Annotated in this window: 120 protein-coding genes (2 of these 120 running past the window's edge); 57 read left to right on the forward strand and 63 right to left on the reverse strand. The window is 62.3% G+C overall.

All coding sequences use genetic code 11. From position 1 onward, the window contains the following. A protein-coding gene (locus tag D3870_RS01115; protein WP_119735961.1) for an SGNH/GDSL hydrolase family protein crosses the window boundary here: on the reverse strand, window positions 1–374 show its 5' portion. The gene continues 880 nt to the left of window position 1, outside the view; only the first 374 of its 1,254 coding nucleotides appear in the window; its start codon is at window positions 372–374; its stop codon lies off the left edge, out of view. Between the two features lie 108 nt (window positions 375–482). Here D3870_RS01115 and D3870_RS01120 point away from each other — a divergent pair, with 108 nt between their 5' ends. Beyond that, window positions 483–1,421 (forward strand): LysR family transcriptional regulator, encoded by a 939-nt coding sequence (locus tag D3870_RS01120; protein ID WP_119735963.1) that lies wholly within the window; start codon window positions 483–485, stop codon window positions 1,419–1,421. A gap of 76 nt (window positions 1,422–1,497) precedes the next feature. Here D3870_RS01120 and D3870_RS01125 read toward each other — a convergent pair whose 3' ends face one another. The 16 genes from D3870_RS01125 to D3870_RS01200 form a co-directional block, all read right to left on the reverse strand. Continuing rightward, window positions 1,498–2,940, reverse strand: coding sequence for a sigma-54 dependent transcriptional regulator (locus tag D3870_RS01125; protein WP_119735965.1), 1,443 nt, complete (start codon window positions 2,938–2,940; stop codon window positions 1,498–1,500). Window positions 2,941–3,226: 286 nt separating this feature from the next. Then, on the reverse strand, window positions 3,227–3,916 hold the full coding sequence (gene trmB, locus D3870_RS01130; RefSeq protein ID WP_119741502.1) for a methyltransferase domain-containing protein: 690 nt from the start codon (window positions 3,914–3,916) through the stop codon (window positions 3,227–3,229). Window positions 3,917–4,176: 260 nt separating this feature from the next. Next, window positions 4,177–4,434: a BTH_I0359 family protein gene (locus D3870_RS01135; protein WP_119735967.1), complete on the reverse strand. Its 258-nt coding sequence runs from the start codon at window positions 4,432–4,434 to the stop codon at window positions 4,177–4,179. Window positions 4,435–4,582: 148 nt separating this feature from the next. Further along, the gene (locus tag D3870_RS01140) at window positions 4,583–4,975 is read right to left on the reverse strand and encodes a GTPase (protein ID WP_119735969.1); all 393 of its coding nucleotides are present in this window, start codon (window positions 4,973–4,975) and stop codon (window positions 4,583–4,585) included. Window positions 4,976–5,012: 37 nt separating this feature from the next. Continuing rightward, window positions 5,013–5,714, reverse strand: coding sequence for a response regulator (locus D3870_RS01145; protein ID WP_119735970.1), 702 nt, complete (start codon window positions 5,712–5,714; stop codon window positions 5,013–5,015). 89 nt (window positions 5,715–5,803) lie between these two features. Continuing rightward, window positions 5,804–8,089 carry a sensor histidine kinase gene (locus D3870_RS01150; protein ID WP_119735972.1) on the reverse strand — a complete coding sequence of 762 codons (2,286 nt, stop codon included), beginning with the start codon at window positions 8,087–8,089 and terminating at the stop codon, window positions 5,804–5,806. Window positions 8,090–8,091: 2 nt separating this feature from the next. Next, complete coding sequence (locus D3870_RS01155) at window positions 8,092–8,673, reverse strand: DUF4390 domain-containing protein (protein ID WP_242489811.1); 582 nt, start codon at window positions 8,671–8,673, stop codon at window positions 8,092–8,094. 66 nt (window positions 8,674–8,739) lie between these two features. Beyond that, window positions 8,740–10,056 carry a 16S rRNA (cytosine(967)-C(5))-methyltransferase RsmB gene (rsmB, locus tag D3870_RS01160; RefSeq protein ID WP_119735976.1) on the reverse strand — a complete coding sequence of 439 codons (1,317 nt, stop codon included), beginning with the start codon at window positions 10,054–10,056 and terminating at the stop codon, window positions 8,740–8,742. Between the two features lies 1 nt (window position 10,057). Continuing rightward, on the reverse strand, window positions 10,058–10,696 hold the full coding sequence (locus D3870_RS01165; protein ID WP_119735978.1) for a LysE family translocator: 639 nt from the start codon (window positions 10,694–10,696) through the stop codon (window positions 10,058–10,060). Window positions 10,697–10,763: 67 nt separating this feature from the next. Beyond that, window positions 10,764–11,609 (reverse strand): alpha/beta hydrolase, encoded by an 846-nt coding sequence (locus D3870_RS01170; protein ID WP_119735980.1) that lies wholly within the window; start codon window positions 11,607–11,609, stop codon window positions 10,764–10,766. Beyond that, on the reverse strand, window positions 11,609–11,953 hold the full coding sequence (locus tag D3870_RS01175) for a DUF1840 domain-containing protein (RefSeq protein WP_119735982.1): 345 nt from the start codon (window positions 11,951–11,953) through the stop codon (window positions 11,609–11,611). The genes D3870_RS01170 and D3870_RS01175 overlap by 1 nt, the downstream gene beginning before the upstream one ends. Window positions 11,954–12,033: 80 nt before the next feature. After that, the gene (locus D3870_RS01180) at window positions 12,034–13,290 is read right to left on the reverse strand and encodes an MFS transporter (protein ID WP_119735984.1); all 1,257 of its coding nucleotides are present in this window, start codon (window positions 13,288–13,290) and stop codon (window positions 12,034–12,036) included. Between the two features lies 1 nt (window position 13,291). After that, window positions 13,292–13,819 (reverse strand): hypothetical protein, encoded by a 528-nt coding sequence (locus D3870_RS01185; RefSeq protein WP_119735986.1) that lies wholly within the window; start codon window positions 13,817–13,819, stop codon window positions 13,292–13,294. Window positions 13,820–13,882: 63 nt separating this feature from the next. Next, window positions 13,883–14,830 carry a DMT family transporter gene (locus D3870_RS01190; protein ID WP_119735987.1) on the reverse strand — a complete coding sequence of 316 codons (948 nt, stop codon included), beginning with the start codon at window positions 14,828–14,830 and terminating at the stop codon, window positions 13,883–13,885. A gap of 35 nt (window positions 14,831–14,865) precedes the next feature. Next, a complete protein-coding gene (locus tag D3870_RS01195) occupies window positions 14,866–15,726 on the reverse strand; it encodes an AraC family transcriptional regulator (RefSeq protein WP_119735989.1) in 861 nt (286 codons plus the stop codon). Between the two features lie 69 nt (window positions 15,727–15,795). Next, window positions 15,796–16,137, reverse strand: a complete 342-nt coding sequence (locus D3870_RS01200; protein WP_119735990.1) for a hypothetical protein — start codon at window positions 16,135–16,137, stop codon at window positions 15,796–15,798. A 182-nt stretch (window positions 16,138–16,319) separates the two neighbouring features. Here D3870_RS01200 and D3870_RS01205 point away from each other — a divergent pair, with 182 nt between their 5' ends. Next, window positions 16,320–17,768 (forward strand): aminotransferase-like domain-containing protein, encoded by a 1,449-nt coding sequence (locus tag D3870_RS01205; protein ID WP_119735992.1) that lies wholly within the window; start codon window positions 16,320–16,322, stop codon window positions 17,766–17,768. Between the two features lie 2 nt (window positions 17,769–17,770). On the opposite strand, the gene D3870_RS01210 is transcribed toward D3870_RS01205, so the two are convergent. The 3 genes from D3870_RS01210 to D3870_RS01220 all read right to left on the reverse strand — a co-directional run bounded on the left by D3870_RS01210 (window position 17,771) and on the right by D3870_RS01220 (window position 20,086). Next, window positions 17,771–19,294, reverse strand: coding sequence for a YifB family Mg chelatase-like AAA ATPase (locus D3870_RS01210; protein ID WP_119735994.1), 1,524 nt, complete (start codon window positions 19,292–19,294; stop codon window positions 17,771–17,773). 74 nt (window positions 19,295–19,368) lie between these two features. After that, complete coding sequence (locus D3870_RS01215; protein WP_119735996.1) at window positions 19,369–19,740, reverse strand: aminoacyl-tRNA synthetase; 372 nt, start codon at window positions 19,738–19,740, stop codon at window positions 19,369–19,371. A 106-nt stretch (window positions 19,741–19,846) separates the two neighbouring features. Further along, window positions 19,847–20,086, reverse strand: coding sequence for an accessory factor UbiK family protein (locus D3870_RS01220; protein WP_119735998.1), 240 nt, complete (start codon window positions 20,084–20,086; stop codon window positions 19,847–19,849). A 255-nt stretch (window positions 20,087–20,341) separates the two neighbouring features. Here D3870_RS01220 and D3870_RS01225 point away from each other — a divergent pair, with 255 nt between their 5' ends. From D3870_RS01225 to ptsP, 8 genes are all read left to right on the forward strand, one after another. After that, window positions 20,342–21,136, forward strand: a complete 795-nt coding sequence (locus tag D3870_RS01225; RefSeq protein WP_119736000.1) for a TorF family putative porin — start codon at window positions 20,342–20,344, stop codon at window positions 21,134–21,136. A gap of 17 nt (window positions 21,137–21,153) precedes the next feature. After that, the gene (locus D3870_RS01230; RefSeq protein WP_119736001.1) at window positions 21,154–21,492 is read left to right on the forward strand and encodes a P-II family nitrogen regulator; all 339 of its coding nucleotides are present in this window, start codon (window positions 21,154–21,156) and stop codon (window positions 21,490–21,492) included. 12 nt (window positions 21,493–21,504) lie between these two features. Then, on the forward strand, window positions 21,505–23,037 hold the full coding sequence (locus D3870_RS01235; RefSeq protein ID WP_119736003.1) for an ammonium transporter: 1,533 nt from the start codon (window positions 21,505–21,507) through the stop codon (window positions 23,035–23,037). Window positions 23,038–23,332: 295 nt separating this feature from the next. Then, a complete protein-coding gene (gene gshA, locus D3870_RS01240; RefSeq protein WP_119736005.1) occupies window positions 23,333–24,631 on the forward strand; it encodes a glutamate--cysteine ligase in 1,299 nt (432 codons plus the stop codon). A 16-nt stretch (window positions 24,632–24,647) separates the two neighbouring features. Then, complete coding sequence (gshB, locus tag D3870_RS01245; protein ID WP_119736007.1) at window positions 24,648–25,586, forward strand: glutathione synthase; 939 nt, start codon at window positions 24,648–24,650, stop codon at window positions 25,584–25,586. Between the two features lie 43 nt (window positions 25,587–25,629). Continuing rightward, window positions 25,630–26,037, forward strand: a complete 408-nt coding sequence (locus D3870_RS01250) for a PTS sugar transporter subunit IIA (RefSeq protein ID WP_119741504.1) — start codon at window positions 25,630–25,632, stop codon at window positions 26,035–26,037. Between the two features lie 22 nt (window positions 26,038–26,059). Further along, window positions 26,060–26,329, forward strand: a complete 270-nt coding sequence (locus D3870_RS01255; protein ID WP_119736008.1) for an HPr family phosphocarrier protein — start codon at window positions 26,060–26,062, stop codon at window positions 26,327–26,329. Window positions 26,330–26,388: 59 nt separating this feature from the next. Further along, window positions 26,389–28,137, forward strand: a complete 1,749-nt coding sequence (gene ptsP / locus D3870_RS01260; protein WP_119736010.1) for a phosphoenolpyruvate--protein phosphotransferase — start codon at window positions 26,389–26,391, stop codon at window positions 28,135–28,137. A gap of 160 nt (window positions 28,138–28,297) precedes the next feature. On the opposite strand, the gene D3870_RS01265 is transcribed toward ptsP, so the two are convergent. Beyond that, window positions 28,298–28,960: a hypothetical protein gene (locus D3870_RS01265; protein WP_119736012.1), complete on the reverse strand. Its 663-nt coding sequence runs from the start codon at window positions 28,958–28,960 to the stop codon at window positions 28,298–28,300. A gap of 436 nt (window positions 28,961–29,396) precedes the next feature. On the opposite strand from D3870_RS01265, the gene metX reads away from it, so the two are divergent. The 5 genes from metX (at window position 29,397) to D3870_RS23005 (ending at window position 33,741) form a co-directional block, all read left to right on the forward strand. Continuing rightward, window positions 29,397–30,545, forward strand: coding sequence for a homoserine O-succinyltransferase MetX (metX, locus tag D3870_RS01270; RefSeq protein WP_119736014.1), 1,149 nt, complete (start codon window positions 29,397–29,399; stop codon window positions 30,543–30,545). Beyond that, entirely contained in the window at window positions 30,542–31,153 is a 612-nt protein-coding gene (metW, locus tag D3870_RS01275; RefSeq protein WP_119736015.1) for a methionine biosynthesis protein MetW, read from the forward strand. Before metX ends, metW begins: the two co-directional genes overlap by 4 nt. Further along, window positions 31,150–32,652: an MFS transporter gene (locus D3870_RS01280; protein WP_119736017.1), complete on the forward strand. Its 1,503-nt coding sequence runs from the start codon at window positions 31,150–31,152 to the stop codon at window positions 32,650–32,652. The genes metW and D3870_RS01280 overlap by 4 nt, the downstream gene beginning before the upstream one ends. Then, complete coding sequence (locus tag D3870_RS01285) at window positions 32,649–33,548, forward strand: M48 family metallopeptidase (protein WP_242489812.1); 900 nt, start codon at window positions 32,649–32,651, stop codon at window positions 33,546–33,548. Before D3870_RS01280 ends, D3870_RS01285 begins: the two co-directional genes overlap by 4 nt. A gap of 64 nt (window positions 33,549–33,612) precedes the next feature. Then, entirely contained in the window at window positions 33,613–33,741 is a 129-nt protein-coding gene (locus D3870_RS23005) for a hypothetical protein (RefSeq protein WP_277986323.1), read from the forward strand. A 225-nt stretch (window positions 33,742–33,966) separates the two neighbouring features. On the opposite strand, the gene D3870_RS01290 is transcribed toward D3870_RS23005, so the two are convergent. Beyond that, entirely contained in the window at window positions 33,967–34,755 is a 789-nt protein-coding gene (locus D3870_RS01290) for an exodeoxyribonuclease III (protein ID WP_119736019.1), read from the reverse strand. 152 nt (window positions 34,756–34,907) lie between these two features. Between D3870_RS01290 and pyrE the strand changes: the two genes are divergently transcribed. From pyrE to otsB, 5 genes are all read left to right on the forward strand, one after another. Then, a complete protein-coding gene (pyrE, locus tag D3870_RS01295) occupies window positions 34,908–35,573 on the forward strand; it encodes an orotate phosphoribosyltransferase (RefSeq protein WP_119741508.1) in 666 nt (221 codons plus the stop codon). A 109-nt stretch (window positions 35,574–35,682) separates the two neighbouring features. After that, window positions 35,683–36,342, forward strand: coding sequence for a response regulator (locus D3870_RS01300; RefSeq protein WP_119736020.1), 660 nt, complete (start codon window positions 35,683–35,685; stop codon window positions 36,340–36,342). Further along, window positions 36,339–37,688 carry an ATP-binding protein gene (locus tag D3870_RS01305; RefSeq protein ID WP_119736022.1) on the forward strand — a complete coding sequence of 450 codons (1,350 nt, stop codon included), beginning with the start codon at window positions 36,339–36,341 and terminating at the stop codon, window positions 37,686–37,688. The genes D3870_RS01300 and D3870_RS01305 overlap by 4 nt, the downstream gene beginning before the upstream one ends. Before the next feature lie 758 nt (window positions 37,689–38,446). Then, window positions 38,447–40,702 (forward strand): alpha,alpha-trehalose-phosphate synthase (UDP-forming), encoded by a 2,256-nt coding sequence (locus D3870_RS01310; protein WP_119736024.1) that lies wholly within the window; start codon window positions 38,447–38,449, stop codon window positions 40,700–40,702. Between the two features lie 6 nt (window positions 40,703–40,708). After that, window positions 40,709–41,479 (forward strand): trehalose-phosphatase, encoded by a 771-nt coding sequence (gene otsB, locus D3870_RS01315; protein ID WP_119736025.1) that lies wholly within the window; start codon window positions 40,709–40,711, stop codon window positions 41,477–41,479. A 119-nt stretch (window positions 41,480–41,598) separates the two neighbouring features. Here the strand turns inward: otsB and gatB are convergent, their stop codons facing one another. Genes gatB through gatC form a run of 4 tightly spaced genes read right to left on the reverse strand, consistent with a single transcriptional unit; the run spans window position 41,599 to window position 45,389 of the window. Beyond that, window positions 41,599–43,059, reverse strand: a complete 1,461-nt coding sequence (gatB, locus tag D3870_RS01320; RefSeq protein ID WP_119736027.1) for an Asp-tRNA(Asn)/Glu-tRNA(Gln) amidotransferase subunit GatB — start codon at window positions 43,057–43,059, stop codon at window positions 41,599–41,601. A gap of 14 nt (window positions 43,060–43,073) precedes the next feature. Then, window positions 43,074–43,574 (reverse strand): hypothetical protein, encoded by a 501-nt coding sequence (locus D3870_RS01325; protein WP_119736029.1) that lies wholly within the window; start codon window positions 43,572–43,574, stop codon window positions 43,074–43,076. After that, window positions 43,571–45,031, reverse strand: a complete 1,461-nt coding sequence (gene gatA / locus D3870_RS01330; RefSeq protein WP_119736031.1) for an Asp-tRNA(Asn)/Glu-tRNA(Gln) amidotransferase subunit GatA — start codon at window positions 45,029–45,031, stop codon at window positions 43,571–43,573. Before gatA ends, D3870_RS01325 begins: the two co-directional genes overlap by 4 nt. A gap of 55 nt (window positions 45,032–45,086) precedes the next feature. After that, a complete protein-coding gene (gene gatC, locus D3870_RS01335; protein ID WP_119736032.1) occupies window positions 45,087–45,389 on the reverse strand; it encodes an Asp-tRNA(Asn)/Glu-tRNA(Gln) amidotransferase subunit GatC in 303 nt (100 codons plus the stop codon). Window positions 45,390–45,665: 276 nt separating this feature from the next. On the opposite strand from gatC, the gene D3870_RS01340 reads away from it, so the two are divergent. The 6 genes from D3870_RS01340 (at window position 45,666) to D3870_RS01365 (ending at window position 52,843) form a co-directional block, all read left to right on the forward strand. Beyond that, on the forward strand, window positions 45,666–46,709 hold the full coding sequence (locus D3870_RS01340; RefSeq protein WP_119736034.1) for a rod shape-determining protein: 1,044 nt from the start codon (window positions 45,666–45,668) through the stop codon (window positions 46,707–46,709). Between the two features lie 93 nt (window positions 46,710–46,802). Beyond that, window positions 46,803–47,993 carry a rod shape-determining protein MreC gene (gene mreC / locus D3870_RS01345; RefSeq protein ID WP_119736036.1) on the forward strand — a complete coding sequence of 397 codons (1,191 nt, stop codon included), beginning with the start codon at window positions 46,803–46,805 and terminating at the stop codon, window positions 47,991–47,993. Then, entirely contained in the window at window positions 47,990–48,502 is a 513-nt protein-coding gene (gene mreD / locus D3870_RS01350; protein ID WP_119736038.1) for a rod shape-determining protein MreD, read from the forward strand. Before mreC ends, mreD begins: the two co-directional genes overlap by 4 nt. Window positions 48,503–48,580: 78 nt before the next feature. Then, entirely contained in the window at window positions 48,581–50,473 is a 1,893-nt protein-coding gene (gene mrdA, locus D3870_RS01355) for a penicillin-binding protein 2 (protein WP_119736040.1), read from the forward strand. Then, entirely contained in the window at window positions 50,473–51,597 is a 1,125-nt protein-coding gene (gene rodA, locus D3870_RS01360; protein ID WP_242489813.1) for a rod shape-determining protein RodA, read from the forward strand. The genes mrdA and rodA overlap by 1 nt, the downstream gene beginning before the upstream one ends. 184 nt (window positions 51,598–51,781) lie before the next feature. Continuing rightward, entirely contained in the window at window positions 51,782–52,843 is a 1,062-nt protein-coding gene (locus tag D3870_RS01365) for a septal ring lytic transglycosylase RlpA family protein (RefSeq protein WP_119741510.1), read from the forward strand. Window positions 52,844–52,914: 71 nt separating this feature from the next. Here D3870_RS01365 and rsmI read toward each other — a convergent pair whose 3' ends face one another. Then, window positions 52,915–53,820 (reverse strand): 16S rRNA (cytidine(1402)-2'-O)-methyltransferase, encoded by a 906-nt coding sequence (rsmI, locus tag D3870_RS01370; protein WP_242489814.1) that lies wholly within the window; start codon window positions 53,818–53,820, stop codon window positions 52,915–52,917. A gap of 207 nt (window positions 53,821–54,027) precedes the next feature. Here rsmI and D3870_RS01375 point away from each other — a divergent pair, with 207 nt between their 5' ends. The 8 genes from D3870_RS01375 to D3870_RS01410 all read left to right on the forward strand — a co-directional run bounded on the left by D3870_RS01375 (window position 54,028) and on the right by D3870_RS01410 (window position 61,020). After that, window positions 54,028–55,098: a penicillin-binding protein activator gene (locus tag D3870_RS01375; protein ID WP_242489815.1), complete on the forward strand. Its 1,071-nt coding sequence runs from the start codon at window positions 54,028–54,030 to the stop codon at window positions 55,096–55,098. Further along, entirely contained in the window at window positions 55,098–55,472 is a 375-nt protein-coding gene (locus D3870_RS01380; protein WP_119736046.1) for a YraN family protein, read from the forward strand. The genes D3870_RS01375 and D3870_RS01380 overlap by 1 nt, the downstream gene beginning before the upstream one ends. A gap of 200 nt (window positions 55,473–55,672) precedes the next feature. After that, window positions 55,673–56,269, forward strand: a complete 597-nt coding sequence (locus D3870_RS01385; RefSeq protein WP_119736048.1) for a phosphoheptose isomerase — start codon at window positions 55,673–55,675, stop codon at window positions 56,267–56,269. Next, entirely contained in the window at window positions 56,262–56,897 is a 636-nt protein-coding gene (locus D3870_RS01390) for a BON domain-containing protein (RefSeq protein ID WP_422879632.1), read from the forward strand. Before D3870_RS01385 ends, D3870_RS01390 begins: the two co-directional genes overlap by 8 nt. 83 nt (window positions 56,898–56,980) lie before the next feature. Continuing rightward, entirely contained in the window at window positions 56,981–57,571 is a 591-nt protein-coding gene (locus D3870_RS01395) for a LemA family protein (protein WP_119736052.1), read from the forward strand. A gap of 414 nt (window positions 57,572–57,985) precedes the next feature. Continuing rightward, window positions 57,986–59,905: a M48 family metallopeptidase gene (locus tag D3870_RS01400; protein ID WP_119736053.1), complete on the forward strand. Its 1,920-nt coding sequence runs from the start codon at window positions 57,986–57,988 to the stop codon at window positions 59,903–59,905. A gap of 56 nt (window positions 59,906–59,961) precedes the next feature. Beyond that, window positions 59,962–60,402 (forward strand): DsrE family protein, encoded by a 441-nt coding sequence (locus tag D3870_RS01405; protein ID WP_119736055.1) that lies wholly within the window; start codon window positions 59,962–59,964, stop codon window positions 60,400–60,402. 72 nt (window positions 60,403–60,474) lie between these two features. Beyond that, complete coding sequence (locus D3870_RS01410) at window positions 60,475–61,020, forward strand: peroxiredoxin family protein (protein WP_242489816.1); 546 nt, start codon at window positions 60,475–60,477, stop codon at window positions 61,018–61,020. A 656-nt stretch (window positions 61,021–61,676) separates the two neighbouring features. Here D3870_RS01410 and lipA read toward each other — a convergent pair. Both lipA and lipB read right to left on the reverse strand, forming a co-directional pair. Continuing rightward, window positions 61,677–62,651, reverse strand: a complete 975-nt coding sequence (gene lipA / locus D3870_RS01415; RefSeq protein ID WP_119736056.1) for a lipoyl synthase — start codon at window positions 62,649–62,651, stop codon at window positions 61,677–61,679. A gap of 61 nt (window positions 62,652–62,712) precedes the next feature. Further along, complete coding sequence (gene lipB / locus D3870_RS01420) at window positions 62,713–63,357, reverse strand: lipoyl(octanoyl) transferase LipB (protein WP_119736058.1); 645 nt, start codon at window positions 63,355–63,357, stop codon at window positions 62,713–62,715. 149 nt (window positions 63,358–63,506) lie between these two features. On the opposite strand from lipB, the gene D3870_RS01425 reads away from it, so the two are divergent. The 3 genes from D3870_RS01425 (at window position 63,507) to D3870_RS01430 (ending at window position 66,329) form a co-directional block, all read left to right on the forward strand. Continuing rightward, window positions 63,507–64,520, forward strand: a complete 1,014-nt coding sequence (locus tag D3870_RS01425; protein WP_119736060.1) for a type I asparaginase — start codon at window positions 63,507–63,509, stop codon at window positions 64,518–64,520. A 67-nt stretch (window positions 64,521–64,587) separates the two neighbouring features. Then, on the forward strand, window positions 64,588–65,046 hold the full coding sequence (locus D3870_RS21900) for a hypothetical protein (RefSeq protein WP_147375681.1): 459 nt from the start codon (window positions 64,588–64,590) through the stop codon (window positions 65,044–65,046). A 59-nt stretch (window positions 65,047–65,105) separates the two neighbouring features. Then, on the forward strand, window positions 65,106–66,329 hold the full coding sequence (locus D3870_RS01430) for a benzoate/H(+) symporter BenE family transporter (RefSeq protein ID WP_119741515.1): 1,224 nt from the start codon (window positions 65,106–65,108) through the stop codon (window positions 66,327–66,329). Window positions 66,330–66,390: 61 nt separating this feature from the next. Here D3870_RS01430 and D3870_RS01435 read toward each other — a convergent pair whose 3' ends face one another. Further along, the gene (locus D3870_RS01435) at window positions 66,391–66,897 is read right to left on the reverse strand and encodes a DUF3291 domain-containing protein (protein ID WP_119736062.1); all 507 of its coding nucleotides are present in this window, start codon (window positions 66,895–66,897) and stop codon (window positions 66,391–66,393) included. A 133-nt stretch (window positions 66,898–67,030) separates the two neighbouring features. Further along, entirely contained in the window at window positions 67,031–67,384 is a 354-nt protein-coding gene (locus D3870_RS01440; protein ID WP_119736064.1) for a DUF2917 domain-containing protein, read from the reverse strand. A 144-nt stretch (window positions 67,385–67,528) separates the two neighbouring features. Here D3870_RS01440 and D3870_RS01445 point away from each other — a divergent pair, with 144 nt between their 5' ends. After that, window positions 67,529–68,440, forward strand: coding sequence for a transcriptional regulator GcvA (locus D3870_RS01445; RefSeq protein WP_119736065.1), 912 nt, complete (start codon window positions 67,529–67,531; stop codon window positions 68,438–68,440). Here the strand turns inward: D3870_RS01445 and D3870_RS01450 are convergent. The 17 genes from D3870_RS01450 to D3870_RS01530 all read right to left on the reverse strand — a co-directional run bounded on the left by D3870_RS01450 (window position 68,435) and on the right by D3870_RS01530 (window position 84,220). After that, entirely contained in the window at window positions 68,435–68,728 is a 294-nt protein-coding gene (locus D3870_RS01450) for a DUF493 family protein (protein WP_119736067.1), read from the reverse strand. The two genes, D3870_RS01445 and D3870_RS01450, sit on opposite strands and share 6 nt — an antisense overlap. Before the next feature lie 95 nt (window positions 68,729–68,823). Beyond that, window positions 68,824–69,666, reverse strand: a complete 843-nt coding sequence (locus D3870_RS01455; protein WP_119736069.1) for a D-amino acid aminotransferase — start codon at window positions 69,664–69,666, stop codon at window positions 68,824–68,826. 204 nt (window positions 69,667–69,870) lie between these two features. Beyond that, on the reverse strand, window positions 69,871–71,496 hold the full coding sequence (locus tag D3870_RS01460) for an HAL/PAL/TAL family ammonia-lyase (protein WP_119736071.1): 1,626 nt from the start codon (window positions 71,494–71,496) through the stop codon (window positions 69,871–69,873). A gap of 11 nt (window positions 71,497–71,507) precedes the next feature. Continuing rightward, complete coding sequence (locus D3870_RS01465; protein ID WP_119736073.1) at window positions 71,508–72,785, reverse strand: allantoate amidohydrolase; 1,278 nt, start codon at window positions 72,783–72,785, stop codon at window positions 71,508–71,510. 185 nt (window positions 72,786–72,970) lie between these two features. Further along, entirely contained in the window at window positions 72,971–73,669 is a 699-nt protein-coding gene (locus D3870_RS01470) for a GntR family transcriptional regulator (protein ID WP_119736075.1), read from the reverse strand. Window positions 73,670–73,704: 35 nt separating this feature from the next. Continuing rightward, window positions 73,705–74,433, reverse strand: coding sequence for an amino acid ABC transporter ATP-binding protein (locus D3870_RS01475; RefSeq protein ID WP_119736076.1), 729 nt, complete (start codon window positions 74,431–74,433; stop codon window positions 73,705–73,707). Then, complete coding sequence (locus tag D3870_RS01480; RefSeq protein ID WP_119741517.1) at window positions 74,414–75,070, reverse strand: amino acid ABC transporter permease; 657 nt, start codon at window positions 75,068–75,070, stop codon at window positions 74,414–74,416. Before D3870_RS01480 ends, D3870_RS01475 begins: the two co-directional genes overlap by 20 nt. Continuing rightward, window positions 75,070–75,735 carry an amino acid ABC transporter permease gene (locus tag D3870_RS01485; protein WP_119736078.1) on the reverse strand — a complete coding sequence of 222 codons (666 nt, stop codon included), beginning with the start codon at window positions 75,733–75,735 and terminating at the stop codon, window positions 75,070–75,072. Before D3870_RS01485 ends, D3870_RS01480 begins: the two co-directional genes overlap by 1 nt. 19 nt (window positions 75,736–75,754) lie before the next feature. Beyond that, a complete protein-coding gene (locus D3870_RS01490; protein WP_119736080.1) occupies window positions 75,755–76,540 on the reverse strand; it encodes a transporter substrate-binding domain-containing protein in 786 nt (261 codons plus the stop codon). A gap of 592 nt (window positions 76,541–77,132) precedes the next feature. Then, window positions 77,133–78,275, reverse strand: a complete 1,143-nt coding sequence (locus D3870_RS01495; RefSeq protein WP_119741519.1) for a D-alanyl-D-alanine carboxypeptidase family protein — start codon at window positions 78,273–78,275, stop codon at window positions 77,133–77,135. Between the two features lie 294 nt (window positions 78,276–78,569). After that, a complete protein-coding gene (locus D3870_RS01500) occupies window positions 78,570–79,196 on the reverse strand; it encodes an alpha/beta hydrolase (RefSeq protein WP_119736082.1) in 627 nt (208 codons plus the stop codon). Window positions 79,197–79,208: 12 nt separating this feature from the next. Further along, entirely contained in the window at window positions 79,209–79,529 is a 321-nt protein-coding gene (locus D3870_RS01505; RefSeq protein ID WP_119736083.1) for a (2Fe-2S) ferredoxin domain-containing protein, read from the reverse strand. A 45-nt stretch (window positions 79,530–79,574) separates the two neighbouring features. Beyond that, window positions 79,575–80,708, reverse strand: a complete 1,134-nt coding sequence (locus D3870_RS01510; RefSeq protein ID WP_119736085.1) for a VanZ family protein — start codon at window positions 80,706–80,708, stop codon at window positions 79,575–79,577. 6 nt (window positions 80,709–80,714) lie between these two features. Next, a complete protein-coding gene (locus tag D3870_RS01515) occupies window positions 80,715–81,326 on the reverse strand; it encodes an ABC-type transport auxiliary lipoprotein family protein (protein ID WP_119736087.1) in 612 nt (203 codons plus the stop codon). A 15-nt stretch (window positions 81,327–81,341) separates the two neighbouring features. Then, window positions 81,342–82,277: an MlaD family protein gene (locus tag D3870_RS01520; protein WP_119736089.1), complete on the reverse strand. Its 936-nt coding sequence runs from the start codon at window positions 82,275–82,277 to the stop codon at window positions 81,342–81,344. 15 nt (window positions 82,278–82,292) lie between these two features. Further along, on the reverse strand, window positions 82,293–83,093 hold the full coding sequence (locus D3870_RS01525; RefSeq protein WP_119736090.1) for an ABC transporter ATP-binding protein: 801 nt from the start codon (window positions 83,091–83,093) through the stop codon (window positions 82,293–82,295). After that, a complete protein-coding gene (locus D3870_RS01530) occupies window positions 83,093–84,220 on the reverse strand; it encodes an MlaE family ABC transporter permease (RefSeq protein ID WP_119736092.1) in 1,128 nt (375 codons plus the stop codon). Before D3870_RS01530 ends, D3870_RS01525 begins: the two co-directional genes overlap by 1 nt. A 90-nt stretch (window positions 84,221–84,310) precedes the next feature. Here D3870_RS01530 and D3870_RS01535 point away from each other — a divergent pair, with 90 nt between their 5' ends. The 3 genes from D3870_RS01535 to D3870_RS01545 are packed head-to-tail and all read left to right on the forward strand — an operon-like array spanning window position 84,311 to window position 86,593. Beyond that, window positions 84,311–85,102 (forward strand): biotin--[acetyl-CoA-carboxylase] ligase, encoded by a 792-nt coding sequence (locus D3870_RS01535; RefSeq protein WP_119736094.1) that lies wholly within the window; start codon window positions 84,311–84,313, stop codon window positions 85,100–85,102. Between the two features lie 4 nt (window positions 85,103–85,106). After that, a complete protein-coding gene (locus D3870_RS01540; RefSeq protein ID WP_119736096.1) occupies window positions 85,107–85,880 on the forward strand; it encodes a type III pantothenate kinase in 774 nt (257 codons plus the stop codon). After that, complete coding sequence (locus D3870_RS01545; RefSeq protein WP_119736098.1) at window positions 85,874–86,593, forward strand: SPOR domain-containing protein; 720 nt, start codon at window positions 85,874–85,876, stop codon at window positions 86,591–86,593. Before D3870_RS01540 ends, D3870_RS01545 begins: the two co-directional genes overlap by 7 nt. A 60-nt stretch (window positions 86,594–86,653) precedes the next feature. On the opposite strand, the gene D3870_RS01550 is transcribed toward D3870_RS01545, so the two are convergent. The 3 genes from D3870_RS01550 to D3870_RS01560 are packed head-to-tail and all read right to left on the reverse strand — an operon-like array spanning window position 86,654 to window position 87,694. After that, a complete protein-coding gene (locus D3870_RS01550) occupies window positions 86,654–86,878 on the reverse strand; it encodes a cysteine-rich CWC family protein (RefSeq protein ID WP_119736100.1) in 225 nt (74 codons plus the stop codon). Further along, on the reverse strand, window positions 86,875–87,087 hold the full coding sequence (locus D3870_RS01555; RefSeq protein ID WP_119736102.1) for a zf-HC2 domain-containing protein: 213 nt from the start codon (window positions 87,085–87,087) through the stop codon (window positions 86,875–86,877). The genes D3870_RS01550 and D3870_RS01555 overlap by 4 nt, the downstream gene beginning before the upstream one ends. A 16-nt stretch (window positions 87,088–87,103) precedes the next feature. Then, window positions 87,104–87,694, reverse strand: coding sequence for a sigma-70 family RNA polymerase sigma factor (locus tag D3870_RS01560; protein ID WP_119736103.1), 591 nt, complete (start codon window positions 87,692–87,694; stop codon window positions 87,104–87,106). Window positions 87,695–87,798: 104 nt separating this feature from the next. On the opposite strand from D3870_RS01560, the gene argB reads away from it, so the two are divergent. Then, complete coding sequence (gene argB, locus D3870_RS01565; RefSeq protein WP_119736105.1) at window positions 87,799–88,710, forward strand: acetylglutamate kinase; 912 nt, start codon at window positions 87,799–87,801, stop codon at window positions 88,708–88,710. A 138-nt stretch (window positions 88,711–88,848) separates the two neighbouring features. Here argB and D3870_RS01570 read toward each other — a convergent pair whose 3' ends face one another. After that, window positions 88,849–89,790, reverse strand: a complete 942-nt coding sequence (locus D3870_RS01570) for a TraB/GumN family protein (protein ID WP_119736107.1) — start codon at window positions 89,788–89,790, stop codon at window positions 88,849–88,851. Between the two features lie 37 nt (window positions 89,791–89,827). Between D3870_RS01570 and D3870_RS01575 the strand changes: the two genes are divergently transcribed. From D3870_RS01575 to D3870_RS01585, 3 genes are all read left to right on the forward strand, one after another. Next, entirely contained in the window at window positions 89,828–90,562 is a 735-nt protein-coding gene (locus D3870_RS01575) for a pyrimidine 5'-nucleotidase (protein WP_119736109.1), read from the forward strand. A gap of 36 nt (window positions 90,563–90,598) precedes the next feature. Further along, entirely contained in the window at window positions 90,599–91,174 is a 576-nt protein-coding gene (slmA, locus tag D3870_RS01580) for a nucleoid occlusion factor SlmA (RefSeq protein ID WP_119736111.1), read from the forward strand. Window positions 91,175–91,332: 158 nt separating this feature from the next. Further along, window positions 91,333–92,220 carry a DMT family transporter gene (locus tag D3870_RS01585; RefSeq protein ID WP_119736113.1) on the forward strand — a complete coding sequence of 296 codons (888 nt, stop codon included), beginning with the start codon at window positions 91,333–91,335 and terminating at the stop codon, window positions 92,218–92,220. Window positions 92,221–92,406: 186 nt separating this feature from the next. Here D3870_RS01585 and D3870_RS01590 read toward each other — a convergent pair whose 3' ends face one another. The 5 genes from D3870_RS01590 to D3870_RS01610 all read right to left on the reverse strand — a co-directional run bounded on the left by D3870_RS01590 (window position 92,407) and on the right by D3870_RS01610 (window position 97,469). After that, the gene (locus tag D3870_RS01590; RefSeq protein ID WP_119736115.1) at window positions 92,407–92,940 is read right to left on the reverse strand and encodes a PEP-CTERM sorting domain-containing protein; all 534 of its coding nucleotides are present in this window, start codon (window positions 92,938–92,940) and stop codon (window positions 92,407–92,409) included. 172 nt (window positions 92,941–93,112) lie between these two features. Next, on the reverse strand, window positions 93,113–94,000 hold the full coding sequence (locus tag D3870_RS01595; protein WP_119736117.1) for a DMT family transporter: 888 nt from the start codon (window positions 93,998–94,000) through the stop codon (window positions 93,113–93,115). Window positions 94,001–94,075: 75 nt separating this feature from the next. Further along, the gene (locus D3870_RS01600) at window positions 94,076–95,290 is read right to left on the reverse strand and encodes a YbfB/YjiJ family MFS transporter (RefSeq protein ID WP_119736119.1); all 1,215 of its coding nucleotides are present in this window, start codon (window positions 95,288–95,290) and stop codon (window positions 94,076–94,078) included. A 20-nt stretch (window positions 95,291–95,310) separates the two neighbouring features. Further along, a complete protein-coding gene (locus tag D3870_RS01605; protein ID WP_119736121.1) occupies window positions 95,311–96,210 on the reverse strand; it encodes a DMT family transporter in 900 nt (299 codons plus the stop codon). An 89-nt stretch (window positions 96,211–96,299) separates the two neighbouring features. Beyond that, window positions 96,300–97,469 carry a mandelate racemase/muconate lactonizing enzyme family protein gene (locus tag D3870_RS01610; protein WP_119741521.1) on the reverse strand — a complete coding sequence of 390 codons (1,170 nt, stop codon included), beginning with the start codon at window positions 97,467–97,469 and terminating at the stop codon, window positions 96,300–96,302. Window positions 97,470–97,569: 100 nt separating this feature from the next. Here D3870_RS01610 and D3870_RS01615 point away from each other — a divergent pair, with 100 nt between their 5' ends. Beyond that, window positions 97,570–98,475 (forward strand): LysR family transcriptional regulator, encoded by a 906-nt coding sequence (locus D3870_RS01615; protein WP_119736123.1) that lies wholly within the window; start codon window positions 97,570–97,572, stop codon window positions 98,473–98,475. Between the two features lie 155 nt (window positions 98,476–98,630). Next, complete coding sequence (locus tag D3870_RS01620; protein ID WP_119736125.1) at window positions 98,631–98,987, forward strand: hypothetical protein; 357 nt, start codon at window positions 98,631–98,633, stop codon at window positions 98,985–98,987. A gap of 10 nt (window positions 98,988–98,997) precedes the next feature. Here the strand turns inward: D3870_RS01620 and D3870_RS01625 are convergent, their stop codons facing one another. From D3870_RS01625 to gpmA, 4 genes are all read right to left on the reverse strand, one after another. Continuing rightward, window positions 98,998–99,756 carry a HesA/MoeB/ThiF family protein gene (locus tag D3870_RS01625; RefSeq protein WP_119736127.1) on the reverse strand — a complete coding sequence of 253 codons (759 nt, stop codon included), beginning with the start codon at window positions 99,754–99,756 and terminating at the stop codon, window positions 98,998–99,000. Window positions 99,757–100,095: 339 nt separating this feature from the next. Next, on the reverse strand, window positions 100,096–101,571 hold the full coding sequence (locus tag D3870_RS01630) for a S41 family peptidase (RefSeq protein ID WP_119736129.1): 1,476 nt from the start codon (window positions 101,569–101,571) through the stop codon (window positions 100,096–100,098). A 3-nt stretch (window positions 101,572–101,574) separates the two neighbouring features. Next, a complete protein-coding gene (locus tag D3870_RS01635; RefSeq protein WP_242489818.1) occupies window positions 101,575–102,915 on the reverse strand; it encodes a murein hydrolase activator EnvC family protein in 1,341 nt (446 codons plus the stop codon). 104 nt (window positions 102,916–103,019) lie between these two features. Further along, a complete protein-coding gene (gene gpmA, locus D3870_RS01640; protein WP_119736131.1) occupies window positions 103,020–103,766 on the reverse strand; it encodes a 2,3-diphosphoglycerate-dependent phosphoglycerate mutase in 747 nt (248 codons plus the stop codon). 129 nt (window positions 103,767–103,895) lie between these two features. Here gpmA and D3870_RS01645 point away from each other — a divergent pair, with 129 nt between their 5' ends. The 6 genes from D3870_RS01645 (at window position 103,896) to D3870_RS01670 (ending at window position 108,085) form a co-directional block, all read left to right on the forward strand. Next, entirely contained in the window at window positions 103,896–104,297 is a 402-nt protein-coding gene (locus D3870_RS01645; RefSeq protein WP_119736133.1) for a rhodanese-like domain-containing protein, read from the forward strand. A gap of 13 nt (window positions 104,298–104,310) precedes the next feature. After that, on the forward strand, window positions 104,311–104,571 hold the full coding sequence (gene grxC / locus D3870_RS01650; RefSeq protein WP_119736135.1) for a glutaredoxin 3: 261 nt from the start codon (window positions 104,311–104,313) through the stop codon (window positions 104,569–104,571). Between the two features lie 77 nt (window positions 104,572–104,648). Further along, complete coding sequence (secB, locus tag D3870_RS01655; RefSeq protein WP_119736137.1) at window positions 104,649–105,152, forward strand: protein-export chaperone SecB; 504 nt, start codon at window positions 104,649–104,651, stop codon at window positions 105,150–105,152. Window positions 105,153–105,241: 89 nt separating this feature from the next. Beyond that, window positions 105,242–105,691, forward strand: coding sequence for an SH3 domain-containing protein (locus D3870_RS01660; protein WP_119736139.1), 450 nt, complete (start codon window positions 105,242–105,244; stop codon window positions 105,689–105,691). A 27-nt stretch (window positions 105,692–105,718) separates the two neighbouring features. Beyond that, window positions 105,719–106,720 (forward strand): NAD(P)H-dependent glycerol-3-phosphate dehydrogenase, encoded by a 1,002-nt coding sequence (locus D3870_RS01665; RefSeq protein ID WP_119736141.1) that lies wholly within the window; start codon window positions 105,719–105,721, stop codon window positions 106,718–106,720. Window positions 106,721–106,816: 96 nt separating this feature from the next. Further along, complete coding sequence (locus D3870_RS01670) at window positions 106,817–108,085, forward strand: glycerate kinase type-2 family protein (RefSeq protein WP_119736143.1); 1,269 nt, start codon at window positions 106,817–106,819, stop codon at window positions 108,083–108,085. Between the two features lie 19 nt (window positions 108,086–108,104). On the opposite strand, the gene D3870_RS01675 is transcribed toward D3870_RS01670, so the two are convergent. After that, the gene (locus tag D3870_RS01675; RefSeq protein WP_119736145.1) at window positions 108,105–108,527 is read right to left on the reverse strand and encodes a hypothetical protein; all 423 of its coding nucleotides are present in this window, start codon (window positions 108,525–108,527) and stop codon (window positions 108,105–108,107) included. Between the two features lie 64 nt (window positions 108,528–108,591). After that, window positions 108,592–108,933: a cupin domain-containing protein gene (locus D3870_RS01680; RefSeq protein WP_119736147.1), complete on the reverse strand. Its 342-nt coding sequence runs from the start codon at window positions 108,931–108,933 to the stop codon at window positions 108,592–108,594. A gap of 349 nt (window positions 108,934–109,282) precedes the next feature. Here D3870_RS01680 and gspG point away from each other — a divergent pair, with 349 nt between their 5' ends. The 4 genes in view from gspG to D3870_RS01700 are tightly spaced (at most 6 nt apart) and all read left to right on the forward strand, a layout consistent with a single transcriptional unit that may run on beyond the window. Next, window positions 109,283–109,747 (forward strand): type II secretion system major pseudopilin GspG, encoded by a 465-nt coding sequence (gene gspG, locus D3870_RS01685; RefSeq protein ID WP_119736149.1) that lies wholly within the window; start codon window positions 109,283–109,285, stop codon window positions 109,745–109,747. Next, window positions 109,735–110,241 (forward strand): GspH/FimT family pseudopilin, encoded by a 507-nt coding sequence (locus tag D3870_RS01690; protein WP_242489819.1) that lies wholly within the window; start codon window positions 109,735–109,737, stop codon window positions 110,239–110,241. Before gspG ends, D3870_RS01690 begins: the two co-directional genes overlap by 13 nt. A 1-nt stretch (window position 110,242) precedes the next feature. After that, entirely contained in the window at window positions 110,243–110,641 is a 399-nt protein-coding gene (gene gspI, locus D3870_RS01695; RefSeq protein WP_119736150.1) for a type II secretion system minor pseudopilin GspI, read from the forward strand. Window positions 110,642–110,647: 6 nt separating this feature from the next. After that, window positions 110,648–111,257 carry the 5' portion of a PulJ/GspJ family protein gene (locus D3870_RS01700; protein WP_119736152.1) on the forward strand. The gene runs 59 nt beyond the window's last position, so the window shows 610 of its 669 coding nt (coding positions 1–610); its start codon is at window positions 110,648–110,650; its stop codon lies beyond the right edge, outside the window.

Raw genomic sequence — 111,257 nt, forward strand, 5'->3', positions numbered from 1 at the left:
CCCGGTGGAATGGTGACCGCGTGCTGACCGCCGAATGTCAGCGTCCGGTCCGAACCCGCAGCGATGCGCGATGTCGTGGCGGCAAGCGCGATGTGCGCCGCGCCGATGGTCACGGGATGCGTGCCGTATTCGTTGGACAGCACGATGCGCACCCGATTTCCGCCAAGACTGACGCCTGCGGTCTGTCGAATCGTCTGCTTCGATAGCGAGACCGGTATGTTCGTCGGTAATGCAAAGCCCGCGTCCCAAACCGGCTGCGGACTCGCGGTCCAGGTGCCGACCCAGTTGCCTGCATTCGCCACCTCGGCTCCCGCCACGGATGTCAGGAACAGACTGGCCAATGCCAGCAATGCCGGGAATTTCAAACGCTTCATGTACGTCTCCTTTGTTGATCGAGAATGCGATGACGTGCACGATATCTTCTTCCGACATTGCGAGGTAGAAGGCATAATTGAAGATCACTTATTCCAAAATGGAATCATATGGACGCAATCAGAGGCATGCGAACTTTCGTGCGAGCGGTCGAGTTGGGCAGCCTTTCGGCTGTGGCGCGCGAGCAGCAAACCACGCAGCCGACAGTCAGCAAAGTGATGGCATCGCTGGAAAAAGAGCTGGGCGTACGTCTGCTGGAACGCAGCACGACCAGCCTCACGCCGACCGAACAAGGCAAGCGATTTTATGAACGCGCGAAGCGCGTGCTGGAGGAATTCGGCGAAGCGGTCGCCGATGTGCGCGGCTTGACTGAGAGGCCCGCCGGCTTTTTGCGTGTCAATGCGCCCGTGTCGTTGGGACAGCTCAGGTTGAACAAGCTGGTGCTCGAATTCCTGGTGCGGTATCCGGACATCGAGATCGAGCTCATTCTCAACGACCGTTTCATCGACTTGGTGGAAGAGGGCGTCGATATTGCCGTGCGTCTCGGAACGACATTGCCGCCGAACGTGGTCGCCCGCAAGATCGCCGTGTCGTCACGTTGTCTGGTCGCGTCGCCGGCCTATCTGCAAAGCCGTCCCGCGATCGGGCAGCTGCACGATCTGGCGCAGCATCAGTACATCCGGTTTGCGTGGTTGCCCGATGGCGATGCGATTGAACTACACGGTCCGGAAGGCAAGGTCGATCTCCTTACCAAGGGCCGATATCGGGTCAACAATGCGCTGGCGATTCGGGAAAGCTTTCTCGCGGGAGCGGGCCTTGGCATGGCGCCCGCCTGGCTGGTGCAGGATCTGCTCGACTCGGGGCAACTGGTAAAGGTGTTGCCGAAGTACAGCGCGCCGGCGCAGGAATTGTTCTTGTTGTATCCGTCGCGTCGCTATCAGTCGCTGCGCGCACGGCTATTCATGCAATTCCTGAATGAGAGGGTTGCGCAGCTTCCCGGCTTTGAAGGAGCTGGCGCGACTTTTGACAGCCGCGAGGGCGACGGTTGAAAGACTGCTGCGTGTCCTGATCTTCGATCTTGATGCGCGTCACATCGCTCGCACGCACTCGTAAGTCTTGGAGGCGTTATTTGCAAGCTTCGCGTTCCGGCTTCTCGCCATTGAACAACTCGGGCGGAGCGGGAGGCATGACGTCCGCGCGAATATTGTACTTGTCGATCAGGCGGTACAGCGTCACGCGCGACACGCCGAGCAATGCGGCCGCGCGCGAAATCTGGTTGCGCGACTGCGACAGCGCGCGCCGGATCACCATGCTCTCGGCAGCCGCGCGTGCGTCTTCGAGCGACATCACCTGGGTCTGCGCCATCTGACGGTCGAAGCCGAGATCCTCGGGCTGGATGAAGCGCCCCTCCGCCATCACCGTCGCACGCTGCACGCGGTTCACGAGTTCGCGCACATTGCCGGGCCATTGGTGCGCAAGCAGCGAATGCATGGCCGCCTTGGAGAAGCCGCGCAGGCTGCGATTGTGCAGGCTGGCGAACCTGGAAAAATAATGTCTCGCGATGTCCTCGATATCCTGGCCGCGGTCGGCGAGTTGCGGGATTTCGATGCAAACCACGTTGATGCGGTAATACAGGTCTTCGCGGAAGCGTCCTTGCCTGACTGCCTCGGCCAGATCGATGTGGGTCGCGGCGATGATCCGCACGTCGATCTCGATCGATTCGGTGCCGCCGACGCGTTCGATGGTTTTTTGCTGCAGGAAGCGCAGCAGGTTGACCTGCATGTCGAAGGGCATGTCGCCGATCTCGTCGAGAAACAGCGTGCCACCCTGGGCGGCCTCGATGCGGCCGATCTTGCGCTGATTGGCACCGGTGAACGCGCCTTTCTCGTGGCCGAACAATTCGGACTGGAACAACTGCGGCGCGATTGCGCCGCAATTGACGGCGACGAAAGGCGCATTCCTGCGCGCCGACTGCCGGTGGATCGACAGCGCAGCAATTTCCTTGCCGGTGCCGGACGGACCGGTGACGAGGACCGAGGCGTCGGTCCGCGCCACCTTGTGGATCTGGCTGAACAGGTGGCGCATCTGCGTCGAATTGCCGACCATCGTCGCATCGGCCTCCGCCGCCTGCGGATCGGGCTGCGGCTTGCCCTGCACCTCGCGCATGAAGGACATGCCCCACGCGTGGCGCAGCGTCAGGATGATGTGGTCGAGCTCGGCGGGAATGGTGATGAAGTTGAACAGATGCTCGCCGATGAATTCGCGCATGCGCGGCGTGGCAATCAGTTCCTGCGCCACCAGCCCGACCCATGCGATCTGATTGTTGCTGACAAAGGGTTCGCATTTGTCGAGCTGCGACAGTTCTGCTTCGCGCGTGACGATCAGCAGGCCGACGCGGCAGCCGTCATGCATCGCATTCCAGGCGGCTTCCAGGGTAGGACATTCAATCAGGTTCAGTCCGCGGCTCTTGAGCGTTTCCGAGTACTGGCAGGATGTGACTGCGCGGCTGGATGGGCGCAGCACCATGACGGTCTGGTTCGTCTGCGCCGAATTTGAGACGTTGAGCATTCCCCGTTACCCCTTCGTATTATTGTTACGCGCCGAGATCCCGGGAAAATGGCGTTCGGTGCCTGGCGGCAGCGACGGCCATTCGTCTGCGTCGTTACTTGTTCGTTGCTGGGGCGCTCGTCGTGGACCGGTTGGTCCGGCAGTGTCAAGTCTTGAGCTTACTGGCTTTTATTTGGCGTCACAATGCCATAAATTGGGGAGGGCGGAACAACGGGAATTGTGCTTGTGATATGTCAAATGCGGGTGTTGCGGCCTGTCCGGCGGCGGGGTTTCCGTGCGATGGGCCTTAGAGCAAGTGTGGTGCCCGAGCCGGCAGGCGCGACCGGCAACGCCACAACGTGTGACCGGAGGCAAGGTATTTCTGTTCGAACGGCGTGATCGGCGCGGCCGGCGCATATGGCTCGCATTGCACCGGGCTCGCGGTCAGCTGCGACACGGACATCGCAAATTCTTCAATGTAGATTCGCCAGTTGCTGCGGCATTCCAGTTCGCCGCCGAGCGCCACGATGGTCGGGAATACGGCATGGCCATGCCAGCGCCGCGCCAGTTGGCCGATCTTCGGCCACGGGTTGGGATAGAGCACGAAATGGCGCGCCGGCCGCACTCCATCGGCCTGCATCAGGCGCCAGTAATCGACCAGGTCGGCGCGCACGCAGATGAGGTTCGACGGCAATGGCCGCTCCCACACCTTGTTGCGCGCGAGCCGGTCGGCGGATTGGTCGACGCCGATGACGAAGTGGTCGGGAAACTGCGCTGCCAGATTCAAGCTGGACAAGCCGACGCCGCAACCGGCATCGAGGATCAGCGGCAGCTCGCCGGCGGCGCGCCACGCTGACATGGATCGATCGAACGCGGCTCGGTTGTAGTCGGCAATCGGCTTGCGGAACTCGGTGGCGGCATGGCGCGCGACGAGTGCGGCGAGGTGCTCGTGAATGCCGCTCTGGCCACTGGTAATGGAACGGGAATTGCCGTGCATGATGTGCAAACTGCCTGTTGCCTGGGGAGTGTTGATGCGGCCGTCATCATGCCACAGCGTGGCGGACCGCGTGAGCGACAGTGTGTTGCTCAAGCTCAAGCCGGGATTGCAAACCGCATGCTGCGGTTGCTGATTTGTTCAATGCGCCTGCCGATCTGTTTTCTCAAAGCTGACACATCAGGAAAGTGTCGGATTCTTGCAGGCCATGTAATAAATTCAGAAGGCCCTTGCGTTCGGCGGCAAGGGCGTGGGAATCGACGTTAGTGCAGAGTCATCGGCTGGCCCATCAGCGCATCGTATTTACCCAAATAGGCGTCGATCTCTTCAACCGTCGGTTCTGTTGCGATCAGGCTTTCCACTTCTTCCCGGAAAGACCGTGCCATGTCGCCGCCGATGAAGATTTCGCGCTTGCCGGATTTGTCCATGATCTCGTAACCGCCAAAGCGCAAGGCTTCGCGATCATCATCCGCGCCGAATTCCACCACGCTGTACTGGTCGCTGTTGTAGATCAAGTTCATGTTGCCTCCTTGTGCTCCGATTGAATGCCGAGAATCCATCTTCTCTAATGCAAAAATGGGGCCTGCGCGAAGGGTTTCAAGCCAGTGGAGGTGTGGCGCTTTCCGTCCGGAATGCGAACATCGGCACCATGTATCTATATCAACGGTATTACGCGTGAAGATCTTGAGTCAGCTCAAGCAATCCGTCGTACGGCGGCTGGCAGAGGAAGGTGCGGATGTTGTCGAGATGCCCCGCAGTCGCCAGGCTGATATACAGGCGCGCGGGCGGGCGACGCAGAATGCGGTTGAGCGTGACGCGCATGGTGAGGTTACCCGTGCAGCACAGACAGCCGGGGGCGATGCGCGCAATGTGCGGCGCGGCTTGTGCAATGAGCGGATCGGTGAATGCATCGAGCGGGCTTGCGCCGCCGGGCAGGCCTTCGAGTATCAGGGCCGTGGCGCGGATTGCATCGGTGTCTGCATCGAGTGCGGCGGCGATCGCTGTCTCGCGTGCGGCGGCGGTCGCGCCGGTGACGAGCGTGGTGAGTGTGGCTGGCGGCATTAGCGGCCGGTCGTTCCTTCGGTGCAGGCCGCTTGCATCATGTTTTTCTGCCGAGCTTGCCGGGTTCGACGCCGAGTTGCTTGAGCTTGCGGTACAGATGGGTTCGTTCGAGGCCGGTTTTTTCGGCGACGCGCGTCATGCTGCCGCCCTCGCGCACCAGGTGGTGCTCGAAGTAGGCCCGCTCGAATGCATCGCGCGCTTCACGCAGGGGAAGGTCGAACGACAGGCCGATAACCTGGGTTTCCGTGCGCACGGAGGGAGCCGTTGCGGTCGGAAGGAGCGGGCTTGCGGCGGCGGCTTGAGACACGGCGGCGGGCTCTTCGGCCGCGACCGGTTGCGGCCGTGCCTGGTAGACCGCCGGGCGGATTGCCTCATGGCTGCGCGTCAGTCCTTGCTGCACGGCTTTCAACAGCTTCTGCAGCGCAATCGGTTTCTCGAGGAAATTCAGCGCGCCGATGCGCGTGGCTTCAACTGCCGTATCGATCGTTGCATGACCGGACATCATGATGACAGGCATCGTGAGCAGGCCGTCGCGTTGCCATTCCTTCAGCAGCGTCACGCCGTCCGTGTCCGGCATCCAGATATCGAGCAGGACGAGATCGGGTGTGCCGGCCGCGCGCAGTTCGCGCGCCTGCTGCGCGTTTTCCGCCGCGCTGACGACGTGTCCCTCGTCACCGAGAATTTCGGAGAGCAACTCGCGGATGCCCATCTCGTCATCGACTACCAGGATATTTGCCATATGTGTGCCTTGCCTTCTACGCGTGCATTGGTGCGTAATTCTAGTTTTGAAGACTCCGTGCGACTCGATGGAAATTGTGACGAATTATTTCAAAGCGCGGCTAACTTTAACAGCAAAATTGCCACTTTGGCACCATTTCCATCCGGCCGGTTTTGAATATCGATACGGCCGCCATGTTCGTCGACGATCTTTTTCACCATCGCAAGTCCGAGGCCTGTGCCGCGCGGCTTGGTGGTGATGTAAGGCTCGAATGCGCGGTTCATGATCTTCGCCGTGAATCCGGGTCCATTGTCGGTGATGGTCAGGCGCACCGCAATGCCATCATTGCCATCTCCGTGCTGAAAGCGGATTGTCTCGGTTAATACATCGATGCGCGGCGCGCGGCCCGCACTTTCGGCAACCGCATCCTGCGCATTCTGCAGCAGATTGTGTATGACCTGGCGCAGTTGCGTGGGGTCGCCCATCACCTGCGGCAGGCCGGGTGCCAGCGATGCATGGATGGCATGACGGTCATCGCCGGCGACGTACAGATGCAGGATTTCCTCGACCAGCGCATTCAGGTTCAGCGGCGAGAGCACCGCCGGCGGCGTCTTCGCATAGTCGCGGAAATCGTCGACCATGCGCTTCATCGCCGACACCTGGTTGACGATGGTGGCCGTGCCCTTGTTCAGCATGGCGGCGTCCTGCGGCGCGAGCTTGTCCTCCAGCTTCATCTGCAGACGCTCGGCGGAGAGCTGGATCGGCGTCAGCGGATTCTTGATCTCGTGCGCCAGCCGGCGCGCCACTTCGCCCCATGCGATCGAGCGCTGCGCCGAAATCACGTCCGAAATGTCGTCGAACACAACGATGTAGGCGGTCTTTCCCGCCACCGGCAGATGCGAGCCGCGTGCCAGCAGCGTGAGGTCCTGGTCGGCCGCGCCGCCGTCGATGCGGCGCGGCACCTCGATCTGGCGCTGCCAGTGCGATGCGTTCGTGCCGGAGCCGACTGACGCCGCGCTGGCGCTTTGTTCGGAAAACGCCTTGGTGATCGCATTGGCCAGCGGCTCCAGGCCGTCGATCGCGGTCAACGGCTGGCCGATCCAGGGATCGAATTCGCGCGACAGGATGCGTTCGACCGACTCGTTGCAGGTGACGAGCCGGAACTGGCTGTCGAGCACCATCACGCCTGCCGACATGTTGGCCAGCACCGATTCGAGATAGGCTTTTGCGTTCTCCAGTTCGGCGCGGTTCTTCTCGACCGACGCGCGGGCGTCGGCTAGCTGGCGCGTCATGGTGTTGAACGATTGCGTCAACGTGCCGAGCTCGTCGGAGGTGGCGACGATGGGGCGCGGCGAGAGGTTGCCTTCGGCCACCGCCTTGGTGCCTTCGGCCAGCAGCAGCAGCGGCTTGGCGAGATCGCCGGCGATCAGAAACGCGCCGGCGATCGCGCCGAAGATCGCCAGCAGCAGGGTCAGCGTCAGCGTCACGATGTAGATCTTGCGCAGGCCGGTGCGCGCCAGCGATCGTTCCTGGTATTCGCTGTAGGCGGCGCGCAGCGCTTCCGCGTTCGTCGCCAGATGGGACGGCACCGGCTGCATCAATTGCAGATAGTAGGATTCGTTCTGCAGCGCGAAGCCGCTGCCGCTGGTCGGAATTGCGACCACCACACGCAGGCGCAAGCCGTTCTGCGCATTGGCCGACGCGGCGCTTGCCGTGCCCGGATCGGCGGCGCTTTCGGGAAGGTCGATGTTGCTTTCGATGGCGGAAAAGCCGCGCGTCAGGCGCGCCTGACGCAGCATCGCCGCGCTCGGCAGTTCCGGCACCAGTGTGGCGAGGCGGCCGCCGACGGTGGCGACCACCTGTCCACCGGACGTGACGATCGTCGCTTCCTGCTGCTGGCTGGCGTCGCGCAGGCGCGATAGTTGCGTCACCAGTGTCGATTCGGACAGTTCCGACAGCTCCAGCGCGATGCTGCGCGCCTTGGTGTGGAGATCGGCCAGCGAGGCGTCGAGCGCGGTGCGCCCGAGCGTCAGGCCGGATTCGAGCGCCGCTTCGACCCGCACGTTGAACCAGGACTCGATCGAGCGCGACACGAACTGCACCGACACGATATAGATCACCGCGCCCGGCAGGATGCCGATCAGCGCGAACAGCAGCACCAGTCGCGCCATCAGCTTCGAGCCGAACTCGCCGCGCTTGTGGCGCCGGTACAGGCGCGTCAGCAGCAGCACAACCAGCGCCAGCAGCGCGACCGCCATCAGGGCATTCAGGCCGAGCAGCCAGGGATAATGCTTGTCGAACAATGCCGAGTTTTCCGAGGCCGATGCCAGCAGGAACAGCAGGATGCTGACGACCGCACCGCCGACGACGAGGAAGTAACGCAGATACCGTGGCACGACTATTCCGCCCTGAAGGTGAAGGTTTTCCAGTCGGAGGAAAGGCGCCAGTCGCTGCTGTTGATGGCGTGTACCTGGAAGGGCTTGGGCAGACGGGCCACGTCCAGCCCCATGCGGACCGCGACGTTGTAGACCTCGCCCGGCTTCAGTGCGCCCTTGTCGGCGATCAGCCAGCGGCTCGGCCGCCGGACCAGCGACAAGGCATCCTCCAGCGTGACGAAACTCTGCTGCAGCCGTCCGCTGGCGGAGGCGTGATACTGGCGCGTCAGCACGTCGTAGGAAATGCGGATCGTGCGCGAAGCGGAAATCGCCTTTTCATCGAACCAGTACCAGCGCGGCCGTGTCAGTTCGACTTCCGTCGTGAAGTACAGCGGGATGCCGCGCGTGATTACATCCTCCAGTCCGCGCGTCAGATCGAAGGAAAATTTGGTCGCCAGGCGGTAGCCTTCTTCCGTGCTTTCGATATTCGCCGCCGTGATCTCGACCACTTCCGCGGCGCGAGCGGGCAATGGTGAAAAGGCTGCAGCCAGCAGCAACGCGCTCAGGAGCCAGCCGATTGCAAGAGGGAGAAGTCTGCGCGTCACTCGTTTGTGGCGCGGACCGATGGGCGAGGCGCCACCGGTTCCGCCGAAAAAGTTTGAAGGATGCCGTCAGGCAGCGGTCTTTTGAAACAGTGCGTAATACAGGCCGTCGTGATCCTGTTCGGCCGACGCTGCGGGCAGCAATTGTCCGGGCGCCTCCAGCCGTGTCGCGCGGTGGCGTGTTGCAAAATCGGCAGCCTGCATTTCCGATTCCTGCGGCCAGATGGAGCAGGTCACAAACAGCAATTTACCATCGGGCCGAAGCATCTGCCAAAGGTTGTCGAGAATTCGCGCCGAAACTGTTGCAAGCCTGGCAGCGTCGTCGCTGCGGCGCAGCCAGCGGATGTCGGGATGCCGCCGCACGATGCCGGAGGCGGTGCAGGGCACGTCGGCCAGGATGCGGTCGAAGGGCTTGCCGTCCCACCAGCCGGTGCGGCCCGCATCGCCTGTCTTGAGCGTGGCGGCCAGTTGCAGGCGCTGCAGATTGTCGTCGACACGGGCGAGCCGCTTCGGATCGCTGTCGAGCGCTGTCAGATCGACATCGGCGCATTCGAGAATGTGGCCGCTCTTGCCGCCCGGCGCGGCGCAGGCATCGAGCACGCGCATGCCGTCGTGCAGGTCGAGCAGCGGCGCAGCCAGTTGCGCGGCGGCGTCCTGCACCGATGCCAGTCCTTCGGCGAAGCCGGGGATTTGCGCAACCGGTACAGGCCTGATCAGCCGCACGGCATCGGGGCCGACCTGTGCGGCATTCAGCTGATTCGCCGCCAGGGTGTTCATGTAATCCGTCACCGTGGTCTTGCGCCGGTTCACGCGCAGGGTCAGCGGCGGTGCCCCGTTGCCGATGCGCAGAATCGATTGCCAGTCGGCGGGGTAGGCGGCCTGCGTCGCATCGATCCACCACGCCGGATAGTTCCACTCGACTTCCGGCTGCCTCAATACCTGCGGCAACAGCGTGCCGCGCTCGCGCAGGAAGCGGCGCAGGACGGCGTTGACCATGCCTTTCGCGTGCGCGATCGCGCGCTCGGCGGCTGCCGCGTTCACCGCCTGATCGACCACGGTAAACGATTCGTAGGGCGTGTCGCCCGCATCGTCCTCGGGATCGGAAACGAGCGCCAACGCGCAGCACAGCAAGGCATGCAGCAGGACCGGCGTCGGCGGCTTGCTCGTCAGGCGCGACACGAGCGCTTCCGCGCGCGCGAGCCGGCGCATGGTGCGATAGGCAATGTCCTGCATCGCGCCGCGTGCCTGCGGCGTCGCATGGGTTTGCGCGAATACGGTGGCAAGCGCCTGCGGCAGCGCGGTGCCTTCGCGCACCTGGGCGACCGCGCGCGCTGCGCCGAGCAGGCTGAAGGCGAGCGAATCTGTTTTCAATTGAGGTGTGGACAAATCAGTTCTTGGTGAGTGCGAGTTTCAGGCCGAGCGCGACGAAGGCTGCGCCGACGCTGCGTTCGAGCCACAGCTTTGCCTGCGGATTGTTGCCTGCGCGTCGCGCCAGCGTGCCCGCGAGGAATGCGGTGCCGCTGTTCCAGCACATGCTGATGACGGCAAAGACGATGCCGAGCACGAGGAAGGCGAGCATCTTCTGCGACGAATCGCCGTGCACGAATTGCGGAATGAAGGCGAGGAAAAACAGGATGACTTTCGGGTTGAGCACATTGGTCACGACGGCCTGCCAGAAGATCGTGCGCAGCGGACGTTCCTCGCGCACCGCGATCGATGCCGACAGGTCGGCCGGTTTCGCCAGCAGCATGCGGATGCCGAGATACACCAGATACGCGCCGCCGGCCAGCTTGATCGCCATGAAGGCGGTGGCCGACGCCGCGAGAATCGCACTCAGGCCGAGCGCGGAAGCGATGGCATGCACGCAGCAGCCGACCGAAATGCCGAGTGCCGACATCAGCCCGGCGGCGCGGCCCTGCGCCACGCTTCTGCCGACGATGTAGGCGGTGTCGGGGCCGGGGGTGGCGTTGAGCAACAATACCGCCGCGCAAAACAGGCCGAAATCGGAAATGCCGAGAAAATTCATGATTCATTGCACCGCAGGCGGTGCTGCACAAAGGGGATGCCGGAATTGTAGCCGCTTGCGGCCTTCCTTATGCCACCCGTGATTCGACGCTCTCCATGCGGTTCAGCCATTGACGGACATCGTCGAAGACGTGCTGCGCTTCCAGCTCATTGAAGAGTTCGTGGTAGAAGCCGGGATAGCGGTGCATGGTGCCGACGCCCGGCGCAAGTCGTGCAAAGAATGCATGGCTGCCCGCCGGATCGACGAGTCGGTCGTCATCGGCGACCACCATCAATGTCGGTATGGCAAGTGTCGCCGCATGGGCATGTGCAAACGCGATGGCTGCCAGCATGCTGCCCAGCAGGCGTGCGCTGATCTTCGGATGCACCAGCGGATCCTTTTCGTATGCGGCCACGACCGCTGAATCGTGCGACAGATAGCGCAATTGCAAGCCGTTCGGTATGCCGAATCCCGGCGCGACCGCGCGCATTGCCTTCAGCAGCAGCTTTTGCATTCCTGACATCGGCACGGCCAGCGCGGGCGAGGACAGGATCAGGCCGCGCAAGGGCGACAGTGCAGCGGTGGCGAAGCGCGCCGCGAACAATCCGCCCATGCTGTGACCGAGCAGCAGCGGTGGTTCGTCGAACTGCCGCGCAAAATCGTCCACCACCAGCTGCGCGTCGCGCAGGATTGTTTCCTCGTCCGGCACGTCGCCGCGCGCACCCTCCGACCGGCCATGGCCGCGATGGTCATAGCTGCGCACCGACCAGCCGCATTCGTTGAAGAAGCGCGCGATGTGCGCATAACGTCCGCAATGCTCGCCGAGTCCGTGCATCAGCACGACGCCGCCTTGCGCGTTATCAACGGGCCAGTCGGCGATGAACAGGCGCGTGCCGTCGCTGGCGGACAACTGCCCGTCGCGCGGACCGCTCATCAAACGCCCCACATCACGTCGCGATTGTCGCGTTGCGCGGCGCGCATCATTTCCAGCAACGGATAGGCGCGGGTGGAAAAGCTGACGGTCTTGGCCCGCTCTTGCTCGTTGTCGTCGTCGGCATCGCCGTCGCGCGTATCGCTATCGCGCTGTGTGGCTTCCAATTCCGGATGTTTTTTGCTTTCGGCAATTTCCGCTTCCAGCCGCGCAATGGCATCGGGCAATTCGGCGGCGGTGAGGATGCCCTTGCTGACGTCCTTGTGCAGCAGATCGAGGATGCGCTTGGCATGCTCTTCATACATCAGCACGTCGGCTGCGGCTTTCGACTTGAATGTGACCAACATGAAGCCTCCACAGGTCGGGGAATTCGTTGAACATGAATCAACCTTAGCACGACTTCCCGGATTCGCCATTGGCCAAAGTGTCATGTTTTTTGCGGCTGCGCGCGGTTCGCCAGAAAGGCGATGAAGGCTGCGAGCTGACAGGCGAGGCACAGCGCGAAGGCGGCGCGCATGGCATCGGCGGGCAATGCGCCACGGGCCTTGAATGCATCGATCAGCAGCCCGATGCCCCACTGCACGACGAATGCGCCGACGAAGAGCGTGAGGTTGTAGGCGCTGTTGGCGCGGCCGGCCAATGCCGAGGGGAAAGAAAGGCTGACGCTCGACTGGATGAGTGTCGTGACGGTAATGAAAAACGCAAACGCGATCCACAGCATCCACGCCCACGAGGTGGCAAGAAAGAGGATCGTGGCCTGCACCAGCAGCGATCCCAGCAGCATGAACGTGATGGCGCGCGTGGCCGGCCAGCCATGGCGACCATCGTGCGAAACGAAGCGCGGCATCCACCATGACGCGCCGAGATACGCCAGCATCAGGCAGAAATTGAACGCGAACAGGATTTCCGCCATGCGCTCCTTGCTCATGCCGAGCACCGTCGTCATCCACGGTCCGATCCACAGCGTTTGCAGCGCGATGAAGCTGCCGTGGCTGATGAAGCCGATCACGGCGGCGCGGCGGAAATAGGGATTGCCGAAAATCTGCCGGTAACCGTGTTCCGCGCCTTGCGCATTGCCTGCGACGGCATGTCCGTGCGGCGTGGCGCATGCGGCTTCCACATCCCGCAGCACGACATGGATCGCGGCGGCCGCCAGCACGATCATGCCGCTCATCACCCAGAACACGCCGCGCCAGCCTATCCATGGCAGCGCCGCATTGACCGGCACCGTGGCGGCCAGCGCGCCAGCGGTGCCGGCTACCAGCATCCAGCTCGCCAGCTGGCTTTGCCGTTCCGGCGCGAACCATAGTCGGTACGCCTTGTACGACGCCATCAGGCAGGCCGACACGCCGACTCCGATCAGCGCGCGCCCGAGCAGCAGGCCGGACAGCGTCGAACTCATCGCGAAGATCGCCGCGCCCGCTGCCGCAAACAGCAGCAGCGCCGCTTCGGTCCTGCGCGGCCCGTACTTGTCGAGCCAGATGCCGAGCGGCAGTTGCAAGGCGGAAAAGGTGAGGAAATACGTGGCCGACAACAGGCCGAGTCCGGAGTTCGTCAGACCCACGTCGTCGATCAATGCCGGCGCGATGACGGCATTGATCGAGCGAAACGCATAGGACAGCAGATAGCCGAAGGCGAAGCACAGATACACCCGCACGGCCGCGGCGCCAGTCAGGCGGCGCACCTCAGTTGACCTTGAAGGAGCTGAAGAAGGTGTCGACCGCTTCCGGCGTCACGGACTTTTCCGGGCCGAGGATGATGGCCTGGTAGACCCATTTGCCCTTCGTGGTGAAGCGCGCGAACAGCACGGTCGGCGGGTTGTCGGCGCTTGCCGCTTCGATGTCGATGGCATTGGGCGCGGTTGCCACGCCGCCCACTTTTTCTTTCCTGATCGTGCCCTTGATGTTGTTCACCATCGCGGTCTTCATCGCATTGAGCGCGTGCGGCGCCTGCGACGCATCCGCGAGTTCGGCGCTGCCGACGGCGTAGCTGACGTCATCGACTTCGGCGGCGGTCATGGTCATCGTCACCTGCAAGCCGTCGAGATTGACCGGCCGCGAAAACGAGGCGGGCTTGGCCGGCATCAGCACGCTGTACGGCGCATTGCTGCCTTGCACCTGACGCCAGTTGAGTGTCGGACTGCAGGCCGACAATGCGAGCGCGGCGGCGATGCAGGCCGCGCCCAAGAGAGGGGAAAGGGAAGATTTCTGCATGAGCGGAATGGTAGCAGGCGGCGCGTAATCAGGTTGCGCATCGTTCCTGCCCGCAGCTCCTCGTCAGGCAGTGCGAACGGCGCGGAAGGTGCGTATCCCCAGCATGACGCCCATGCACAGCAGTGCGATGCCGACCAGAATCTGCATGTCCGGCATCTTGCCGCGCAGGATGAAGGCGTACAGCAAGGCGGACAGCGTTTCAAACACGATCAGCTGGCCCGCCAGCGAAGTCGGCAGATGCTGGCTGGCGCGATTCCACAGCAGGGTGCCTAGCCACGAGGCGCACAGGCCCAGCACCAGCATCAGGCCGATGAAGGGCAGCGGGCGCGGGCCGAGCGGAAATGCATAATCGCTGCCGGAAAAATATACATACACGCCGTAGCCGATGAAGCCGATCACGGCCAGCGGCAGCGTCGCCAGGCCTTGCGCGGTGGCCCAGGTCGAGGAACGGATGTGCGGATGCAACTTGAGGTGGCGCGCATTCATGATCGGATACCAGGTCCATGCGGCGACCGCGCCGACGGTGATGATGCAGCCGAGCGCATAGTCGGACAGCGGCCGTCGGCCGTCGAGGTGCCGCAGTTCGCTCGCGTTCACCAGCATCAGGCCCATGAAGATGATGATCAGAGAAGGCGCCAGCCGCTTCCATGCCACCGCTTCGGACGGATGGCCGGGCGACCAGTTGGAGCAGATCGAAATGACCACCGGCAGCGTGCCGATCAGCATCGCCGGCAGGGGCGCGTCGGCGAGCTGGATCGCGGTCGCCAGCGCGGCGTAATAGAGGATGTTGCCGACCAGCGCGAGCTTGAAGGCGGCGCTCCAGTCGGCTCTTGTCAGCCTTGCAATGCGCTCGCGGTCGAAGAAGGCCGGGACCAGCGCGATCAGGCCGAAGCCGACATAGCGTCCGAACGACAGCACGACACCGGGATAGTCGGCGAGCATCAGGGGCGCGACGAACACGAGGCCCCACATCAGGCCCGCGCCAAGTGCGCAGAGAAAACCGATCAGCATGGAATGGCGGAGACGAGGGTGAGCGATGGGACGGATTATGCGCGCCTGCCGGCGACCGGTCTTGTACCGATTTGCTGTTGGTACTGCGCCGGCGTGACGCCGTAGGCGCGCTTGAACCAGCGGTTCAGATGGCTCTGGTCGGTGAGGCCCACGGCCAGCGCCGTTTCCGATGGCGCGGCCTTTTGCGCCAGCAGCGACTTGGCGCGCGCGGCGCGGCGCGCCTGCACATACTGGTGCGGCGTGACGTGGAAGGCGGCGGAAAACGCGCGCACGAAATGGAACATCGACAGCCCGGCCTCCGCTGCCAGCATGTCGATGTTCAGGGTCTGGTCCAGCTGCGCCTCGATGCAATCGAGCACGCGCTGCATCGAGGCCTTGCGCCGCATCTGGTGTGCCGATTCCTGCGTTGGTTTCTGCTGCAGCGCCTTCGCATTGCGGCCGTAGCGCACCACCATCGCATCGATCAGCCGCGTGAAACCGGAGACGAACGCGAGATCGTCCGGCGCGTGCCACAGCTTGCGGAAGGTCGCGTGATAGGCCGCCGCCAGCGCCGGATCGTGCACTGCCGCGTCAGGGAAGAAAGCTTCGCTGCCCGTCATCTCGCGCAGCGTGTCCGGCTCGATGTACAGCATCTGATAGGTCCAGCCGGCATCGACCTCGGCCTGCCCGGTGTGCAGCTCATCAGGGTTGAGCAGCACCAGCGTGCCGGCCGGCGCCAGATGTTCCGCGCCCCGGTAGCGGAAACGCTCGACGCCCGCCTCGATCGCGCCCAGTGAATAGCCGTCGTGCACGTGCGGCGCGAAGGCGTGATCCACCAGCCGCGCCGAATACAGCTCCACGCCCGGCAGATGCGGGCTGGACTTGAAGGTGACGAATTCGGAGGGGTGATGGAACATGCGTCGTGCGTGATAGGGCGTCGGCTCCACGCCATCATAAATCCTTATCGCTGTCCGTGCGGCAGCGTGTCACGTTCGTTCGAGAAAACGTTTGACGACGAGCTGTCTGGTCGCGGCGAGCACCGCGCGCAAGACCTGCGCCAACGAATGACGCCGGTAATGCTCACTGGCAAATGCCACTTCCGCGTCGGCGTGCGCCGCGATCGCGATCCAGCCGCTGTCGGCCATCAGATGCGCGCAACCCTCGTTCAGGAAAAAGCGCTGCTGCAGCAGTTGCTCGCCCAGCCATGATGGCGCGGCGGCAATCGTCAGATCGCCGCGCATGGCGACAATGACAACACCGCGGCTGACATGCAGATGCAGCGACTGTCCGCTGCGTAAGCTTGTGGATGCAGGAATGCTGTGCGGCATGTTTCTTCCCTTTCGTGATGAATCAATCGTCATGACGAAATGGTAGGACTCGGGCGGCACAGGCAACAGGCACAGGACGCGATCGACCGGACCATAACAGATGGCGCACGGCGCATCTGTTATGGTTCAATTTGCCGTCATCTATATCTGTTCCGCACTTCATGAATAAGCGATCATGCGACATGGATTCGCAAACTCTCTACCGGCAGCTGGCAGACCACTATCTGGCCGCGATCAAGGCCGGCACGCTGGCGCAGGGCGAGCGCATGCCGTCCGTGCGTTCCCTTATGCGCAAGCATGCTGTCAGCCTGTCCACCGCACTGCAGTCCCTGCGCCAACTTGAAAGCGAAGGCTGGGTCGAGGCACGCCCGCGCTCCGGCTATTTCGTGCGCAGGCCGTGGAGCAAGACCATTCTGCCGCTCGAGGAACCGAGCGTCTCGCGGCCGCCCGATCCGGCGCAATACGTCGGCATCCATGCCCGCGTGTCGGAATTCATCGCGCAAGGACGCCGCCATCCGGTGAAGGTCAATCTGTCGGGGGCGCGTGCCGCACCCGAGCTGTATCCGGCGGAAGAACTCAAGAATGCCGCGATCCGCGCGTTGCGGCGCGAGCCCGGCATGCTGGTGCGCGGCACTTCGCCCGGCGGCAATGCGCACTTCAGAACGGTACTGGCCAGGCGCGCAATGGAAAGCGGCATGGTGCTGTCGCCGGACGACATCACGGTCACGCATGGCTGCAGCGAAGGACTCAATCTTGCGCTGCGGGCGGTGGCGCAGGCGGGGGATGTCATCGCGGTCGAGTCGCCCGCGTATTTCGGCCTGCTGCAGATCCTCGAAAGCCTCGGCCTGCGCGCGCTGGAAATCCCGACCAGCGCCACCACCGGCCTGTCGCTCGATGCGCTGGAACTGGCCATGCGCACCTACGACAACATCAAGGCGGTGGTGGTGGTGCCGCATCTGCAGAATCCGCTGGGAAGTATCATGCCCGACGAGCACAAGCGGCGCCTGGTGCAACTGTGCGAACGCCGCGCTGTCCCGCTGATCGAAGACGATTGCTATAGCGACCTCGTTGATGTCGCCGCGCCGCTCAATGCAGTGAAGTCCTGGGACCGCAGCGGCAACGTCATCCATTGCGCATCGCTCAGCAAGACCCTCGCGCCCGGCATGCGGCTCGGCTGGATGGTCGCTGGCCGCTGGCAGGCACGGGTGACGATGCTCAAGTATGCGCAGTCGCACGACAACGAGGAATGGTCGCAGCTTGCGGCGGCTGATTACATTGCCTCGCCCGCCTTCGAACGCCATCTGCGCCGTCTGCGCACCGCACTGCGGCAACAGCGCGAGCGCGTGGCCGAGGCGATCGCCACCGCCTTCCCGTCCGGCACGCGGTTGAACATGCCCGATGGCGGCCTTACGCTATGGCTCGAGCTGCCGAACAAATTGTCATCGGACAAGGTGTTCGAGGCAGCGATGCAGGAAGGGATACTCGTCGCGCCCGGCGCCATGTTCTCCAACTCCAGCCGCTTCGATCATTTCCTTCGCATCAGTTGCGGCTTCCCCCACACCCGGGATATTGAAGAAGCGATGCGCCGCCTCGGCGGAATCGTCGCCATGTTGTCGCGCAAGGCGGCCTGAGTCTATTGCTCGCGCAACGCGCGGCGGTACTGGATCGCCTCGGCGACATGTGGCTGGCCTATCGTGGCCTGTCCCGCCAGATCGGCAATCGTGCGGGCGACCTTCAGCACGCGGTGGTAGGCGCGCGCCGACCAGTTCAGGCGCGTCATCGCGGTGCGCAGCAATTGCTCGCCTTGTGCATCCGGTTTGCAGTGCGCATCGATTTCCGTGGTCGACAGCGCGTGATTGCCCTTGCCCTGCCGTGCGATCTGCGCCGCAAACGTGCGTTCCACGCGTGCCGCGATGGCGCTGGAAGGCTCGCCATCGGCCTGCTTCAGCAAATCCTCGTGCGGCAGCGCGCCGACCTGGATCTGCATGTCGATGCGGTCGAGCAGCGGGCCGGAAATCCGATCCTGGTAGCGCGCCACGTTGTCCGGCGTGCAGCGGCATTTGTTGGAACTATGACCGAGAAAACCGCAGGGGCACGGATTCATGGCAGCCACCAGCTGGAAGCGCGCCGGGAAGTCCGCCTGCCGCGCCGCGCGCGAGATCGTGATGTGGCCCGACTCCAGCGGTTCGCGCAGCACTTCCAGCACTTTCCGGTCGAACTCGGGAAGTTCATCGAGAAACAGCACGCCGCGATGCGCCAGTGAAATCTCGCCCGGACGCGGCGTGCCGCCACCGCCGACCAGCGCCACGCCCGATGCCGTGTGATGCGGCGCGCGGTACGGCCGCGCCTTCCAGCGCGCCACCGAAAAGCCGCCGTTGAGCGATTGCACTGCCGCTGATTCCAGCGCCTCCTCATCCGTCATCGGCGGCAGGATGCCGGGGAAACGCGCCGCCAGCATCGACTTGCCGGTGCCGGGCGGACCGACCATCAGCACGCTGTGACCGCCGGCTGCGGCCACTTCCAGCGCACGCTTGGCCTGCGCCTGCCCCTTGACCTCGGAAAAATCGGGATACGCCGCTCGCGCCGCCTCGGCCTGCGCCGTGTGACGCGCCAGCTGCGCATCGCCACCGAGCGCCGCGAAATGCGCGCACACATCCAGCAGCGAATCGGCGGGATGGATCGCCGCGTCCGCGACCAGTGCCGCTTCATCCGCATTCGCGCGCGGCAGGATGAATGCGCGCTGCCTGCCGCTGGCATCTCCCGCGCGATGCATCGCATACGTCATCGCCAGCGCGCCCCGGATCGGCCGCAGTTCGCCCGACAGCGACAGCTCGCCGGCAAATTCATACTTGCCGAGTTCATCGGCAGGCATCTGCCCGGAGGCGGCGAGGATGCCGAGCGCGATCGGCAGATCGAAGCGGCCCGATTCCTTGGGCAGATCGGCCGGCGCCAGATTGACCGTGATGCGGCGCGCGGGAAACTCGAAGCGCGCATTCTGCAGCGCGGCGCGCACCCGGTCCTTCGATTCCTTGACCTCGGTTTCGGGCAGGCCGACGATGGTGAAGGAGGGAAGGCCGTTGGCGAGATGCACTTCGACCGTGACTTCGGGCGCGTCCATTCCGGCCAGCGCGCGGCTTTTCAAGACAGCGAGACTCATTGATGTTGTTGTTGATATTGATGTTGTTCGGATGTCCCGCGATGCGGGGCATGATCGCATGTCGGCGCAGTCAATCAATGCCCATGGCAATGCTTGTGATGATGCGCATGTTCCAGCAGCGACGTGACGGCCTTCACGATCGCAAATCGGATCGCCTGGTCCTTCGTCGGATGATCGGCGAAGCGGACGACGATCGGCCCCACGGTCGCCGAGCTGCTGTGCGCCTCGCCCGTCTCCCTGTGGTAGGCGATCGTGATGTCGTGCTCGATCATCAGGTGCGCGCAGGCATTCCAGTCGCGCGTCCATTGCGGCAGCGCCTTGCTGTCGTCCCACAGGGTGCCGGCGCTTTCGTAGAACTCTTCGATGTTGTGGTGACCGAGCAGTTGCGCCAGATGCCGCTCCTTGGCGACGCAGCTTCGAAAATATTCTTCATCGCTCATGCGCATGGCTTGATCTCCTCGAGTCCGCGAATCGGTGCTGCGATGCAAGCGCGCATGGCGGCGCTGCCGACGCGTGCGACGCATCTGGCACGTCAGGCCAGACGCGCCTCGCTCATTTCTTCAACTGCGCTTCCAGCTCCGCCACGCGCGCTTCCAGTTCCTCCAGTTTCGCGCGTGTCTTGGCGAGCACCTGGCTCTGTACATCGAATTCCTCGCGCGTGACCAGGTCGAGTTTCGAAAACCCCTGGCTCAACATCGCCTTCACGTTTTTCTCGAGATCCTTGGCGGGCGAGCTTTCCAGCGCCTGGTTGAACTTGGCCTGCATGTCGTTGAAGAAATTGTTCTTGTCCATGATGGATATCCTTGAAAAGTGGCATGTTTTGCACCTGCTTGGTGCGCATTCTTGTGGTGCGAACCACGGCGGTGCGTGATGGCCGGTGCGGTAGTGAAAATCGATGCGCGCAGGGCTTGCACAAGCCGGTTGGTGGTAAAAATGATAACGCAATTGCTCCCGAATCGGCTGGCATGAGTTCTGCTAAATGTAGCTTGGAATCAATTTCTATCACTTCCAACAACGACAACTTCCAACGACCAACAGGGATGCGCGATGAAAAAACTGATTTTAGCTTCCGCCGTACTTGCGGCATTTGCCTCGACTGCTTCCGCGCAACAGGCGCAGCCGGCACCCGAGCATACCTTTACTGGCAACGTGGCGGTAGTCACTGACTATCGTTTTCGCGGCATTTCGCAAACCTTCAAGAAGCCGGCCATCCAGGGCGGCTTCGATTACGCCCACAGCAGCGGTTTCTACGTCGGCAACTGGAACTCCAACGTCAGCGGCGTGCAGTATCCGCAAGGCGGCTCCATCGAGATGGACTTCTACGCCGGCTACAAGTTCGAACCGGTCAAGGATGTCACCGGCGACGTCGGCTTCCTGTACTACTACTATCCGGGCGCGAAGGTCGCCGGCACCAGCGAGAAATTCGACAATGGCGAGATCTATTTCGCCGTCGGCTACAAGTGGTTCTCGGCCAAGTACAGCTACGGCGTGACCGACTTCTTCGGCCTGAACAACACGACCGCCGGCCTTTACGCCTTCACCGCGCTGAACCCGAGCGGCAATTCGAAAGGCTCCGGCTATCTCGACCTGAACGCCAACTTCGAAATCGCCGACAAGACCACGCTGAACCTGCATGTCGGCCGCCAGACCGTGAAGAGTTACGGCGCGTTGAGCTATACCGACTACAAGATCGGCGTGGCGCGCGATTTCGGCTTCGCCACGCTCGGCCTGGCCGTGATCGGCACCGATGCCGACAAGGACTACTGGCAGGCCACCAACGGCAGCTCGACCAGGAAACTGGGGGAAACCACGGCCGTGCTGTCCCTCTCCAAAACCTTCTAAAGCGCAAGAGGTTCATCATGAAACTGATTACCGCAATCATCAAGCCGTTCAAGCTGGACGAAGTGCGTGAGGCGCTGTCGGCAATCGGCGTGCAGGGCATCACCGTCACCGAGGTGAAGGGCTTCGGCCGGCAGAAGGGCCACACGGAGCTGTATCGCGGCGCCGAATACGTCGTCGATTTCCTGCCGAAGACGAAAGTCGAAGCGGCGGTGGATGACGCCATCGTGGATCGCGCCATCGAGGCGATCGAGACCGCAGCCCGCACCGGCAAGATCGGCGACGGCAAGATTTTCGTATTCGACTTGCAGCAAGTCGTGCGTATCCGTACCGGCGAAACCGGCAACGACGCACTCTAACGGAGACACAACATGAAAAAACAATTGCTACGCTTCCTCGCCGCGAGCACGCTGCTGTTCGCGGTCGGGTTCTCGCAGTCCGCGCTGGCGGTCGATGCGCCAAGCTCCAAACCCGAGGCGGCGGCCATCAACGGCGCGCCGGCGGCATCCCCTGCGGCGCCCGCTGCCGCCGCGGCGGCTCCGGCCACAACCGCCGCAGCACCGGCTGCTGCCGCACCTGCCGCTGCCGCGCCGGTCGCCAACAAGGGCGACACCGCGTGGATGATGACCGCCACCGTGCTGGTGATCCTGATGACCATCCCGGGCCTGGCCTTGTTCTACGGCGGCCTGGTCCGCTCCAAGAACATGCTGTCGATCCTGATGCAGGTGTTCGTGATCTTCTCGATGATCATCGTGCTGTGGTGCATCTATGGCTACTCGCTCGCGTTCACCGAGGGCGGCAGCTTCATCGGCTCGTTCGATCGCCTGTTCCTGAAAGGCATCACGCCTGAATCGCTGGCGGCTACCTTCAGCAAGGGTGTCGTGATTCCCGAGTTCGTGTTCGTGGTGTTCCAGGCGACGTTCGCGGCAATCACCTGCGGCCTGATCGTCGGCGCATTCGCCGAGCGCATCAAGTTCTCCGCCGTGCTGCTGTTCATCGGTCTGTGGTTCACCTTCAGCTACCTGCCGGTGGCGCACATGGTCTGGTTCTGGCCCGGCCCGGATGCCTACACCGATGCCGCCGCCGCAGAGAAGGCAACCGCAGCCGCCGGCTGGCTGTTCGCCAAGGGCGCGCTCGATTTCGCCGGCGGCACCGTGGTGCATATCAATGCCGCGGTGGCGGGTCTGGTCGGTGCATTCGTGATCGGCAAGCGCGTCGGCTACGGCAAGGAATCGATGGCGCCGCACTCGCTGACGATGACCATGATCGGCGCATCGCTCTTGTGGGTGGGCTGGTTCGGCTTCAACGCCGGCTCGGCGCTCGAAGCCGGCGGCACTGCGGCCCTCGCGTTCGTCAACACGATCCTGGCAACGGCTGCTGCAACCCTGTCCTGGAGCTTCGGCGAATGGATGGGCAAGGGCAAGCCTTCGATGCTGGGTGCGGCCTCCGGCGCAGTCGCCGGCCTCGTGGCGATCACTCCGGCGGCCGGCTTTGTCGGCGTGATGGGCGGTCTCGCCATCGGCTTGCTGGCCGGCATCGTCTGCCTGTGGGGCGTGAACGGCCTGAAGCGCATGCTCGGCGCGGACGATTCGCTCGACGTGTTCGGTGTACACGGCGTCGGTGGCATCCTCGGTGCATTGCTGACGGGTGTGTTTGCCGCGCCTTCGCTCGGCGGCACCGGCATCTACGACTATGTTGCCAACAAGGTTGCCGACGATTATTCGATCGCGGGTCAGGTCTGGATCCAGGCGCAAGGCGTGCTTACCACCATCGTGTGGTCCGGCGTGGTCGCGTTCATCGCCTACAAGCTGGTTGACCTGATCGTCGGCCTGCGCGTGCCGGAAGAGCAGGAGCGCGAAGGCCTCGACATCACCAGCCACGGCGAATCGGCCTACCACTATTGATCGAGCGACAACAACAGTAGTCTCCTCATCCGTTCAAGCGGATTTTGCAAGCGCCTCCGAGAGAGGCGCTTTTTTTCGTCCCTTGCGTTTGAAAAATGCGGCCGCGCCCTGACATGAAACACGTTCCCTTCCCATGAAACTGTCGCCGTCCGAGATTGTCGTTTGTGAAATCGGACGGACTTCATAAACTGTATATTGTTATAACGGTGCTGCCGACGCGAAACAGCGATTCCCGTTAGAATCGGCATCACTTCCAACGTTGCGCCTCATTGCGCACTACATACCGAAGGCTTATATGGTTCCGCATCTCGTCACGGCCCTGAACGGGCCGCTTCTCGACCTCGAAAAGAAAATCCTCGCCGCCACGCCCGCCATCGAGCGCTGGTTCCGGCTGGAGTGGCAGGAACACACGCCGCCGTTCTATTGCTCGGTGGATTTGCGCAATGCCGGCTTCAAGCTGGCGCCCGTCGATACCAATCTGTTTCCCGGCGGCTTCAATAATTTGTCCCCGGAAATGCTGCCGCTGGCGGTGCAGGCGGCGATGGCGGCCATCGAGAAATACTGTCCGGATGCCAAGAACCTGCTGCTGATTCCCGAGCGCCACACGCGCAATACCTTCTATCTGCAAAATGTCGCGCGCCTGACGCAAATCTTCCGCCAGACCGGCCTCAATGTCCGTCTCGGCTCGCTGTCGGACGACGTGAAGGAACCTACCCAGATCGATCTGCCGGACGGCAACACCATCACGCTGGAACCGCTGGAACGCATCAACAACGGTCGTCGCCTGGGACTCAAGAATTTCGATCCGTGCACCGTCCTGTTGAACAACGACTTGTCGTCCGGCATTCCGCCGGTGCTGGAAAACCTGCACGAGCAGAATTTGCTGCCGCCGCTGCATGCGGGCTGGGCCGTGCGCCGCAAGAGCAATCACTTCGCCGCCTATGACGAAGTGGTGAAGAAATTCGCCAAACTGATCGACGTCGATCAATGGATGCTCAATCCCTATTTCGCGAAGTGCAGCGGCATCAACTTCCAGGAACGCGAAGGCGAGGATTGTCTCGCGTCCAACGTCGACGCCGTGCTGGCGAAGATCCGCAAGAAGTACAAGGAATACGGCATCAAGGAAACGCCTTTCGTGATCGTCAAGGCCGATGCCGGCACCTACGGCATGGGCATCATGTCGGTCAAGGATGCAAGCGAAGTCAAGGACCTGAACCGCAAGCAGCGCAACAAGATGTCGGTGGTGAAGGAAGGCCTCGAAGTGTCCGACGTCATCATCCAGGAAGGCGTGCACACCTTCGAGCACATCAACGACGCGGTGGCCGAGCCGGTCGTGTACATGATCGACCGCTACGTGGTCGGCGGCTTCTATCGCGTGCACGCCGAGCGCGGCATCGATGAAAATCTGAATTCGCCCGGCGCGCATTTCGTGCCGCTCGCGTTCGCGCAGCAGCACGCGCTGCCCGACATGCATGCCAAGCCCGGCACCGCCGCGCCGAACCGCTTCTACATGTACGGCGTGGTGGCGCGGCTGGCCCTGCTGGCGGGCTCGCTCGAACTCGAAAAAACCGATCCGAACCCGGAAGTCTACTGACCACTGACGCGTGCCCATGAAACTCGCCTTCCTCGCCGACCCGCTCGACAGCTTCAAGACCTACAAGGATTCGACCTACGCGATGATGGCGGAGGCCGCGAAGCGCGGTCATGCCATTTTCGCGTTCGAGCAGAAGGACATGGCGCTCGATGGCGGCGAGGTGGTCGCGAATGTGAAGCGCATTACGCTCACCGGCGACGCGAAGGACTGGTATCGTGCCGAAGCGCCGCTGGCGATGCATCTGACTGAATTCGACGCGGTGATGGTGCGCAAGGACCCGCCGTTCGACATGGAATACATCTACCTCACGTATCTGCTGGAGCGGGCGGAGGCGAAGGGCGCGCGCATCTTCAACCGGCCGGAGGCGATCCGCAGCCACAACGAGAAACTCGCGATCGCGCAGTTCCCGCAATTCACCGCGCCGACGCTGGTGACCGGCAACGCAGCCAGGGTGCGCGCCTTCCACGACGAGCACAGGGACATCATTCTCAAGCCGCTCGACGGCATGGGCGGCACCGGCATCTTCCGCGTGAAGGAAGACGGGCTCAATCTCGGCTCCATCATCGAAACACTGACCGGCAACGGCAGACACACGATCATGGTGCAGCGCTTCATTCCGGAAATCGCCGAGGGCGACAAGCGCATCCTCTTGATCGGCGGACAGGTCGTGCCGTATTGTCTCGCGCGCATTCCGCAAAACGGCGAAGTGCGCGGCAACCTTGCCGCCGGCGGCCTCGGCGTCGCCCGCGCGCTCTCCGCGCGCGACCGCGAAATCGGCGAGGCGCTTGCGCCGGTGCTTTCAAAGCGCGGCTTGTTGCTGGTAGGATTGGATGTCATCGGTGATTATTTGACGGAGATCAACGTCACCAGCCCGACCTGCTTCCAGGAGATCACGCAGCAAACCGGCTTCAATGTCGCGCAGATGTTCATTGACGCCCTGGAACAAGCAGTGTGACGGCCCGATTGCAGCACGCCGTATTTCGCCCAATGCCCTGAACATGGTTGGTATTCTTCTCCTGACGCACGCGCCGCTCGGCAACGCCTTCATCGAGGCGGCTACTCATGTCTTCCGCAGCCGGCCCGAGCGACTGGAGGCGATCGACGTGCTGGCGGATCAGGATCCGAATGAAGTCAGCCGCAACGCGCGCGAGGCGATTGCCCGCCTCGACGACGGCAGCGGCGTGCTGGTGATCACGGACGTGATGGGCGGCACGCCGTCGAACTGCACGCTGTGCCTGGCCGAGCCGGGCCACGTCGACATCATTGCCGGCATCAGCCTGCCGATGCTGCTGCGCGCGATCACCTACCGCAACGACACGCTCGACGTCGTGATGGAAATGGCGCTCGCCGGCGGACAGAACGGCGCCACGCGTGTCGACAACCGCATTCGCCTTTCGCCGAATTGAATCAACCACAACCAGAACATCAATGATCCAGCAAGAAATCGAAATCATCAACAAACTGGGCCTGCATGCACGGGCCTCCGCAAAATTCACGCAGATGGCAGCGAAGTACAAGAGCGAAGTCTGGATGACCCGCAACAAGCGGCGCGTCAATGCCAAATCGATCATGGGAGTGATGATGCTGGCGGCCGGCAAGGGTGCCACGATCCTGCTCGAGACGGACGGCACCGACGAGAAAGAGTGCTTTGATGCACTGGTCGAGCTGATCCAGAACAAGTTCGGCGAAGGCGAATAAATAGACAAACAAGCAGACAAACAAGCAGACAAATAAGCAGACACATCAGGCAGGCACGCATGGCATCCTTTACGCTACATGGCATCCCGGTTTCGCGCGGCATCGCAATCGGCCGCGCGCATCTGCTTGCGCCGGCGGCGCTCGACGTTCGGCACTACCTGATCGCGGACGAGCAGGTCGAAGCGGAGGTGGAACGGTTGCAGCAGGCGATCGAAACCGTGCATCGCGAGTTGCAGACCATCTGGCGCGAACTGCCGAAGGATGCGCCAGCCGAGCTCGGCGCATTCATCGACGTGCATGCGCTGATCCTGTCGGATCCGATGATCGCGGAGATGCCGCTCGATATCATTCGTACTCGCTATTACAACGCCGAGTGGGCGCTGGTGACGCAGATCGACGAACTGTCGGCGCAGTTCGATGAAGTCGAGGACGCCTACCTGCGCGAGCGCAAGGCGGATATCCAGCAGGTCGGCGAGCGCGTGCTGAAGGTCCTGACCGGCACCGCCGCGCTGCCCGAACCCGATGGCGGTGACGACGCGGCCGCCCGCATGATCGTGGTGGCGCATGACATTTCGCCGGCCGACATGCTGCGCTTCAAGGAACGCGCCTTCGGCGGATTCGTCACCGACCTCGGCGGCCAGAATTCCCATACCGCCATCGTCGCGCGCAGCCTCGACATCCCGGCAGTGGTCGGCATGTACAAAGCCTCGGCGCTGATCGAGCAGGACGACTGGCTCATCATCGACGGCGATGCCGGCGTGCTGATCGTCGATCCGTCGCCGAAGGTGATGGAGCAATACCGCGAGCGGCACGCGCGCTTGATGCGCGAGCGCAAGAAACTCTCCAGGCTGAAGAAGATGCCGGCCGTGACGCGCGACGGCACCGAGATCGCGCTGCTGGCTAACATCGAATTGCCCGATGATTGCCCTGCTGCGATGGAGGCGGGAGCATCCGGCGTCGGCCTGTTCCGCTCTGAATACCTGTTCATGGGCCGCACCGGCTCACTGAGCAAGCTGCCGTCGGAAGACGAGCAGTTCGAGTCCTACCGCAAGGCCGTGCTCGCGATGAAAGGCCGCCCGGTCACGATCCGCACGCTCGACATCGGCGCCGACAAGCCGCTCGACGTGGCGGAACAGACCGCGCTCAATCCGGCGCTCGGCCTGCGCGCGATCCGCTTCTGCCTCGCCGAACCGCAGATGTTCCTCGAGCAATTGCGCGCGATCCTGCGCGCCTCCGCCTACGGCCCGGTCAAGCTGCTGGTGCCGATGCTGGCGCACGGCTTCGAAATCGACCAGACGCTGGCGATGATCGAACAGGCCAAGACACAGTTGCGCGACGCGCATGTGAAGTTCGATCCGCTGGTCCCGGTCGGCGCAATGATCGAGATTCCCGCCGCGGCGCTGACGCTGCCGCTGTTCATCAAGCGCATGGATTTCCTGTCGATCGGCACCAACGACCTGATCCAGTACACCCTCGCCATCGACCGCGCCGACCATGAGGTTGCGCACCTGTACAACCCGCTGCATCCGGCCGTGCTGTACCTCTTGTCCACCACCATCTCCATCGGCGCGAAATACGGCGTGCCGGTTTCTGTCTGCGGCGAAATGGCCGGCGACACCAAGCTGACGCGCTTGTTGCTAGGCATGGGCCTGCGCGAATTTTCGATGCACCCGGCGCAGCTGTTGTCGGTCAAGCAGGAAATCCTCAACAGCGATCTTGATGCGATCGTTCCTCAGACGAAGAAGATACTGCGGACACTGGAGCATCTCGCGATTGCCGAGGCGGTCGAGCGTTTGCGGGCGATGTAGTCGCTCTTGATGCAAAGCTCGCAGAATTCGTAGCGTGGGCACGCAGTGCCCACGCGGCGCAAGGTCGATGTGGTGGCGATGTCGGAGGGTGGATTATGTCCGCGTGGGCACTGCGTGCCCACCCTACCGGGCTCGCCAGATTCCTTTACAGCCACCTTGATTATTTCCTTTTGTGAAGCAAATGATTTTCTTCGAGCTTTTGAATTAGGCTGTCAGCAAAAAATTCAGCTCTGCTTTTGTCAAATCTATAAAAGCTTGGCACGTCCACACTGATCGTGGCACTCCAAACATTTACTCGGAGGGGCTTCCCGTTGTCTTCATTGACCGAGTCCGAAAGAGATACCTGAAAAATCACGAAGCCTTTGCCCTGATTCCGAAATGTCCCAGCGCTTTTCGCGTGTATTCTCAATATTTGCGGCCCGGTCCAATTCAGATTGGGAACCAATATCGACACTATCATTGGTGGGTCTGCTTTGGCGCGTTTCTTATTGGGTGTCGCAGAGGATGAGATGCTTTGATCGGGGGTGGAAATCGTTTCGATCTGTTGTGACAACACATCGATACCACGTTCAGCGAGTTTCGAAGATACGACGGGAATTAGATGTTCACCAAAAGTATCAAACTCTTTCGATGAAAGAAATGACCGGACCGCTTCGTCTTTAAAGTCATTCTTCGTTAGCGACACATATTGTAAAGATACCTTTTGCAGCTGGTTACCTTCATACTCTGAGAGAGCAAATTTACCAGGAGGGGTGTTGACGGTAGTGCATGCATTAATAGTCAGGCATGCTAAAAGAATTGCAAATGTACGCAGCATCTTCATATGAATTTCAACAGTTGTTTAGGTTGAATTATGTAAAAGGTAAAGCATGGTTCACAGTGAACCATCGGAATTAAGACCTGACCGAAAAATTGATTTCGGACCAAAGTGTATATGGAACCGGGAATGATTCAGAACTTTCCGATTCGGCGATGACTGTTGATACTGCTTGTCTGCGTTCGGGTGTTCTGTACTCAGCCATTTTGCACTGCTAATGCACTCCCGGTCTTGCCCCCGTTTGACGCCCTGCCCCCCATTGGTTATTCTTACGAGGTTGCGCCGATTTGATAATCAGCTTGCGGGCGCTCTATAAATACGGCTAAAGCGCTTGCACATGAGCCCAGAATTTAGCCCGACAAGCAGCCAGCTTTCGGGCTTTTTTGTTTTCGGAGAAGAATTTTCGCGGAAGGGCGGCCTTCCTCGATTTGCCAAAAATACCATGTCATCTCTCGGAATCGTTTCACCACAATCGATGCATTTCTCCGAACCGCTGCCGCTGCAAAGCGGCGCGTCGCTGTCGGATTACACCCTCGTCTATGAAACCTACGGCACGCTGAACGCCGACCGCTCCAACGCGGTGCTGGTGTGCCACGCGCTGAATGCCTCGCATCACGTCGCCGGCATGTACGAGGGCGAGGCGGGCAGCAAGAACATCGGCTGGTGGGACAACATGGTGGGGCCGGGCAAGCCGCTCGACACCGATCGCTTCTTCGTCATCGGCGTGAACAATCTCGGTTCCTGTTTCGGCTCGACCGGGCCGATGCATGGCAACCCGGCGACAGGCAGGCCGTACGGCGCGAATTTCCCGGTGGTCACGGTGGAGGACTGGGTGCGGGCGCAGGCGCGGCTGGCGGATGCGCTGGGCATCGATCAGTTCGCGGCGGTCATGGGCGGCTCGCTCGGCGGCATGCAGGCGCTGTCGTGGAGCATCCAGTTTCCCGAGCGACTGCGGCACTGCGTGGTGATCGCCTCGACGCCGAAGCTGTCGGCGCAGAACATCGCCTTCAACGACGTGGCGCGGCAGGCGATCCTGACCGATCCGGATTTTCATGGCGGCGACTACTACGCGCATGGCGTGGTGCCGAAGAACGGTCTGCGCGTGGCGCGCATGGTCGGCCACATCACCTACCTGTCCGACGACAGCATGGCGGAAAAATTCGGCCGCGAACTGCGCAACGGCGGTTATCAATTCAACTATGGCATCGACTTCGAGATCGAATCCTATCTGCGCTATCAGGGCGACAAGTTTTCCGAATACTTCGACGCCAACACGTATCTGCTGATCACCAAGGCGCTCGACTACTTTGATCCGGCCAGGGAATTCGGTGGTGATCTGAACAAGACGCTGGCCAACACGGCGGCGAAATTCCTGCTGGTGTCGTTCACGACCGACTGGCGCTTTTCGCCGGAGCGCAGCCGCGAGATCGTGCAGGCGCTGGTGGCCAACAAGCGCAACGTGGCGTATGCGGAAATCGACGCGCCGCACGGGCATGACGCTTTCCTGCTCGACGACGAACGCTACATGAATACGGTACGCGCCTACTACGACCGCGTATGGAACGACATTGAAAACGGAGTGCGCGCATGAACTTCCATGAATTGAGCGTGCTGCGCGCCGACCTGGCCTTCATCGCGCACTGGGTGCGCGAGCGTTCGAACGTGCTCGACCTCGGCTGCGGCGACGGCGTGATGCTGGAGTATCTGCAATCGGACAAGCGCTGCATCGGTTACGGCATCGAGATCGACGACGCCAAGATCCCGGTGTGCGTTGGACGCGGCGTGTCGGTCATCCAGCAGGACATCAAGGCGGGTTTGTCGATGTTCGCGGACAACGCGTTCGACACGGTGCTGTGCCTGTCTGCCTTGCAAATGCTGCAAGACGTCGAGGGCGTGCTGCGCGACATCGCGCGCGTCGGGCGCGAAGCGATCGTGTCCTTTCCCAACTTCGCCCACTGGCCGCATCGCATCGCGCTGCTGCGCGGCCGCATGCCGGTCTCGAAGTCGCTGCCCTATGAATGGTATGACACGCCCAACCTGCGTTGCGCGACGATCAAGGATTTCGAGGAACTTGCCAACCAGGTCGGACTCGAAGTGCTCGAATGCGTCGCGTTGCGCGATGGCAATCCCGTCTCCTTCCTGCCAAACTGGCGTGGTAGTCTTGCCGTGTTCCGATTACGTAAAAAAACTCCCGCATGAGTGTTTCCGCCAGCCAAGCAATCGTCCAACCGAAAATCCTGCGTTCCAAGCTCTTCTGGATCAGCCTGTTGTACTTCTCCGAGGGCTTCCCCCTCGGATTGTTCTTCGATCTATTTCCCGTCTATTTCCGGCAACAAGGCGTCGAACTCGCCAAGATCGGTCTGCTGAGTCTGCTGGGCCTGTCGTGGACGCTCAAGTTCCTGTGGGCGCCGCTGATCGATTTCACCCGGCGGCATCGCTACTGGATGGCGGCGGCCGACGTCGGCATGGGGCTGGTGATGATCGTCTGCGCGCGCGAGGCGGGCTTCGGTCCGTGGGTCTGGTTTGCGATCGGCGCGTTCACCGCCTTGTCGGCGACCAACGACATTGCCATCGACGGCTACACCATCGAGCAGTTGGACAAGCGGGAACTTGGGCTGGCGAACGGTTTCCGGATCGGCTTTTATCGCGTCGGGATGCTGGCGGCGGGTGTATTGCTGTGGTTCTCGGACGTGTTCGGCTGGACCGCGACGTACGGCTTTGCCGCGATCCTGTTCTTCCTCATCGGCGCCGTGAGTCTGATGGCGCCGAAAGAACCGGCAAGGCCATTGCGTGACGCACCTTCCAGCCTGCGCGGTGAATTGTCCGCGCTGGCGCAGCAACCGTTGCTGATTGTTGCACTCATTCTGTTCATTGCCGGCTTGCTGTGGCCGGTGCTGGGCGCGCTGGATATCGCGTGGTTGAAACCGTTCAAATCGGCATGGTGGTTCAAGGGCGGCGCGCCGGTTGGCTTGATCCTGTTGTCGGCATGGCTGTTCACGCGCGGCATTCGCGGGCAATCCGAAACCGTTTCCAATGCGGCGGCCAGCGGCCCGATGTTCGGCGCGATCGTGTCCTTGTTGAACAAGAAGCATGCGCTCCTGCTCATCGGCTTCATCCTGATTTTCAAGCTGGCGGATTCCTCCATCGGCTTCATGATCAAGCCGTTCTGGGTCGATAGCGGTTTCACCAACACCCAGATCGGCCTGGTGTCGGTCAATCTCGGCCTGGGTCTCTCGATTGCGGGCGGCATCCTCGGCGGCTGGTACACCGACCGCGTCGGCATCTTCCGCGCACTGTGGGTGCTCGGGCTGTGGCAGGCATTGTCGAATCTCGGTTATGTGGTGGCTGCCTTCATCGTGCCGCACGCCGCGCAGGGCACCGACATCGCGCTGGCGCATCAGGCCTTGATGTACAGCGCCAGCGCCATCGAATCGTTCACCGGCGGACTGGGCACGGCGGCCTTCCTCGCCTTCCTGATGGCGATCGTCGACAAATCGCGCGCCACCACCGAGTACGCCATCCTGTCGTCCATCTTCGCGTTTTCCCGTTCGATCGCGGGGTGGGCAGGCGGCATTGGCGCGCAGGAACTGGGCTACGCATACTACTTCCTGCTGACCTTTGTGCTGGCGTTTCCCGCTTACGCGCTGCTGCCGTGGATCAGGTCGATTCTGGCAACCTCCGAGGAGCGCAGGACATGAGACGTTTGCTTTCCTTCACGCTGCTGATGATGACTGCGCTTGCCTGCGCAACGCCTGCCGTAGAGGCAAAGGACGAGGCCAGTCCGGACGGCGTGAAAGTGGACAAGATGTCGCCGCTCCGCAACCTCGTGCCCGAGGCAGAACTCGAAGCAACCGCATTGCAGCAATACACGAGCATCAAGCAGCAGGCAAACAAGCAGGGCGCGCTCCTGCCGGACAGCCACCCGGAAGTTCAGCGCCTGCGCAGGATCGCCGCGAAAGTGATTCCACATGCCACGCGCTGGAACGAACGCGCGGCGCAATGGCAATGGGAAATCAACCTGATCGATGCAAAGGACATCAACGCCTTCTGCATGCCGGGCGGGAAGATCGCGTTTTTCAGCGGGATTTTAAGCACGCTGAAACTGACCGACGATGAAGTCGCCATCGTGATGGGGCATGAAATTGCGCATGCCTTGCGCGAGCATGGCCGCGAGCGCGTGGCGAAATCAGGTTTGACCAGCGCCGGTGCGAAGCTGGCCGGCATCGGCCTGTCCGCATGGCTGGGTATCGATCCGAACCTGACCACCGCCGCCACGGGCGTCGGCGCCAATCTCGCGATGCTGCGCTTCTCGCGCGATGACGAGACGGAGGCCGATCTGGTCGGTCTCGATGTGGTGGCGCGCGCAGGTTACGACCCGCGTGCCGGCATCGCACTGTGGCAAAAGATGGGCATGGTCAACAACAGCGCGCCACCGCAATGGCTCTCGACGCACCCCGCAGGCAAAAGCCGCATCGCTGAAATGAAAAAGCATCTGCCTTCCGTGATGCCGCTCTATGCGAAAGCCAAAGCGACAAGGCTTGCGGCACTGCCGCCGTATCAAAGCAATGTGAAAGCCATTGCGCCCATCAAGTAGCCGCCCACCAAGTGCCATCAAGCAGCAAGCCGGTGCCCCGCGCTCAGCAATGACAGGGGGCTCGATGCCCAGCCGTTCTGCCAGCGCACCCGGCCGCACGCCGTCGCCCATGCGGCCGATCATGACGACCGGCCACGCGCTGGCCTGCGACAGCGCGAAACCGGCCGCCATCTTGTCCGCAACGGATTTGTAGCCGCGTGCCACTCGCGTGAGCGACACCGTCACCGTCATCAGTGTCTGGTCAAAATCGTCCATGTCGGATCAGCCATCAAAATACTTGGCAAGTAAATATTGGCATGAAATGGAAGCCGTTCAAATGAACGAGCGACAAGCTCCTGTTGCAGGAAGTTGCTGAGCGACAAATTGGGGGAGGGAGGATGCGGGCCGCCGATGTCAGCGGCCCGCAGTGCGGCAGGGATTACAGATGCAGCGCGAAGTCGTAGTCGATCGACAGCGGCGCATGGTCGGAAAAGCGCTCGTCCTTGTAGATGCCGGCGCGGCTTGCCGTTTGCGCCAGGGCCCGGGTCGCCACGTGGTAGTCGATGCGCCAGCCGACGTTCTTTGCCCACGCCTGGCCGCGATTGCTCCACCAGGTATAGGCGTCGCCCGTGGTTTCCGGATGCAGGGCGCGGTAGACATCGACCCAGCCGATGTCATTGAACAGGCGCGTCATCCAGGCGCGCTCTTCCGGCAGGAAGCCGCTGTTCTTCTGGTTCGATTTCCAGTTCTTCAGGTCGATTTCCTTGTGCGCGATATTCCAGTCGCCGCAGATGACGATTTCCTGCCCGCACGCATGCAGGTGTTGCAAATGCGGCAGGAATATTTCCATGAAGCGGAACTTTGCCTGCTGCCGTTCATCGCTCGACGAACCGGACGGACAGTACAGAGAGATCACGCTCAACTTGCCGAAGTCGCATTGCACGTAGCGGCCTTCTGCATCGAACTCTTCGCAGCCGAAACCGATGCGCACGGCATCCGGCTCGTACTTCGAATAGATGCCGACGCCGGAATACCCTTTTTTCTCGGCATAGTGAAAGTGGCCGTGATAGCCATGCGGCGAAAGAAACTCGGGCGTCATGTCGGTTGCCTGTGCTTTCAGTTCCTGCACACAGACAAAGTGCGGGGACTGCTTGCCCATCCAATCGAAGAAGCCCTTTTTGGCGGCGGAACGAATGCCATTGAGATTGGCGGAAATGATTTTCAACATGGCATGGGAGGAAAAAATGACGCGGCTAGCATAACCGATCCGTCGCCCGATTTGTGGCGGGGGGTCGCGGCGCGGTTCGCGATATCCAATACAATGCGGCCTTGGAGTTTTCATCGCCACGCATTGGCAATTTTGTAAAGACCGAGGATATTTTGGCTAATTTACGTCAGGAATTCATTGCATTTTCAGTCGGCGCGGGCGTGTTGCGCTTCGGCGAATTCGTCACCAAGGCGGGCCGCACTTCGCCGTATTTTTTCAACGCCGGATTGTTCAACGACGGCGTCAACCTCGGCAAGCTCGCCGAGTTCTATGCGCAGAGCCTGATCGATTCCGGCATCGAGTTCGACATGCTGTTCGGCCCCGCCTACAAGGGCATCACGCTGGCTTCGGCCACGGCGGTCGCGCTGGCGCAGAAGGGTCGGAACGTGCCCTTCGCCTACAACCGCAAGGAAGCCAAGGATCACGGCGAGGGCGGCACCATCGTCGGCGCGAAGCTGCAGGGCAGGGTCGTCATCATCGATGACGTGATCTCCGCCGGCACCTCGGTGCGCGAATCGGTCGACATGATCCGTGCCGCGGGCGCCACCCCCTGCGCCGTGCTGATCGCACTCGACCGCATGGAGCGCTCGGGCAAGGACGATGTGCTGTCCGCGCATTCGGCGGTGCAGGAAGTGACGAACAGCTATGGCATGCCGGTGGTGTCGATCGGCAACCTGAACGACTTGCTGGAATATATTTCGGCGGCGGGAGCCAACCCGGAGCTGGCGCAATACAAGGATGCCGTCGATGCCTACCGGCGGCGCTATGGCGTGGCTTGAGGCCGGCAGTTGACGGAAAAACCCCCTGTGCCGGCCCGCGACTTGTTGCGACGAAACGGTTTGCGTCGGACCGGATGATGCTGTCTCGCATGTCTCTCCCACACCGCAGATGAAAATACTCCTGGTCGAAGACGACACGATGATCGGCGAAAGCATCCAGGTCGCGCTGGAAGGGGAGGGCATCGCCGTGGACTGGATCAAGGATGGCGGCCTCGCGGAAGCCGCGCTGCTCACGCAGGCGCATGACGCCCTGCTGCTCGACCTCGGCTTGCCGCACAAGGATGGGCTGGAAGTGCTGCGCGCATTGCGTGTGCGTGGAAACACGATTCCGGTGCTGGTCATCACCGCCCGCGACACCGTGGCGCAGCGCATTCAGGGGTTGAATCTCGGTGCCGATGATTATCTGATCAAGCCCTTCGATCTGGACGAGCTTGTTGCCCGATTGCACGCGCTGATCCGGCGCGCCCGAGGCGGTGCCGAAGCGGTCTATCGCAACGGCGATGTCGCGGTCAATCCCGCGACCCGGCAAGTCCTCGTCGCGCAACAGCAGGTCATGCTGTCGGCGCGCGAATGGATGATTCTCGATGCGCTGGTCGCCCGTCCCGGAGCCATTCTGTCGCGGGCGCAATTGGAGGAACGACTGTACGGCTGGTCCGGCGATGTCGAGAGCAACGCGGTCGAAGTCCATATCCACGGCCTGCGCAAGAAACTCGGGCCGCAATTCATCATCAATGTGCGCGGCCTCGGCTACATGGTCGAAAAAACATGATGCGCTCGCTACGCATTCGCCTGCTGTTGTTGCTCGGCATTGCCATCGTGGCGGCGGCGCTGCTGCAGTTTGCGGCGACCTTCCGGATCGCGATGCAAAAGGCCGATACGCTGTTCGATTACCACATGCAGCAGATGGCATTGGCGCTGAAGGACAGCGGCATGCAGGCGCCCGACTGGTACGCGTCGCAGGATGGGGAAACCGGCGCATTCGATTTCGTGATCCAGGTGTGGACCGATGACGGCGTGCGCGTGTATCAGTCGCGTCCCTATCGCACGCTGCCCTCGCAAGGCGTATTCGGCTATTCCACCGTGACGCTGGCCAATGGCGACTGGCGCATCTATGCGCTCCATACCAATACGCGGGTGATACAGGTCGCGCAAAGAATGGAGAGCCGCAGGAACCGGGCGATCTCCCTCGCATTGAACTCGGTCTGGCCGATCCTGCCCGCTTCGCTGCTGCTGTTCGCGGTCGCGTGGTGGGTCGTGACCAGCGCGCTGGCGCCGCTCAATCGCATCGGCCACGAGCTGGCAAACCGCAATGCCGATTCGCTCGCGCCCGTATCGGCCAGGGGCGTGCCGCAGGAAGTCTCGCTGCTCGTCACGGAGTTGAATTCATTGCTTGCACGTATGACCCACGCCTTGCAATCGCAGCAGCAGTTCGTGGCCGATGCCGCGCATGAACTGCGCTCGCCATTGACGGCATTGAAGCTGCAGGTCCAGACCCTGGCGCGGGCCAGGGATGACACCTTGCGCACGCAAGCGATCGAGCGCCTGCACGGCGGCGTCGATCGCGCATCGCGGCTCGTGCAGCAATTGCTGTCGCTGGCGCGGCAGGATCCTCTGTCGCAGCCGGCGGCGCCGGAAACGATCTCCCTGACGGACTGCGTCGAACAGGCGGTGGGCGATGTCGCTTCCTTCGCATCAGCCCGGGCCGTCACGCTGCGCCATGGCATCTTCGAAGCGGCAAGTCTGCGCGGAGATGCGGACAGCCTGCGGATCATGACGCGCAATCTGCTCGACAATGCCGTGCGCTATGCCCCCGAAGGCGGGCAGGTGCGGATCGATCTGGCAATGGACGATTCCGTCATCACACTGACGATTCAGGATTCCGGTCCCGGCATCCCGGATGAAAACCGCAGCCGCGTGTTCGACCGCTTCTATCGCGTGCCGGGGACCAGCCCGAGCGGCAGCGGCCTGGGACTGGCAATCGTCAAGGCCATCGCCGATCGGCATGACGCCAGCGTGACGTTCGGCGATGCGGCGCTGGGCGGCCTCGCGGTCACGGTGGCCTTTGCTGCGGATGACAAGCCGGCATCGCCCCGGGCGGACGAGGTGAGCGGCTAGCGGCTGCCGCGCATGACTCCTGCCCCGGCCTGCAGCAGAGGTGCGCGGGGGCTTCCTGCCTCTTTTTTCCTTCTTTAAGTTTCGCTTAAGTCTTGTCGTGCAGTATGCCAGGCATGCATAGCGATGGCTCGGCTTGGCATCAAGGGCTGCCGCCGGAAAATCGCTGTCGACACAGATCACGATCCGGGTTGAACACGACACGGATGCGCCCGCGATGACGCGGGCGCAGGACGGTACTCGAGATGGAGGAGACGCCGGTCGAGGCCACGGGCAGGGCAAGAGCAGTTGAAAGCTGCCATTCGCACGCGTCTGCATGGACGCGGCCCTGCCTATCCGACATCGGTCCGTTGCGGAAATGGCAGCGGACCGATGGTCGAGGCGAGCAATGCGGCCGCGCCGCGCTTGCCGATAGCGCCGATTCATCGAGAGAAGAGGATGGAAGGAAGTCATTCCTCTTCTCGTTAAAGAGCAACTGCGTTGCGCAACAGAGGAAGGTCGTTCACGACCTTTTTGGCCCCCCTTCGCCGGGGGGTATTTTTCTGCCATCGCATGGATACTGCCGCAGGAGCGTCATGTTCCTGCGGCCATGTCGATCCAGACCGCAACAAGTACACGGACATCCGGCAGGCTGGCGGTCGCGCTCTGTGGCAGCGCTTCCGCGAATGCGGCATGGTTTTCCCATCCAATGCGCGGCGCGCTGACGCCGATGCCGAGACCATGGCTGCCTCCGTGCAGTGTGCAGAAAGGAGGCAGGATTCATGCAGCTGCGTTCGTTCCGTCTTTCACTCCGTTTCGTGCTGCCGCTGGCACTGGTGCTGGCGCTGTTCGCCTATGCCGCCGTGCCGCTGATGGACAGCCTCACCCTGCGCTGGTTCGTCAGGGATCTCGACATCCGCTCGCAGTTTCTTGCACGCGCACTGGAGCAGCCGCTGCTGGAATATGTGCCGCAAAAGGCGCGCCGCAAGATCACGCAATTGTTCGACCGGGCCATTCAGGACGAGCGTCTGTATGCATTGGCATTCTGCGATGCCGGCGGCCGCGTGCTCTATCAGACCGTGACCTATCCGGAGTCGCTCGGCTGCCGCACCATGCCGCTCAAGGAGGGCGAGCATCTCTCGCTGGTCCGCCTGCCGCAGGGCGCGGTGCATGTCGCCGAAAGCCCGGTGAGCCAGGACGCGGAGCATCTCGGCAAGCTGATCCTGGTGCACGACATGAGCTTTATCGAGCGCCGCAGCGCCGATACCAAAAAGTATGTGATCTCGCTGTTCGGCCTGCTGGGCGTGGTGATTTCCTTCATCGCCGTGTTCATTGCCCATGTGAGCTGGCGCGGCTGGATCAGGGGAGTCAAAGGCATCCTGAGCGGCGACATGCTGCAGCCTGCCAAATCGACGGCACCGCCGGAAATGCTGCCGGTGATCGGCGACCTGCGTTCCATGCTGCGCGACCTTCACATGGAAAGGCAGGGGCAGGACAGCCTGCCGCAGGCGTGGACGCCGGAGAAACTGCGCACGCTCCTGCACAGCGAACTGGCAGGCGACCAGGTCATCGTCGTCTCCAATCGCGAGCCGTACATTCACGAGATGACGTCCGGCGGCATTGCTGTGCGGCGTCCGGCCAGCGGCCTCGTGACCGCGGTCGAAGCCGTGATGCGCGCCTGTTCCGGCACGTGGATCGCGCATGGCAGCGGCTCGGCCGACCGCGACGTGGTGGACCGCAACGACCGCGTGCCGGTGCCGCCGGCCAATCCCAGCTATACCCTGCGCCGCGTGTGGCTGACGAAGGAGGAGGAGGAGGGCTACTACTACGGCTTTGCCAACGAAGGCTTGTGGCCGCTCTGTCACATCGCCCATGTGCGGCCCGTGTTCCGCTCCGGCGACTGGGACCAGTATGTGCAGGTCAATCAGCGCTTCGCCGATGCCGTGATCAAGGAAGCGCGCACCGACGATCCGGTCGTGCTGGTGCAGGATTACCATTTCGCCTTGCTGCCGCGCATGGTGCGCGAGGCCTTGCCGAAGGCCACCATCATCACCTTCTGGCACATCCCCTGGCCCAACCCGGAGTCGTTCGGCATCTGTCCGTGGCGCGAAGAGATCCTGGAAGGATTGCTGGGTAGCACCATCCTCGGCTTTCACACGCCGTTTCATCGCAAGAACTTTCTCGAAACCGTGGACCGCTATCTGGAAACGCGCATCGAGTCGGAAGCCTCGACCATTTCCTACGGCGGCAAGCTGACGCAGGTCGAGCACTATCCGATTTCCATTGCATGGCCGGAAGACGCGCAGACCGACGGGGAGAGCGCTGCCGACTGCCGCATCGCGATCCGGCAGGAACTCGGGCTGGGTGCGGAGCACTTGCTGGGTATCGGCGTCGATCGGCTCGATTACACCAAGGGCATCATCGAGCGCTTCCAGGCGGTCGAGAGAATGCTGGAACGGCATCCCGAGATGATCGGCCGGTTTGTCTTCGTGCAGATTGCCGCACCGAGCCGTTCGTCGCTGGACGAGTACCAGAATTTCGAAGCGCGCGTGCGCAACCTCGCACAGCGCATCAACCGCCGCTTCGAGGACGGCAGTTATCGCCCGATCGTTCTCAAGGCGCAGCACCACGACCAGGACGAGCTGCAGCGCTATTACTGTGCCGCGGATGTCTGTCTGGTGACGAGTCTGCACGATGGCATGAATCTGGTGGCGAAGGAATTCATCGCGGCGCGCAACGATGAGCAGGGCGTGCTCATCCTCAGCCAGTTCACCGGCGCGGCCAGGGAGTTGCACGAAGCGCTCATCGTCAATCCCTACCATATCGAAGAGGGTGCCGACGCCCTGTACCGCGCCCTGAGCATGCCCCGGGTCGAGCAAAGGGAGCGGATGCGCAGCATGCGCGCGCTGGTCAAGGATTTCAATGTGTACCGATGGGCCGGACGGATGCTGGTCGATGCCGCCCGGCTGCGCCAGCGCGAGCGGGTGATGACCAAGATCCGTTCGCACAGCCTGGCCTCGCTGCGCCGCGTGGGTTGAGCCGACGTGTCCCTGCCGTTCTTTGAATGCAGCGCCGCGCGCCTCGATGAACTTGTCCGGCCCGGCATGCTGTGCGCCTTCGACTTCGACGGCACGCTTGCCCCCATCGCCCGGGAGCCGCATGGCGTGCTGGTTCCGGCTGCCGTGGCAAGAAGACTCGCGCATCTTGCCGACCATGCCGCCATTGCGATCGTGACCGGACGCGCGGTCGACGACGTCCGTCCGCGGCTCGACTTCCCGGCATCCTTCATCGTCGGCAACCACGGTCTGGAGGGCGTGCCCGGCCGGGATGTTCCGGCCGACCACTTCGCAGCGCGATGCGCCCAATGGGAGCGCAGCCTGCCGCTGGCGCTCCGGCAGCACGGCATCGTCGATCCGGGCATCCATGTCGAGAACAAGGGCTGTTCGCTATCGCTGCATTACCGCCTGGCGCGCGAGCGCGAAGCGCTCGAGCCGCGCCTGGCCGACATCTGCCGCAGCCTGCAGCCGTCGGCCCATGTCATCGAGGGAAAGTTCGTGTTCAATCTTCTGCCGGTGAACGGCATCAACAAGGGCGAGGCCCTGAACCGGCTGATCGAAGCGAGCGGCGCACGCAGTGCCATCTATGTCGGCGACGACACTACCGATGAAGACGTGTTCCGCCTGCGGCGCACGGATGTGCTGTCGGTACGGATCGAGCCGGACGAACGCAGCGCGGCGGAGTTCCATTTGCATCACCGGCTTGGCATGATTCAACTGCTCGATGAATTGACGCATCGAATGCGGCGGTTCGCATGAGCACGGCATTGCATGCGGTCTCGACCGGGCAGCAAAAGAAAAAGCCCGCATGCAATACATGCGGGCTTCGTTCGGGATGTTGACGGCTCCCGCCAATCACGGCGCCGTGTTGCGGCCGATCAAGCCGTCAGTTTTTGCTTCAGTAAGTCGGTCAACTGCGCCGGATTCGCCTTGCCCTTGGTCGCCTTCATCGCCTGGCCGATCAGTGCGTTGAACGCCTTCTCCTTGCCGGCGCGGAACTCCTCGACCGACTTCGCGTTCGCTGCCAGTACCTCGTCGACGATCTTCTCCAGCGCGCCGCTGTCGGAAATCTGCTTCAGGCCCTTCGCTTCGATGATGTCGTCCGCCAGCGACGGCTTGTCCGACGGCGCTTCCCACATTGCGGCGAACACTTCCTTGGCGATCTTGTTGGAAATCGTGCCGTCCACAATGCGCTGCAGCAGCAATGCAAGCTGCTCGGCCTTCACCGGCGCGGCCGCGATATCGACGCCTTCGCGGTTCAGCGTCGACGACACGTCGCCCATCAGCCAGTTGGCGGCAGGCTTCGCCTGCTCCTTGCCGGCCTTCGCCACCACGGCTTCGAAGTAGGCCGCCATCGCCTTCGATTGCGTCAGTATCGATGCATCGTATTCCGTCAGGCCGAAGTCGCGCACGAAGCGTTCGCGCATCGCGCCCGGCAGCTCCGGCATCGTCGCCTTGACGCGCTCGATCCATTCCTGCGCGATCACCAGCGGCGGCAGGTCGGGGTCGGGGAAGTAGCGGTAATCCTGCGCATCTTCCTTGCTGCGCATCGAGCGCGTTTCCTTGCGGTCGGGATCGTACAGGCGCGTTTCCTGCACCACCTTGCCGCCATCCTCGATCAGCTCGATCTGGCGCCGCACTTCGTAGTTGATCGCCTCTTCGAGAAAGCGGAACGAGTTCAGGTTCTTGATTTCGCAGCGCGTGCCGTATTCCTTCTGGCCGAGCGGCCGCACCGAGACGTTGGCGTCGCAGCGGAACGAGCCTTCCTGCATGTTGCCGTCGCAGATGCCGAGCCACATGACGAGCGAATGCAGCGACTTGGCGTAGGCCACCGCTTCGGCGGCGCTGCGCATGTCGGGCTCGGTGACGATTTCCAGCAGCGGCGTGCCGGCGCGATTCAGGTCGATGCCGGTCATGCCCTGGTAATCCTCATGCAGCGACTTGCCGGCATCTTCTTCCAGGTGGGCGCGGGTCAGCTGCACCGAATGCATCTCGGCCTTGCCGTCCTTCTCCAGCACGAACGACACCCTGCCGCCCTGGACCACGGGAATCTCGTACTGGCTGATCTGATAGCCCTTCGGCAGGTCGGGATAGAAGTAGTTCTTGCGCGCGAAGATCGACTGCGGCGCGATTGTCGCGTCGACCGCCAGGCCGAACTGGATCGCGCGTTCCACCGCGCCCTTGTTCATCACCGGCAAAACGCCGGGCAGGGCCAGATCGACCGGACTGGCCTGCGTGTTGGGTTCCGCACCGAAGCGGGTCGATGCGCCGCTGAAAATTTTCGATTGCGTGGAGAGCTGCGCGTGCGTCTCCAGGCCGATTACGATTTCCCACTGCATGGTAGTGTCCTCACTTATTCTTCATGACGGCATTTGCCGGTTTTCATATCTACCGACAATTCCGAAAAATTGGCGCGCGATCCGCACAGGGCCGGACAGCTCGGCTTGATGTTCAGCGTGTCGCCCTCGCGCTCGAGCCGGATGCTGCAATTGAGTCCGCGGCTGAAATTGAAGCCGCGCCGCTCGCGCGCCTGCTGTCCATTCGCCAGGCTGATGCGCCACTTCGCGCTGGCGGCATCCTTGCCCGCCTCGAGCCGCAGGCCGTCGTCTTCGTCGATGCTGCAATCGAAGCCGTGCGTCGGCCGGTACAGCGCCGACTCCCAGCGAAAGGCAACGATGCGATTGCCTTCGATGCGGATCTCGCCATTGTCCGCGTAGATCACGCGTTCGCCGTCCTCGTCGCGCGTCGTGCTGCAGGAAAACTTCGTTTCCAGTTGCTGCGCCCAGGCGACCGCGCTCGCGGTCAGCATGAGCAGCAGGCATGCGCGCGCTGCGAGTGTCGGCGCCGGCTTCATGTCCCCGCAGGCTTCCGCGAATGCCAGTCGGTCGCGCGCTGGAACTGATGCGCGACGTTCAGCAGTTTCGCTTCATCGAAATAGTTGCCGATGATTTGCAGCCCGACCGGACGCTGCGCATTCTTTTCGCCCTGGCCGAATCCGCAGGGAATCGACATGCCCGGCAGTCCCGCGAGGCTGGTCGAGAGCGTGAAGATGTCGGCCAGATAATTCGCGACCGGGTCGTCGGTCTTGTCGCCGAGATCCCACGCGACGGTCGGCGCCACCGGTCCCATGATCACGTCGCATTGCTTGAATGCGTTCTGGAAATCCTGCGCGATCAGACGGCGGATTTTCTGTGCCTGCAGGTAGTAGGCGTCGTAATAGCCGTGCGACAGCACGTAGGCGCCCACCAGGATGCGGCGCTTGACCTCGTCGCCGAAACCCTCGGCGCGCGTCTTGCAGTACATGTCCGACAGGTCCTTGTATTCCTTCGCGCGATAGCCGTAGCGCACGCCGTCGAAGCGGGACAGGTTGGACGAGGCTTCCGCCGGCGCGATCACGTAGTAGACCGGGATCGACAGTTCCGTCTTCGGTAATGAAATCTCGACCAGCGTCGCGCCGAGTTTTTCATACTCCTTGAGCGCCGCGCGCACGGCCTGCTCGACATCGGGCGCGAGACCCTTGCCGAAGTATTCGGCAGGCACGCCGATCTTCAATCCTTGCAAGCTCTTGTCCAGGTCGCGGCCAAAATCTTCCTTGTCGCGCTCCAGGCTGGTGGAATCGCGCGGATCGTAACCCGCCATCGCATTGAGCAGCAGCGCGCAATCTTCCGCGGTCTGCGCCATCGGGCCGCCCTGGTCCAGCGATGACGCAAAGGCAATCATGCCGAAGCGCGAGACGCGGCCATAGGTCGGCTTGATGCCGGTCACGCCGCAGAAGGAGGCCGGCTGGCGAATCGAGCCGCCGGTGTCGGTTGCTGTTGCGGCCGGAGCCAGGCGCGCGGCGATCGCGGCCGCCGAGCCGCCGGAGGAGCCGCCCGGTACCGCCGTTTTGTCCCACGGGTTCCTGACCGGCCCAAAGAAAGAGTTCTCGTTCGAGGAACCCATGGCAAATTCATCACAATTCAGTTTTCCGAGCGTGACCATGCCTGCGTTGCGGAACTGTTCGACGACAGTCGCGTCGAAGGGGCTGCTGTAATTTTCCAGCATCCTGGAGCCGGCAGTGGAGCGCCAGTCGCGCGTGACGAAAATGTCCTTGTGCGCGATTGGAATACCGGTCAGCGGCGTGGTGTCGTTTTTTGCAAGACGTTCGTCCGCCATCGCCGCCTGTTGCAGCGTGAGGCTCGCGTCGATGTGCGTAAAGGCGTTCAGGTCGCTCTGCTGGATGCGATCGAGATAGTGCCTTGCCAATTCGGTGGCGGAGACCTGCTTTGCGTGCAGCAGCGCGGAAAGTTCTTTAAGGGTTTTCGTATGCATAGAGTGGTGGCCGGTTGGCGCAATGACATGCTGTTTCGGCAGTGTTGCCGAAGGATTATTCGATGACTTTGGGGACGAGATACAGGCCGTCCTGCGTGGCCGGTGCGACCTTCTGGTAGTCCTCGCGGCGGTTCGGTTCGGTGACGGCATCCTCGCGCAGGCGCAGCGCCACGTCGTTCTGATGTGCGGCGATTGGATGATTCAGCGGTTCGACTCCGGACGTGTCGATGGCACGCATTTGCTCGACGAGAGCAAAAATGCCGTTCAGTTTATCCAGGGTTTTGACGGCCTCGGCTTCACTGAGATCGAGCTGGGCGAGACGGGCAAGACGTTTGACGTCAGAGAGTTCCAGGGACATGATTTTTGAGGGCACGGGCAAGGCCGCGCTGAGCAAGTGTTCTTAAAAAAACAAGGAGTAGGCAAGAAGTATTTTAAAGCTGGCAAATACTTGTCAAAACGGTGTGTACAGCTCGTATTTTTGACGTTTCCGGCCGCAAATTTCCCGTAAATTATAAGGTAGAATGTCGAGCGATTCGCTTGTTGCCGTTGGTATAGAGTCATGCCGGCAGATATATGAACGCGCAGCCATCAACCTTAACGTTTCGCGCCCCATCGTTGCGCATCAGGACAATACATGTTTGGATTCTTACGCAGTTATTTTTCGAATGATCTGGCGATTGATTTGGGCACGGCCAACACGCTGATCTACGTTCGCGGCAACGGTATCGTGCTGGATGAGCCATCGGTGGTTGCGATCCGTCAGCAAGGCGGCCCGAACGGCAAGAAGACGATCCAGGCAGTCGGCAAGGAAGCCAAGCAGATGCTGGGCAAGGTGCCGGGCAACATCGAAGCGATTCGTCCGATGAAGGACGGCGTGATCGCCGACTTCACCGTCACCGAGCAAATGCTCAAGCAATTCATCCGCATGGTGCACGACTCCAAGCTGTTCAAGCCGTCGCCGCGCATCATCATCTGCGTTCCCTGCGGCTCGACCCAGGTCGAACGTCGCGCGATCCGTGAATCGGCACTCGGCGCGGGCGCGTCGCAGGTGTACCTGATCGAAGAACCGATGGCCGCCGCGATCGGCGCCGGCCTGCCGGTGGCGGACGCGACCGGCTCGATGGTGGTCGACATCGGCGGCGGCACCACCGAAGTCGGCATCATCTCGCTGGGCGGCATGGTCTACAAGGGCTCGGTGCGCGTCGGCGGCGACAAGTTCGACGAAGCGATCGTCAATTACATCCGCCGCAACTACGGCATGCTGATCGGCGAACAGACCGCCGAAGCGATCAAGAAGGAAATCGGCTCCGCCTTCCCCGGCTCCGAAGTCAAGGAAATGGAAGTCAAGGGCCGCAACCTGTCGGAAGGCATCCCGCGCTCCTTCACCATCTCCAGCAACGAGATTCTCGAGGCATTGACCGACCCGCTCAACAACATCGTCTCCGCCGTCAAGAACGCGCTGGAACAGACTCCGCCGGAGCTGGGCGCCGACATCGCCGAAAAGGGCATGATGCTGACCGGCGGCGGCGCGCTCTTGCGCGACCTCGACCGTCTGCTGATGGAAGAAACCGGCCTGCCGGTGATCGTCGCCGAAGATCCGCTGACCTGCGTGGTGCGCGGCTCCGGCATGGCACTCGAGCGGATGGACAAGCTCGGTTCGATCTTCTCCTACGAATAAGCCGCACATGCATCACAAGGCGCCTTGCGACACCGCCCACAAGGCGCCGAAGTGGCGGCCCTGCCACTCGTCCCGACCCGTTGACAAACCGTGATGGAATACAGTCCGCCGCCACTCTTCAAGCAAGGCGCATCCGCGCGTGCCAAGGTGGTGATCTTCGCATTGATCGCAATCGGATTGCTGCTGGCGGATGCGCACCTGCGCTCGCTCGGCATGATCCGCCAGTTCGTCGGCACGGCGCTGTATCCCTTGCAAGTCGTCGCCCTGCTGCCGCGTGATGCGGCCTACATGGTCGGCGACTATTTCTCCTCGCTCTCCGCAATGCAGCGGGAAAACCGCGCCCTCACGCAGGAGAAGGTCGCCAATGCCCAGGTATTGCAGCAGGCGCAGCAGCTGTCGGCTGAAAATGCGCAGCTGCGCAAACTGCTCGCCGCCAATGAGCGCGTGCCGGTCAAGTCGGTCCTGAGCGAAATCCTGTACGACGCGCGCGATGCCTTCACTCGCAAGATCGTGCTGGATCGCGGCTCCAAGCACGGCGTCGCGCCGGGGCAGCCGGTGATCGATGACGTCGGCGTGGTCGGCCAGGTCACGCGCGTGTTTACCTTTACTTCCGAAGTGACGCTGCTGACTGACAAGGATCAGGCGATCCCGGTGCAGGTCGTGCGCAGCGGCTTGCGCAGCATCGTCTACGGCCAGGGGCATTCCGGCTCGCTCGATCTGCGCTTCATGCCGGTCAATGCCGACATCCAGACCGGCGACGTGCTCGTTACCTCCGGCATCGATGGCGTGTACCCGGCCGGCCTGTCGGTGGCCAAGGTCGTGCAGGTCGAGCGCAAGTCGTCGGACGCATTCGCGCGCATCGTGTGCCAGCCGCTGGCGGGGATCGACCGCAATCGCCAGTTGCTGATCCTGCTGACGGAATCCAATTTCCCGGCGCGTCCCGCGCCGGAAGAAGCCGCCAAGAAGGACAGGGCGGGCAAGAAGGCCGTCGCGGCCATGAAGGACGGCGGCAAGGAAGCCCCGGCAGAGACTCCGAAGGACGCGCCCAAGGATGCCGCGAAGGATCCGGCCAGGGAAGTGCCGAAGGAAGCGCCGAAAGAAACCGTGAAGGCGGCGGCAAAGGAGCCGGCGAAGGAAGCGGTCAAGGAACCCGTCAAGCCGGTATCGACCGCCGCGAGCCCCACGGCTAATGCGGCGAAGGACAAGACTGCCGCCGCACCCAAGCCTGCCGCACCTGCAACTCCAGCAACTTCCGCTGCGGTCAAGGAGGTGCCCACGCCATGAATCGCCCGCACTACATTCTCCTGCCGGTCAATCCGCTGTTCATCATGGTCAGCCTGGTGACGGCCTTTCTCCTGAATCTGCTGCCGTGGGGGCATGCGGTCGGCGTGCCGGATTTCGTCGCGCTGGTGCTGATTTTCTGGAGCGTCCATCAACCGCGCAAGGTCGGCATCGGCATCGCCTTCGTGATGGGCTTGCTGATGGACGTGCATGACGCCACGCTGCTTGGCGAGAACGCGCTGTCCTACACGCTGCTGTCCTATTTCGCGATCATGATTCACCGCCGCGTGCTGTGGTTCAGGATACCGACGCAGGCGCTGCACGTGCTGCCGCTGATCTTGATGATGCAGTCGGTGCAGCTCGTGATCCGGGTGCTGGTGAGCGGGCATTTTCCCGGCTGGCTCTACTTCTCGGAGAGCCTGACCACCGCTGCCCTGTGGCCGGTCGTGACATGGATCCTGCTGGCGCCGCAGCGCCGCGCGGTGAACCGGGACGACAACCGTCCGCTGTAGCCCGATTGCCCCCGATGAACCCGGCCTTGTCATCCACGCGGACCTCATTACCGGTCCGCTGCCACATCCTGTGAACGAATGACTGAATTCAAGAACACGGAACGCGAACTGCACTTCTTCCGCATGCGCCTGTCGGTGGTGGGTGTGTTCGTGCTGGTGTGCTTCGGTTTGCTGGTGACCCGTTTTGTATGGCTGCAGGTTGTCAGGCATCAGGATTACGCGGCGCAGGCGGAGGATAACCGCATTTCGGTGGTGCCCGTGGTGCCGAACCGGGGGCTGATCCTCGACCGCAACGGCGTCGTGCTGGCGCGCAACTATTCAGCCTACACGCTGGAGATCACGCCGTCCAAGATCAATGCTTCGCTGGATGATGTGATCGGCGAGCTGTCTGCGCTGGTCGATATTCAGCCCCGGGACCGGCGGCGTTTCCGCCGTCTGCTGGAAGAGGCGAAAAACTTCGAAAGCGTGCCGATCCGCACGCGCCTCTCCGACGAGGAAGTGGCGCGCTTCACCGCGCAGCGTTACCGCTTCCCGGGCGTGGAGATCCAGGCGCGCCTGTTCCGCCAGTATCCGCTCGGCGAAACGGCATCCCACGTGATCGGCTACATCGGCCGCATCAGCCAGCGCGACGCGAAAAAGATCGAGGAGATGGAGGATGCCGCCAACTATGCCGGCACCGATTACATCGGCAAGGAAGGGTTGGAGAAGAAGTACGAAAGCATGTTGCACGGCAAGACCGGCTACGAGGAAGTCGAAGTGACCGCCGGCGGGCGCGCGGTGCGCACCTTGTCGCGCACGCCGGCCATCCCGGGCCACAATCTGACCCTGTCGATCGACATCGAACTGCAGAAGATCGTCGAGGAAGCCTTCGGCGACCGGCGCGGTGCGCTGGTGGCGATCGAGCCCGCCACCGGCGATGTGCTGGCCTACGTCTCCAAGCCGACCTTCGATCCGAACCTGTTTGTCGAGGGCATCGACCAGCAGAGCTGGGAAGAGCTGAACACCTCGCTCGACAAGCCGCTCCTGAACCGGCCGCTGATCGGCACCTATCCGCCCGGCTCCACCTACAAACCGTACATGGCGCTGGCGGCGCTGGAACTGGGCAAGCGCACGCCGTCGCAGGCGATTTCCGACCCGGGCCATTTCTGGTTCGGCAATCACAAGTTCCGCGACGACAAGGTGGGCGGACACGGCACGGTCGACATGTACAAGTCGATCGTGCAATCGTGCAACACGTATTACTACGTGCTGTCCAACGATCTGGGTGTGGACACGATTCACGACTTCATGAAGCCGTTCGGCTTCGGCCGTCTGACCGGCATCGATCTGGAGAACGAGCGCACCGGCGTGCTGCCGTCCACCGGCTGGAAGCGCAACAACTACAAGCGGCCGGAGCAGCAGAAGTGGTATGCCGGCGAAACGGTATCGCTCGGCATCGGCCAGGGCTACAACGCCTTTTCGCCGCTGCAGCTGGCGCACGCGATGTCCAACCTCGCCAACAATGGCGTGGTGATGAAGCCGCACCTCGTGAAAACCATCGAGGATGGCGTCACCAAGGAACAGACACAGACGGTGTCGAAGGAAAGCTTCCGCATCAACCTCAAGCAGGAAAACATCGACTTCATCAAGAACGCGATGGCGGGCGTGGTGAAGGAAGGCACCTCGTCGCGCGCATTCGCCGGTGCCGGGTATGTATCGGCCGGCAAGACCGGTACCGCGCAGGCGATCGGCATCGGCAAGAACGAAAAATACGACGCGAAGAAAATGGCCGAACGCCATCGCGACCATTCGCTGTACATCACCTTCGCCCCGGCCGACCAGCCGCGCATCGCGCTGGCCGTGATCGTCGAAAACGCCGGCTTCGGCGCGGCGGCGGCGGCGCCGATCGCGAGAATGGCGCTGGACTACTACCTGCTTGGCAAGCGGCCGGTCGAGAAGACCGCGACCACCTACGAAACCGAGGGTGACTGATGAATTCCGCCTACACCATGCCCCAGAAGCGCGCCCTGTGGCCGATGATCAAGCCCTATCTGACCATCTTCGACGGCCCGCTCACGCTCATCGTGCTCCTGATCTTCGGCATCAGCATGGTGACGATGTATTCGGCCGGCGTCGGTTTCCCGGGGCGTCTCGAAGACCACCTGCGCAACATACTGCTGTCCCTGCTGATGATGTGGATCGCGGCCTGCATGCCGCCGCAGATGCTGATGCGCCTCGCGATGCCGGCCTATGTGGTGGGGGTCGGCCTGCTGGTCGGGGTTGCGCTGTTCGGCATCATCAAGCTGGGCGCGCGGCGCTGGATCAACATCGGCATCGTGATCCAGCCATCCGAAATCATGAAGATCGCGATGCCGCTGATGCTGGCATGGTTCTTCCAGAAGCGCGAAACCATGATCCGCTGGCCGGAATTCCTGGTGGCCGGCGTGCTGCTCATTATTCCCGTCGTTCTGATCATGCGGCAGCCGGATCTGGGAACGGCAACCTTGGTGATGGCGTCCGGCTTCTATGTGATTTTCCTTGCCGGCCTGCCCTGGAAGCTGATCATCGGCCTCGCGCTCGCCGGCATCGCCGCGATGCCGGTGGGCTGGTCGATGATGCACGACTATCAGCGCGAACGCGTGATGACGCTGATCGATCCCACGGCCGACCCGCTGGGCAAGGGCTTTCACATCATCCAGTCGACCATTGCGATCGGTTCCGGCGGCATTCCCGGCAAGGGCTGGATGCACGGCACGCAAGGCCATCTGCAATTCATTCCCGAGCGGACCACGGACTTCGTTTTCGCGGTGTTTTCCGAAGAGTTCGGCCTGATTGGCAATCTCGTCCTGTGCTCCTTGTATCTGCTGCTGATCGGGCGCGGCCTGCTGATCGCGGCGAATGCGCCGACGCTGTTTGCGCGCCTGCTGGCCGGTGCCTTGTCGCTGATGTTCTTTACTTATGCCTTCGTCAACATGGGCATGGTCAGCGGTATCCTGCCGGTGGTCGGCGTGCCGCTGCCGCTCATGAGTTACGGCGGCACCGCGTTCGTGACGCTGGGGCTGGGCGTCGGGATATTGATGAGCATTCAGCGGCACAGAAAGCTGGTGCAGAGCTGATTTTTTTATGTAACGAAAGGCATATTTTCTTTTTGCATGCCTGGGGCTCCTGTATAAAATTGTTGAGAAGCGGAAACAACAGCACAGACAATCCGCAACCGTGCATGACATTCATGCAATGCGGCGTGACCTGAGGTTTCGCATTTCGCAACATAATCACAAGGAGCACGCGATGCGATTGCGCATGCAAGATCACCATTGGCGATGGTTAGCCTCTCTGTCAATTCCCCTGATTCTCGCCGCGTGCGGCACCACCCAGCTGTCCTCGCCTCCTTCAGAGCCGCCACCCCGGCAGGCTTCAATCCCGAAGAAACCCTCCAGCGTTCCGGCGCTCCCGCCGGCCGGTTCCGGCAAGGGCGGCTATTACAAGGATGACGGCCCCGGCGACAACATTCCGGACGGACTGCTCGACACGCCCGATGCGGAGCCGCGTGTGGAGCCGTATGCGAAAGCCACGGCCCGCCCTTACGTCGTCTTCGGCAAGAGATATACGCCGATCACCGACGAGCGCCCGTACAAGGAGCGTGGCGTGGGCAGCTGGTACGGCAAGAAGTTTCATGGCCAGAAGACCTCGTCCGGCGAGCTGTACGACATGTACAAGATGAGCGCCGCGCATCCCACCTTGCCGATTCCGTCCTATGCGCGAGTGACCAACCTCGACAACAACAGGCAGGTCATCGTGCGCGTCAACGATCGCGGACCGTTCCATTCGGGCCGCATCATTGACCTGTCGTACACCGCCGCGCTCAAGCTTGGCTACCTCGGCAAGGGCAGCGGAAAGCTGGAAGTCGAGCGCCTGCTGCCGGAGGAAATCGAACGCATGGCGAGCAACAGGCGGAGTCAGCAGGCGGAGGCGTCCGGCATCGGCACGCCGAACCGGCAGAATGGCATCCCCGCTGCGTCTGCGCCCGCGAAGGACGGCAATGCCGGAGACGTCGCCGCGGCATATGCGAATCCGCAACCCGACACCGCAGCCATCAAGCCTGCCGTCTTCAGCGCAGGCCCGTCAGCTGCGCCGGGCTTTTACATTCAGCTTGGTGCGTATGGACAGACTGCCAATGCAGAGGCTGCGCGTGTCAGGATGATGCAGATGTGGTCGAGCGCGATGCCACCGATCGAAGTGGCGGAATCCGGCGCACTTTACCGCCTGCAAAGCGGGCCGTTCGCCACGCGCGCCGAAGCGGCCGCCGCGGCACTGCAATTGCAGAATGCAGGAACGGCGAAGCCGATGATCGTGCAGCGATAGTCCGGGCGGTAGCGTCCCGCGCTTCTGCGAGTTGGTGCAAAACGCGAAGGGCAAGGCCGATCGGCGTGCGGTCATTGCCCCTTCATCTGCAAGGCCCGCTCGTACAGCGCATTCTTCTTCAACCCCGTGATCCGCGCTGCCAGCGCCGCTGCCTGTTTCACCGAGCATTCTTCCAGCAGGATGGCAAGAATGCGCTCCGCTTCCGCATCGTCCACGTCATTGGCAACGGGCGCGCCGGATACGAGGATCACGTACTCGCCCTTCTGCCGATGCGCATCCGCCGCCAGCCACGCGGCAGCGTCCTGCAATGTGCAGCGATGGATTTCCTCGAACAGCTTGGTCAGTTCGCGGGCGAACACGATCTGCCGCGTCGGCTCGAATGCGGCAGCGATCGCATCGACGGTCTCGGTGATGCGGTGCGGCGCTTCGTAGAACACCAGCGTCGCCGCCATTCCGCGCAGCGCGGCCAGCGCCGACTCGCGCTGTTTCGTCCTGGACGGCAGGAAGCCGGCAAAGTAGAAATGGTCGTTCACCAGGCCGCTCGCGGACAGCGCGCTGACCGCGGCCGATGCGCCCGGCAGAGGCAGCACCCGCAGACCCGCCTCGCGCACCGCATCGACGATGCGCGCACCCGGATCGGACACGGCGGGCGTGCCGGCGTCGGACACCAGCGCGATGCGCTGTCCCGCGCGCAGGCGCGCGATCAGCCTGGTGGCGACTTCGCGTTCGTTGTGTTCATGCGCGGCGATCAGTTCCTTGGAGAGACCGTAGCGCGTGAGCAGATGCGCCGTGTTGCGCGTGTCCTCGCAGGCAATCGCATCCGCGATCGACAGCACATTGATGGCACGCAACGTGATGTCGCCCGCGTTTCCGATCGGTGTTGCCACCACATATAATGCGGACTCGGGGTAAATCTGTTGCGGTACTTCCCGCATGATAGGCAAGGCGGCAAGCGGGTTGTCGGTGTGTTGGGTCATCGGGAGGCGAGGATGTGGTATCGATTGGCGAAGGTGTTGCTGCTTGGCGCGGCTCTCGGAGGATTGTGCCTGCCAGTGCAGTCTAATACAACCGTGTCGCCGGCAGGTGCGCGCTCCGCGCTGCCGTCATCCGTCGTTTCGTCCGTTTCACCAGTTTCGCCAGTCTCGTCCTTCTCACCCGCTCCGCTGCGAATCGCGCAAACGGACTTGTCCATTCCTCCGCCCGCCTTTGAATTTCCCTCGACCACGCCGCCGGCGCGCATTGCGCTGCTGCTGCCATTGCGCTCCGGGCCTTTGCTGCAGGCCGCCGAGGCGGTGCGCGCCGGCTTTCTGGCCGCCTGGGAGCGCGAACGCGAAGGCGTCACCGTCGATGTGATCGAAACCGGCGATGCGCCGCAGGATATTCTCGCGACATACGCGGAGGCCGCGGCGCAGCACGATATCGTGGTCGGCCCCTTGTCGCGCAGCGGCGTGACGGCGCTGGCGCAAGGCAATGCGATCAGCCGGCCCACCATTGCGCTCACGCAGCCGGAGTTGCCAACCGAGGGCGAATTGAAATTGCCGCAGCAGCTGCTGGTGATCGGATTGTCGATCGAGGACGAAGCGCGGCAGGCGGCGAACTGGGCGGCAACCGACAAGAAGGTCGGCAAGGCATTCGTGATCGCGACCGCGACCGCATGGCAGCGCCGCGCGGCCCATGCCTTTGCCGCGCAGTGGCAGCAAAAGGGCAAGGAGGCGGAAATCATCGAGTTGACCGCAAGCAGCGGCTATCTGGAAGCGAAAGGATTGTCCGAACTCAAGGGCCGGCTCCAATCCGACCAGCCCGCCGTGCTGTTCGTCGCGCTCGATGCGCGGCAGGCGCGGCAGGTGAGGGCGGCGGCCGGCAGGGAGCTTCCGCTGTACGGCACATCGCAACTGAACCCGCTTGCGTTGAGCGATTGGGAAACGGCGGAGCGCACCGGCGATCTCGATGGCGCGCGCTTTTTCGACATGCCGTGGCAATTGCAATCCGATCATCCCGCGGTCATGAGCTATGCGCATGCCGAGGCCGGCGCCGAACAGAAGCGCAGCGCCGATCTTGAACGCCTGTACGCGCTCGGCATCGACGCGTGGCGCGTCGCGCAGGCAGTCGCGGCCAAAAACAACAGCTTCGAACTGGACGGCGTCACCGGCAAATTGACGGTGCGCTTCGGTCAGGGCGCGCCGTCTTTCGTCCGCGTGCAGCAGCAGGCGGTGTATCGGCAGGGCGGCGTGGCCCCCGTGGCAAATCGCCGCTGATGGGACTCTTCGCCGCGCTCAAGCGCACGCGCACTGCCCGGCAGATCGCGGGGCAGGCCGGTGAAGACCATGCGCTGCACTATCTGCGCGAACATGGCTTGACGCTGGTCGAGCGCAATTTCCGCTGCAAGGGCGGCGAGATCGATTTGATCATGCAGGAACTGGATTCGCTGGTGTTCGTCGAGGTCAGAAAGCGCAGCGATGCCAGTCATGGAGGCGCTGCGGCCAGCGTGACGGCGCGCAAGCAGGCGCGCCTGATCATCGCCGCGCAGGTTTTCCTGCAGCGTCATGCGATGCCGCCGCCATGCAGGTTCGATGTCGTCGCCATCGACGGCGGCGAAGTCACGTGGCTGAAGAATGCCATCGAGGCATGAGCTGAACGCACTCCTGAATTGAATGTCAACAGGCCCTCGCATTCGCCCTGAATGACATCTCGCTCTCGCATGCGCGAGTGCTGAAATTTTTCCGCGCCTTGCGCATCCAATCCACAGCGCCGCGCCGCCATTTCTGGCCTGTTTGGCAACCCGCAGCGGCGAGATGAAGAATCCGTCGCTGCACTATAATCGCGAACACCATGACCAATCAAAGAATCCTCGCGCACTTCCATGAAAGTGCTGAACTAAAAGTCAAGGCCGCCGCCGTGTTGGCGCAGCCGATTTCACAAGCCGTGGAACTTATGTTCACCGCATTGTCTAACGGCAACAAGATTCTCGCGTGCGGCAACGGCGGGTCTGCTGCCGACTGCCAGCACTTCGCGGCAGAGCTGGTGGGGAGGTTTGAGCGCGAACGCCTGCCGCTGCCGGCGCTGGCGCTGACGACCGATACCTCGATCCTGACGGCGGTCAGCAACGACTACAGCTACAACGAGATCTTCAGCAAGCAGGTGCAGGCCTTCGGGCAATCGGGTGACGTGCTGCTCGCGCTGTCGACGTCCGGCAATTCGGCCAACGTGCTGGCGGCGATCGACGTCGCGCTGGAGCGCGACATGCGCATCATTGCGCTGACCGGCAAGGGCGGTGGCGCGATGGCCAAGCGGCTCACCGACGCCGACGTGCATATCTGCGTGCCGCATGACCGTACTGCGCGCATCCAGGAAGTGCACCTGCTGACAATTCATTGCATGTGCGACGGCATCGACGTCGCGTTATTTGGGGGAGATGGGAATGATTAAACGTGTCATGCGTCCTTTGGCTGCCGTCGCTTTGTGCGGCGTGGTTGCAACGAGCCTGCAGGGCTGCATCGAAATGGCCATCGGCACCGCCGTCATGGGCACGCTGGCGGCGACCGACCGCCGCACCTTCGGCGCGCAGACCGAAGACAAGGCGATCGTGGTGAAGGGCGAGACGCGCATCCCGGGCGTGGTGGGCGATGGCGGCCATGTCAATGTCTCCAGCTTCAACCGCAGGGTGCTGCTGACCGGTGAAGTCAGGGACGAGGCCATGAAGGCCGCCGTCGAACGCGAAGTCGGCACTATCGACGGCGTGCAATCCGTTATCAACGAACTGGAGGTCATGGGAGCATCGAGCTTCACATCGCGCTCCAACGATTCGCTGATCACCGGCAAGGTGAAGGCATCGTTCGTCGATTCCAAGGAACTGTACGCGAATGCGATCAAGGTTGTCACCGAGCGCGGCACGGTGTTCCTGATGGGGCGCGTGACGCAACGCGAAGGCCTGCTGGCCGGCGATGCTGCGAGCAATGTCAGCGGCGTGCAGAAGGTGGTGAAGGTATTCGACTACATTTCGGATGACGAATACAAGCGTCTGACAGCTGTCGCGGACAATCAGACCAAACAATAACCCTCGCGGCGCATCGCGCGCGGGATGATATATTTCGAGCCGCCGGACATATCGTCTCGCGGCTTTTTCATTGGGAGAGTGCCATGGTTGCAATGATCGTTTTGATCGCGATTGTCCTGCTGATCCTGTTCTGGGGTGTGGGCGCGTACAACCGCCTTGTCAGCCTGCGCAACCAGTTCAAGAATGCGTTCGCGCAGATCGATGTGCAGCTGAAGCGCCGCTACGACCTCATCCCCAATCTGGTGGAGACTGCCAAGGGCTACATGAAGCATGAGCGCGAATCGCTCGAAGCGGTCATCGCCGCGCGCAATCAGGCGGTGACGGCCAATGCGAAGGCCGGGGTCGATCTGGGCGATGCGGCAGCGGTGCGGCAGATGGCTGCGGCCGAAGGCGCGCTGACTGCGTCGCTCGGCAAGATGTTTGCGTTGTCGGAGGCGTATCCGGATTTGAAGGCGAATCAGAACATGATGCAGCTGACGGAAGAGCTGACGAGCACGGAGAACCGCATTGCATTCGCGCGACAGGCGTACAACGATGGGGTGATGCAGTACAACACCTCGCTGGAGCAGTTTCCCGGATCGATTATTGCGGGGATGTTCGCGTTCAGGGCGGGGGAGTTGTTGCAGGCGACCGAGTCTCCTGAGGAGCGCAAGGCGGTGAAGGTGACGTTTTGAGTTGTTGGGGGTGAGGTCTCTCGTTCGAATTCACCGCTACAGCTGTCACTTGTGGAGTGATGTGAAGCGCATACTTTGGGCGCCTCTTCGTGGTGGCAGGCCGGGGGTGGCCCGGCGGCCAGTCACTTTTCTTGTCTCGCCAAGAAAAGTAACCAAAAGAAGGCGACCGCAAGACGCTGCCCCTTCGGGGTTCCCGCGAAAGACATGCGCCAAGCGGGAAGCGAAACCAACTCGCCCTGCGGGCTCAAACATGTTTCGCTTCTTTTTCCGCTTGGCGCATGTCTTTCGCGGCAGCGTCCGAGCGGGACTGCAAAAAGCATCCCGCACGAGCGGCGTCAGCAATAGTCAATCGCACACGATGTTTGCGCATGTTTCCATGCTGTCCGCCAGGACTTCATGTCGCAGGGTCCTTGCATGAATTTCTTCGAGCACCAGCACCAGGCGCGTCGCCAGACCCGCACGCTGATCATCCTGTTCGTGCTTGCGGTGATCGCCATCGTCATTGCGGTGAACGTCGCGATGACGATGATCTGGAGTCTGTCGCAGGGTGGATATTCTTCGCATCCCGATTTCTACCCGAAAGGGTTTTTCGCCACCAACACGCTGGTGACGCTTGCCTTGATCGGCGTCGGCACGCTGATCGAAACCTTCAATCTGCGCGATGGCGGCGAGGCGGTGGCGAAGATGGCGGGCGGTCGATTGGTGTCGCCGGCATCGCAGGACTTGCAGGAGCGGCGCTTGCTGAACGTGGTGGAGGAAATGGCGATCGCGGCGGGCATTGCCTGTCCCAGAGTCTATGTGCTCGACAAGGAAGATGCGATCAATGCCTTCGCCGCCGGCCACAACCAGAACGAAGCCGTGGTCGCGGTGACGCGCGGCACGCTCAACCGGCTGACACGCGATGAATTGCAGGGCGTCGTTGCGCACGAGTTCAGTCATATCCTGAACGGTGACATGCGCTTGAACATACACCTGATCAGCGTGCTGTTCGGCATCCAGATGATTGCGGGCTTCGGCCAGCATCTCATGCATTTCGGCGCGCGCGTGCGGACTGCGCGCGACAGCAACGACAAGGGACTGTCCGCGCAGGTGATCCTGCTGGCGATCGGCTTCGCCTTGTTTGTGATCGGCTATATCGGCATCATCTTCGGCCGCCTGATCAAGTCCGCCGTGTCGCGCCAGCGTGAGTTCCTTGCCGATGCGAGTGCAGTGCAATTCACGCGCAACGCGGATGGCATCGGCGGCGCGTTGCGCAAGATCGGCGGTCTGTCGCGCACGATGGAATCGGGTTCGCGGATCCGTCATCCGAATGCCGAGCAACTGTCGCACCTGTTTCTCGGCGCGCCCAGGCCCGTCCTGTTCGGCGGCTGGTTCTCCACGCACCCGCCGATGAAGGAGCGCCTGCGCCGCATCTACGGCAGGCATGTCGAGCCACTCGATGCGCCGGAAATGGCAAGCGGCTATGCGGGCAATACCGAAACCTTGCCCGACATTCCCTATGTCGCCGCCGGCCTGGCTGCGAGTGATGCATCCCTCTCATCGGTCGCGTTTGGCAATGATGCAGAGCGACAGGAACCCTTGCCGCAGGAACTGGCGAGCGCGGTACGCGAGCCGCAGGCGGCGTGTTGCGTGGTCTATGCGTTATTGCTCGGCAGCGATGACGAGCGCCGCGCGCAGTTCGCACTGTTGCAAGCCGATATGCCGCAGCGGCTTTCCTTCATCGTCTTTCTCGCCGATGCGATCGCACGCCTTCCGCAAAGCGCGCGCCTGCCGCTGCTGGACCTGGCGATGCCTGCGCTCAAGCAGTTGAAGGGGGATGAGCGTGCGAAGCTGTTGACGACTGTCGATCGCTTGATCGCGGCAGACAACAGAATCGTGCTCGCGGAGTTCGTGTTGCAGACGGTGCTGACGCGTCGCCTTGGCATGCATGCCGGACGAGCAACGCCGATCCGTTACAACCGGCTCGGGGTGATCAGAGACGATTGCGTCGCATTGGCGTCGCTGCTTGCGCATGTCGCCGCGTCCGCGATGAACGAGATGCCTGCGCAGGCATTCATGCGCGGTGCCGCGCATGACCCGGAACTCGGCCTGTCCGCCGCCGATCTGGTGGATGTCCGGGCGCTCGGATTCGAGCGAGTCAAAACGGCGCTGGACCATGCCAATGAGCTGGCGCCTCTCGTCAAACCCGCCTTGATCAAGCTGTTGCTGGCAATCGCCGGCGGGCGCGAGCCGATGCCGGTGGCGCTTGCCGACTTGCTGCGCGCGATATGCGCGGCGATCGATGCGCCGATTCCGCCGGCGGTGGCGGCAACATATACGGCGTATCATTGGTGAGCCCTTGTGCATCCCGCCATTCGTCGGGGATCGATCTCAATCATTCAGGAATCAACATGCGAACAAGCTTGAAAGTCCTTTGCGCGGCCGCATTCGCGCTGCTTCTGAACACGGCACTGGGCGCGCACGCTTTTGCGGCCGAACAGGTCAAGGTCGTATATCACCTGGCCGATGGCATCGACCAGGCGGCGCGCGCCATGGCGAACATCCGCAATCACTTGCGTGCCGAGCCGGACACCAGAATCGTCGTCGTCGGCAACGGCGATGGCATCAGGTTCCTGCTGGCGGGAGCGAAGGAACGCAGCGGCAGGCCGTTCGATGCGCAAGTGAAGAATCTTGCCGCACAGGGCGTGGAATTTCGCGTGTGCACCAACACGCTGACTTCGCACGATATTCCTGAATCGCAATTATTGCCCGAGGCAAAACTGGTGCCGTCGGGTGTGGTCGAAGTGGCACGTTTGCAGGCGAAGGAAGGCTACGTGTATCTGCGGCCGTAGCGTCTTGTCCGCGTAGCGGCGCGCAGCATGCGTGCGGCACGCCGACTATAATGATGCTCCTGTCCGGATTGAATGCTATTGGTGAAACTGATGGACCCGAATATCTCGCCCGCCCCTCGTAAGCGCACATGGATCAAGCTGCTTGCAACAGTGTTTGCAATTGCCGTTGCGGCAATCGGCTACTTTTCCGTATCGCAGCGCACGACCGCTCCCGATGTCACCTTCACCAGCCTGAATGGCGAAAAAACCAGCATGCAAAGCCTGCGCGGCAAGGTCGTCATGGTGAATTTCTGGGCGACGTCGTGCGCAACATGCGTCAAGGAAATGCCGGACATGGTGCAGACGTATAACAAATACAAGGACAAGGGGCTGGATTTCGTCGCGGTGGCGATGAGCTACGATCCTCCCAACTATGTGCTCAACTATGCGCAAACCCGCAATCTGCCATTCAAGGTCGCGCTCGATACGCAAGGCGATCTGGCGAAGTCGTTTGGCGATATCAAGCTGACACCGACCACTTTCGTGATCGGCAAGGACGGCACCATCATCAAGCGTTATCTGGGCGAACCGGATTTCAATGCCTTGCACCAGTTGCTGGAAAAGGAACTGGCGGCATAACTTGAAAAAGGCGCTTCCTGGCGCCTTTTTTATTCAATGCGGGATTTGCGCTGTTGGTTCCGGCCCGGCAAAACCCTCCCTCAGGCGCACTTCTCTTCGCTTCGCGAGGCTCGTCCGCCCGCAGGAGCGTGTCCCCTCAATTGATCGGCATTGCCGGATTCTGAAATGGAACCCCGGCCGCATTGCAACGACTCAATATCAGTTCGTCATTTTTCGTGAATTCGGAATGGTGCGCATCCATGCGAGGGCCATTCGCTTTCGAGGGGAAACGCCATGAATGCAAGCGTGTCAGGTTTTCGAGGCGGCCACCGCAACGTGATATGGAAACTGCTTGCGGCGCTGGTCTTGCTCTTTCTTTGCGCTCCGGTGTTTACACATGATCCGCTTGCTCTGCCGGATTGCAATATCCCGCTCAAGGCGGCATCACCCCTTGAGCGCGCTGGTCACGCCTGCTGCGGATAGTGGGGTCGCTGCCCATCTCGAACGATAGTGTGAAGCGGCGCGTGCAGCTGTCTCATGCACGAGAACGGGCCGTCGATACTGCATTCCGGCGCGACCGCGTTGAGATGGGGGCTGCCTTGCGGAGAAAAAAGCGGGATCGCCGGTAAACCGACGATCCGAGCCTGGCGCGGCGCTGACTTTGTCCTATTGATCGGTCACACCACGCCCGCACCATGCGCCTGCTGGTCGGCGTGGTAGGAGCTGCGCACCATCGCGCCGACCGCGGCGTGGACAAAGCCCATCTTGTAGGCTTCTTCCTCGTACATCTTGAATGTGTCGGGATGCACGTAGCGGCGCACCGGCAGGTGGTCGCCGGACGGCATCAGGTACTGGCCGATGGTCAGCATGTCGACATCATGCGCGCGCATGTCGCGCATGACTTGCAGGACTTCCTCGTCGGTTTCGCCGAGGCCGACCATGATGCCGGATTTGGTCGGCGTGTCGGGATGCAACGCCTTGAATCGCTTCAGCAGATTCAGTGAGTACTCGTAATCCGATCCGGGACGCGCTTCCTTGTAGAGACGCGGCGCCGTTTCCAGATTGTGGTTCATCACATCGGGTGGCGCGGCCTTCAGGATTTCCAGCGCGCGGTCCATGCGGCCGCGGAAATCGGGCGTGAGGATTTCGATGCGGGTGGCCGGCGACAGTTCGCGCACACGGCGGATGCAGTCGGCGAAATGGCCCGCGCCGCCGTCGCGCAAGTCGTCGCGGTCGACCGAGGTGATCACGACGTAATTGAGCTTGAGCGCGGCGATGGTTTTTGCGAGATTTTCCGGCTCGTTCGGATCGAGCGGATCGGGCCGGCCGTGGCCGACGTCGCAGAACGGGCAGCGGCGCGTGCACTTGTCGCCCATGATCATGAAGGTCGCGGTGCCCTTGCCGAAGCATTCGCCAATGTTGGGGCAGGAGGCTTCCTCGCACACCGTCACCAGATTGTTGGCGCGCAGGATGTCCTTGATTTCGTAGAAGCGGGTCGATGGCGATGCGGCCTTGACGCGGATCCAGTCCGGTTTCGCGAGCTTTTCTGCCGGGATGATCTTGATCGGGATGCGCGCGGTTTTGCCGGCGCCTTTCTGCTTGTCGCTCGGATTGTAGTTCGAGGATGCGAGTGGGGTCTTCTCGGTGGTCATGAGGTGTGGATCGCTTCGTCATCGGAGGTTCCCGCGCATGCCGGAACGTCCGCAAAAAGGGTCAGGCCTTCAACAAATTCGTCAGGTTGCCGGCAAGCGCCAATTGCACTTCCTGCAAGGGCGCTTCGATGCCCATGGTCTTCATGTCAACGGTTGCCAATCCTTCGTAGCCGCAGGGATTGATCCATGAAAACGGTGTCAGGTCCATCGCGACATTCAGCGACACGCCGTGGTAGGTGCAGCCGTTGCCGCGGACTTTCAGGCCGAGTGCGGCGATTTTCGCGCCTTGCCAGGGGCCGTTGCCGGACAGGTAAATACCCGGCGCGCCAGCCTTGCGTTCACCCGCCAGATTATACGCCGCCAGGGTGTCGATCACAGCCTGCTCGATCTTGTGCACGAATTCGCGGGCGAACACGCGCGCGCCGGGGCGGTTGCGGCGCAGGTCCATCAATAGATAAATGATCACTTGTCCCGGACCGTGATAGGTCACCTCGCCGCCGCGATCCGTCTGCACCACGGGGATGCCGTGCGGGTTCAGCACGTGCGCCGGATCGGCGCCAAGGCCGAGCGTGAAGACCGGCGGGTGCTCGACGATCCACAGTTCGTCGGGAGTATCGCGGTCGCGGCTGTCGGTGAAGGCGCGCATCGCGGCGAAGGTGCTTGCGTAGTCTTCCGTGCCGCGATGGATGATGGCTGGTGTGTGCATGCGGGAAGTTTACCGAAACATCGCGCGACGCGCCTTGTTGCTATCGATGAGCCTTCGATGTTGAAGTGATACCATCGTCGCAGAGTGGCAGGTTGGCATCGCGTCGTACGCGGACCGCGAGGCTTTCAATATTGATGAAGGAATGAACAATGAGCGCCAAGCACATCGCTCTCATTTACACCGGCGGCACGATCGGCATGGCGAGAACTGACAAGGGATACGCGCCGATGAAGGACTTCGCCGCGGTGCTGTCGAAACTCCTGCATCCGGTGTCCGGCGCGATGCCGCGCTACACCTTGCACGAGTATGCGACGCCGATCGACAGCACCAATGCGGTGCCCGAAGACTGGCAGCGCATAGCGCGCGACATTGCCGCGCGCTATCACGAGCACGACGGCTTCGTCGTGCTGCACGGCACCGATACCATGGCCTACACGGCATCGGCGCTGTCCTTCATGCTGCAGGGTTTGCGCAAGCCGGTGATCGTGACCGGGTCGCAAATCCCGCTGGGCGAGGTGCGCTCGGACGCGGCGCAAAACCTGATCACCGCCATGCAGCTGGCCGCATCCGATCAGATCAGCGAAGTCGCGATCTATTTCAATCAGCGCCTGCTGCGCGGCAATCGCGCCACCAAGACCAGCGCCAGCCGCATGCAGGCCTTCGACAGTCCGAACTATCCGTGGCTGGCCGAAGCGGGCATCGATCTCCGGCTGAATGCGTCGGTGCTGTTGCCGCGCGCGGCCGGCGAAAAATTCGAGACGCCGGCGTATGCGCATGGACGCGTTCTGCCGGTGCGCTTCGTGCCCGGCATGCCGGTGCGGCTCGTGCAGGCGATGCTCGACCTCGATCCGCAGGCATTGATTCTGCAAGGCTACGGCGCGGGCAATGTGCCGGATCGCGACAGTGCCTTGTTCGACGTGCTCAGGCGCGCGCATGAAAGCGGCGTGGTGCTGGTCGCATGCAGCCAGTCACTGCATGGTGAGGTTGCCCTCGGTACGTACGCGACGGGTTCCATGCTGGAGTCGGCCGGTGCCATCGGCGCAATGGACATGACTTTCGAGGCGATCTTCGCCAAGCTGCATCATCTGTTTGCCCTCGGGATGTCAGCGCAAGAGATACGGATGGCGTTCCTCCAGGACATCAGTGGCGAACTGGCTGCTTAAACGAGGTGTGTCCGGTGGAATTTTCCGGTCAACGATGCCGGGGGCCAGTTAGCGATCAAGGATAAGTATGCGACCGAAGCGGGTCACGATTAAGAAAGGCGTCTTATCAATATTTCTTTTGTTGATAGCTGCCGCTATTTGGAATCTCTACGAACTACCGACTTCAATTGACGAGGCGATATTCAGGTATCAGCTTTCGGCGCGAGCCGTCTCAGGCTCGGCGAATATAAAACTGGCTGAATTAATGCCGGGCGGCTGGGAACTTGTTTGCGATAGCCATGGCTATGATGGCGACTTGTATTTGGCGCGTTACCGAAAAACATATCCGCCAGCCGCGCCTCCACAGGATGGTGTTTGGGGACTGTTGTTCGTGTCGAGCGATGGTTCGGCGAAATATGCTGTCGGTACATGTCGACTTGATGGTGTGCGGATCGACGTTCGAGGATGCGCTGCAAGAGATGCTTCAGTACTCATGCTACGTGAAAACAGAGGCCGTGATTGCCGCGAGTATGCGCGACTGGAGTAATTTGTGGCATCAACAAATCAATCAACCGGGCCGCGTGGTGTGTGCCCGTCATCTCAGCGATAAAAATCAATTCCACCATGTCCTTCTTCAAAGACCTTTCCCTGTCTGCCATCATCGCCGGCTTCGTCACGGTGCTGGTCGGCTTCACCAGTTCCGCCGTCATCGTCTTCCAGGGTGCGCATGCCGTCGGTGCGACGCCGGCCCAGCTTGCGTCGTGGATGTGGGCGCTGGGCATCGGCATGGGGCTGACCTGCATTCTCCTGTCGCTGCGCTACAGGATGCCGGTGGTCACCGCATGGTCCACGCCGGGCGCGGCGATGCTGATCACCGGCGCGGCAGGCGTCTCGATCGGCGAGGCGACTGGCGCATTCCTGGTGTCGGCCGCGATGATTGCCCTGTGCGGCTTTTCCGGCTGGTTCGAGCGCGCGATCAATCGGATTCCGGTGTCGATCGCGTCCGGCATGCTGGCCGGCGTTTTGTTGCGCTTCGGACTCGATGTATTCGTGGCGATGAAGACGCAGTTCACGATGGCGTTCGCCATGTTCTGCACCTATCTCGTGATGCGACGCACATCATCGCGCTATGCGGTGGTCGCCACGCTGGGCGTGGGCATCGCGATTGCCGCCGCATCGGGCCTGCTGCGGATGGAGGGCGTGCATCTGGAGTTCGCGAAACCGGTATTCGTCGCGCCGCAGTTTTCGCTGGCCGCGCTGATCGGCATCGCGCTGCCCCTGTTCGTGGTGACCATGGCGTCGCAAAACGTGCCGGGCGTCGCGGTGATTCGCGCATCGGGCTATACGCTGCCGATTTCGCCGGTGATCGGCTGGACCGGTGTGGTCAACCTGCTGCTCGCGCCGTTCGGTGCATTTGCGCTGAATCTGGCGGCGATCACGGCGGCGATCTGCATGGGGCGCGAGGCGCACGAGGATCCGGCGCGACGCTATGTCGCGGCGGTGTTTGCCGGCGTGTTCTATCTGTTGATCGGCTTGTTCGGTGCAACGGTCGGTGCGCTGTTCGCGGCCTTCCCGAAGGAACTGGTGATGGCTGTGGCGGGACTCGCCTTGTTCGGCACGATAGGCAACGGACTGGCGGCGGCCATGAGCAACGAGAAGGAGCGCGAACCCGCGCTGGTCACCTTCCTGGTGACGGCGTCGGGCGTGACCCTGTTCGGCGTCGGTTCGGCGTTCTGGGGATTGGTTGCGGGCGTGATGGCGATCGTGGTCTTGCAGGCCGGCCGTCGCCACTTTCCCTGGTTCACCGCTGCCGACAGGGATGCGAAATAGCCTGCGCGCCTTCACAAGAAAGCGCGCAGTGTAATGCGGCTGCGCATAACCTTCTGCGCGCTCATTCCTGCTGTGCGGCAGAGGGTTGCAAGCGGATCGTTGCCGCTGTTGCGTCGGCATTCGTTGGCGTAAACAAGTGCGCAAAGGAAAAGGCGAATTCGCTTTCGCCGTTGATCTGCAGATGCCGCAGTCGTTCCTTCGCTTCCTCGACGGTGGGGACGTGGCCGGCATCGATCCACCACATTGCCATGTAGGCATCGCCGAAGCGTTCGAACCAGGACTTGCGCTCACGCAGGACTTCGGTGTGCGCACTGCGGTAGACGAATTGCCGGAGATGTTCGGGCGTTTCCCACACGGACAGATTGACGATGATGCGTTCGTCGGCGTACGGCTGCAGCGAGGTCGCGTTGCCTTCCTCCGTTTTCAGTCGCCACACGAAACCCGGACTGGCCTCGGCCAGTGCGTTGATGCGGTCGAGCTGCGCAACGAAGCCGGCCATCACCGGATCGTCCATCGCGCCGCGGGCGCGTCCGATGTTGACTTGCGCAAGATGTTTCTTGTCATGCATGGTTTGCTCCCTCTTCTGTTTTTTCAAACCGCTATTGCAACAAAGCCCCCGGCTCGCGCCGAGGGCTTGTTCAATCCTTGCTGGAGTTGCACGTCACAGATGTTGCTGCACCGTCAGCCGCTCATTTAACCACTCATTTGCATTGAGCGAGAGCGGGGCGTTGCAAGGTTGCCTGTGCGTTTTTCCTGTACGCAAAGCGTTGCACCAAACCGGCCAGTTGCGTTGCGAGTTTCGCTCCCGGCGATTGCGGACGCTCGATGCGCACTTCAAGGTTGCCCTTGGCGGGATCGGCCTCGACTACCGTCAATTGTCCGGGGATGGTTTGCAGTGCATTGCCGGCGGACAACCAGTAGTCATGCGACACGCCTTCCATTGTCACCCAGGCGCGACCGCGCACGATGCGCAGGGTCTGGCCCTGTTTTGCAATGCCGGAGCTGGCTTGTCCGGCCGGGATGACGAGCGCCTTGTTTGTGAATAAGTCTCTCATGATCTACACTCCTGAAATGGCTGGCGGGGATGCCTTTGCACGGGGAGATTCGAATTAATCTCTCATGCACAGAGCCATTCTAGTTCGCGAGTGCGGACTTTCTAAACGATATCTTTTCCACGTTCTTGCTAATTTCATTCACATATGGCGGACTTGCGCAGACTACCCAACCTGGCCGCGTTGCGCGCCTTCGAGGCCGCCGCGCGGCATGAGAATTTCACGCGGGCGGCGGAGGAAATTCACGTCACCCATGGCGCGATCAGCCATCAGGTGCGGGCGCTGGAGGAAGAACTGGGAGTGACGTTGTTCGTGCGGCACGGCAAGCGGATTGCGATCACGCCGGAGGGCGAACGCTTTGCCGACACGCTGCGCCGCGCCCTGACCGACATCGCGGCCGCGGCTGAAGTGCTGCAGGCAAGTTCCAGGCAGAAACGGCTCACGATCACGTCCTTGTCGTCCTTCGCCGCGCGCTGGCTGTCGCCGCGCCTGGGGCAATTCATCGAACGCTATCCCGATCTCGAAGTGATGCTGCAATCGAGCAATCACCTGACCGATTTCGTGCGCGAATCGGTCGATGTCGGCATCCGCTTCGGGCGCGGTCACTATCCCGGCCTCACGGTGGAGAAATTGATGGACGATTACTACTACCCGGTGGCAAGTCCGCGCTTCAATCGCGGCAAGCTGCCGAAGACGCCGCAGCAATTGGTGAAGAGCACGCTGCTGCGGTGCGACGGCGAGCCGTGGGAGCCATGGTTCCGCGCGGCGGGAATCGAGGCGGCCGAGCCGACCGGCGGGCTGGTGTTCGAGGATTCGTCGATGCTGGTGCGGGCCGCGGCGGAGGGGCATGGCATCGCGCTGGCGCGCTTCGCCATCGTCGCCACCGAAATCGAATCGGGCGAACTCGTTCGTCTCTCCGATATTGCGGTGAAGTGTCCGAGTTCCTACTACTTCGTCTGCCCGCCTGGCGCATTGCAGAAACCGCAAGTGCAAGCTTTCCGCACCTGGCTGTTTGACGAGATCGCGAAACTCAAGATGCCGACGACCGGTGTGCTATAGAACCACTTTCACCATCGGATGCGAGGACAGCGCGCGGTACAGATTGTCGAGCTGTTCGCGGCTGGTGGCGCGCACCGTGACCGTCAGCGACAGGTAAGTGCCCTTGCTCGATGGACGCATTTCCATCTTGCCGGAATGAAAGGTCGGGTCGTGCTGCACGACGACATCCACCATCGTTTGCGCAAAGGCGTCCTGCATCACGCCCATGATCTTGATCGGGAAGTCGCTCGGATATTCGATCAGCGTTTCGCGAGGATTGTCGGCAGGTTTGTCGGAAGCTTGTGTCATGGCATCAATTCTCTGAGTATGAAACGACGCGTGGTCCCGATTTGCACCGGGACCACGCACTTGAGGGATGCCTGTATTTTACGCCGCTGGGTTTTTTATGCCTTGGCCGCCTGGTAGGCCGCATGCAGCTTGCGGAAGACCGGGCCCGGCTTGCCGCTGCCGATGGTCTGGCCGTCGATCGTCACGACAGGCAGCACTTCCTTCGAGGCCGAGGTCAGCATCACTTCATCGGCGGCGAACACTTCCTCGCGCGCGATGCGACGGACCTCGAGCGGCACGCCGCATGCCGCCGACAATTCCTCCATCAAGCCGTAGCGGATGCCTTCGAGGATCAGATTGTCCTTCGGCGGTCCCATCAGCGTGCCGTTCTTGACGATCCACACGTTCGAGGCCGAGGCTTCGGTCAGGAAGCCGTCGCGGAACTGGATCGTTTCCACCACGCCGCTTTGCGCTGCTTCCTGCGCCGCCAGCACGTTGCCGAGCAGCGACACCGACTTGATTTCACAACGCAGCCAGCGCTTGTCTTCCATCGAAATGCAGGGCACGCCTTTTTCCACCACTGCGGCCGACGGCGGCACCAGCGGATTGGTCATGATGAACACGGTCGGCGTCATCTCTTGTGGAAAGGCATGGGCGCGCTTGGCAACGCCGCGCGTGACTTGCAGGTAGATCAACTGGTTGTCGGCGGGATAGGCCTTCTCGACCTTGCCGATCAGTTCCATCCACTCCTGTTCGGTATGTGGATTGGGAATGCCGATCGATGCGAGGCTGCGGAACAGGCGCGCCATGTGCTGCTTCGCACGAAATAACTTTCTTGCATACATAGGGATGACCTCGTACACGCCATCGCCGAAAATGAAGCCGCGATCGAGGACAGGAATCTTCGCTTCAGACAGAGGCGTCAGTTCGCCGTTGAGGTAAACGAGGGGGTCTTGCATGACGGCTTTCCTTGGTAATTGGTGATGAAGCATTTTTGCACAATCAACGCGGGGGATTATGCAAAATACGTATGCGTGGATGCTTGTCAGCGAGCATTCCGGCCAGGCGCGTGAGCAGGCCTGGATGCGTCATGACCGAGCTTGGGGGCCGCGCCATACGAATTGTTGTCGGTGTCGGAATCCTGCGCAAGCCATCGGCAACGATCAAGCGAATGCGCCGATCGTTCTCTCCACCGCCGCGCGCACCGAACCACTGGTGACGAAGCTGTGCGCCGTCACGATGTCGGCGTGGAACCAGCGGTCGCCGTCGAGGCAGGCCGGGATCTGGCGACGCACCTCGTCGTAGGCGGCCTGCGTTCCCTTGCCAAGCACGAAGCCGGGCAGGAGCGATTCGGTCATCGTCAAGCCTTGCGCCGCCAGCAGCATTTCGACGCCGACGATGTACTGCGTGTTGGCGACCACGGTGGCCGCCTTGCGCGCGCACCAGGTCGAGTTGGACACATGGTCTTCGCTGTTGCCTTTCGCGGGAATGCTGTCGACGCTGCCCGGCATGCACAGCGTGCGGTTTTCCATCACCAGCGCGCTCATCGAACATTGCACGACTGGATAGCCGGTGTTGACGCCGCGAATGCCGCTCATCAGGTTGCGCGGCAAGCCCCACGACAGCGTCGGGTCGATCAGGCGCGCGATGCGGCGTTCGCACATGCTGCCGAGATCGGCGATGGCCATCGCCAGCAAGTCCATCGCCTGCGCCAGATACTGGCCGTGAAAATTGCCGCCGGAAATGATCTCGAAGCCGCCGCCGTCCTTGCCAAAGATCAGGGGATTGTCTGTGGCGGAATTGATTTCCTTGTCGACGATGTTGTCGATGTAGTCCAGCGCATCGAACACCGGGCCGTACACCTGGGGCGCGCAGCGCAGCGAGTACACGTCCTGGATGCGCGGCGTGTAGGGAATGTCGGTGCGCCGTGATTCCTCGGGGAACTGCACGGCGCGCGCGTCGTGCGTGGTGCGCGTCGAGCCGGCCAGCAGCTGGCGGACGATGGCGGCGGCCTTGATCTGTCCGGCATGCGGCCGCGCCCGGTGGATGCGTTCGTCGAAGGCGGACATGTCGGCGCGCAGCGCTTCCAGCGTCAGTCCCAGCGACAGGCAGGCATCCGCCAGCAGATTGCGCGCATCGTGCGCGGCCAGCACCGCGACCGCGAGCGAGACTGTGCAACCGTTGATCAGGGCGGAGGCATCCTTGGCCTTCAGCTCGAACGTGACCGGGCCGATCTGCGCTTCGGCAATGGCCTGCGGCGCGGGCATGCGCCGCCCCTGGTACATCACCTCCGCTTCCTCGAAACCGGCAATGGCCGCTGCCAGATAGGACAGCGGCGCGAGGTCGCCGGATGCGCCGACCGAACCCTTCTGCGGCATCACGGGATGGATGCCGGCGTTGAGGAAGGCCAGCAGGCGCTCCACCACCTCGACGCGCGGCGCCGAATAGTTGGAGGCGAAGGCATTCGCGCGCAGCAGCATGGTCGCCCGGCTCACCTCTTCGGAGAAGGGTTCACCCAGGCCGGCGGCATGCGCCTTGATCATCTGGGTCTGGAACAGGCCGATATGCTCGACCTTGATGCGGGTGTCTTTCAGCAGGCCGACGCCGGTATTGAAGCTGTACATCATCGGCGCTTCGTCATGCATCCAGGTTGATTCGATGTAGTCGCGGCTTTGCTGCAAGGCGTCGCGCGAGGAGGGTGCCAGGCCGACCTTCATGCCCGGATCGCGCGCAATCGCGATCACTTGTTCCGCGCTCAGGGTGAAGCCGTCGATAAGAATTGTGGTCATGGTGGTTCCAGTCAATGTCCGGTAAGCGTGTGCGTTGGATGTTCCGCGTCATGGCGCGGCATGAAGTTTTCCACGAAGCGGCTGAACACGGCGGCTGCCTGCGCCGCATCGTCCGCCGTCATGATTTCGTCCGGATGGTGGCTGATGCCGCCGTTGCCGCAGCGCACGAAGAGCATCGCGACATCGGTCAGCGCGGCGATCGCCATTGCATCATGTCCCGCGCCCGACGGCAGATGGCGGACCGGCAGGTCGAAGGCGGCAATCGCCGCGCCCAGCTGCTGCTGCAGCCAGGGGGCGCAGGGCACGCTCCCGGCCGCATGGGTCGGATTGACCTCCAATCGGACATTGCGCCGCTCGGCAATCTGCTCCATTGCGTCCAGCACATCGCGTACCGCTGCCAGGCGCACGGTGTCGCTCTCGGCGCGGATGTCGATGGTGAACACCGCCATGCCGGGAACGACGTTCGCCGCGCCGTTCGGCACATTCCATTGCCCGACCGTGCCGACCAGCCCCGGCACGCCGGAACAGCGCTTCTCGATGTACAGCCCGATTTCCGCCGCCGCCATCGCGGCGTCGCGGCGCAGGTGCATCGGCACCGTGCCCGCATGGCCGGCAAGGCCGATTGCGCTGACCAGGAAGCGCGATGCGCCGGAGATGGCGGTGACGATGCCCAGTGGAAGGTTTTCTTCCAGCAGCACTGGCCCTTGCTCGATATGCACTTCGATGAAGGCGAGCACCTGTTCCTTCGTGTACGCGGCCTGCGGCAGCGCCTGCGCATCCAGTCCCGACGCAGTCAGCGCCTCGCGCATGGTTTGTCCCTGCTCGTCGCACTTGTCCAGCACGGCCGTATCGAAGGTGCCGGCGACGGCGCGGCTGCCCAGCAGGGTAGCCTTGAAGCGCACGCCTTCTTCCTCCGCGAAAGCAATCACCTCGATCGCGAAGGGGAAGCGGCGCTGCTGCCGGTGCCATTCCGCGATGCAGGCGAGCGGCAGCAGGATGCCGAGAGTGCCGTCGTACTTGCCGGCATCGCGCACCGTGTCGAAATGCGATCCGGTCAGCAGTGCCGGCGCATCCGGCACGATGCCTTCGTAACGGCCGATGACATTGCCTGCCGCATCGCGCCGCACCTGCATGCCGGCCTCGCGCATCCATTGCGCGAGCTGCTCTGCCGCGTGCGCGTGCGCCGGCGTCAGGTAGGTGCGCGTCAGCAGGCCGGGCACCTCGCTGTGGCGGCCCAGTTCGTCGGCCCATCGCATGATGGTTGCGCCCTGGTCTGTTGCCTGAGTCATCGTCGTTCCCTGGAGTCAGTGTGGATGGTTATAGGGATGGATTCAAAGAGAGAATGTACACAATGCCGTCGCGCATCAGGTGAAGTCAATGTCGCGCCATGGATGTTTCATGGATGTTTAATGGGAGAGTGAAATGCCGTTCACTCAAGTTGCAGGTCCGCGAGCAGAACCCTGATGACGCCTGATCAGCATGTCAGCAAGGCGGCGATCAGGTCGCTTTCACGATTGGCCTCCGCGCAGCCGTCCTCCATGTCTCCCTGCACATGAGCAAGATGATGCAAGGTCATTTCAATGGCGCGCTCGACATCGCCGGCTCTGGCTGCCTCGATAATCCGGGCATGTTCATCCGATGAGCACGTCGCGCCATCGTCGCTCTGATGCCGCATCGCGGTCAGGGCGGTGCGCGCCGTCAGTTTCTTCAGAATGTTGAGCAAGACCTGGTTGCCGACGATCTCGGCAAGCAGGGTGTGAAATTCCGCCAGCAGTTTTGCGCGCAAACGGACATCGCGCGCAGCAAGTGCTTCCCGTTCGCGTGCCATGTGCTCATCCAGGCGCCGATAGTCGGCGCTCTGTGCCTTCTGTGCAAATTCGCGCACGAGCGCGACCTCCAGAATGCGGCGCACCTCGAAAATTTCCCGCACTTCATCCTTGCTCAAACGGCTCACGCTGGCGCCCTTTTCGGGAGCGATTTCGATCAGTTCATCCTTGGCGAGCATGAGCAGCGCGGCGCGAATTTTCGTGCGGCTCACCGAATAGACTTTCGCCAGCGCCTCTTCCTTGAGTTTGGTGCCGGGCGGGAGTCGGCCTTCGACAATCGCATTCGCGATGTCGTTGGCGATTTCATCGGAAGATTTCGCAACGGCAGCAACAGGTTGATTCGGCATGACTGGGAAGCTCGTTCTTGAGGCGTTGATGGATGTCAGGAAATCGAACCGACAAAGCTGGCAAGTTCGGGCGTGGACGGCGCGCTGAACAAGGCTTTGGGCGAGCCGTGTTCATGCACTTTTCCTTGATGCATGAACACGAGCTGATCGCCGACTTCGCGTGCGAAGCGCATCTCGTGCGTCACCATGATCAAGGTCATGCCATCCTCGGCCAGTTTGCGCACGACGCTCAACACCTCGTTGACCAGTTCGGGGTCGAGCGCCGACGTGATCTCGTCGCACAGCAGCACCTTCGGCGACATGGCGAGCGCCCGCGCGATGGCGACCCGTTGCTGCTGCCCTCCCGAGAGCTGGTCCGGGTAGTAATCGAATTTGTCGCTGAGGCCGACCTTTTCCATCATGTCCCGTGCGATCGATTCCGCTTCTTTTTTTGCCATCCGTTTGACCACGGTCAGGGAAAGCATCACATTCTGTCCGGCTGTCAGATGCGGATACAGATTGAACTGCTGGAAGACCATGCCGACCTTCAGCCGCAAGTTGCGCAAATTGCTTTGCCCGACCGTGATGCGTTCGCCATCGACATCGAGCGTCCCCTCATCGAAACTTTCCAATCCGTTGATGGTGCGCAGCAAGGTGCTTTTGCCGGAGCCGCTGCGGCCGATGATCGCCATCACTTCGCCTTCCCGCACGCTCAGGTCGATGCCCTTGAGAACGTGCAGGTCGCCGAATCGCTTGTGCAGACCGTTAATGCTGACGAGTGACATTCATCTTCCTTTCAAGCTTGCCTGCATAAACAGACAGCGGGAAACACAACAGAAAATACATCAGTGCCACCAGGCCGAACACCGTGAATGGCGCAAACGTGGCATTGGCAATCATCGTTCCGGCCTTGGTCAATTCCACGAAGCCGATGATCGACGTGACCGCCGTGCCTTTCACGACCTGGACCGAGAACCCGACGGTAGGCGGTATCGCAATACGCAGTGCCTGCGGCAGGATGACGTGCCGCATCTGTTCGAAGTAAGTCATCGCCAGGCTGGAGGATGCCTCCCACTGGCCGCGTGGAATCGCCTCGACGCAGCCACGCCAGATTTCGGCCAGATAGGCGCTGGTAAACAGCGTGAGCGCCAGTCCCGCAGCGAGCCAGGGCGACACATCGACTCCCAGCAGCGCCACGCCGAAAAACAGCAGGAACAGCTGCATCAACAGAGGCGTGCTTTGAAACACTTCAATATAAGCGCGGCTGATCGTGCGCAACGCGCGGCTCTTCGATGTTCGCATGAGCAGCAGTCCAAGCCCGACCAGGCCGCCGCCGAGGAAGGCGACGATGGACAGAACGATCGTCCATCGCGCCGCGATCAGCAGGTTGCGCAGGATGTCCCATGTGCTGAAGTCGCTCATCATGACCTCCTTGCGATCACGTGGCGTCCGAACAGGACAAGCAGATGCCGAAGCAGCAGTGCGAGCATGAAGTACAGCGCAGTGGCGATCAGATAGATTTCAAATGCCCGGAAATTGCGGGACTGGATGAAGTTGGCGCCGAACGTCAGCTCTTCCGCCGAAATCTGCGAACACACCGAAGAGCCCAGCATGACGATGATGATCTGGCTGGAGAGTGCCGGCCAGATTTTGGCAAGCGCCTGCCGCAGGACGACGTGACGAAAAATCTGGAAGCGCGACATGGCCAATGCCGACGCCGCCTCGATCTGCCCTTTCGGCACCGCTTCAATCCCGGCCCGAATGATCTCCGTGCTGTACGCGCCGAGATTGATGATCATGGCCAGCGTGGCCGCCTGCCATTCGTTAAGCTGCACGCCAAGACCAGGCAAGCCGAAGAACACGAAAAACAGCTGAACGATGAAGGGCGTGTTGCGAATCAGCTCCACATAGCCCGCATAGAGCTGCGCAAGGCCCGGCAACTTCCAGGCGCGGGAGACCGCGCCCAGGATGCCGACCGCCAAGCCGAGCACGGTTCCGGCCGCCGTCAGGCGCAGCGTGCCGAGTATCCCGTTGACGAGATACTCGCGGTATTCCCAGATGCTGCCGAAATCAAAAAGATAATCCATGATTGCTTCGTCGTGGATTTCACAGATCGGCGGGTAGTGGCGCTTTCAGCCATTTGTCGGCAATGCGGTTCAGACTGCCGTCTTTCTTCGCCTTCGCAACGATGGCGTTGACGCGCTCGCGCAGCTTGTCTTCATTCTTGTTCAGGCCGATGGAGCATGGCGAATTCTTGATGAGGAATTTCACTTCCAGCTTCTTGCCTGGCTGTTTTTCGGAGATGCTTGCGGCAACGACGTTGCCGGTTGCGATCAGCGGAACCTGGCCGGACAGATAGGCCGATATCGTCGTGTTGTTGTCTTCGAAGCGCTTGATGATCGTGCTGGCCGGGGCGATCCTGGTCAGTTCGAGGTCTTCAATCGCGCCGCGCGTCACGCCGACCACCTTGCCGGCGAGATCCTCGGCCTTGCCGATCTTCTGGCTGCTCGCGCCAAACACGCCATTGAAAAACGGTGCGTAGGCATCGCTGAAGTCGATCACTTTTTCGCGCTCGGGGTTTTTGCCGAGGCTCGAAATCACCAGGTCCACCTTTTTGGTCGTCAGATAAGGAATGCGATTGGCGCTCGTGACCGGCACAATCTCGACGATGACGCCAAGCTCCTGCCCGATGAGCTTCGCCATGTCGATGTCGTACCCCACCGGCTTCAAGTCGTTCCCCACCGAGCCGAATGGCGGGAAATCCTGAGGAACAGCCACGCGCAGCGTTTTGGTTTTGATGATGTTTTCCAGCGCATCGGCATGGGACGCGGTGGACAGGGTCAACGTGGCAGCGCCAAGGACGAGGGCGGTCAACAGGGAACGGCGTTTCATCGATAATTCCTTTTTAGCGTGAATGGAACGGGTGCCGCCTCAAACGCATCGAGACGTTGAAAAGGAGTTATGCAGAATCCGTGCCTGCATACAATTAATGTATACGATCGCCTGGCAAAATGATTCGGAGAACGTTGCGCCGCCTTGCCTTGCGTCTTGTGCTGTCTGCGGCGACGCATCCGCCCGGAACCGTTGCGCCTCATTTTGTCAGGCGCGCTACCTTGAACCGTTCCGGAATTTCTCCCTGTCTCGGTGCGGTAGTTATCAAGATCACACCGGAATGGTGCACTTCGTGCGTGCGACCGGGCGGCGCCGAGGGTGCGCCTGACTTGAACGTCGCTCCGCGCTATCGACGCGTCTGATGCGCTGCGGCGAACAGCCGCTCGCCCGGCCCGTGCCGCTTCAGCGAACGGCGACACCTGGGGAGTGACTGGCTGATGAAATATCGGGGATGGTCACGGGGCGTCGTCGCCCCGGACGCGGCATCGTCGCGTACAGACGTCGTCGTGACGCTCTGTGTCGATGCCGCCGGAGGAGGGGAGGAGCCTGGCGCGATTGCAGCCAGGCTGAGGTTACAAGGTGTGTGCCGGGATTATTTCAGCCACAGGCGCACCGAATCCCAGGCGCGGCCGAAGATGCTGGCCTGGTTCACCTGTTCCAGTGCGACCACCGGCAGTTCCGACATGGTCTTGCCGTCGATGACCATCTTCAGCGTGCCGACCTTGCTGTTGGCGGCGACCGGCGCCACCAGCGGGTCCTTGCGCTCCAGCACCGGCTTGATCTTGTCGGCGACGCCCTTGGGCACGGTCACATAGACATCGTGATCGAAGCCGATCTTCACCTGTCCCTGCGAGCCCTTCCACACTTCCGGCGTCGCGACCGCCTGGCCCTTGCCGTACAGCTTGACGGTGTCGAAGTTCTGGAAGCCCCAGTTCAGGAGCTTCTGGCTTTCCTGCGCGCGGGTCTGGTCGGACACGGTGCCGAGCACGACCGAAATCAGGCGGCGCTCGCCGCCGGCGTTCGGGCGTTTCGCCGACGAGATCAGGCAGTAGCCTGCGCCTGCCGTGTGGCCGGTCTTCATGCCATCGACGCTCGGGTCGAGCCACAGCAGGCGGTTGCGGTTCGGCTGCTTGATCTTGTTGTAGGTGAAGTCCTTGGTCGAATAGATCTTGTAGTGGTCCGGGTGATCCGCGATCAGGCGCGCTGCCAGCGTCGACAGGTCCTGCGCGGTCGAGTAGTTGTCCGGGCTGGGCAAGCCGTGTGGATTGGCGAAACGGGTCGACTTCAGGCCCATGCGTTCCGCCTCGCGGTTCATCAAGGCGACGAAGGCGTCTTCGGTGCCGGCGACCGCTTCGGCCAGCGCGACGGCGGCATCGTTGCCCGACTGCACGATCAGCCCGTACATCAGATCGTTGACCTTCACCGGCGTGGCGGGGTCGATGAACATCTTGGAGCTGCTCGGATCGACTTTCCAGGCGCGTACCGAGACGTTGATCAGCTGGTTCGGATCAAGGCGCTTTTCCTTGATTGCCGAAAATGCCAGATAGGCCGTCATGATCTTGGTGAGCGAGGCCGGTTCGATGCGCATCGTGGCGTCCTGCGATGCCAGCACCTGGCCGCTGGTGGCGTCGAGCAGCAGCCAGGATTTTGCGGCGATGGTGGGGGCGGGAAGCGCTTGAGCGGAAGCGGCGGAGAAAGAGAACGCGGCAGCCAGGGCCACAAGTAGTTTTTTCATGGGGTGCATTTTTTGAAACCTGCCGCGGACCGGTGCAGGCATTGGTTGGGTAAAAATTGAATCAGGGAATTATAGTGCCAGCAGTCATGTTCGTGACCATTGGTCCCGGCTCTTTTGCGGCCTTGATGCATGCGATCGATAGCCTTGATTTCCAGGCATGCCGAATGCGCAATGTCGCAGCCGCACTGGCGTACAGCGATATTGCAGCACGTGCAATTCAAGAGTCCGAGGATGGATTGAAAGACATTTCGCGGACCGTACTGCGGGCAGTACGGTCCGAATTACCTTATGGCATCAACGGTGCCACATTTCGACCACGAAATTCTTGATATGTTGCAACTTGCGGTGAAAAAAATGATCAGCGCCGGGAATCACGATGACCGGCAAATCCTGCGGACGCGCCCAGTCGAGGGCGGCTTGCAGCGGAATCGTGTCGTCCAGCTCGCCGTGGATGAGAATGGTGTTGGCGGGCACATCCGGCATCGCCCATTTGCCGGCGGCGCTGCCGACCAGCACCAGCCGCTCGGCCGGCGTGCCCTGCGCGATCAGGCGCTGCTGCAACTGCGATTGCACGAAGGTGCCGAAGGAAAATCCGCAGAGCGCCACCGGCACATTCGGGTATTGCTGCCGCATGTGCTTGAGCAGCAGTTCCATGTCGTCGGTCTCGCCGTGTCCCGCGTCATGCTCGCCGGCGGATTGGCCGACGCCGCGAAAGTTCATGCGGACGGCAGCATAGCCGAGTGCGACGAAGGCGCGCGCCAGGGTTTGCGCGACCTTGTTGTCCATGGTGCCGCCGTACAGCGGGTGGGGGTGCGCGACCAGCGCGATGCCGCGCGGCGCGACTGACTCAGGCAGGTCGAGTGCGCATTCCAGGGAGCCGGCCGCGCCGGCGATGGAGAAGCGTTGAGTATGGGCGTTCATGCGATGCGGCCCTCAGATTTTCAGACGCTCGACGACCTTGCCCTTGACCAGATGCTCGTCGATGATTTCGTCGATGTCTTCCTTGTCGACATAGGTGTACCAGGTGCCTTCGGGATAGACCACCAGCACCGGACCTTCCTCGCAACGGTCGAGGCAGCCGGCCTTGTTGATGCGTACCTTGCCGGGGCCGCTCAGGTCGAGGTCCTTGATGCGGCGCTTCGCATGTTCCTGCGCCTCTTGCGCGCCGCGGTCATGGCAGCACGGGCGGCCGCCCGATTCGCGCTGGTTGAGACAAAAGAATACGTGGTGTTGATAAAACTGCTGGTCGCTCATGATGAATCCGCGTGTTGCGTCAAAAAGCCGATGATACACCCGGCCTCAATCCCGCTTCAGGCGATGCATGGGATGCAACAGGAACCACAACGCGAAGAACGGCCATGCCAGCGAAAGGAATTGCGCCGCGCCGTTGAAGTTGAGGAATTTTCCCTGCAGCCAGGCTTGCAGCGTGGCGGTGAAGTAGGGATTGATCGGCACGATGTTGGCGACCACCACGCTGGCCAGCAGACTGACGACCGCCAGTCGCCTTTGCGCGACCGGGCGCGCAAAGGCGAGCCCCGATACCATCATCACGCCCACCAGCAGGCCGCCCTTGGCACCCGGCGTCAGCCATGCAAATGCATTTTCCGGCGTGAACAGCAGCGCATTCGCCAGCGCCTTGACAATGAGCACGAGCGCCGCCAGTGCCGCGATCAGGCGCAGCCGGGGCGCATGCTTGCGCAGCAGGCACAGCAGCGTCAGCAGCGCGCCGGTCAGGCCGCAGGCGGTGATGATGGTTTCCGACAGCCAGTACTCCTGCACCGTCAGTTCCTGCGTCTGGATGAAAAACGCGGCGAGATCGACCGGCGTCGCCAGCCAATCGGACAGCCAGTCGGACAGGATCGGCAGAATCTGTCCGTGCCCGAACAGATAGCCCTGCGGATAGATCTGTGCCAGCGGCCACATCGCAAGAACGATCAGGCCGCGCCCCGCATCGCGCGTGAACCACTCCTTGCGCAGTTGCAGCAGGCGGCTTTGCTCAAGAAATGCGCGCGACAGCAGCACGCCCGCGATCGCGCCGATCGCCGCGCCGCCGGTATTGGTGAAGAAATCGAGGTTGGACGAGACGCGGCTCGGCAGAAAGGTCTGGACCGCCTCCATCACGCCCGACAGCAGCGCGCCGCCCGCAATTGCCAGCAAGATGGCGAACGGCCCCCGCACATGCGGATGGAGCGCGAATACCGCCAGCATGCCGAACGGGATGTACGCGACGATGTTGGTCAGCACGTCGAACCATGTCCAGTAATGCGGCAGCGGTGCGGAGAGAAATGCCCATGGCGTCACGCCGATGACATGCCACCCCGCGAACGGGTACCAGCTGGCGTAGGTGATCAGCAGCGTGTAGACCAGCAGGCCGACACGCGCAAACGCGGAGCCTGCCGGCTGATGTTCTGCGGCCGGTTGGTTGTGCGGCATGCAGACTTACTTTGCAGTAGGCGGCAGTGTCGCCAGCCACGCCATCATCTCGGCGATGACGGCATCGCCCGCGTCGGCCAGCGCGCGCGCGCCGCCCGCGGCGTCCGCGCTCGATGCCGGCAGCTGCTTGACGAAGCTCCTTTGCGCGACCAGTGCGCGGCCGTTGAACAGCGCCGCGCGCACGCCGATCCGCGCCGCGTTCTGTCCGGGTGCTTCGAACACCTGCGTGAAGTCATCGAGCTCGATGCGCAGCACCGGCACGTTCGTCGCGCCATCGGATGCCGTCAGTGCCGTGCCGCCCGCCTGCGCAATGCGCGCTTTCAGGCGCTGCGTGAACAGTTGCGGCGGCGGCATGCTCCAGCGGCTGATGGCGTAGGCGCGCGCCTCCTGATCGTTCGCATAGTTCAGGCGAAAGTACATTTGCGTACTATCGAGCCAGGCTGGGGCGCGGGCGTCGGAGATGCTGACCGGCGCCAATGCGGGCAACGGCGCCGACGCCGTCTTCAGACTGCCGAAATCGTAGAGCGTGTACTGCGGACCCTTGGTCGCGCAGCCGGCCAGCAATGCGGCGCTGAATGCGACGAACAGGGTGAGAAGCAGATGAATGGTTTTCTTCATGATTGATTTCTTCTTCTAGTGGGCCGGCACGACAAAGCCTGGTTCGCCCGGTCCCGGCGCTGCCGGCGGCACGCCGAACAGCATGCTGCCGGGATTGTCGCTCAGGTTGTCCAGCGTCCGGTTCAGCGATCTGATGGATGTGCGCGCATCATTGGCGACCGGCAGCGTTTCATGTTCCAGCCGGTTGGCCGTCGCGCCGAGCTGCGAGGCGCTGCTGGAGATTGTATCAAGCGGTCCGCCGGCGGCCTGCAGGCGGGTTGCCATCCCGTTCAGGTTGCCGGTCAATGCGCTGGCGTCCCTCGACAGCGCGGTCAGCGAGGTGAGGGCCTGTTGCGCCTGGTTCGCCAGCGCCGGCAGCTTCGCCAGTGTCGGCTGCAGCTGGCGCGGAATGGATTCGACCTCGTTGGCGGCGCGGCTGACATTGTCGAACGCGGCCAGCATGGCCTTGCGGTTTTCGGGCTCGAGCATGGTGTTGATGCGTTTCGCCATCTCTTCGGTCTGCTCGAGGATCGCGAGGCCGCGATTCTGCAGTTGGTCGAGGATGCTGGGGCGCATTTCGATGCGCGCGATGTTGTCCTTCGAGCTCGGCATCTTCACCGGGCGGCTGCCGTCATCGTCCAGTTGCACATAGGCGATGCCGGTGACGCCCTGATAACCGAGCGTGGCAAAGGTCGATTGCGTGATTGGCGCGTCCGGCCGCACGCTGATGTGCACAAGGATCTGGCCCACCTCTTGCGGATCGAAGGTGATCTCGTTGACCTTGCCCACATCCAGCCCGCGATAGCGGACGGCTGCCTGCGGATTCAGGCCGGGTACCGAGAGCGCGGTCGCGATCTGGTACGGCACCCATTCCACGCGGTCGCGGTTCAACCAGATGCCGATGAAGATCGCGCCGGCCAGCAGCACGATCGTGAACAGGCCCGCTATCAGTGCATGCGCCTTGTTTTCCATGATGATTTCTGTCCTTTAACTGTGCGGATGTTCGCGCAACACTTCCAGCGCGCGCTGGCCGCGTTCCCCGAGGAAGAACTGTTTGATGAACGGATGATCGACACGGATCACTTCGCCCGGCGGGCCGTACGCGAGCACGCGCTTTTCCGCCAGCACCGCGATCTGCGTCGACAGCTCGAACAAGGTATCCAGATCGTGCGTGACCATGATGACCGTCAGCTGCATCTCCTGATGCAGCGTGCGGATCAGCGACACGAAGCTTTCCGAGCGGTCCGGGTCGAGGCCGGCGGTCGGTTCGTCGAGAAACAGCAGCTCCGGCTCCAGTGCCAGTGCGCGCGCCAGCGCGACGCGCTTGATCATGCCGCCGGAGAGATCGGCCGGCATCTTCAGCGCATCGGCCGGCGTGATGCCCACCATGTCGAGCTTCAGCAATACCGCGTCGCGGATCAGGTCTTCCGGCAGCACGCGCAATTCGCGCATCGGCTGCGCCACGTTGTCGAACGCGGTCAGTGCGGAAAACATTGCGCCGTGCTGGAACAGCATGCCCCAGCGGTTGCGCAGATGCTGCAGATGCGCGCGGTTAGCGCGGTTGATGTCCTCGCCGAAGACGCGTACCGTGCCGCGCGTCGGCGCGTCCAATCCGAGTATCCGGCGCAGCAGCGTGGTCTTGCCGGAACCCGATCCGCCGACCAGCGACACGATCTCGCCTTGCTGCACCACCAGATTCAGTTCCTTGTGGACGACGAAGTCGCCGAACTGCGTCCACAGGTTCGTGATTTCGATCACGGGCGTACGGCTGACAGTCGCCTCCGGCATCAGTAGAACCCCACGCCCTTGAAGACGATCGCGAATACCGCGTCCGCCAGAATCACGATGGTGATGGCGGTGACGACCGACAGCGTCGTGCCCTGGCCGAGACTCTCCGTGTTGGGCTCGATGCGCAGGCCGAAGTGGCATGCCACCAGCGCGATCAGGCAGCCGAAGACCACGCCCTTGCCGATGCCGATCCAGTAGTTGGCCAGCGGCACCGCATCCGGCAAGGACTGCAGGAAGTAGGTGGGCGACAGGCTGAGTTCGGCCTGCGCGGCAAACATGCCGCCGATCAGTGCCACCACGTCGGTCCACACCACCAGCAGCGGCATCGAGATCGCCAGCGCGATCACCTTCGGCATGATGAGCCGGAAGCCGTGCGGCATGCCCATCACCAGCATCGCGTCGAGTTCTTCCGTGACGCGCATCACGCCCAGCTGCGCCGTGATCGCGGAGCCGGAGCGGCCGGCGACGAGGATCGCCGCCAGCAAGGGGCCGAGTTCGCGGATGATGCTCATGCCGAGGATGTTGACGAGATAGATGTCGCCGCCGAAGGTGTGCAGCTGCTGCGCCGACAGGTAGGACAGCACCACCCCGATCAGGAAGCCGACCAGCGCCGTGATGCCGAGCGCCTGATAGCCGATATGGAAAATGTTGGCGGAGATTTCCTTCCATGGCCCGCGCTGCGGACGCGCCGCGAAGCGGCCGAGGTCGAGCGCCAATTGCCCGATCAATCCGATGAAACTCAACACGTGTTCCGCGAAGATGTTCATCATGCGCGCCAGCGACGCCGGCGCGTACCATGGCTGCGTCGTTTTCTTCGGCAGGGTCAGCGTGCCGGTCTTTTCGAGCCGCTTGAAGAATTGCTCATAGCGTTGCGGCAACGCGAGTCGTTGCGGGCGTTTCCTGCCCCAGGTGTTCCACAGCCATTGCGCGCCAATGTGGTCCAGCGCGGCGATGTGCGACAAGTCCCAGTGCAGAGATGCATCCTTCGGCAAACCGCTCAATGTCGTTTTGATATCTTTTGCCACGCCGGGCCGCGTCAGTGCGTGTACCTGCCAGCGGCCGGCAACGCATACGGTAGGTGAATCGCGTTTTTCGATCGTGAGTGTCGGCAATTGTCGGTTTGGCATTGCGCCAGTTTAAGGGAGAATGTGACAGGCGTCATCCGCCACAATTTGTCACCACGCAAGAATCATCCATCCCGATACAATGCGCGTAACATGACTATCACGCTTTCTCCCCAACGCATCGCGACGTTTTGCCAGGGGCCTGCGCAGCAGATCGCACTGCAGGCCGTCGAGGAAACCGGCTCTACCAATGCCGACCTGCTGGCCGCCATCGACCGCTTGAACGCACCCACCTTGCTCGTTGCCGAACGGCAGACTGCGGGACGCGGGCGGGCCGGACGCGCGTGGCATTCGCAAGCCGGCGCATCGCTGACGTTTTCGCTGGCGTGGAAGTTTGCATTGCCGGTGCATGCGCTGGTGGGACTGCCGCTTGCCATCGGAGTGGCAATTGCCGACGCGCTCGCCATGTTCGACGTGAAGGTGCAATTGAAATGGCCGAACGATGTGCTGCATGAAGGCCGGAAACTGGCCGGCATCCTGATCGAAACCGCTGCCGTCGCGCCGCGCGAAGGCAGCTGGGCGGTGATCGGCGTCGGCTTGAACATGGCGGTCGATGCCGCGCTCGCCGCCACGATCGGCCGGCCGGTGGCCGATATTCCGTGGCTGACCGAACTGGATCGGGACATGCTGATGGCGACTCTGCTGAACAAGCTGGCCGACACGCTGGTGCAATTCGAGCAAACCGGCTTCGCCGGCTTTGCGCCGCGCTGGAATGCCTTGCATGCATATAGCGGACAAACCGTCATGATCCTCGACAACGGCCGGGTGCTGCACGAAGGTGTGGCGGCCGGCGTGGATGCGACCGGGCGCCTCATGCTCGACACCGCGGCCGGGCCGGTTGCGGTGATGGCGGGCGACGTGTCGCTGCGCGTGGCGGGAGGCTGACAGCATGGTGCTGCTGATCGATGCCGGCAATACGCGAGTGAAATGGGCGCTGATTCCCGGGCGCGATCTCGACTTGCCGCACAAGCTGGGGCAGTGGGCCGCATCCGGCTCCATCGAGCGCGCGCAGGTGAGGCAGCTGGCGGACATCTGGCGCGATGCGAACATCTCCCGCGTCGTGCTGTCGAATGTGGCCGGTCCGGCGATGCGCGAAGAGCTGGAGCAGACCATGGCGCTGGCCCTCGGCTTGAAGCCGGTGCCGCTGGAATGGTTCGGTTCCGTTGCGCAGCTCGCGGGCGTGCGCAACAAATATCGCAATCCGGCGCAGCTCGGCTGCGACCGTTTCGCCTCCGCGATCGGCGCGCATGCATTGTTCCCTGATGCACCGCTGATCGTCGCGACTTGCGGCACGGCGACCACGATCGATGCGGTGACGGCGGATGGTGTTTTCGTGGGCGGCATGATCCTGCCGGGGCTCGGCTTGATGGCGACCGCGCTGGCAAAGAACACCGCGCAATTGCCGCAGGTGGCGGAACACATCGCGCTATCCGAACCGTTTGCCGACAATACCGATGCCGCGATCGTCAGCGGCTGCATCGCCGCGCAGGCCGGTGCCATCGAGCGCGCGGTCGCCGCCCATGCCAGGAATCATTCCGATGTGCAATGCATTCTCGCCGGCGGTGCGGCGCATCTGATCGCGCCGCACCTGTCCGTGCCCTACAGGAAAGTCGACAATCTCGTGCTGATCGGATTGCAAATCGTTGCGGGTACCTCATGCTGAAATTTTTCTTCACGATTCTGCTGCTTGCCAATGGCGTGTTGTTCGCCTACCAGCAAGGCCATCTCGAAACACTGATGCCGAGCGGCCGCGAACCGGCGCGCGTGAGCAATCAGCTCAATGCGGACAAGATCAAGCTGATTCCGCCGCCCGCCACAGGCGCGCGCGCGCCCGCTCCGGCAGCGCCCGCTGTTGCGGTGGCGGCGGTTGCCGTGCAAAAACCGGTGGAAAAACCCGCGCCGAAAAGCGAGGTCGCAGCCTGCACCGAAATCGGCAATTTCAATCGCGAAGACGCGCGCCTGTTCGAGGCCAAACTGGCCGCGCTGGCACTCGGCACCAGGGTGTCGAAGCGTCCCATCCGCGAGGTGGCGACCCACATCGTCTACATTCCGCCGCTGCCCGATCTGGAGAGCGCGGAGAACAAGACCGCCGAACTGCGCCGGCTCGGCATCACCGACTACTACATCATTCAGGACAACTCCAGCATGCGCATGGGCATCTCGCTCGGCGTCTTCCGGCAGGAAGAGGCGGCGCGCGAACATCTCGTCAGGCTGAGTCAGAAAGGCGTGCGCTCGGCCCGCATCGGCGCGCGCAGCGTCACCACCAGCATGGTGGCGTTTCAGTTACGCGATCTGGATGCGCAGATGCGAGACAGCGTGAACCGGATCAGCGCGACTTTCCCGAAACACGAAACACGGCACTGCGAGCCGGCGTGATCCGAGGCATCAGCACGGCCTGCATGACACGCCAGCAGACCAATCGTGAAAGGTGTCTGCTTACTGCCTGTTGGATGCCGGTGCTTCCTGTGCATCCAGCGCATCAAGCAGTGCGCGCAGGCATTGCGGACAGAAGCAATCGCTGCCGGCCGCGTCCTGCGCGTTGCGCACATAGGCCGATGCCGGCAGGATAGGCATGCGGGTGCACCAGCAGGGCTGCGCGATTGCCTGCGGGTCCTTCATCCCGCATTCGAATGCCGAACCGCAGCGTGAACAACTGCTCATGATTGTCCGCCTTCCTTGTCGTCCGGTTTGGAAATCTGCATTTGACGCATCGCTCGCCGCAGCAGTTGCATCTGGGCATGGAAAGCACTGCAACCATCGCAGACCAGCAGATGCACGCGTACCCGTGCGCGCTCGACCATCGACAGCTCGCGGTCGAGGCCTTCCGAAGTCAGTTGGTGTATTTCCCTGCAAGTCGGTTTGAGTCCCATGGGCTTGCTCCTCCTTCTATGGCCGGCGCGGGGAAGGCGGGATGTGCTTGCCGAACCAGTTCAAATCCAGGCATTCGCGCAATTGGACGCGTGCACGATACAGCATCACCCAGGCATTGGTCGCGGAAATGTCCAGTTCCTTGCAGATCTCGCCGGTGTCGAGTTCCAGCCATTCGCGCATCATGAAGATGCGGGCCGTCCTTGCGGGCAGCTTTTCGAGACAGACTTCCAGCACGCGGAAAAAATCTTTCTGTTCCAGCTCGGCATCCGGATCGCCCCAGTCGCGCGGCATGTTCACGGTGTGGCCATCCGGCCTGAACAAGGCGTCGATCACGTCCGCCTCGGATTGGTCATCTCCTGTTTCGATCCGGCATTCGCGCGCGGAACTGCGCAGCGCATCGATGATCTTGTGCTTCAGGATGCCGGTGACATAGGTGCGCAACGAGGATTGTCCGGCGAAGCTGTCCGGCTTTTCCAGCACGGCGATCAATGCTTCCTGGACAACATCTTCGGCCAGCGTGTCGTTGCGCAGTTGCAAGATCGCAAATCGCAACAGCGCAGGCCGCATGTTTTCGAGTTCGTGGTGGAGGGAAAGCGCACTGGTCATTTGATCAAAAGACTAGCGAATCGCGGCCCAAAGCACAACCGCCCGGTCGGGAAGGCGACGCGCTTTCCCTGTAAAATCGCGACAATCCATTTTCAGGACTTGCCATGAAAGACACCACCGACACATCCATCGACATTTCCGGAGTTGCTCCGCAAATCAAGGCCGAAATTCTCGCCGAAGCATTGCCGTATATCCGCAAATTCCATGGCAAGACCATCGTCGTCAAGTACGGCGGCAACGCGATGACGGAAGAGCGCCTCAAGCACGGCTTCGCGCGCGACGTGATCCTGCTGAAGCTGGTCGGCATGAATCCGGTGGTGGTGCATGGCGGCGGTCCGCAGATCGACAATGCGCTGAAGAAAATCGGCAAGCAGGGCACCTTCGTGCAAGGCATGCGCATCACCGACGAGGAAACGATGGAAGTCGTCGAATGGGTGCTCGGCGGCGAAGTGCAGCAGGACATCGTGATGCTGATCAACCACTACGGCGGCCAGGCGGTCGGCTTGACCGGCAAGGACGGCGGCCTGATCCGTGCGCGCAAGATGCAGATGCCGGACAAGGAGAATCCGGGCAAGTTCCTCGACATCGGCTTCGTCGGCGAAATCGATGCGATCAATCCGGCGGTCGTCAAGGCTCTGCAGGACGACGCCTTCATTCCGATCATCTCGCCGATCGGTTTCGGCGAAGACGGCCAGGCCTACAACATCAACGCCGATCTGGTGGCCGGCAAGATCGCGGAAATCCTGAAGGCCGAAAAGCTGATCATGATGACCAACATTCCCGGCGTGATGGACAAGCAGGGCAATCTGCTGACTGACCTGTCGGCGCGCGAGATCGACGAGATGTTCGCCGACGGCACGATCTCCGGCGGCATGCTGCCGAAGATTTCCTCCGCGCTCGACGCCGCCAAATCGGGTGTCAACACGGTACACATCATCGATGGCCGCATCGAGCATTCGCTGCTGCTGGAAGTGCTGACGGAACAGGCCTTCGGCACGATGATCCGCTCGCATTGAGCGTTGCTTGAAGCGTGCGCGCGGCGGCAATCCACCGCGCGCAAAAACCAATATCGCCGCCGCATCGCCGCGACTTGCCGCAGGTGCTGTCAATCCGAGCGAAGCGAGGAATCTCCGCCTCACACGGTCGCGGCACGCTCAGTACAGCTTCTCCACCTGGTATCCGCGCTGCCGCAGCAATTCCGGCACACCTTTTTCTCCCATCAGATGCAGCAGACCGACGCCGACGAAGGTGGTGCCGCCGCCCTTGAGCATGGCCTCGACCTTCTGCGCCATTTCCGGATTGCGCTTGTCGATCATCACACGCTGCATGAATTCGGCGGAAGGCGTCGGTGCGCCGAGTTCCTCGCGCATGAACGCTTCCAGTGCCTTGCCGTTCGCGCTGCTCCATGCCTCGAACAGTGCGCCGGTCTTCTTCACCAGCTTGCCGTCGGCGAGTTCGGCCAGGGTTTCGACAAGGAAGCGCTCCTGCTGCGCGTCGCTCATGGCGGCAAACAAGGACATCTGATAATCGGCGGATTCAAGTTCGACGATGGTCTTGCCCTGCTCCTTCGCGCGGACCAGAAGAAAGGGCTCGATGCCATAGCGGGTTTGATAACCGTTGCGTTCGAGTTCGACTGTGGTCAGCATGATGGCGACCATCCACGGCTTCATGGGGCGAGCGTTGTCGAATGGAATCGAGAATCGATTCAGCGCCAGTTTCAGTTGTCGCAGGCTGTCAGCCGAGAGGCGCCGATCAAGCGTATCGCCGTTGGCGTACATGCCGTGCGTTGCGATCGCCTGCTGAAACGGTGTGGTGTTGAAGATATCGATTTCCACCGCAAGCGTGCCGGCGCGGTTGAACGCCTGCGTCACTTCGCTCTCGAGCGGATACAGAGACGGCTGTCCGACATGGATCGTGCCGAACAGGTACGCCGTGTTGTCATGATGACGCACGCGAAACAGGCTGCCGCGTTGCGGCGGACTGGCGGACTTCTGTACGGATGCGGCCGGAGCCGCTACATTACTTTCTGCGAGGCTGTCTGCGCCGGCGAATGCAAGCAGGAGACTCGACAGCGCAATCATGATTTTGTGTTTCATGTACCTCCCTTTTTTTCGTTGACTGTATCAGAAGCAGATGCCCAAACCTCCGCCGATCTGGCTGTTCGACCTCGATAACACGCTGCACAATGCGTCGCACGCGATTTTCCCGGCGATCAATGCCAACATGAATGCCTATCTGGCAAAAATCCTCGGCGACGGCGACACGCCGGCCGACGAGGAAACCGTCAACGCGGCGCGGATCGATTACTGGAAGCGCTATGGCGCGACGCTGCTCGGCATGGTCAGGCATCATCATGTGAAGCAGGAGGATTTCCTGCGCGAGGCGCATCAGTTCGACGATCTGGCGGCCATGATCCGCGCCGAGCGCGGGCTGGCGAAATTGCTGAAGCGCCTGCCGGGGCGCAAGATCCTGCTGACCAACGCGCCGCGCCGCTATTCGCGCGACGTGGTGCGGCATCTCGGCCTGCACCGGCATTTTGCGCAGCACATTCCGATCGAATCGATGCGCGTGCACGGACAGCTGCGGCCGAAACCGTCCAGGCAGCTATTGCGAAAACTGATCGCTAAAGAACGCGTGCCGGCCAGCCGTTGTGTACTGGTGGAGGACACGCTCGACAATCTGCGATCGGCGAAGGCGCTGGGCATGCGCACGGTCTGGGTGACGCAGTATCTCGCGTCCAATCCGAATCTGCGGCGGCTGTCCGGCCAGCTGTCCTTGCATGGCTTCATGAAGCGTCCCGCTTGTGCCGATGTCAAAGTAAAATCTGTGCGGCAACTCCCGTCGAGACTGGGCCGGCTGCGAAAGTAACAATATTCCGATTGCTGACTATTATTCCAACACATCATGGCAACCACGAAACCCGGCGAACGCAAACACCAGATTCTGCAAACCCTCGCCGCGATGCTGGAGCAGCCCAAGGGCGAGAAGATCACCACCGCCGCCTTGGCCGGCAGGCTCGAGGTGTCGGAGGCGGCGCTGTACCGGCATTTCGCCAGCAAGGCGCAGATGTTCGAAGGCTTGATCGAGTTCATCGAATCGAGCGTGTTCGGCCTCATCAACCAGATCGCCGAGCAGCAGGAAAACGGCCTGTCGCAGGTGCAGGCGATGACCGGCATGCTGCTCAACTTCGCCGAGCGCAATCCTGGCATGACGCGCGTGATGATCGGCGATGCGCTGGTCAACGAGGATGAGCGTTTGCAGCAGCGCATGAACCAGTTCGTCGAGCGTGTCGAACTTGCGCTCAAGCAATCGCTGCGCATCGCGGTCACGCAAGGCGAGGCGAAAGAGTCGGAAGTCGCGGCGCGCGCCAACATGATCGCCAGCCTGGTGATGGGCCGCTGGCACCGCTTTGCCAAGAGCGGGTTCAGGCAGAATCCGTCGGAGAACGCGCAGGCGCAGATTGCGTTGCTGCTGGTGTGATTCGCGCATCGTCCCTGAAAGCATGAGATGCAGGGCCGTGGCGTGAGCACTTGTGCCCATGCGATTGCGGCTACCCTGGCGCGTTGCGCAGCGCAGAAGCGCGAACCTCAGTACACTTTCAAGCTTCGCGGTTCGCGCGTCGCATCCTCCCGCACACGATGTCAACAAAAACCTTCCCCGCCTTCGCCTTCCTCGCGCTCCTGACCGGCGGCATCGCCATCGGCTTTGCCGGCATCTTCATGCGTCTGTCGGACGTCAATCCGCTCGCCTCCGCCTTCTGGCGCATGGCGCTGGCGGCACCGGTTCTGTGGGCGTGGGCGTTTGCGGTCAGGAAGCAGGACGAGGCTGCGGGCAAGCGCACCGATTACGCCATGGCGCTCGTGCTGGCCGGGATCTATTTCGCGGCCGACATGGCGCTCTGGCATTTGTCCCTGCATTACACCACCGTCTCGAATGCGACCCTGCTGTCCAACTTCGCGCCGATCTTCATTGCGCTGTGGATGTGGCTGGCGTACAAGGTGCGCTTTGCCCGCATCTTCATCGTCGGCATGGTGATTGCACTCGTTGGCGCGGTCATGCTGGTCGCGCCGAATGCGGCGGCCAGTCAAGACAGCGCAGGAAGCAGAATGCTGGGCGATGCCCTGGGCCTGTCAAGCGCCGTGTTTTATGCCGCCTATCAGCTGGTAATCAAGGGCGCGCGCGACCAGTATTCGACCGCGCGGCTGATGGCATGGAGCACCACCGTGACCGGGCTGGCATTGCTGCCGTTTGCGCTGGTCGCGCCGGGCGCGTTCTGGCCGGCCAACGCGCTGGCATGGATGCCGCTTCTCGGCTTGGCGCTGGTCGCACAGATCGGCGGACAGACGGTGATCGCCTATGCATTTGCGCATTTACCGGCGTCATTGTCATCGGTGAGTCTGTTGATCCAGCCCCTGACCGCCACCATTGCGGCCTGGATCATTTTCAATGAAGCGGTCGGCCCTGTGCAGATGGCAGGCGGTGCGCTGCTGCTGTGGGGAATCTACCTTTCCAAGCGCGGCAGCTGACTCGCTGGCGAACGTCGCACGGAGCGCGATATGCGCATGAATCGCGATGGGTGCCGGACGAGTTGAAGGTTGCGGAGGGGAGTGACGTGCGGAGCATGGTCACGTTTGGCTGCTGCGCATGACAGACGACATCAGGTTGTCTGTCATGCGAGGCGGAGCGACCGGGAGTCGCTCCGGTCTTCAGAATCAGGCCTTGCCGCTTCTGCGTGCAAACGCAAGCGCGGCCAATGCGGCGGCCAGCAGCGCAACCGAACCCGGTTCAGGCACGTCATTGCTGTTGGTCACGCGGAACGCAAAGTTTTGCAGGTGCAGGCCGTGGTCATTCACGTATGCGGAGTAGGCACTGCCGGCTCCTCCGGGGGAGGCGTAGAGCCCGTCACCACCCACATCGATATGCAGGTCCTGCGCGGCCGGCGTACCGTTCCAGCCGTAGGTGTTGCTATCACCCCATCCATCCATCCATGCCTTGAAGTTGATATCCGCCACGTTGCTGCTGACGGTGGAAATGGCGTAGTCGCTCGCCGATCCGCCGAAGATATAGGCCGCTGCCTCCACGCCCGACAGTACTGGCGTGATGTACTGACCCAGCCCGTTGGTCGCACTCCAGCTATCGCCTTCATCGACAAACCACGAGCCGACGTAGGTGTAAGTCGGCGCGGCCATCGCGGAAGACGCCATCGAGATCAATCCGATTCCCAGCAGTTTTTTCAGCAGTTTCATTTGTGTTTCCCTGTCCAATGTTGGCTCTGCATCCACTTGAGCAAAGTGCGGTCGAAAAGCAAGCAACGGACCAGACGGAAAACTTCATGAAAATCAATGAGTTGGGTATCGAAATGGCATGCGTTGAGATCCGGGTGTCAGATTGTTCGACAGTCCATGCAAGGCGTGTGCATCAACGGGCGGCCGACTTGAGCTGCGCCCCGCGCCCCTGAAACACCACCAGCCACGTCGCCAGCACCACCAGTGCGCAGCCGATCAGCGTATTGAGATTGACCGCTTCGTGCAGGAACAGCGCGCCCCACAGCAATGCGAACAGCGGAATCAGGAAGGTCACGGTCAGCGCCTTCGTCGGCCCGATATCCGCGATCAGGCGGAAATAGATGAAGTAGGCGACGGCGCTGCACAGCAAGGCCAGCGCACAGGCGACGAGCGCGATATACAAGGTGATGTCGCCGCGTATCGGCGACAGCGGCAGGAAGGGCAGCAGCACCAGCGCCGCGCCAAGCTGCGATCCGGTCGCCATCTGGGGCGGGGCGATGCTGATGGAAGTCTTTTTCGAATACACGCCGGCAATGCCGTAACACATCGCGGCACCGATGCAGGCCAGCGCCGCGATCAGCACTTCCTGCGAAAACCGCGCCGGGCCGAGACGCACCAGAAACGCGACGCCGACGATGCCGATGATCAGTCCGGCAATCTTGCGCGCGGTCAGTTTTTCGCCAAGCACTGCCGCGCCGATCAGCGCGCCCCATAGCGGGGTGGTGGCGTTCACGATGGCGGAATATCCCGCCGGCAGCGTCAGCGCTGCATACGAGAACAGCGCGAACGGCAGCGCGGAATTCAGGGTACCAAGCACCAGATACTGCTTCCAGTTGGTGCCGAAATGCATCGCGCGTCCAGTCGCCGCCATGAACAGCAGCATCGCGACGCCGGCGAGCGCGACACGCACTTCCGCAGTCCACAGCGCGCCCAGCACGGGCGCAACGATGCGCATGAACAGAAACGAGGCGCCCCAGATGGCGGCGAGAACGAGGAGCCGGAGGAAGTCTGCGTGTCGCATGCCTGGTCTTTCAGTCGAAAAAATAAAGCATAGGCCAAACGCCGGGATGGCGTTGGCCGGAATCGGACAGCTGACTTATGCAGCAGTGTGTTGCTGCGTCAGCGCGCGTTGCTGAGTCGCCAGCATTGCCCCGACGAGCAAGGCCAGCGCGGAAAACACCAGACCGCGTTCCAGCCCGCCCGCGCCGTCCGAAATCCAGCCGACGATGGTCGGTCCCACGATCTGGCCGAACGCGAACACGGTGGTGAACATGCTGATGCCGGCCGACCATGCCTGCGGCGGCAGATTGTGGCGCACCAGCGCCGTGGTGGAAGCGACCACCGACAGGAACACCGCGCCGAACAGCAGGCCGGAGGCGAACACCGCCACCGGTGCCGCCGTCAGCACCGGCAGCAGGGTCGCGAACGCGAGCAAGGCATTGAGGATCGCCAGCGACTGACCGCCCTTGAAACGGTCCAGCATCGCGGCCCAGATGCGCGACGACGCCACGCATGCCAGGCCGAGCGCCGTGTAGAACAGGGTGATGACGGATTGCTGCATGCCCTGTTCCTTCAGCAGCGCGATGATGAAGGTCATGTAGCCGATATAGCCGACGCCGAACATGAAATAACCGGCAAGGCCGAAACCGAAGGCGCGGACGCGAAAGTGCCGCTGCCCGCCGCCGCCGGCCGTCGCGCCATCAATGCTGCGCGCAGGCAGCGCCATCGCCAGCGTCGCCAGCAGGCAGATGCCGCCCAGCGCCAGCCACGCCCATTGCCAGCCGTGCGCGATGCCATGCGCGCCGGCGCGCTCCAGTGTGGCCGGCACCAGCAGCGCCGACAGCGCGATGCCGAAGCCGGTGCCGCCGTAATACAAACCGATCAGCAGGCCGGCGCGCTGCGGATGCAATGCGCCAAGCCGCGCCGCCAGCACGCCGCCGGAAATGAAGATGAAGGCACTCGCGATTCCCGCCAGCACGCGTTGCGACAGCAGCATGTCGGCATCGATCACGAAGCCCGACAGCAGCATGAAGATGCCGGTAAGGATGGAGCCGCCGACCAATGCGGTTTGCGCGCTGAAGCGTCGCATGAGCGCGGGCGTGACCAGCGCGCCGGCAAAATAACCCGCTGCGTTGGCGGTATTCATCGCTCCCGCCAGCAGGTAGCTCCAGCCCAGATCGCTGCGCATCGGCGGCAACAGCAAGGCGTAGGAAAAGCGCGAGAGGCCCAGCGAGATCGCCGCGCCGAGCGAGAGGGCGAGGGCGACGAGGATGGGCCGGCGCAGCGCAAGGCCTTCAAGGCGTGATGTCATGGATGGGCTTGTTCATTCGTCTATGTTTCGGCGGCATGTGTGTCAACCGGTTCGGCAGGTGATGCCGACAGCACCATGCCCATTGCCGCCAGCACGACGCCGCCGCCCAGCAGCGTCGAGGCGCGGACCGCTTCGTTCAGGAACATCGCGCCCCACAGCATGCTGAACAAGGGGATGAGAAAGGATACCGTCATCGCGCGCGTCGGACCGATCTTCACGATCAGCGGGATGAAGAGCGCCTGCGCCAGCGCGGATGACAGCAGCGAGAGGCCGGCCAGGCAGCCCAGCGCCAGCATCGAAGGCATCGCGGTCGGCAGGGAAAACGGGGCCGCCGGCAGCAGCACGAGGCCGCCGAGAACCAGCGAGCCGGTGGCTACGGCGATCGGGTGAATGCCGTCGGGGCGGCCGGTTTTCTTGACGACGATGCTGGCAGCCGCGTAGCTGGCGGCGGCCAGCAGGCAGGCGCCGACGGCGAACAGGGTCGATGCGTCGAGCGGCAGCGTGCCCGCGCCCACCAGAATCGCCACGCCCGCAATCCCGAGCGCCAGCCCCGTCAGCTTGCGCGCGTTCAGCCGTTCCGCCAGCCAGATCACCGAGAACAGTGCGCCGAACAAGGGGGCGGTCGAATTCAGCACGGCGGAATGCGCGGCCGGCAAATGCAAGGCGGCGAAGGAAAAGCAGAAGAAGGGCAGCACGCAGGAAAAGACACCGACCAGCGCATACGTTTTCGCGTTGCGCCGCCACGCCATCCTGACGCCCGTCGCCGCGGCAAACGCCATCATGGCCGTGCCGGCCAGCACGATGCGCATGACGGTCGTCAGCAGCGGCCCCATTTCCGGCACCGACACCCGCAGAAAAATGAAGGAGCCTCCCCAGATGGAAGACAGGAATACCAGCTTGGCGAAATCGGCGGTGCTCATGATGACCTTGCTGGAAGGAAACTGATCGTTGCCGATTCTAGCATCGGGGAAAATGCGCCGCTTGCCCGCGCAAGCGTTTCCCCCGCAAGTCAGGCGTCGCTCAAGGCCTTCATCGCCTGGTACAGATTCGCCTTGCCCTCGAAGCCGATGCCCGGCAGGTCCGGCATCGTGATCATGCCGTTCTCCACCTGCACGCCATCCGGAAATCCGCCGAAGGGCTGGAACAGATCGGGATACGACTCGTTGCCGCCGAGGCCGAGGCCGGCGGCGATGTTGAGTGACATCTGATGCCCGCCGTGCGGGATGCAGCGCGTGCGCGACCAGCCGTGCTGGTGCAGCATGTCCAGCGTGCGCAGATACTCCACCAGGCCGTAGCTCAACGCGCAATCGAACTGCAGCCAGTCGCGGTCGGCGCGCATGCCGCCGTAGCGGATCAGGTTGCGCGCGTCCTGCATCGAGAACAGGTTTTCGCCGGTCGCCATCGGCTTGTCGTAGTAGTTGCGCAGCATCGCTTGCAACTCGAAGTCGAGCGGATCGCCCGCTTCCTCGTACCAGAACAGATCGTACTGCGACAGCGCCTTCGCATATGCGATCGCGGTATCCATGTCGAAGCGGCCGTTCGCATCGACGCACAGCTTCTGCCCGTCCTGCAGCACGGACAGCACGGCATCGATGCGGCGCAGGTCGTCGTCGAGCGATGCGCCGCCGATCTTCATCTTGACGACCTTGTAGCCGCGGTCGAGATAGCTGCGCATCTCGTCCTTCAGCGCGTCGTCGTTCTTGCCGGGATAGTAATAGCCGCCCGCCGCATAGACGAACACCTCGCGCCTGGCGACGCCGTCGCCGTAGCGGTCGGCCAGCAGCTGGAACAGCGGCTTGCCTTCGATCTTCGCGACCGCATCCCACACCGCCATGTCGATCGTGCCGATCGCCACCGAACGTTCGCCGTGGCCGCCCGGCTTTTCATTGGTGAACATGCAGTTCCAGATCCTGTGCGGATCGAGATTGCCGCCATCGTCGCTGAGGAGCGATGCCGGCATAGCTTCCATGATGCGCGGGATGAAACGCTCGCGCATCAGGTTGCCCTGGCCGTAGCGGCCGTTCGAATTGAAGCCGTAGCCGACCACCGGCTTGCCGTCGCGCATGACATCCGTCATCACCGCGACGAGGCTCAGCGTCATCTTGCTGAAGTCGATGTAGGCATTGCGTATCGGCGAGCTGATGGGCAGCGTTTTTTCCCTGATTTCAACGATCTTCATGGCATGGCCTTTCCCTGCGGATGTGGTGAACATGGTGAACAGCTTACCCTTGCCGCGCAGGCCTATAATTCACCTTGATTGAAACCACTATTCACTTGAAGTGAAAAACGACATCTCATCCGAACTCGCCTTCTTTGTCCTGCTGGCGAAGAAGGGCAGCCTGTCGGCGACCGCCCGCGAACTCGACATCACGCCACCCGCCGTCACCCGGCGTCTGGCACAGATGGAGCAGCGCCTCGGCGTGCGGCTGGTCAACCGCACCACGCGCACACTCAGCCTGACCAGCGAGGGCGAGATGTACCTCGCACAGGCCAGTGCGATACTGGCCTCGATCCGCGAGATGGAAGAGTCGGTCGCCAGCAGCCGCGCCGCGCCGAAAGGGTTGTTGCGCATCAACGCCACGCTCGGTTTCGGGCGCACCACGATCGCGCCGCTGGTGTCCGCCTTCGCCAGGCGCTACCCGGAACTGGAAGTGCAGCTGCAACTGACCGACCGGCCGATCAATCTGGTCGAGGAAGCCTTCGACCTCGGCATCCGCTTCGGCGAACTGCCCGATACGCGCCTGTCCGCGCGCAGGATCATGTCGAACCGCCGTTTCCTGTGCGCATCGCCGGCCTACCTGAAAAAATTCGGCCAGCCGCAAACGCCGGCCGACCTCGCGCACCATCGCTGCATCATCCATCGCCAGAACGACGACGCGCACGGCATCTGGCGGCTGACGCGCAACCGCAAGACCGACACGGTCAAGGTCAGCGGCGCGCTCTCCAGCAACGACGGCGACGTGGTGCTGGGCTGGGCGCTGGACGGGCACGGCATTCTGCTGCGCTCCGAGTGGGACGTCGCCAGGTATCTCGAAACCGGACGCCTGCACGTGGTGCTGAAGGAGTTCCGGCCCGCACCGGCCGACCTGTTCGTGTTCTATCCGGACAGACAGAACATGCCGGCCAAGGTGCGCGCCTTCATCGATTTTCTGGTGAGCAGCTTTGGTGCGGCGGGACATTCGTAGTGCTCGGCAGCTGAGCAGGGAAATTGATCGCAAGACAGCTTGCCGCATTACTCTTGATGCGAGACAAGTTGCATGTCGCGCAGTGCGGAACTCGGTTGATGGAAGCCAAAAGACACCGGACCGAAAACGCGAATAATCGTGTCAGGGGAGGTGACATGATCAAGCAGAGGTTGATGCGTGCCGCATGTGCGACAGGCATTCTTGCGACAACGTTTGCACTTGCGGAAAACGCAGTCGGCAACGTCGCATCGCGTGCCGTCGTTGCAGCGGGCAACAGGAGCGAAGCGCGTGCGATTGTGGTCCAGCAGCGGCATTTTGCCGCCTATCGCGATTACCTCTTGATGCAGAACGCCGCGTCAGGCGGCTCTGGCGCTTCCCGTGCGAGCGCATGCATCGGTCGCGACGAAGGCGAGGGCATCCCTGCCCTGATCGCGGAGCGCGCGACATCCGTCGAGCCCTTGCTTGCGGACGCAGGAAATCCGGCCTGCGCAGTGGCGGATCGCGCCAATTGAAACACCGGCGTCAGGCACGTGGTTTTCCGCCGCACACCGCGCAATCCGCATTGCGTCCGATCTTGATGCTGGTCCACTCCATGCTGCGAGCATCCAGCAGCAGCAGGCGGCCCGCCAGCGATTCGCCGATGTCCGCAACCAGTTTCAATGCCTCCGCCGCCTGCATGGTGCCGATGATGCCCACCAGCGGCGCGAACACGCCCATCGTCGAGCACAGCACTTCCTCGAATTGCTGATCCGGCGGGAACAGGCAGGCGTAGCAGGGCGCATCGGGCCGGCGCGGATCGAACACCGAGATCTGCCCGTCGAAGCGGATCGCCGCGCCCGATACCAGCGGCACCTTGTGCGCGACGCAGGCGCGGTTGACGGCATGGCGCGTCGCGAAGTTGTCGCTGCAGTCGAGCACCACCGTGGCTCGAGCGACCAGCTCGGCAAGTCGTTCGCCCTCAGCGCGCTCGCTTAACGCGACGACCTCGATTTCCGGATTGATCTGCGCCAGCGTCTGTTTGCCGGAATGGGCCTTGGAGTGACCGACGCGTTCCGTCGTGTGCAGAATCTGCCGCTGCAGATTGGTCAGATCCACCGTGTCGTTGTCCACCAGTGTGATCCTGCCGATGCCGGCCGATGCGAGATAGTAGGCAGCGGGTGAACCGAGTCCGCCGGCACCGATCACGAGCGCATGTGCGGCGAGCAGTTTTTCCTGCCCTTCGATGCCGATTTCATCGAGCAGGATGTGGCGCGAATAGCGCAGAAGCTGGTTGTCGTTCATGAGTGTTTGGAGGTGTGCCGGACGGACGCGGGGAGGAAGTAATTTAACATTGATGACGGTTGGAAGGCGTGCGCAGGCTCGGTCGGCATTGACGGAGGAATCGGGCGCATGATGCAAGCACATGGTTTGGCAATAACAATGTCATTCCGGGCGCGGCGAGGAATCCCGCATCCATGCCGGTCTGTGCATGTGCGAGATTCCTCGCTGTGGTCGGAATGATGGTGCCTGGCTTGATTGCGAAGTCCATGAGGCAGGCATGCCCGCGTCGCCAAGGCATCTCCCGCTTCCCAAAAGAAAAAGCCGCATCGCTGCGGCTTTTTCACAGGGCGCGGTCACGGCTTATTTCTTCTCGCCGTTTCCGTTTCCGTTTCCGTTCCCGTTTTTCTTTTCGTTGATGGTGTTTTCTTTCTTGCTCTCAACCTTCGGCGCCTTGGAGAGCTGCACCGGTTTGCCTTTCAGGTGATTCAGCGCCTGGGCGAGCTGGAAATCATCCTTGCCGCCGAATTCCAGCGGCTTGCGCTTTTTCTCCAGTGCGGCCAGGCGCTGTTCTTCTTCCAGTTCATCGATCTTGCGGGCGGCCTCATCCTTGTCCCGGTCGTTGGACAGGTGCTTTTGCAAGTCTGCTTCGCGCAGGCGCAGACCGTTCAGGCCATCGCCATCGGCGGTTTCGTCCACCAGCAAATCCGGCACGATACCCTTGGCCTGGATTGCGCGCCCATTGGGCGTGTAGTAGCGCGCGGTGGTCAGCTTGACAGCGGTCTCCGGCGACAGCTGGCGGATGGTCTGCACCGAGCCCTTGCCGAAGGTTTGCGTGCCCATGATGGTGGCGCGCTTGTAGTCCTGCAATGCGCCGGCCACGATCTCGGAGGCCGAGGCGGAACCCGTGTTGACCAGCACCACCATCGGGACCTTCTTCACCGCTTCCGGCAGCTTCGCCAGCGGGTCGCTGCCGGCGCTGCGCGACGAGGTGTAGAACTCGCGCCGCGCATAGAAGGTTGCCTTGGAGTCGGGCAACTGGCCGTTGGTCGAGACGATCGCGACATCCTTCGGCAGGAAGGCTGCGGAGACGCCGATCGCACCCGGCAGCACGCCGCCCGGGTCGTTGCGCAGGTCGAGCACGAGACCCTTCAGGTTCGGTTCCTGCGCGTAGAGCGCGTTGATCTTCTTCACCATGTCATCGACGGTCGGTTCCTGGAACTGCGCGACGCGCAGCCATGCGTAACCGGGTTCGATGATTTTCGACTTCACGCTTTGCACGCGGATTTCCTGGCGCACGATGGTGATGATGAGCGGCTTGTCTTCTTCCTTGCGCGCAATCGTCAGCGTGATCTTGGTGTTCGGCTCGCCGCGCATGCGCTTGACGGCTTCATCCAGCGTCAGGCCCTTGACCGGTGTGGCGTCGAGACGCGTGATCAGGTCGCCGGCCTTCAGGCCTGCCTTGAACGCGGGCGAATCCTCGATCGGCGAGATGACCTTGACATAACCGTCTTCCATCCCGACCTCGATACCGAGGCCGACGAACTTGCCCTGCGTGCCTTCACGCAGTTCCTTGAACGCCTTCTTGTCCAGGTACGCCGAGTGCGGATCGAGCGATGCGACCATGCCGGAAATCGCCTCGGTCAGCAGCTTCTTGTCCTCGACCGCCTCGACGTAGTCGGTCTTGATCAGGCCGAACACATCGGCCAGCTGCCGCAGCTCTTCCAGCGGAAGGGTGGACGTGGTCTTCTGCGCGCTGGCGTCGAATTGCATCGAGCCGGCGACGCCGGCAATCACGCCCAGACCGATAAGACCGAAGTTCTTGAGTTTGCTGCCCATGTGTCACCTGGTAATGACCCAATCCATTGGGTCGAATGCGCGGCCCTGATGCCGCATTTCAAAGTATAAACCCGATTGTTCGTTGCCACCGCTGTTGCCCGCGCTGGCAATGGTGTCACCTGTTTTGACCATGTCGCCGGCCCTTTTCAGGACCGCCTGATTGTTGCCGTAAATGGTCATGTATTCGCTGCCGTGGTCGATGATGACAAGATTGCCAAAACCGCGCAACCACTCGGCGAATACCACTCTGCCGGCCGCCACTGCCCTCACTTCGCTGCCTTCCTCGGCACGGATGAACAATCCTTTCCAGCTCGGGCCGTCGCCCCGTTTGCTGCCGTATCTGGCAACCAGGTCTCCCTTCACAGGCAACCGCAGCTGCCCGCGCAAAGTGTTGAACGTGCGCACGAATCCACTGTCTTGGACGCCGGCAACAGGCACGAGTTCATTGCGGATCGACGTTTTCGACGGTGGTTCGTCATTGTCAATTGAATCAGGGTTTGTGCGGGACGGCTTTGATTTTTCTTTAGAGGATGATTCTTTTGAAACCATGTCATCCCGGCTTTTCGCCCTGGCGCGCGCCAACTGTTCCTGGCGGCGTTTTTCCTGTGCGGCGGCATCGGCCTTGCGCTGCTCCTCGATCAGTTTGCCGAGTCTGTCGAGCAAGCCGGCCAGCCTTTGTTCGTCGCGCGCGACGCTGCCGGCTTCCTTGCGCTGGGCGGCCAGCTTGTTCGACAGTTTCGCCAGCAGCGATGCGTGCCGCGCCTTCTGTTGCTCCAGCGCCGTTTTCTGTTCGCGCTGCTCCTGTGCGATTTCCTCCAGCTCGTCGCGCGCGTTTTGCGCGTCGCTGCGGTTGGCCTCGATTGCCTGCAGATTGGCGCGCAGCGATTCGATCAGCCTTGCCTGCGCCTGCGACACGTAACCCATGTATTGCAACTCGCGGTTGATGCGGTTCGGGTTGTCGCCCGACAGCAGCAGCTTGACGCGGTCTTCATTGCCGGCAACGTATTGTTCGCGGATCAGCTTCGCCAGTCTGGTTTGCTGCGCGCTCACCATGTTGGCGAGCCTGGTCTGCTCTTCGTTCAGGCGGTTGAGTCTGGCTTCGGTCTCCCGTTGCTCGGCCGCCAATTCGTGCAGGGCGCGGTTGGCTTCGGAAATCGCTTTTTCGGAATGCCCCAGTTCATCGGCGGCGTGGCTTCTCGCGTGCTCTGTTTGCGTGATGTCGCGCTTGAGCGTGGCGAGTTTTTGCTGCAGTTCGGCACGCTCGGCTTCTGCAGCGCGCTTCTGTCTGCTGCGTTCGGTCAGCTTGGCCGCATGCGCGGACGGCATCGCCAGGACGATGGCCATTCCGAGCGCGGCAAGCAGGTTTTTGCTTGCATGCGGGCCGCGCCGCGTCGTCGATGGGGAGGTCAATGATTGCCCGGAATGGCGTCTGGACTGCATCGGCAGCGTTACTTGGCCTTGCCCTGGCTGGCGACGGCTTTCATCGCTGCCTCGATCGCGGCCTGGTCGCCGAGGTAGTAGCTCTTGATCGGCTTCAGGTCGGCGTCCAGTTCATACACCAGCGGCTGGCCGTTGGGAATGTTCAGGCCAACGATGTCCTGGTCGCTGATGCCTTCGAGGCTCTTGATCAGCGCGCGCAGGCTGTTGCCGTGGGCGGAAATGATGATGCGCTTGCCGGCGCGGATCGCCGGTGCAATCTCTTCGTCCCAAGAGGGCATGACGCGGACGACGGTGTCCTTCAGGCATTCGGTCAGCGGAATCTGTTCGCGCGCAAGGCCGGCGTAGCGCGGGTCGTCGTACGACGCGCGCGGATCGTTCGGCTCCAGCGGGTTGGGCGGCACGTCGTAGCTGCGACGCCATACCAGCACCTGTTCGTCGCCGTACTTGGCGGCAGTCTCGGCCTTGTTCAGACCCTGCAACGCGCCGTAGTGGCGCTCGTTCAGACGCCAGTCGTTCACGATCGGCAGGTACATCAGGTCCATTTCGTCCAGTGTCAGCCACAGCGTGCGAATCGCGCGCTTCAGGACCGAGGTGTAGGCGAGATCGAAGCTGAAGCCGGCTTCCTTCAGGAGCTTGCCGGCCTGGCGCGCTTCGGCGATGCCTTTTTCAGTCAGGTCCACATCGGTCCAGCCGGTGAAGCGGTTTTCGAGGTTCCACGTGGATTCGCCGTGGCGCATCAATACGATCTTGTACATGTCAGGTTCGGGAAAAATGTCAGAGGGTGTTAAGGATTCGGCAAGCCGATGCAAGTCGTAAAGCGATTTGAATTCGTACTCCGTCTTCTATTTTATAATGCTGGGATTGCTTAACACCATTGGAACCCCGTGAAATTCTTTATCGACAATATCTGGCTCATCGCACTGGTACTGGTATCGGGAGGCGCTCTGGCCTTTCCCCTTTTGCAACGACGCGGCGACCGGGTCTCGCTGCTGCAGGCAACCCAGCTCATCAATCAAGGCAAGACCGTCGTGGTGGACGTGCGCGAACCGTCGGACTTTGCCGCGGGACATCTGCGCGACGCGAAGAACATTCCGCTGAAGGAGCTGCCGAACCGCGTGTCCGAGCTCGAAAAATTCAAGTCGAAAACCGTGCTCGCGGTGTGCCAGGCAGGTGTGCAATCGGGCAGAGCCACGGCGCAACTGAAGAAGGCCGGATTCGCCCAGGTGTTCAGCCTCGACGGCGGCTTGGCGGCGTGGCAGGCGCAGGGTTTGCCGCTCGCGAAATAACGGAGAAGCAGGAATGGCACGAGTTTTGATGTACAGCACCGCAGTCTGCCCGTACTGCGTCATGGCGGAGCGGTTGCTGAAGGCCAAGGGCGTGGACAATATCGAAAAGGTCCGCGTCGATCTCGAACCTGAGCAGCGGGCCGAAATGATGCAGAAAACCGGCCGCCGCACCGTGCCGCAAATCTACATTGGGGATACCCATGTCGGCGGCTTTGACGACCTCTCCGCGCTCGACCGCTCCGGCAAGCTGGAGCCGTTGCTGCAAGACTCCTGAGATACCCGATTCCCGCGTAATGCAATCAAGCGGACGGCATGCGTGCCGTCCTTCTACAATCCCAACGAAAGAACATCATGGCTGACCAAAACGATCAAAACCAGCAACCCGTATTCCAGATCCAGCGCGTATACCTGAAGGACCTGTCGCTAGAGCAGCCGAATTCGCCGGCGATTTTTCTGGAGCAGGAATCGCCCAATATCGAAGTCGCGGTCGATGTCGGTGTCGAGGCATTGGCCGACACGGTTTTCGAATCCTCCGTCACCATCACCGTGACTGCCAAGGTCAAGGACAAGGTAGCGTTCCTGGTCGAGGGCAAGCAGGCCGGCATTTTCGAAGCGCGCAACATTCCGGTGGAGCAGCTCGACCCGCTGCTCGGCATCGGTTGCCCGAACATCATCTATCCGTACCTGCGTGCCAACATCGCCGACATGATCACGCGCGCCGGTTTCCCGCCGGTGCACCTGGCTGAAATCAATTTCGAAGTGTTCTACCAGCAACGCCTGCAGGCCTTGGCCGAGCAGCAGGAACAACAGGCTTCCGGCCTCGTGATGCCGGACGGCTCTGCTGCCAAGCACTGATTTGAAATGTCTCCGGGCATGGCAATTCGACGTCCTTGAGTGTGAATTGCCATGCAGCCAGGAATGATGCTCCACCAGAAGGTCGCTCCATGAAATCTGCCCGCCTCGTTGCGCTTGCCGCCCTTGCCTTGTCCGTTGCTGCCGGTGCGGCACACGCGCTCGACTTCAAATCGGTCGGCGCCAATCCGGCCGTGCTGTATGACGCGCCATCGGCCAAGGGGCGCAAGGTGTTTGTCGCGCCGCGCGGCATGCCGGTCGAAGTGGTTCTGACCTACGGCGACTGGACCAAGGTGCGCGATGCCGCCGGCGACCTGTCATGGGTCGAATCGAAAATGCTGACTGCCAAACGCAGTCTCATCGTCAGCGCGAATTCCGCGAAAGTGCGCGCATCCGCCGAGGACGGCGCTGCGCTCGCCTTCACGGCCGACAAGGGAGTATTGCTCGACAGGCTCGATCCGGCCGCATCCGGCTGGGTCAAGGTCAGGCACCGCGACGGTCAGGCAGGTTTCGTCAAGGCGTCCGAGGTCTGGGGCGAATAGCGTTCCGGCAGGCCGGACTCTCATCCAATGAACATCACGATACTTGGCGCCGGCGCATGGGGCACGGCGTTGGCCATGGTGCTGGCGGACCGGAATCGTGTCGTGCTGTGGGGCCGCGACCCGGCCGCCATGCGCGATGCTGCCGCGCGGCGTGAAAATGCTGCGTATCTGCCGGGCTTCGCCTTGCCCGAAGGTCTTGCCGTCACGTCCGATTTCGATGCCGCGCTCGCGCATCTGCGCGGTGGCGATGATGCGCTGCTGATCGTCGCCAGTTCGGTCGCGGGATTGCGTCCGCTGGCGCAGCGCTTGCAGGCGCATGCCGTTCCCAACATGGTGTGGCTGTGCAAGGGCTTCGAGGAAGCGACGCGCCTGCTGCCGCACCAGATCGCGCGCGAGGCGCTTGGCGCAGAGGTGTCCCTCGCCGCACTGTCCGGGCCCTCGTTCGCGCAGGAAGTGGCGCGCGGCCTGCCTTGCGCACTGACGGTTGCTTCCGACTCCGCCGCGTTGCGCGATGCTGTCGTGAGCGCGGTGCATGGTGGCAATCTTCGCGTCTATTCGTCCGATGATCTGATCGGCGTCGAAGTGGGCGGCGCGGTCAAAAACATCCTTGCGATCGCCACCGGCGTCGTCGATGGCATGGGCCTCGGGCTGAATGCGCGCGCGGCGCTGATCACGCGCGGGCTGGCGGAAATCACGCGTCTCGGCATCGCGCTGGGCGGCCGGCTTGAAACCTTCATGGGCCTGACCGGCGTCGGCGACCTGATCCTCACCTGTACCGGCGACCTGTCGCGCAACCGCAAGGTCGGGCTCGGCCTTGCGCAAGGCAAGCCGCTCGATGCGATCGTCGCCGAACTCGGCCATGTCGCGGAAGGCGTGCGCTGCGCGCAGGCGGTGCGCACGCTGGCGCAGGAACGCGGCGTCGACATGCCGATCGCCAGCGCGGTGGCGGCGGTGCTGTTCGACGGCGAGTCGCCGCGCGATCTGGTGGGTCGCCTGCTGTCGCGCGATCCGAGGGATGAAGCGGTTTAATCACTGCCTACGCACCTTCGCTGCGCTCGACGATTGTGCGATAGTTGGCGCATCCATTCACTCATCATCCTTTTCCTGTCACGGAAATCTCCAGCCATGAGCCTCACCAGTCCCAGGCAGTTCTTGCTCGACCTGTATGCCAGTGCGGTCGCCTCCGTCAGCGCCGAAAAATGCCTGCCCGCGTACCTGCCGCAGCCGTCGCCCAAGGGCCGCACGCTGGTGATCGGCGCGGGCAAGGGGGCCGCGGCAATGGCGAAGGTGGTGGAAGAGCATTGGCAGGGCGCGCTGTCAGGGCTGGTCGTGACGCGTTACGGACATGGCGCGGATTGCACACGGATCGACGTGGTGGAGGCGGCGCATCCGGTGCCGGACGAGGCGGGTCGGAATGCGGCGGGCCGCATGCTGCAGATGGTGCAGGGATTGACCGCGGATGATCTGGTGTTGTGCCTGATTTCGGGCGGCGGCTCCTCTCTGCTGGCCTTGCCGGCAGAGGGCATCACGCTTGAACAGAAACAGGCAATGAACAAGGCGCTGCTGAAAAGCGGCGCGGCCATCGACGAGATGAATTGCGTGCGCAAGCACCTGTCGATGATCAAGGGCGGTCGTCTCGCGCTCGCATGTGCGCCGGCGCGTGTGGTGACGCTCCTGATTTCGGACGTGCCGGGCGACGATCCGGGCATCGTCGCCAGCGGCCCGACACTGCCGGACCCGACCACCTGCGCGGATGCGCTCGCGATAGTGCACAAGTACGGCATCGAGATGCCGGACAGCATTCGTCAGCATCTGGAGTCGGGCGCGGGCGAGACCCCCAAGCCGGACGATCCGCGCTTTGCGCGCAACGCGCATCACGTGATCGCGACCGCGCAGCACGCGCTGGAAGCGGCGGCGGCAGCCGCGCGTGCCGCCGGCATCACGCCGTACATCCTGTCCGACGAAATCGAAGGCGAGTCACGTGATGTCGCGCAGGTGCATGCGGCGATCGCGCGGCAAGTCGCGCAGCGCGGCCAGCCATTCAGCAAGCCCTGCGTGATCATCTCCGGCGGCGAAACCACGGTGATGGTGCGCGGCAAGGGACGCGGCGGACGCAATGCGGAATTCCTGTTGAGTCTGGCGGTCGCCTTGAACGGTTGCGAAGGGGTGCATGCGATCGCCTGTGACACCGACGGCATCGATGGCTCGGAAGACAATGCGGGCGCGCTCTATGCGCCCGATTCGCTGGCGCGCGCGGCGCAGGCGGGACTGCGCGCACGCGCCATGCTGGACGACAATGACGGCTACGGATTCTTCGACGCGCTCGGCGATCTGGTGACGACCGGTCCGACGCGCACGAACGTCAACGACTTTCGCGCCGTCCTCATCGTGTAAGGGCCGGACGGCGACAGGATTACTTCAGATGCTGCGCGTTCTTGCGCAGCAATTCAATGTTCGCCTGGCGTTCCTTCGGATAGCTGGCAAACAGCGACGCGGCCTTCTTCTTGTCCATGCTCGATTCGAACATCAGGTAGGTGGCGGCCGCGAGTATCGCGTGCATGCTCATCGCGTACTCCATGCTGGTCAGCCCGTGCCGTGCGAGCGAGGCTTTGACCTTCGGGTGCGAATCCAGCTCGCGCGCCATTTCCTCCACCGACTTGTCGTCGTTCCCGTCGTCATCGTCGAGGCCCTTGAGATTGGCTTTCGACAGCTCCACATTGACGGCCTTGATCTTTTGCAGCGTGGCGACGTTGAGCAGGTAACGGTCGGGATCTGCCGCCGCGTGGGCGAACGAGAAGATGGCAAGCGAGAGCAGCGCGGCGAGCAGTTGTTTCATGGCGGCGGCAAGGAAGTTAAAAAAATGATTACAAGTTGCTTCTGCCACTCTACCCGCGCGCCGATCAGGCATTACTGTCGCGCATCAATGCCACCGTCATCAGGATCGAGCAGTTTTCCATGGCGCGCAATGCATACGGTTCGTTGCCTGTCAAAAACACCATCTCGCCGCCATGCAATTGCTGCGTCTTGCCGTGTGCCTGCAATTCGACCCTGCCTTCCAGGCATTGCATGGTCAATTCCCCCGGTACCTGATGCACGGGGACCGATTTGCCGGCCGGCAGGACCAGCCGCATGACTTCCAGTTGCCGGGATTTCAGCAATGCCGTCGATGCCGTTTGCGCCAGCTTGTCGCCGAGAGGATGGATCGGGATCAATTCACCGGAGACCGCGTGGTGCAGCGACATGGATGTTCTCCCGTCAGATTGAAATCGTGTCGATGGTGCAAAAACGACAATGCCGCTTAGAGGCGGAGAATTGCTCGCCGGTTCAATGCGGCCGCCAGCCTGGCCCGGACCTCGGCAGGCTGCTGCATCCATCATCGGCAAACAAGCCGTGATGCAATTGCCATCATTGACGGAAATGTGCGCTCTGCGAAAGCAAAGGTGGGCGGCACTTTTCCCGACTTTTGCGGTCAATCAATACTTGGCTACTTAAGCGGCCAATTCCGTTGCAATAGATAAACTCAATCCCCTGCTTCGGCCTTATACTCCGGTTTTTACCGTCTCTTTTGTAACTTTCTGGCAAGTAATCCTTATGCGTAAAGCTTTGAACAATACCGGCCGCGGCTGGTTTACCCGTACTGCGCAACGCGGTTTCACCCTGATCGAAATCATGGTGGTGGTCGTCATCATGGGCATCCTGGCCGCGCTGGTCGTGCCCAAGCTGATGGGCCGCACCGACGACGCGCGCATCACCGCCGCGCGGCAGGATATCGCCACGCTGATGCAGGCGCTGAAACTGTACAAGCTGGACAACCAGCGCTACCCGACCACGGAACAGGGCCTGCAGGCGCTTGTCACCAAGCCCAGCGGCGGCCCCGCCGCGAACGGCTGGAAAACCGGCGGTTACATCGACAAGCTGCCGAAGGACCCGTGGGGCGGCCAGTACCAGTTCCTGTCGCCCGGGATCAAGGGGGACGTGGACGTCTTTTCGTTCGGTGCCGATGGACAGCCGGGCGGGGCCGGCAACGACACTGACATCGGTTCGTGGGATCTCTGACCAGACTCCTCTCCAACAAGCGCGCGCCTCGCCGTCTGCGCGCGCGCGGCTTCACGCTGCTTGAGCTGCTGACGGTGCTGGTCATCGCCGGCCTCGCGCTGGGCTTCGTCTCGGTCAACGTGCTGCCGAGCGATCGCAGGGTGCTGCAGGATGAGGCTCAACGCATCGCGCTCCTGCTGCAGCTGGCGCGCGACGAGGCGATCGTGCGCAATCGCCCGATCGCGTTCGAAGCGGGCAGCGAGCGCTATCGTTTCCTCATTCGCGAGGGCAGCAACTGGCAGCTGTTGAGCGATGACGACATGCTGCACGAGCGCGAGTTCAAGCGCGCGCCGATGTCGCTGTCGATCACGCCAGCGGTCGCCGCCGAAACCAACCCCTTGCGCATCGTGTTCGGCCGCGAGCCGGTCGACAAACCCTTTGTCCTGACCATGTCGGTGGGCGACACCAGCGTCGCGCTGCGTGCCGACGGCATCGGGCACTTCGTGGTGGAATGACATGCGCGCCTGCCTCCTGTTCCCGTCGCATCGCGCCGCAAGGACGGCGGGCTTCACCCTGCTCGAAGTGCTGGTCGCGCTGGTGATCGTCGGCACCGCGCTCGGCGCCAGCCTGCGCGCGATTGGCAGCCTGACGCAGAACAGCAGCGGCTTGCGCTCCTCGATGATGGCGACCTGGTCGGCCGAGAACCGGCTGGCGCAGATCCGTCTGGCCAGGGAATGGCCGGCGATGGGCAAGCGGTCGTTCGAATGCGCGCAAGGCGAATTGAACCTGAGCTGCGAAGAGGAAGTGTTCGCGACGCCGAACCCGTTCTTCCGCCGCGTCGAGGTCAGCGTGTTCGACGCCGCCAATCCGGAGCGCCGCATCATCAAGCTGACGCAGATCGTTTCCAACGGGTAGGCGACGATGAACAGGGCGCGCGGCTTTACTCTCGTTGAACTGCTGGTGGCGATCAGCGTGCTCGCGATCGTGGCGGTGCTCGGCTGGCGCGGCCTCGACAGCATCGTGCGTGCGCGCGTGTCGCTGAACAACGATCTCGAACAGACGCGCGGATTGCAGCTGGCGTTCGCACAGATGCAGAGCGACGGCCAGAACATCGCCGTGGCCGAGGATATCGGCGGCCGTACCATCATCACTTCGCAGCCGGGCGGTCTGACGCTGGTGCGCGCCGTGTACGCCGAAAACCAGCCGTCGCGCCTGCAGGTCATCGCCTATCGCGTCAGGGATGGCGTGCTGACGCGGCGCGAATCGACTCCCACGCGTGATCTCGGCGAACTCGATGCGCAGTGGACCGCCACCGTCGGCGACAGCGATGCCGCGCAGAAGGTGACGCTGAAGTCCGACGTCAACGAGATGACGATCCGCTCCTGGGACGCCAGCAACAGGTTGTGGCAGACCGGCATCAATGTCACGAACCTCGCGGTCAATCCGAATCCGACCAACCCGCCCAGTCCCGGCGCCGCCGCAGGCGCAGCCATGGCCGCGAAGGCGCCGCCGACCGGCCTCGAAGTGTCGC

Origin of the sequence: Noviherbaspirillum cavernae (assembly GCF_003590875.1) — a bacterium.
GTDB lineage: Bacteria > Pseudomonadota > Gammaproteobacteria > Burkholderiales > Burkholderiaceae_D > Noviherbaspirillum > Noviherbaspirillum cavernae.

Bases quoted from the DNA above. Each gene is read 5' to 3' on its own strand.
- D3870_RS01305 (WP_119736022.1), top strand. From the start codon at position 36,339: ATGATGCGCTCGCTACGCATTCGCCTGCTGTTGTTGCTCGGCATTGCC.
- D3870_RS01385 (WP_119736048.1), top strand. From the start codon at position 55,673: ATGACCAATCAAAGAATCCTCGCGCACTTCCATGAAAGTGCTGAACTA.
- D3870_RS01435 (WP_119736062.1), bottom strand. From the start codon at position 66,897: ATGCATGACAAGAAACATCTTGCGCAAGTCAACATCGGACGCGCCCGC.
- D3870_RS01170 (WP_119735980.1), bottom strand. From the start codon at position 11,609: ATGAGCGGTCCGCGCGACGGGCAGTTGTCCGCCAGCGACGGCACGCGC.
- D3870_RS01675 (WP_119736145.1), bottom strand. From the start codon at position 108,527: ATGAAACAACTGCTCGCCGCGCTGCTCTCGCTTGCCATCTTCTCGTTC.
- D3870_RS01625 (WP_119736127.1), bottom strand. From the start codon at position 99,756: ATGAACGACAACCAGCTTCTGCGCTATTCGCGCCACATCCTGCTCGAT.
- slmA (WP_119736111.1), top strand. From the start codon at position 90,599: ATGGCAACCACGAAACCCGGCGAACGCAAACACCAGATTCTGCAAACC.
- secB (WP_119736137.1), top strand. From the start codon at position 104,649: ATGGCTGACCAAAACGATCAAAACCAGCAACCCGTATTCCAGATCCAG.
- D3870_RS01175 (WP_119735982.1), bottom strand. From the start codon at position 11,953: ATGTTGGTCACATTCAAGTCGAAAGCCGCAGCCGACGTGCTGATGTAT.
- D3870_RS01610 (WP_119741521.1), bottom strand. From the start codon at position 97,469: ATGAAGATCGTTGAAATCAGGGAAAAAACGCTGCCCATCAGCTCGCCG.
- D3870_RS01445 (WP_119736065.1), top strand. From the start codon at position 67,529: ATGGCGGACTTGCGCAGACTACCCAACCTGGCCGCGTTGCGCGCCTTC.
- gshA (WP_119736005.1), top strand. From the start codon at position 23,333: ATGGTTCCGCATCTCGTCACGGCCCTGAACGGGCCGCTTCTCGACCTC.
- D3870_RS01280 (WP_119736017.1), top strand. From the start codon at position 31,150: ATGAGTGTTTCCGCCAGCCAAGCAATCGTCCAACCGAAAATCCTGCGT.
- gpmA (WP_119736131.1), bottom strand. From the start codon at position 103,766: ATGTACAAGATCGTATTGATGCGCCACGGCGAATCCACGTGGAACCTC.
- D3870_RS01520 (WP_119736089.1), bottom strand. From the start codon at position 82,277: ATGGAAAACAAGGCGCATGCACTGATAGCGGGCCTGTTCACGATCGTG.
- metX (WP_119736014.1), top strand. From the start codon at position 29,397: ATGTCATCTCTCGGAATCGTTTCACCACAATCGATGCATTTCTCCGAA.
- D3870_RS01210 (WP_119735994.1), bottom strand. From the start codon at position 19,294: ATGAGTCTCGCTGTCTTGAAAAGCCGCGCGCTGGCCGGAATGGACGCG.
- D3870_RS01310 (WP_119736024.1), top strand. From the start codon at position 38,447: ATGCAGCTGCGTTCGTTCCGTCTTTCACTCCGTTTCGTGCTGCCGCTG.
- D3870_RS01665 (WP_119736141.1), top strand. From the start codon at position 105,719: ATGAACATCACGATACTTGGCGCCGGCGCATGGGGCACGGCGTTGGCC.
- D3870_RS01630 (WP_119736129.1), bottom strand. From the start codon at position 101,571: ATGGGCAGCAAACTCAAGAACTTCGGTCTTATCGGTCTGGGCGTGATT.
- D3870_RS23005 (WP_277986323.1), top strand. From the start codon at position 33,613: ATGCCCAGCCGTTCTGCCAGCGCACCCGGCCGCACGCCGTCGCCCATG.
- D3870_RS01635 (WP_242489818.1), bottom strand. From the start codon at position 102,915: ATGGCCATCGTCCTGGCGATGCCGTCCGCGCATGCGGCCAAGCTGACC.
- D3870_RS01575 (WP_119736109.1), top strand. From the start codon at position 89,828: ATGCCCAAACCTCCGCCGATCTGGCTGTTCGACCTCGATAACACGCTG.
- mrdA (WP_119736040.1), top strand. From the start codon at position 48,581: ATGACTGAATTCAAGAACACGGAACGCGAACTGCACTTCTTCCGCATG.
- D3870_RS01220 (WP_119735998.1), bottom strand. From the start codon at position 20,086: ATGGACAAGAACAATTTCTTCAACGACATGCAGGCCAAGTTCAACCAG.
- D3870_RS01440 (WP_119736064.1), bottom strand. From the start codon at position 67,384: ATGAGAGACTTATTCACAAACAAGGCGCTCGTCATCCCGGCCGGACAA.
- D3870_RS01590 (WP_119736115.1), bottom strand. From the start codon at position 92,940: ATGAAACTGCTGAAAAAACTGCTGGGAATCGGATTGATCTCGATGGCG.
- D3870_RS01290 (WP_119736019.1), bottom strand. From the start codon at position 34,755: ATGTTGAAAATCATTTCCGCCAATCTCAATGGCATTCGTTCCGCCGCC.
- metW (WP_119736015.1), top strand. From the start codon at position 30,542: ATGAACTTCCATGAATTGAGCGTGCTGCGCGCCGACCTGGCCTTCATC.
- grxC (WP_119736135.1), top strand. From the start codon at position 104,311: ATGGCACGAGTTTTGATGTACAGCACCGCAGTCTGCCCGTACTGCGTC.
- D3870_RS01285 (WP_242489812.1), top strand. From the start codon at position 32,649: ATGAGACGTTTGCTTTCCTTCACGCTGCTGATGATGACTGCGCTTGCC.
- mreC (WP_119736036.1), top strand. From the start codon at position 46,803: ATGGAATACAGTCCGCCGCCACTCTTCAAGCAAGGCGCATCCGCGCGT.
- D3870_RS01490 (WP_119736080.1), bottom strand. From the start codon at position 76,540: ATGAAACGCCGTTCCCTGTTGACCGCCCTCGTCCTTGGCGCTGCCACG.
- D3870_RS01395 (WP_119736052.1), top strand. From the start codon at position 56,981: ATGGTTGCAATGATCGTTTTGATCGCGATTGTCCTGCTGATCCTGTTC.
- D3870_RS01620 (WP_119736125.1), top strand. From the start codon at position 98,631: ATGATCAAGCAGAGGTTGATGCGTGCCGCATGTGCGACAGGCATTCTT.
- lipA (WP_119736056.1), bottom strand. From the start codon at position 62,651: ATGACCACCGAGAAGACCCCACTCGCATCCTCGAACTACAATCCGAGC.
- lipB (WP_119736058.1), bottom strand. From the start codon at position 63,357: ATGCACACACCAGCCATCATCCATCGCGGCACGGAAGACTACGCAAGC.
- gatA (WP_119736031.1), bottom strand. From the start codon at position 45,031: ATGCATACGAAAACCCTTAAAGAACTTTCCGCGCTGCTGCACGCAAAG.
- D3870_RS01485 (WP_119736078.1), bottom strand. From the start codon at position 75,735: ATGGATTATCTTTTTGATTTCGGCAGCATCTGGGAATACCGCGAGTAT.
- D3870_RS01215 (WP_119735996.1), bottom strand. From the start codon at position 19,740: ATGCGCATGAGCGATGAAGAATATTTTCGAAGCTGCGTCGCCAAGGAG.
- gspG (WP_119736149.1), top strand. From the start codon at position 109,283: ATGCGTAAAGCTTTGAACAATACCGGCCGCGGCTGGTTTACCCGTACT.
- ptsP (WP_119736010.1), top strand. From the start codon at position 26,389: ATGGCATCCTTTACGCTACATGGCATCCCGGTTTCGCGCGGCATCGCA.
- D3870_RS21900 (WP_147375681.1), top strand. From the start codon at position 64,588: ATGCGACCGAAGCGGGTCACGATTAAGAAAGGCGTCTTATCAATATTT.
- D3870_RS01390 (WP_422879632.1), top strand. From the start codon at position 56,262: ATGATTAAACGTGTCATGCGTCCTTTGGCTGCCGTCGCTTTGTGCGGC.
- D3870_RS01660 (WP_119736139.1), top strand. From the start codon at position 105,242: ATGAAATCTGCCCGCCTCGTTGCGCTTGCCGCCCTTGCCTTGTCCGTT.
- D3870_RS01340 (WP_119736034.1), top strand. From the start codon at position 45,666: ATGTTTGGATTCTTACGCAGTTATTTTTCGAATGATCTGGCGATTGAT.
- gatC (WP_119736032.1), bottom strand. From the start codon at position 45,389: ATGTCCCTGGAACTCTCTGACGTCAAACGTCTTGCCCGTCTCGCCCAG.
- D3870_RS01605 (WP_119736121.1), bottom strand. From the start codon at position 96,210: ATGAGCACCGCCGATTTCGCCAAGCTGGTATTCCTGTCTTCCATCTGG.
- D3870_RS01495 (WP_119741519.1), bottom strand. From the start codon at position 78,275: ATGAAAAAACTACTTGTGGCCCTGGCTGCCGCGTTCTCTTTCTCCGCC.
- D3870_RS01425 (WP_119736060.1), top strand. From the start codon at position 63,507: ATGAGCGCCAAGCACATCGCTCTCATTTACACCGGCGGCACGATCGGC.
- D3870_RS01255 (WP_119736008.1), top strand. From the start codon at position 26,060: ATGATCCAGCAAGAAATCGAAATCATCAACAAACTGGGCCTGCATGCA.
- D3870_RS01120 (WP_119735963.1), top strand. From the start codon at position 483: ATGGACGCAATCAGAGGCATGCGAACTTTCGTGCGAGCGGTCGAGTTG.
- D3870_RS01595 (WP_119736117.1), bottom strand. From the start codon at position 94,000: ATGCGACACGCAGACTTCCTCCGGCTCCTCGTTCTCGCCGCCATCTGG.
- D3870_RS01195 (WP_119735989.1), bottom strand. From the start codon at position 15,726: ATGTTCCATCACCCCTCCGAATTCGTCACCTTCAAGTCCAGCCCGCAT.
- trmB (WP_119741502.1), bottom strand. From the start codon at position 3,916: ATGCACGGCAATTCCCGTTCCATTACCAGTGGCCAGAGCGGCATTCAC.
- gspI (WP_119736150.1), top strand. From the start codon at position 110,243: ATGCGCGCCTGCCTCCTGTTCCCGTCGCATCGCGCCGCAAGGACGGCG.
- mreD (WP_119736038.1), top strand. From the start codon at position 47,990: ATGAATCGCCCGCACTACATTCTCCTGCCGGTCAATCCGCTGTTCATC.
- D3870_RS01225 (WP_119736000.1), top strand. From the start codon at position 20,342: ATGAAAAAACTGATTTTAGCTTCCGCCGTACTTGCGGCATTTGCCTCG.
- D3870_RS01455 (WP_119736069.1), bottom strand. From the start codon at position 69,666: ATGCAAGACCCCCTCGTTTACCTCAACGGCGAACTGACGCCTCTGTCT.
- D3870_RS01540 (WP_119736096.1), top strand. From the start codon at position 85,107: ATGGTGCTGCTGATCGATGCCGGCAATACGCGAGTGAAATGGGCGCTG.
- D3870_RS01380 (WP_119736046.1), top strand. From the start codon at position 55,098: ATGGGACTCTTCGCCGCGCTCAAGCGCACGCGCACTGCCCGGCAGATC.
- D3870_RS01555 (WP_119736102.1), bottom strand. From the start codon at position 87,087: ATGGGACTCAAACCGACTTGCAGGGAAATACACCAACTGACTTCGGAA.
- D3870_RS01185 (WP_119735986.1), bottom strand. From the start codon at position 13,819: ATGCAGAAATCTTCCCTTTCCCCTCTCTTGGGCGCGGCCTGCATCGCC.
- D3870_RS01300 (WP_119736020.1), top strand. From the start codon at position 35,683: ATGAAAATACTCCTGGTCGAAGACGACACGATGATCGGCGAAAGCATC.
- D3870_RS01550 (WP_119736100.1), bottom strand. From the start codon at position 86,878: ATGAGCAGTTGTTCACGCTGCGGTTCGGCATTCGAATGCGGGATGAAG.
- D3870_RS01510 (WP_119736085.1), bottom strand. From the start codon at position 80,708: ATGCCGCACAACCAACCGGCCGCAGAACATCAGCCGGCAGGCTCCGCG.
- D3870_RS01545 (WP_119736098.1), top strand. From the start codon at position 85,874: ATGCTGAAATTTTTCTTCACGATTCTGCTGCTTGCCAATGGCGTGTTG.
- D3870_RS01460 (WP_119736071.1), bottom strand. From the start codon at position 71,496: ATGACCACAATTCTTATCGACGGCTTCACCCTGAGCGCGGAACAAGTG.
- D3870_RS01400 (WP_119736053.1), top strand. From the start codon at position 57,986: ATGAATTTCTTCGAGCACCAGCACCAGGCGCGTCGCCAGACCCGCACG.
- D3870_RS01140 (WP_119735969.1), bottom strand. From the start codon at position 4,975: ATGCCGCCAGCCACACTCACCACGCTCGTCACCGGCGCGACCGCCGCC.
- D3870_RS01265 (WP_119736012.1), bottom strand. From the start codon at position 28,960: ATGAAGATGCTGCGTACATTTGCAATTCTTTTAGCATGCCTGACTATT.
- D3870_RS01505 (WP_119736083.1), bottom strand. From the start codon at position 79,529: ATGAGCGACCAGCAGTTTTATCAACACCACGTATTCTTTTGTCTCAAC.
- gshB (WP_119736007.1), top strand. From the start codon at position 24,648: ATGAAACTCGCCTTCCTCGCCGACCCGCTCGACAGCTTCAAGACCTAC.
- D3870_RS01585 (WP_119736113.1), top strand. From the start codon at position 91,333: ATGTCAACAAAAACCTTCCCCGCCTTCGCCTTCCTCGCGCTCCTGACC.
- D3870_RS01450 (WP_119736067.1), bottom strand. From the start codon at position 68,728: ATGACACAAGCTTCCGACAAACCTGCCGACAATCCTCGCGAAACGCTG.
- D3870_RS01365 (WP_119741510.1), top strand. From the start codon at position 51,782: ATGCAAGATCACCATTGGCGATGGTTAGCCTCTCTGTCAATTCCCCTG.
- D3870_RS01475 (WP_119736076.1), bottom strand. From the start codon at position 74,433: ATGTCACTCGTCAGCATTAACGGTCTGCACAAGCGATTCGGCGACCTG.
- D3870_RS01125 (WP_119735965.1), bottom strand. From the start codon at position 2,940: ATGCTCAACGTCTCAAATTCGGCGCAGACGAACCAGACCGTCATGGTG.
- D3870_RS01515 (WP_119736087.1), bottom strand. From the start codon at position 81,326: ATGAAGAAAACCATTCATCTGCTTCTCACCCTGTTCGTCGCATTCAGC.
- D3870_RS01670 (WP_119736143.1), top strand. From the start codon at position 106,817: ATGAGCCTCACCAGTCCCAGGCAGTTCTTGCTCGACCTGTATGCCAGT.
- D3870_RS01165 (WP_119735978.1), bottom strand. From the start codon at position 10,696: ATGAATTTTCTCGGCATTTCCGATTTCGGCCTGTTTTGCGCGGCGGTA.
- D3870_RS01525 (WP_119736090.1), bottom strand. From the start codon at position 83,093: ATGCCGGAGGCGACTGTCAGCCGTACGCCCGTGATCGAAATCACGAAC.
- D3870_RS01535 (WP_119736094.1), top strand. From the start codon at position 84,311: ATGACTATCACGCTTTCTCCCCAACGCATCGCGACGTTTTGCCAGGGG.
- D3870_RS01135 (WP_119735967.1), bottom strand. From the start codon at position 4,434: ATGAACTTGATCTACAACAGCGACCAGTACAGCGTGGTGGAATTCGGC.
- D3870_RS01570 (WP_119736107.1), bottom strand. From the start codon at position 89,790: ATGAAACACAAAATCATGATTGCGCTGTCGAGTCTCCTGCTTGCATTC.
- argB (WP_119736105.1), top strand. From the start codon at position 87,799: ATGAAAGACACCACCGACACATCCATCGACATTTCCGGAGTTGCTCCG.
- D3870_RS01410 (WP_242489816.1), top strand. From the start codon at position 60,475: ATGCTATTGGTGAAACTGATGGACCCGAATATCTCGCCCGCCCCTCGT.
- D3870_RS01250 (WP_119741504.1), top strand. From the start codon at position 25,630: ATGGTTGGTATTCTTCTCCTGACGCACGCGCCGCTCGGCAACGCCTTC.
- D3870_RS01600 (WP_119736119.1), bottom strand. From the start codon at position 95,290: ATGACATCACGCCTTGAAGGCCTTGCGCTGCGCCGGCCCATCCTCGTC.
- rodA (WP_242489813.1), top strand. From the start codon at position 50,473: ATGAATTCCGCCTACACCATGCCCCAGAAGCGCGCCCTGTGGCCGATG.
- D3870_RS01560 (WP_119736103.1), bottom strand. From the start codon at position 87,694: ATGACCAGTGCGCTTTCCCTCCACCACGAACTCGAAAACATGCGGCCT.
- D3870_RS01470 (WP_119736075.1), bottom strand. From the start codon at position 73,669: ATGCCGAATCAACCTGTTGCTGCCGTTGCGAAATCTTCCGATGAAATC.
- D3870_RS01530 (WP_119736092.1), bottom strand. From the start codon at position 84,220: ATGCCAAACCGACAATTGCCGACACTCACGATCGAAAAACGCGATTCA.
- rsmI (WP_242489814.1), bottom strand. From the start codon at position 53,820: ATGACCCAACACACCGACAACCCGCTTGCCGCCTTGCCTATCATGCGG.
- D3870_RS01200 (WP_119735990.1), bottom strand. From the start codon at position 16,137: ATGCCGCACAGCATTCCTGCATCCACAAGCTTACGCAGCGGACAGTCG.
- gatB (WP_119736027.1), bottom strand. From the start codon at position 43,059: ATGCAGTGGGAAATCGTAATCGGCCTGGAGACGCACGCGCAGCTCTCC.
- D3870_RS01325 (WP_119736029.1), bottom strand. From the start codon at position 43,574: ATGAAGCCGGCGCCGACACTCGCAGCGCGCGCATGCCTGCTGCTCATG.
- D3870_RS01205 (WP_119735992.1), top strand. From the start codon at position 16,320: ATGGATTCGCAAACTCTCTACCGGCAGCTGGCAGACCACTATCTGGCC.
- D3870_RS01480 (WP_119741517.1), bottom strand. From the start codon at position 75,070: ATGAGCGACTTCAGCACATGGGACATCCTGCGCAACCTGCTGATCGCG.
- D3870_RS01500 (WP_119736082.1), bottom strand. From the start codon at position 79,196: ATGAACGCCCATACTCAACGCTTCTCCATCGCCGGCGCGGCCGGCTCC.
- D3870_RS01465 (WP_119736073.1), bottom strand. From the start codon at position 72,785: ATGACTCAGGCAACAGACCAGGGCGCAACCATCATGCGATGGGCCGAC.
- D3870_RS01145 (WP_119735970.1), bottom strand. From the start codon at position 5,714: ATGGCAAATATCCTGGTAGTCGATGACGAGATGGGCATCCGCGAGTTG.
- D3870_RS01405 (WP_119736055.1), top strand. From the start codon at position 59,962: ATGCGAACAAGCTTGAAAGTCCTTTGCGCGGCCGCATTCGCGCTGCTT.
- D3870_RS01230 (WP_119736001.1), top strand. From the start codon at position 21,154: ATGAAACTGATTACCGCAATCATCAAGCCGTTCAAGCTGGACGAAGTG.
- D3870_RS01190 (WP_119735987.1), bottom strand. From the start codon at position 14,830: ATGCTGATCGGTTTTCTCTGCGCACTTGGCGCGGGCCTGATGTGGGGC.
- D3870_RS01680 (WP_119736147.1), bottom strand. From the start codon at position 108,933: ATGTCGCTGCACCACGCGGTCTCCGGTGAATTGATCCCGATCCATCCT.
- D3870_RS01235 (WP_119736003.1), top strand. From the start codon at position 21,505: ATGAAAAAACAATTGCTACGCTTCCTCGCCGCGAGCACGCTGCTGTTC.